The organism is Micromonospora sp. 050-3 (assembly GCF_046549335.1).
GTDB classification, from domain to species: Bacteria; Actinomycetota; Actinomycetes; order Mycobacteriales; family Micromonosporaceae; genus Micromonospora; species Micromonospora trifolii.
Genome location: NZ_JAJPVX010000001.1, coordinates 1657283 through 1772625 on the forward strand (window position 1 = coordinate 1657283; position 115343 = coordinate 1772625).

General features: G+C 70.8%; 98 protein-coding genes (2 of these 98 running past the window's edge). 52 read left to right on the forward strand and 46 right to left on the reverse strand.

Annotation, left to right across the window (positions count from 1 at the left end; all coding sequences use genetic code 11):
- The 4 genes from ACLJOK_RS07510 to ACLJOK_RS07525 form a co-directional block, all read right to left on the reverse strand.
- On the reverse strand, positions 1-381 hold the 5' portion of the coding sequence (locus tag ACLJOK_RS07510; protein ID WP_410817122.1) for an aldo/keto reductase. It extends 321 nt beyond the left edge of the window; the window shows 381 of its 702 coding nt (coding positions 1-381); the start codon lies at positions 379-381; its stop codon lies off the left edge, out of view.
- Positions 382-543: 162 nt separating this feature from the next.
- A complete protein-coding gene (locus ACLJOK_RS07515; protein WP_410817123.1) occupies positions 544-1461 on the reverse strand; it encodes an NADP-dependent oxidoreductase in 918 nt (305 codons plus the stop codon).
- Between the two features lie 87 nt (positions 1462-1548).
- Positions 1549-1926 carry a nuclear transport factor 2 family protein gene (locus ACLJOK_RS07520; RefSeq protein WP_410817124.1) on the reverse strand — a complete coding sequence of 126 codons (378 nt, stop codon included), beginning with the start codon at positions 1924-1926 and terminating at the stop codon, positions 1549-1551.
- A gap of 11 nt (positions 1927-1937) precedes the next feature.
- Complete coding sequence (locus ACLJOK_RS07525) at positions 1938-3041, reverse strand: aldo/keto reductase (protein ID WP_410817125.1); 1104 nt, start codon at positions 3039-3041, stop codon at positions 1938-1940.
- 132 nt (positions 3042-3173) lie between these two features.
- Here ACLJOK_RS07525 and ACLJOK_RS07530 point away from each other — a divergent pair, with 132 nt between their 5' ends.
- From ACLJOK_RS07530 to ACLJOK_RS07590, 13 genes are all read left to right on the forward strand, one after another.
- A complete protein-coding gene (locus ACLJOK_RS07530; RefSeq protein WP_410817127.1) occupies positions 3174-3785 on the forward strand; it encodes a TetR/AcrR family transcriptional regulator in 612 nt (203 codons plus the stop codon).
- 213 nt (positions 3786-3998) lie between these two features.
- The gene (locus ACLJOK_RS07535; RefSeq protein ID WP_410817128.1) at positions 3999-5639 is read left to right on the forward strand and encodes an ABC-F family ATP-binding cassette domain-containing protein; all 1641 of its coding nucleotides are present in this window, start codon (positions 3999-4001) and stop codon (positions 5637-5639) included.
- Between the two features lie 77 nt (positions 5640-5716).
- Positions 5717-6820, forward strand: coding sequence for a LacI family DNA-binding transcriptional regulator (locus tag ACLJOK_RS07540; RefSeq protein WP_410817130.1), 1104 nt, complete (start codon positions 5717-5719; stop codon positions 6818-6820).
- On the forward strand, positions 6817-7752 hold the full coding sequence (locus tag ACLJOK_RS07545; protein WP_410817132.1) for a carbohydrate ABC transporter permease: 936 nt from the start codon (positions 6817-6819) through the stop codon (positions 7750-7752). Before ACLJOK_RS07540 ends, ACLJOK_RS07545 begins: the two co-directional genes overlap by 4 nt.
- Position 7753: 1 nt before the next feature.
- Entirely contained in the window at positions 7754-8593 is an 840-nt protein-coding gene (locus ACLJOK_RS07550; RefSeq protein ID WP_112678219.1) for a carbohydrate ABC transporter permease, read from the forward strand.
- A 39-nt stretch (positions 8594-8632) separates the two neighbouring features.
- Complete coding sequence (locus ACLJOK_RS07555; RefSeq protein ID WP_410817133.1) at positions 8633-9925, forward strand: ABC transporter substrate-binding protein; 1293 nt, start codon at positions 8633-8635, stop codon at positions 9923-9925.
- A gap of 4 nt (positions 9926-9929) precedes the next feature.
- Positions 9930-11099 carry an ADP-ribosylglycohydrolase family protein gene (locus tag ACLJOK_RS07560; RefSeq protein ID WP_410817134.1) on the forward strand — a complete coding sequence of 390 codons (1170 nt, stop codon included), beginning with the start codon at positions 9930-9932 and terminating at the stop codon, positions 11097-11099.
- The gene (locus ACLJOK_RS07565; RefSeq protein WP_410817135.1) at positions 11096-12463 is read left to right on the forward strand and encodes an ADP-ribosylglycohydrolase family protein; all 1368 of its coding nucleotides are present in this window, start codon (positions 11096-11098) and stop codon (positions 12461-12463) included. The genes ACLJOK_RS07560 and ACLJOK_RS07565 overlap by 4 nt, the downstream gene beginning before the upstream one ends.
- A complete protein-coding gene (locus ACLJOK_RS07570; RefSeq protein WP_410817137.1) occupies positions 12460-13395 on the forward strand; it encodes a ribokinase in 936 nt (311 codons plus the stop codon). The genes ACLJOK_RS07565 and ACLJOK_RS07570 overlap by 4 nt, the downstream gene beginning before the upstream one ends.
- Positions 13392-15341 (forward strand): SUMF1/EgtB/PvdO family nonheme iron enzyme, encoded by a 1950-nt coding sequence (locus tag ACLJOK_RS07575; protein WP_410817138.1) that lies wholly within the window; start codon positions 13392-13394, stop codon positions 15339-15341. Before ACLJOK_RS07570 ends, ACLJOK_RS07575 begins: the two co-directional genes overlap by 4 nt.
- Positions 15338-16525 (forward strand): CaiB/BaiF CoA transferase family protein, encoded by a 1188-nt coding sequence (locus tag ACLJOK_RS07580; RefSeq protein ID WP_410817139.1) that lies wholly within the window; start codon positions 15338-15340, stop codon positions 16523-16525. Before ACLJOK_RS07575 ends, ACLJOK_RS07580 begins: the two co-directional genes overlap by 4 nt.
- The gene (locus ACLJOK_RS07585; protein WP_410817140.1) at positions 16525-17346 is read left to right on the forward strand and encodes an HpcH/HpaI aldolase/citrate lyase family protein; all 822 of its coding nucleotides are present in this window, start codon (positions 16525-16527) and stop codon (positions 17344-17346) included. Before ACLJOK_RS07580 ends, ACLJOK_RS07585 begins: the two co-directional genes overlap by 1 nt.
- Positions 17347-17510: 164 nt before the next feature.
- Positions 17511-18194, forward strand: coding sequence for an alpha/beta fold hydrolase (locus tag ACLJOK_RS07590; protein WP_410817142.1), 684 nt, complete (start codon positions 17511-17513; stop codon positions 18192-18194).
- A 20-nt stretch (positions 18195-18214) separates the two neighbouring features.
- Here ACLJOK_RS07590 and ACLJOK_RS07595 read toward each other — a convergent pair whose 3' ends face one another.
- From ACLJOK_RS07595 to ACLJOK_RS07610, 4 genes are all read right to left on the reverse strand, one after another.
- Positions 18215-18808, reverse strand: coding sequence for a DUF305 domain-containing protein (locus ACLJOK_RS07595; RefSeq protein WP_410817144.1), 594 nt, complete (start codon positions 18806-18808; stop codon positions 18215-18217).
- A 71-nt stretch (positions 18809-18879) separates the two neighbouring features.
- Positions 18880-19794 carry a DUF1996 domain-containing protein gene (locus ACLJOK_RS07600; RefSeq protein ID WP_410817145.1) on the reverse strand — a complete coding sequence of 305 codons (915 nt, stop codon included), beginning with the start codon at positions 19792-19794 and terminating at the stop codon, positions 18880-18882.
- A gap of 242 nt (positions 19795-20036) precedes the next feature.
- Positions 20037-20699, reverse strand: coding sequence for a C39 family peptidase (locus ACLJOK_RS07605; protein ID WP_410817146.1), 663 nt, complete (start codon positions 20697-20699; stop codon positions 20037-20039).
- A 1134-nt stretch (positions 20700-21833) separates the two neighbouring features.
- Positions 21834-23717, reverse strand: a complete 1884-nt coding sequence (locus ACLJOK_RS07610) for a Xaa-Pro dipeptidyl-peptidase (RefSeq protein WP_410817147.1) — start codon at positions 23715-23717, stop codon at positions 21834-21836.
- 327 nt (positions 23718-24044) lie between these two features.
- Between ACLJOK_RS07610 and ACLJOK_RS07615 the strand changes: the two genes are divergently transcribed.
- The 3 genes from ACLJOK_RS07615 (at position 24045) to ACLJOK_RS07625 (ending at position 28650) form a co-directional block, all read left to right on the forward strand.
- Complete coding sequence (locus tag ACLJOK_RS07615) at positions 24045-27386, forward strand: S8 family peptidase (protein WP_410817148.1); 3342 nt, start codon at positions 24045-24047, stop codon at positions 27384-27386.
- Positions 27387-27515: 129 nt separating this feature from the next.
- Positions 27516-28163 carry a DUF998 domain-containing protein gene (locus tag ACLJOK_RS07620; RefSeq protein ID WP_410817149.1) on the forward strand — a complete coding sequence of 216 codons (648 nt, stop codon included), beginning with the start codon at positions 27516-27518 and terminating at the stop codon, positions 28161-28163.
- A 43-nt stretch (positions 28164-28206) separates the two neighbouring features.
- On the forward strand, positions 28207-28650 hold the full coding sequence (locus tag ACLJOK_RS07625; RefSeq protein ID WP_410817151.1) for a DUF1801 domain-containing protein: 444 nt from the start codon (positions 28207-28209) through the stop codon (positions 28648-28650).
- 10 nt (positions 28651-28660) lie between these two features.
- Here ACLJOK_RS07625 and ACLJOK_RS07630 read toward each other — a convergent pair whose 3' ends face one another.
- The 9 genes from ACLJOK_RS07630 to ACLJOK_RS07670 form a co-directional block, all read right to left on the reverse strand.
- Positions 28661-29155, reverse strand: a complete 495-nt coding sequence (locus tag ACLJOK_RS07630) for a DUF2231 domain-containing protein (RefSeq protein WP_410817153.1) — start codon at positions 29153-29155, stop codon at positions 28661-28663.
- 92 nt (positions 29156-29247) lie between these two features.
- Positions 29248-30474 (reverse strand): SGNH/GDSL hydrolase family protein, encoded by a 1227-nt coding sequence (locus ACLJOK_RS07635; RefSeq protein ID WP_410817155.1) that lies wholly within the window; start codon positions 30472-30474, stop codon positions 29248-29250.
- Complete coding sequence (locus ACLJOK_RS07640) at positions 30474-32882, reverse strand: glycosyl hydrolase family 95 catalytic domain-containing protein (protein WP_410817156.1); 2409 nt, start codon at positions 32880-32882, stop codon at positions 30474-30476. The genes ACLJOK_RS07635 and ACLJOK_RS07640 overlap by 1 nt, the downstream gene beginning before the upstream one ends.
- A gap of 82 nt (positions 32883-32964) precedes the next feature.
- Positions 32965-34788, reverse strand: a complete 1824-nt coding sequence (locus ACLJOK_RS07645) for an alpha-galactosidase D (RefSeq protein WP_410817158.1) — start codon at positions 34786-34788, stop codon at positions 32965-32967.
- A gap of 71 nt (positions 34789-34859) precedes the next feature.
- Positions 34860-36026: an ROK family protein gene (locus ACLJOK_RS07650; protein WP_410817159.1), complete on the reverse strand. Its 1167-nt coding sequence runs from the start codon at positions 36024-36026 to the stop codon at positions 34860-34862.
- A 93-nt stretch (positions 36027-36119) separates the two neighbouring features.
- Positions 36120-36755 carry a LysE family translocator gene (locus tag ACLJOK_RS07655; protein WP_410817160.1) on the reverse strand — a complete coding sequence of 212 codons (636 nt, stop codon included), beginning with the start codon at positions 36753-36755 and terminating at the stop codon, positions 36120-36122.
- Between the two features lie 2 nt (positions 36756-36757).
- Entirely contained in the window at positions 36758-37504 is a 747-nt protein-coding gene (locus ACLJOK_RS07660) for a metallophosphoesterase (RefSeq protein WP_410817162.1), read from the reverse strand.
- A gap of 88 nt (positions 37505-37592) precedes the next feature.
- Positions 37593-38636: an SEC-C metal-binding domain-containing protein gene (locus ACLJOK_RS07665; protein WP_410817164.1), complete on the reverse strand. Its 1044-nt coding sequence runs from the start codon at positions 38634-38636 to the stop codon at positions 37593-37595.
- Positions 38637-38716: 80 nt separating this feature from the next.
- Entirely contained in the window at positions 38717-39547 is an 831-nt protein-coding gene (locus tag ACLJOK_RS07670) for an NAD(P)H-binding protein (protein WP_410817166.1), read from the reverse strand.
- Positions 39548-39650: 103 nt separating this feature from the next.
- Between ACLJOK_RS07670 and ACLJOK_RS07675 the strand changes: the two genes are divergently transcribed.
- Both ACLJOK_RS07675 and ACLJOK_RS07680 read left to right on the forward strand, forming a co-directional pair.
- Positions 39651-40577, forward strand: coding sequence for an AraC family transcriptional regulator (locus tag ACLJOK_RS07675; protein ID WP_410817168.1), 927 nt, complete (start codon positions 39651-39653; stop codon positions 40575-40577).
- A 134-nt stretch (positions 40578-40711) separates the two neighbouring features.
- Positions 40712-42781: a phosphocholine-specific phospholipase C gene (locus tag ACLJOK_RS07680; RefSeq protein WP_410817170.1), complete on the forward strand. Its 2070-nt coding sequence runs from the start codon at positions 40712-40714 to the stop codon at positions 42779-42781.
- A 197-nt stretch (positions 42782-42978) separates the two neighbouring features.
- Here the strand turns inward: ACLJOK_RS07680 and ACLJOK_RS07685 are convergent, their stop codons facing one another.
- The 3 genes from ACLJOK_RS07685 to ACLJOK_RS07695 form a co-directional block, all read right to left on the reverse strand.
- On the reverse strand, positions 42979-44220 hold the full coding sequence (locus tag ACLJOK_RS07685; protein WP_410817172.1) for a HEAT repeat domain-containing protein: 1242 nt from the start codon (positions 44218-44220) through the stop codon (positions 42979-42981).
- A gap of 45 nt (positions 44221-44265) precedes the next feature.
- Complete coding sequence (locus ACLJOK_RS07690; RefSeq protein WP_410817174.1) at positions 44266-45102, reverse strand: aldo/keto reductase; 837 nt, start codon at positions 45100-45102, stop codon at positions 44266-44268.
- Positions 45103-45164: 62 nt separating this feature from the next.
- Positions 45165-46700, reverse strand: coding sequence for a hypothetical protein (locus tag ACLJOK_RS07695; protein ID WP_410817175.1), 1536 nt, complete (start codon positions 46698-46700; stop codon positions 45165-45167).
- A gap of 12 nt (positions 46701-46712) precedes the next feature.
- Between ACLJOK_RS07695 and ACLJOK_RS07700 the strand changes: the two genes are divergently transcribed.
- From ACLJOK_RS07700 to ACLJOK_RS07715, 4 genes are all read left to right on the forward strand, one after another.
- On the forward strand, positions 46713-47084 hold the full coding sequence (locus tag ACLJOK_RS07700; RefSeq protein WP_410817177.1) for a hypothetical protein: 372 nt from the start codon (positions 46713-46715) through the stop codon (positions 47082-47084).
- Between the two features lie 386 nt (positions 47085-47470).
- Positions 47471-48979 carry a hypothetical protein gene (locus ACLJOK_RS07705; protein ID WP_410817178.1) on the forward strand — a complete coding sequence of 503 codons (1509 nt, stop codon included), beginning with the start codon at positions 47471-47473 and terminating at the stop codon, positions 48977-48979.
- A complete protein-coding gene (locus ACLJOK_RS07710; RefSeq protein ID WP_410817179.1) occupies positions 48976-51462 on the forward strand; it encodes a hypothetical protein in 2487 nt (828 codons plus the stop codon). Before ACLJOK_RS07705 ends, ACLJOK_RS07710 begins: the two co-directional genes overlap by 4 nt.
- A 29-nt stretch (positions 51463-51491) precedes the next feature.
- Complete coding sequence (locus ACLJOK_RS07715; protein WP_410817181.1) at positions 51492-52175, forward strand: hypothetical protein; 684 nt, start codon at positions 51492-51494, stop codon at positions 52173-52175.
- A 118-nt stretch (positions 52176-52293) separates the two neighbouring features.
- Here the strand turns inward: ACLJOK_RS07715 and ACLJOK_RS07720 are convergent, their stop codons facing one another.
- The 4 genes from ACLJOK_RS07720 to ACLJOK_RS07735 are packed head-to-tail and all read right to left on the reverse strand — an operon-like array spanning position 52294 to position 54512.
- Positions 52294-52518: a hypothetical protein gene (locus ACLJOK_RS07720; protein ID WP_357566941.1), complete on the reverse strand. Its 225-nt coding sequence runs from the start codon at positions 52516-52518 to the stop codon at positions 52294-52296.
- Positions 52515-53810: a WXG100 family type VII secretion target gene (locus tag ACLJOK_RS07725; RefSeq protein WP_410817182.1), complete on the reverse strand. Its 1296-nt coding sequence runs from the start codon at positions 53808-53810 to the stop codon at positions 52515-52517. Before ACLJOK_RS07725 ends, ACLJOK_RS07720 begins: the two co-directional genes overlap by 4 nt.
- Complete coding sequence (locus tag ACLJOK_RS07730) at positions 53807-54127, reverse strand: type VII secretion target (protein WP_410817184.1); 321 nt, start codon at positions 54125-54127, stop codon at positions 53807-53809. The genes ACLJOK_RS07725 and ACLJOK_RS07730 overlap by 4 nt, the downstream gene beginning before the upstream one ends.
- Entirely contained in the window at positions 54114-54512 is a 399-nt protein-coding gene (locus ACLJOK_RS07735; protein ID WP_410817186.1) for a YbaB/EbfC family DNA-binding protein, read from the reverse strand. The genes ACLJOK_RS07730 and ACLJOK_RS07735 overlap by 14 nt, the downstream gene beginning before the upstream one ends.
- Positions 54513-54881: 369 nt before the next feature.
- On the opposite strand from ACLJOK_RS07735, the gene ACLJOK_RS07740 reads away from it, so the two are divergent.
- On the forward strand, positions 54882-55826 hold the full coding sequence (locus ACLJOK_RS07740) for a TAXI family TRAP transporter solute-binding subunit (protein WP_410817187.1): 945 nt from the start codon (positions 54882-54884) through the stop codon (positions 55824-55826).
- Positions 55827-55849: 23 nt separating this feature from the next.
- Here the strand turns inward: ACLJOK_RS07740 and ACLJOK_RS07745 are convergent, their stop codons facing one another.
- Entirely contained in the window at positions 55850-57265 is a 1416-nt protein-coding gene (locus ACLJOK_RS07745) for an ATP-binding protein (protein ID WP_410817188.1), read from the reverse strand.
- Positions 57266-57271: 6 nt separating this feature from the next.
- Entirely contained in the window at positions 57272-57955 is a 684-nt protein-coding gene (locus ACLJOK_RS07750) for a response regulator transcription factor (protein ID WP_410817190.1), read from the reverse strand.
- A gap of 145 nt (positions 57956-58100) precedes the next feature.
- Here ACLJOK_RS07750 and ACLJOK_RS07755 point away from each other — a divergent pair, with 145 nt between their 5' ends.
- From ACLJOK_RS07755 to ACLJOK_RS07810, 12 genes are all read left to right on the forward strand, one after another.
- On the forward strand, positions 58101-59123 hold the full coding sequence (locus tag ACLJOK_RS07755; RefSeq protein WP_410817191.1) for a tripartite tricarboxylate transporter substrate-binding protein: 1023 nt from the start codon (positions 58101-58103) through the stop codon (positions 59121-59123).
- Between the two features lies 1 nt (position 59124).
- A complete protein-coding gene (locus ACLJOK_RS07760; RefSeq protein WP_410817193.1) occupies positions 59125-59586 on the forward strand; it encodes a tripartite tricarboxylate transporter TctB family protein in 462 nt (153 codons plus the stop codon).
- A 20-nt stretch (positions 59587-59606) separates the two neighbouring features.
- A complete protein-coding gene (locus ACLJOK_RS07765; protein WP_410817195.1) occupies positions 59607-61112 on the forward strand; it encodes a tripartite tricarboxylate transporter permease in 1506 nt (501 codons plus the stop codon).
- A 43-nt stretch (positions 61113-61155) separates the two neighbouring features.
- Positions 61156-63090: a Na+/H+ antiporter NhaA gene (locus tag ACLJOK_RS07770; RefSeq protein WP_410817196.1), complete on the forward strand. Its 1935-nt coding sequence runs from the start codon at positions 61156-61158 to the stop codon at positions 63088-63090.
- Positions 63091-63792: 702 nt separating this feature from the next.
- Positions 63793-67827: a discoidin domain-containing protein gene (locus ACLJOK_RS07775; protein ID WP_410817197.1), complete on the forward strand. Its 4035-nt coding sequence runs from the start codon at positions 63793-63795 to the stop codon at positions 67825-67827.
- A 125-nt stretch (positions 67828-67952) separates the two neighbouring features.
- The gene (locus ACLJOK_RS07780; RefSeq protein ID WP_410817199.1) at positions 67953-69140 is read left to right on the forward strand and encodes an MFS transporter; all 1188 of its coding nucleotides are present in this window, start codon (positions 67953-67955) and stop codon (positions 69138-69140) included.
- 115 nt (positions 69141-69255) lie between these two features.
- On the forward strand, positions 69256-70932 hold the full coding sequence (locus ACLJOK_RS07785) for an ABC transporter substrate-binding protein (RefSeq protein ID WP_410817200.1): 1677 nt from the start codon (positions 69256-69258) through the stop codon (positions 70930-70932).
- Between the two features lie 6 nt (positions 70933-70938).
- Complete coding sequence (locus ACLJOK_RS07790; RefSeq protein WP_091399352.1) at positions 70939-71895, forward strand: ABC transporter permease; 957 nt, start codon at positions 70939-70941, stop codon at positions 71893-71895.
- On the forward strand, positions 71892-72779 hold the full coding sequence (locus ACLJOK_RS07795) for an ABC transporter permease (protein WP_091399349.1): 888 nt from the start codon (positions 71892-71894) through the stop codon (positions 72777-72779). The genes ACLJOK_RS07790 and ACLJOK_RS07795 overlap by 4 nt, the downstream gene beginning before the upstream one ends.
- The gene (locus tag ACLJOK_RS07800) at positions 72776-73801 is read left to right on the forward strand and encodes an ABC transporter ATP-binding protein (RefSeq protein ID WP_410817201.1); all 1026 of its coding nucleotides are present in this window, start codon (positions 72776-72778) and stop codon (positions 73799-73801) included. The genes ACLJOK_RS07795 and ACLJOK_RS07800 overlap by 4 nt, the downstream gene beginning before the upstream one ends.
- Entirely contained in the window at positions 73798-74799 is a 1002-nt protein-coding gene (locus ACLJOK_RS07805; RefSeq protein ID WP_410817203.1) for an ABC transporter ATP-binding protein, read from the forward strand. The genes ACLJOK_RS07800 and ACLJOK_RS07805 overlap by 4 nt, the downstream gene beginning before the upstream one ends.
- Entirely contained in the window at positions 74796-76586 is a 1791-nt protein-coding gene (locus ACLJOK_RS07810) for a gamma-glutamyltransferase family protein (protein WP_410817204.1), read from the forward strand. The genes ACLJOK_RS07805 and ACLJOK_RS07810 overlap by 4 nt, the downstream gene beginning before the upstream one ends.
- A 23-nt stretch (positions 76587-76609) precedes the next feature.
- Here ACLJOK_RS07810 and ACLJOK_RS07815 read toward each other — a convergent pair whose 3' ends face one another.
- Positions 76610-77290 (reverse strand): GntR family transcriptional regulator, encoded by a 681-nt coding sequence (locus tag ACLJOK_RS07815; protein WP_410817205.1) that lies wholly within the window; start codon positions 77288-77290, stop codon positions 76610-76612.
- A 70-nt stretch (positions 77291-77360) separates the two neighbouring features.
- On the opposite strand from ACLJOK_RS07815, the gene ACLJOK_RS07820 reads away from it, so the two are divergent.
- Positions 77361-78077 (forward strand): YoaK family protein, encoded by a 717-nt coding sequence (locus tag ACLJOK_RS07820; protein WP_410817206.1) that lies wholly within the window; start codon positions 77361-77363, stop codon positions 78075-78077.
- Between the two features lie 3 nt (positions 78078-78080).
- On the opposite strand, the gene ACLJOK_RS07825 is transcribed toward ACLJOK_RS07820, so the two are convergent.
- From ACLJOK_RS07825 to ACLJOK_RS07840, 4 genes are read right to left on the reverse strand one after another with little or no spacing between them, the layout of a single operon-like run.
- Positions 78081-78707, reverse strand: a complete 627-nt coding sequence (locus tag ACLJOK_RS07825) for a response regulator transcription factor (protein ID WP_238676939.1) — start codon at positions 78705-78707, stop codon at positions 78081-78083.
- A complete protein-coding gene (locus ACLJOK_RS07830; protein WP_410817208.1) occupies positions 78704-79954 on the reverse strand; it encodes a sensor histidine kinase in 1251 nt (416 codons plus the stop codon). Before ACLJOK_RS07830 ends, ACLJOK_RS07825 begins: the two co-directional genes overlap by 4 nt.
- Positions 79955-79971: 17 nt before the next feature.
- The gene (locus ACLJOK_RS07835; RefSeq protein WP_410817210.1) at positions 79972-80412 is read right to left on the reverse strand and encodes an ABA4-like family protein; all 441 of its coding nucleotides are present in this window, start codon (positions 80410-80412) and stop codon (positions 79972-79974) included.
- Positions 80409-81335, reverse strand: coding sequence for a hypothetical protein (locus ACLJOK_RS07840; RefSeq protein ID WP_410817211.1), 927 nt, complete (start codon positions 81333-81335; stop codon positions 80409-80411). Before ACLJOK_RS07840 ends, ACLJOK_RS07835 begins: the two co-directional genes overlap by 4 nt.
- Positions 81336-81501: 166 nt before the next feature.
- Between ACLJOK_RS07840 and ACLJOK_RS07845 the strand changes: the two genes are divergently transcribed.
- A complete protein-coding gene (locus tag ACLJOK_RS07845) occupies positions 81502-82251 on the forward strand; it encodes a glyoxalase (protein ID WP_410817212.1) in 750 nt (249 codons plus the stop codon).
- 51 nt (positions 82252-82302) lie between these two features.
- On the opposite strand, the gene ACLJOK_RS07850 is transcribed toward ACLJOK_RS07845, so the two are convergent.
- Positions 82303-82698: a hypothetical protein gene (locus tag ACLJOK_RS07850; RefSeq protein WP_410817213.1), complete on the reverse strand. Its 396-nt coding sequence runs from the start codon at positions 82696-82698 to the stop codon at positions 82303-82305.
- Positions 82699-83006: 308 nt separating this feature from the next.
- Here ACLJOK_RS07850 and ACLJOK_RS07855 point away from each other — a divergent pair, with 308 nt between their 5' ends.
- Complete coding sequence (locus ACLJOK_RS07855) at positions 83007-84179, forward strand: lactonase family protein (protein ID WP_410817215.1); 1173 nt, start codon at positions 83007-83009, stop codon at positions 84177-84179.
- Between the two features lie 164 nt (positions 84180-84343).
- Here the strand turns inward: ACLJOK_RS07855 and ACLJOK_RS07860 are convergent, their stop codons facing one another.
- The 3 genes from ACLJOK_RS07860 to ACLJOK_RS07870 form a co-directional block, all read right to left on the reverse strand.
- Positions 84344-85612, reverse strand: a complete 1269-nt coding sequence (locus tag ACLJOK_RS07860; RefSeq protein WP_410817216.1) for an MFS transporter — start codon at positions 85610-85612, stop codon at positions 84344-84346.
- Positions 85613-85665: 53 nt separating this feature from the next.
- Entirely contained in the window at positions 85666-86532 is an 867-nt protein-coding gene (locus ACLJOK_RS07865) for an aldo/keto reductase (protein ID WP_410817217.1), read from the reverse strand.
- Positions 86533-86810: 278 nt separating this feature from the next.
- Positions 86811-87113 (reverse strand): helix-turn-helix domain-containing protein, encoded by a 303-nt coding sequence (locus tag ACLJOK_RS07870; RefSeq protein ID WP_410817219.1) that lies wholly within the window; start codon positions 87111-87113, stop codon positions 86811-86813.
- Between the two features lie 65 nt (positions 87114-87178).
- Between ACLJOK_RS07870 and map the strand changes: the two genes are divergently transcribed.
- The 5 genes from map to ACLJOK_RS07895 all read left to right on the forward strand — a co-directional run bounded on the left by map (position 87179) and on the right by ACLJOK_RS07895 (position 92684).
- Positions 87179-87952, forward strand: coding sequence for a type I methionyl aminopeptidase (gene map / locus ACLJOK_RS07875; RefSeq protein WP_410817221.1), 774 nt, complete (start codon positions 87179-87181; stop codon positions 87950-87952).
- Positions 87953-88129: 177 nt separating this feature from the next.
- Positions 88130-88990: a CDP-alcohol phosphatidyltransferase family protein gene (locus ACLJOK_RS07880; protein ID WP_410817222.1), complete on the forward strand. Its 861-nt coding sequence runs from the start codon at positions 88130-88132 to the stop codon at positions 88988-88990.
- Between the two features lie 98 nt (positions 88991-89088).
- Entirely contained in the window at positions 89089-90741 is a 1653-nt protein-coding gene (locus ACLJOK_RS07885; RefSeq protein WP_410817223.1) for a sulfatase-like hydrolase/transferase, read from the forward strand.
- Positions 90742-90777: 36 nt separating this feature from the next.
- Positions 90778-91578 (forward strand): FkbM family methyltransferase, encoded by an 801-nt coding sequence (locus ACLJOK_RS07890; protein WP_410817224.1) that lies wholly within the window; start codon positions 90778-90780, stop codon positions 91576-91578.
- A gap of 86 nt (positions 91579-91664) precedes the next feature.
- Positions 91665-92684, forward strand: coding sequence for a LysR family transcriptional regulator (locus ACLJOK_RS07895; RefSeq protein WP_410817226.1), 1020 nt, complete (start codon positions 91665-91667; stop codon positions 92682-92684).
- On the opposite strand, the gene ACLJOK_RS07900 is transcribed toward ACLJOK_RS07895, so the two are convergent.
- From ACLJOK_RS07900 to ACLJOK_RS07935, 8 genes are read right to left on the reverse strand one after another with little or no spacing between them, the layout of a single operon-like run.
- The gene (locus ACLJOK_RS07900; RefSeq protein WP_410817227.1) at positions 92609-93847 is read right to left on the reverse strand and encodes a vWA domain-containing protein; all 1239 of its coding nucleotides are present in this window, start codon (positions 93845-93847) and stop codon (positions 92609-92611) included. The two genes, ACLJOK_RS07895 and ACLJOK_RS07900, sit on opposite strands and share 76 nt — an antisense overlap.
- Complete coding sequence (locus ACLJOK_RS07905; protein WP_410817228.1) at positions 93844-94671, reverse strand: SRPBCC domain-containing protein; 828 nt, start codon at positions 94669-94671, stop codon at positions 93844-93846. The genes ACLJOK_RS07900 and ACLJOK_RS07905 overlap by 4 nt, the downstream gene beginning before the upstream one ends.
- Positions 94668-95537, reverse strand: a complete 870-nt coding sequence (locus ACLJOK_RS07910; RefSeq protein ID WP_410817230.1) for an AAA family ATPase — start codon at positions 95535-95537, stop codon at positions 94668-94670. Before ACLJOK_RS07910 ends, ACLJOK_RS07905 begins: the two co-directional genes overlap by 4 nt.
- Positions 95534-96109, reverse strand: a complete 576-nt coding sequence (locus ACLJOK_RS07915) for an NTP transferase domain-containing protein (RefSeq protein WP_410817231.1) — start codon at positions 96107-96109, stop codon at positions 95534-95536. Before ACLJOK_RS07915 ends, ACLJOK_RS07910 begins: the two co-directional genes overlap by 4 nt.
- Positions 96110-96112: 3 nt before the next feature.
- The gene (locus ACLJOK_RS07920) at positions 96113-96979 is read right to left on the reverse strand and encodes an XdhC family protein (protein ID WP_410817232.1); all 867 of its coding nucleotides are present in this window, start codon (positions 96977-96979) and stop codon (positions 96113-96115) included.
- Between the two features lie 10 nt (positions 96980-96989).
- Positions 96990-99380: an aerobic carbon-monoxide dehydrogenase large subunit gene (locus ACLJOK_RS07925; RefSeq protein ID WP_410817234.1), complete on the reverse strand. Its 2391-nt coding sequence runs from the start codon at positions 99378-99380 to the stop codon at positions 96990-96992.
- Positions 99377-99925, reverse strand: coding sequence for a (2Fe-2S)-binding protein (locus tag ACLJOK_RS07930; RefSeq protein ID WP_410817236.1), 549 nt, complete (start codon positions 99923-99925; stop codon positions 99377-99379). Before ACLJOK_RS07930 ends, ACLJOK_RS07925 begins: the two co-directional genes overlap by 4 nt.
- A 2-nt stretch (positions 99926-99927) precedes the next feature.
- Positions 99928-100800 (reverse strand): FAD binding domain-containing protein, encoded by an 873-nt coding sequence (locus tag ACLJOK_RS07935; RefSeq protein ID WP_410817238.1) that lies wholly within the window; start codon positions 100798-100800, stop codon positions 99928-99930.
- A 118-nt stretch (positions 100801-100918) separates the two neighbouring features.
- Here ACLJOK_RS07935 and ACLJOK_RS07940 point away from each other — a divergent pair, with 118 nt between their 5' ends.
- Positions 100919-101992 carry an XdhC family protein gene (locus tag ACLJOK_RS07940; protein WP_410817239.1) on the forward strand — a complete coding sequence of 358 codons (1074 nt, stop codon included), beginning with the start codon at positions 100919-100921 and terminating at the stop codon, positions 101990-101992.
- 44 nt (positions 101993-102036) lie between these two features.
- Here the strand turns inward: ACLJOK_RS07940 and ACLJOK_RS07945 are convergent, their stop codons facing one another.
- Positions 102037-103233, reverse strand: coding sequence for a low temperature requirement protein A (locus ACLJOK_RS07945; protein ID WP_410817240.1), 1197 nt, complete (start codon positions 103231-103233; stop codon positions 102037-102039).
- Positions 103234-103339: 106 nt separating this feature from the next.
- Here ACLJOK_RS07945 and ACLJOK_RS07950 point away from each other — a divergent pair, with 106 nt between their 5' ends.
- The 3 genes from ACLJOK_RS07950 (at position 103340) to ACLJOK_RS07960 (ending at position 106453) form a co-directional block, all read left to right on the forward strand.
- On the forward strand, positions 103340-103759 hold the full coding sequence (locus ACLJOK_RS07950) for an ASCH domain-containing protein (protein ID WP_410817242.1): 420 nt from the start codon (positions 103340-103342) through the stop codon (positions 103757-103759).
- Between the two features lie 70 nt (positions 103760-103829).
- Positions 103830-104594: an ABC transporter ATP-binding protein gene (locus tag ACLJOK_RS07955; RefSeq protein WP_410817243.1), complete on the forward strand. Its 765-nt coding sequence runs from the start codon at positions 103830-103832 to the stop codon at positions 104592-104594.
- Positions 104591-106453 (forward strand): hypothetical protein, encoded by a 1863-nt coding sequence (locus ACLJOK_RS07960; protein ID WP_410817244.1) that lies wholly within the window; start codon positions 104591-104593, stop codon positions 106451-106453. The genes ACLJOK_RS07955 and ACLJOK_RS07960 overlap by 4 nt, the downstream gene beginning before the upstream one ends.
- A 131-nt stretch (positions 106454-106584) precedes the next feature.
- On the opposite strand, the gene ACLJOK_RS07965 is transcribed toward ACLJOK_RS07960, so the two are convergent.
- Both ACLJOK_RS07965 and ACLJOK_RS07970 read right to left on the reverse strand, forming a co-directional pair.
- Positions 106585-107256: a response regulator gene (locus ACLJOK_RS07965; RefSeq protein WP_410817246.1), complete on the reverse strand. Its 672-nt coding sequence runs from the start codon at positions 107254-107256 to the stop codon at positions 106585-106587.
- A complete protein-coding gene (locus tag ACLJOK_RS07970) occupies positions 107240-108373 on the reverse strand; it encodes a sensor histidine kinase (protein ID WP_410817248.1) in 1134 nt (377 codons plus the stop codon). Before ACLJOK_RS07970 ends, ACLJOK_RS07965 begins: the two co-directional genes overlap by 17 nt.
- A gap of 224 nt (positions 108374-108597) precedes the next feature.
- On the opposite strand from ACLJOK_RS07970, the gene ACLJOK_RS07975 reads away from it, so the two are divergent.
- The 5 genes from ACLJOK_RS07975 to nrfD form a co-directional block, all read left to right on the forward strand.
- Complete coding sequence (locus tag ACLJOK_RS07975) at positions 108598-109503, forward strand: hypothetical protein (protein ID WP_410817249.1); 906 nt, start codon at positions 108598-108600, stop codon at positions 109501-109503.
- A 37-nt stretch (positions 109504-109540) separates the two neighbouring features.
- The gene (locus ACLJOK_RS07980; protein ID WP_410817251.1) at positions 109541-110338 is read left to right on the forward strand and encodes a PrsW family intramembrane metalloprotease; all 798 of its coding nucleotides are present in this window, start codon (positions 109541-109543) and stop codon (positions 110336-110338) included.
- 143 nt (positions 110339-110481) lie between these two features.
- On the forward strand, positions 110482-113757 hold the full coding sequence (gene fdh / locus ACLJOK_RS07985; protein ID WP_410817252.1) for a formate dehydrogenase: 3276 nt from the start codon (positions 110482-110484) through the stop codon (positions 113755-113757).
- Positions 113758-113760: 3 nt separating this feature from the next.
- Complete coding sequence (locus ACLJOK_RS07990; protein WP_410817253.1) at positions 113761-114804, forward strand: 4Fe-4S dicluster domain-containing protein; 1044 nt, start codon at positions 113761-113763, stop codon at positions 114802-114804.
- Positions 114801-115343, forward strand: the 5' portion of a protein-coding gene (gene nrfD, locus ACLJOK_RS07995) for an NrfD/PsrC family molybdoenzyme membrane anchor subunit (protein WP_410817255.1). 453 nt of this gene lie beyond the right edge of the window; 543 of the gene's 996 nt are visible here — the first part of the coding sequence; it begins with the start codon at positions 114801-114803; its stop codon lies off the right edge, out of view. Before ACLJOK_RS07990 ends, nrfD begins: the two co-directional genes overlap by 4 nt.

A 115343-nucleotide genomic window follows, 5' to 3' on the forward strand; every position in this document is an offset into this window, starting at 1 on the left:
CACCTGCCAGTCGCCGGGGCTGATCTCTCGACCCGCGGCGTCCGGTTTCGTCAACCGGCCGGTCCCGCTCATGCTCTCGCCAGTCCGCCGGTACTTGCCGCTGAGCAGACCGCCGCCGATCGGGCTCCACGTGGTGAGCCCCATGCCCAGGGCCTGGGCCATCGTCACGTGCTCCGCCTCGATGTCCCGCGTGACCAGGGAGTACGGCAGCTGCACCTTGATCATCGGAGCCAGCCCGTGCGCCTCGGCGTAGCTCTGCGCCCGCGCCGCGTGCCAGGCCGGTAGGCCCTCGCCGACGCCCTGACGGGAACGTCGGGGAAAGCCGAGGACCGGTACCGCGAGGCGGTCGAGCGGTTCACGGGCGGCCAGCTCGGTCTGCAACTGGCCCGGGCACGGCTGTTGTACGGCGAGTGGCGCTGTTCCTCAGCCCTCGTACCGTCAAGGGGAACTGCGCAAGGTGTTCACCAAGCTCGGCATCGGGTCGCGCGGGGAGCTGACGGCGGCCCTGCGCGACCGCTGATCCCAGGTAAGGGACCCCCTCGTTCAGTGACTGAGCACCACCTTGCCCGACAGTCGACCGGCCGCGTGTCGGCGGTGCACCTCGACGATCTCGGTAATCGGGAGACGCTCGGTGACGCCTGCTGAGATCCCATGGGCGTCCACCCGGCGAGCGATCTCGTCGAGCTGAGCTGTGTCGCGGCGGAAGGTCATGACCATTGCGCGTACCGCCTGGTGGCGGTCCGTTGACGCCGACGACGTGATGGAGACCAGCCGGCCGCCCGGCTGGACGAGGGCGACAAGACGGTTCAGGGCGGAGCCGTCGATGGGCGCTGTGTTGAACACCGCGTCGACGGGCTCGCTCAGCCGGTCGACCGCGTAGTTCAGGAGCTGGTCGGCGCCGGCCGATTGGGCTGCCGTGATGCTGCCCGGGCCTGCTACGGCGACGACGGTGGCGCCGGCCAGCTTGGCGAATTGCACGGCCAACCGGCCCACGCCACCGCCCGCGCCGTTGACCAGGATGCGTTGACCGGGCCGTACTCGCAGGTGATCGTTGATGCCCTGCCAGGCGGTGAGCCCGGCGATCGGCAGGGCAGCGGCGTCGGCGAGCGGGATGCTCGTGGGCGCGGGGACCACCGCCGCCGCCGGCGCGAGGGTGAACTCCCCGGTGGCACCGTCCGCAGGCCGGGGCAGAGCCGCGATGACCCGATCGCCGATCGCGTGACCGGCGACGTCCGGACCGAGTTCGACGATCGTGCCAGCGACGTCGGTGCCGAGGATGTGCGGCATCCGGACGGGATGGGAGTGGTGCAGGACTCCGGCTCGGATGATGGCGTCGGCCGGGTTGAACGACGTGCCGGCGACCTTGATCAGGACCTCGCCGGAACCGGGGAGGGGCATGGGGGCCTGCTCGTACCGGAGCACCTCGGGTCCGCCGTACTCGTGCATTCGAATGGCGTACATGTCTTCCTCCGCACTGCTGCCGATGAAGCGGAATGCCCGTGGCCATGACCCAGGCCGCGGGTTCGTAGCCACGGGCACGTGGGCGAGTCAGCCGCTGACGAGCTTGCTGGCGTACTGCGGGTTGGTGTAGTCGCGCCAGGCGGCGATCTTGCCGTCTCGGATCTCGTAGATCGCCATGTTCATGACCGGCGCCACCGGCCGGCCCGGCAGGCCGAGGCCGTGGACCTGCTCGGCGATTACGACGTCGCCGTCGACCGCCTGGTGCACGGTCGCGAACTGGATCTCCGCGAACGTCCCGAAGACGCCTCGCCACACCTGCACGACGGCGTCCCGGCCGCGTACCTCATCGTCGCCGTACGCGTGAAAGACGACGTCGGGGTGCAGGTAGGGCACCAGGCGGTCCGCGTCCTTGGTGTTGAACGCCTCGACGAACTCACGAACCAGGGTGTCGTTGCTCGATGTCATCTGAGGCTCCTTCACTCGCTGGGCTGCGCGGCGGCGTTGAACACCGGCGGGGCGTAGCCGGCCGGTTTGTCGCCGATGCCGAGGCCGGGGCTCACCACCCAGGACTGGTACTGCGGCGTGAACATCACGTAGGGCGCCCCGAGTTCCGGCGCGCTGGCCTCGTCGAGCCGGCGACGGGCGTCGGCCGGGATCTCGAAGTCGAGCGCCTCGAAGTTGCTGCCGACCTGTTCGGCGCTGCTCGCCCCGATGATCACCGAGGCGACGGCGGGCTGGGTGGCGACCCAGTTGATCGCGACCTGAGCCATGCTGCGGTCCAGGTCGGCGGCCACACCCTCCAGAGCCTCGATGACCTTCCACTCGCTGGGGCTGACCTGGCGACCTCCGGCGTCCGGGTTGGTCAACCGGCCGGAGCCGCTCAGGCCGTTACCGGTGCGCCGGTACTTGCCGCTGAGCAGGCCGCTGGCGATCGGACTCCACGCGGTGAGCCCCATGCCCATGGTCTGGGCCATCGCCACGTACTCCGCCTCGATGCCCCGGCTGACCAGGGAGTACGGCAGTTGTAGGTTGATCATCGGGGCCAGCCCGTGCGCCTCGGCGTAGCTCTGCGCCCGAGCCGCGTACCAGGCCGGTACGTCGGAGAGACCGGCGTACCGGATCTTGCCGGAGCGCACCAGGTCGTCGAAGGTGTGCACGACCTCCTCGAGCGGGGTGATCCGGTCCCAGGTGTGCAGCAGGTACAGGTCGATGTAGTCGGTGCCGAGCCGGCGCAGCGACGCCTCCACGGCCCGCATGATGTGCTTGCGACCGTTGCCGCTGGCGTTCGGGTCGGACGGGTCGACGGTGTTGGTGAACTTGCTGGTGAGCACGAGCCGATCGCGTACGCCGGCCCGGTCGATCAGACGGCCGAGGATCTTCTCGCTCTCGCCGGCGGTGTAGAAGTCCGCCGTGTCGATGAAGTTCCCGCCTGCCTCCAGGTACTGCCGGAAGATCGGCTCGGCCTCCTCCTCGGTCTTGCCGTACGCGGCGTGGAACCCGTCGACACCGAAGTTCATCGTTCCCAGCGCCAGCCGGCTCACCCGCAGACCGGACCGCCCGAGCAGGTAGTAGTGGTTCATCGTGGTGCCCTCCCGATCGTGGTGTCGGCCCGCTGCGGACCGTGCGTTCCCGACCTTGGCTCGACAAAAATGGACCTGCAAGTCCAAAAACCGAGGTACTGTTGGACCCCCAGGTCCAGACCAGGAGGACGCATGACACGGGCGTTGACCCGCAAGGGCGAGGCGACCCGGGCGCGGATCGTCGCCGGCGCCGCCGCCGAGATCCGCGAGCGCGGCGTCGACGAGGTACGCCTCGAGGATGTGATGGCCCACACTGGCACCAGCAAGGGCCAACTCTTCCATTACTTCCCGGACGGGAAGGAGGGTTTGCTGCTCGCGGTGGCCCAGCACGAGGCGGACCAGGTGCTCATCGACCAGGAGCCGATGCTCAGCAACCTGACGTCCTGGCCGGCCTGGTTCGCGTGGCGCGACCGTCTGATCGAGCGATACCTCGCGCAGGGGGTGAAGTGCCCCCTCAACGGTCTGCTCGGCCAGACCGGCCGGCGGGCGCCCGCCGCGCAGGCAATCGTGACCGGGCTCATGTGGCGCTGGCAGAAGGCGATCACCGAGGGCATCCGGCACATGCAGTCGACTGGCGACATCGACCCGGACCTCGACGCCGACCGGGCCGCCGCGGCGCTGCTCGCCGGCATCCAGGGCGGGGTGCTGCTGCTGCTCTCCACCGGAAAGATCGACCACCTCGAAGCCGTCCTCGACCTCACCATCGACTCGCTGCGGGCAGGTGCCCGGACGGACGGGAGCTGAGCCGAGGCTGGCGACGCCGAGTTATTCTTGCGCCCGAGTTGTCGGAGATCGGAGCAGACGTGGCAGGTGACGACGACATCTCCGGGTGAGCACCCGGACCGGCCGCCGACGGGCGCGTGATCGCGCCTTTGTCGCCGCGGCCTCCGTCGTCATGTCCTGCTTCCGCCGGGGTGCCGGTGTGCGCCCCCGGATCGTCGTTCTCCGAGGTTCCCCATGTCTGTTCGACCTGCTCTCATCGCCCACGACCTCGTGCGGGTCCGCGGCGACCGCCGGGTGCTCGACGGCGTCTCCCTGACCGCCGCGCCCGGCCACCGAATCGGCCTGATCGGCGAGAACGGCACCGGCAAGACGACCCTGCTGCGGGTCCTCGCCGGCGTCGACGAAGCCGACTCCGGTGCCGTCACGCGCCCACCGGACGTCGGCTTCCTGCACCAGGAGCTGCCGTTGCGGGCATCCACCACCATCGCCGCCGTCCTCGACGACGCGCTGCGCGAGGCTCGCGCCGACCTCGCCGAACTGGACCGGATCGGTGTCGCGCTCGTCGACTCGCTGGAGGGCACCGAGCAGCACGACCGGCTGCTGGCCGCGTACGGCGAGGTGCTGGAGCGGGCGCAGGACCGCGACGCCTGGGACGCCGACCGGCGTGCCCGCACGGTCCTCGACGGCCTCGGTCTCGGCGGTCTGACCCACGACCGGACGGTGGGCGCGCTTTCCGGCGGGCAACGTGGCCGGCTCGCCCTCGCGTCGATGCTGATCCGCCGGCCGGGCGCGCTGCTGCTCGACGAGCCCACCAACCACCTCGACGACGCGGCGGCGGCGTTCTGCGAGGACCAGCTCCGTGCCATGCCGGGTGTGGTCGTGGTGGCCAGTCACGACCGCGCGTTCCTGGACGCGGTCTGCACCGATCTCATCGACCTGGACCCGGCGGTCGACGGGCCGGTCCGCTTCGGCGGCGGCTACACCGCGTACCTGGCGGCGAAGCGCGCCGAGGCGCAACGGTGGCGGCGGCGCTACGACGACGAGCAGGCGCTCCTCGCCGACCTGCGCGAGGCCGCCGCCGTGACCGGGCACCAGGTCGCCCACGGCCGGGGCCCGCGCGACAGTGAGAAGATGGGGTACGGGCACACCGCCGGCCGCGTCCAGAACCAGATCTCCCGTCGCGTCCGCGACGCCGCCCGTCGACTGGAGACGATCGAGCGTGACCCCGTGCCGGTGCCGTCGGAGCCGTTGCGCTTCCACGTGCCGGCGCTCGCCGTCGGCGACAGCGATGGGGTCATCGTCACGGCGGACCGGCTGGAGGTTCCCGGCCGTCTGCGGGTGGCGCACCTGGAACTCAAGTCCCGCGACCGGCTGTTGGTGACCGGCCCCAACGGCGCGGGCAAGTCGACTCTGCTCGCCGTGCTCGCCGGTCACCTGGCCGGTGCCGGAGCGCTCTGGCGACGACCGGAGCTGCGGGTCGGTCTGCTCGCCCAGGACAGCGTCTTCACGGACGCGCGGCGGACGGCCCGGCAGGTTTTCGACGCGGCCGTCGGCGTGGAGCGAGCCGCTGTCGTACCGCTGTCGTCCCTCGGGCTGCTCGCCCCGGCGGACCTCGACCGCCCGGTGGCCGACCTGTCGGTGGGACAGCGCCGTCGGCTCGCCCTGGCGGTGCTCGTCGCCGATCCGCCGGAGTTGCTGCTGCTCGACGAGCCCACCAACCACCTTTCGCCGACGCTCTGCGACGAGTTGGAGGACGCCCTGGGCGCCGGCCCGGGTGCCATTGTCGTGGCCAGCCACGACCGCAGACTCCGCTCCCGCTGGCCAGGCAGGGAGCTTTCCCTCCCGCGAGTACGGGAGTTGGAAACGTTTTCGTAACGGGCCCTTGACCTCTCCGGCATCTGCGGAGCAGACTCCCCGGAAACGTTTACAGCTATCGGGTGGAGGTGCCGGACGTGGGTCGTAAACGTTTACAGGAATCGGTGGACGGCCGGCCCACGGTGCATACCGTCGCCGCCCGCGCCGGCGTCTCCATCGCGTCCGCCTCGCGGGTGCTCAACGGCGTCGGCGGCAGCCCCGAGACGATCCGCAAGGTTCGTGAGGCGGCGGCCGAGGTGGGCTACGTGCCCAACGCGATCGCCAGGTCGTTGCAGTCCCAGCGCACCGGCCTCGTCGCGCTCGCGGTTGAGGACATCGGCAACCCGGTCTACGTAGAGATGATGCGGGCCATCGAGGCCGTTGTCGCGTCCTCCGGGCGGCAACTGCTGGTGCACGCCACCGGCGGGCGGATCGACAACGAGACCGCCCTGCTGCGACGGCTGGCCAACCGCTATGTGGACGGCATGATCGTCTCGCCGATCCGGGTCACCGACGACCACCTCACCGCGCTGGTGGACAGTCCGGTGCCGGTGGTCGTCGTCGGCCAGCTCGGCGCGGACGCCCCGATCGACAACGTGCGTACCGACTCACGGCACGGTGTGGCGCTGGCCGTGGACCATCTCGTCGCCACCGGCCGACGGCGGATCGGCTTCGTCAACGGCCCGCTCGACACCGTTCCGGGCGCCGCCCGCGACGCCGGATTCCGGGCCGCCCTGGCCCGACACGGCATCCGGCTCGACGCCGACCTGATCGAGGTCGGCGACTTCCAGTACGCGGCCGGCCGCGCCGCCACCGAGCGACTGCTCGCCCGCGCCGACCCGGATGCCCTGGTCTGCGCCAACGACCTCATTGCTGTCGGCGCGCTGCACGCCCTGCTGGTCGCCGGTCGGCGGGTGCCGCAGGACGTCGCGCTGGTCGGGATGGACGACACCGAACTGGCCCGGATGATGTTCCCCCAGCTCTCCAGCGTCTCGCTCGGCTCGGCCGAGCGTGGTCGACGAGCCGCCGAACTGCTCCTGCAACGCATTGCCGACGCCACACTGCCGCCGCGGCGCGAGCAGGTGCCGCCAGGTCTCGTCGTCCGCGCGTCCAGCGCCGCGACGCTGTCGGTCCCACGACCCGCCACCGGGCCGGCCGGCCCACCGACCACCCACCCGTCCAGCGAAGGGGTGACCGCATGACCACCCTGGCCGAGCGGCCGGACGTCGAGCGGGCCGAGTCGGCCCGCCGGCCGAACCGGTTCCGCTCCGACCGCACCACCATCTACCTTCTGTTGCTGCCGTCGCTGCTGCCGATCCTGGTGCTGTCGGTGTTCCCGCTGCTGCGAGGCATCTACCTCGGCTTCACCGACGCTCGCGCCGGTCGCAACGTCGAGGTCAGTTTCACCGGCCTTGCCAACTACCGCGAACTCCTCGGTGACGAGCTGTTCTGGAACTCGTTCAAGATCGGCCTGCTCTGGGCGGTCGGGGTGACGGTGTTGCAGTTCCTGCTCGCCCTCGGGCTGGCGCTGCTGCTCAACCAGCAACTGCGGTTCCGAGGTGTGGCGCGGGTGCTGGCCGTCGTGCCGTGGGCGATGCCGCCGGTAGTGGTCGGCATCCTGTGGAAGCTCGTCTACCACCCCGACGCCGGCCTGATCAACGAGTTCTTCCACCGCATCGGCGCCGACGGGCTGCGGACGAACTGGCTGGGCGACTTCAGTACCGCCCTGCCCGCGGTGATCATCGTGGGGGTCTGGGCGGGCATGCCGCAGACCACAGTCGTCCTGCTCGCCGGTCTGCAGGGCGTGGGTCGCGAGCTGCACGAGGCGGCGGCGGTGGACGGGGCCAGCACCTGGCACCGGTTCCGGCACGTCACGCTGCCCGCGCTGGCGCCGGTGATCGTGGCGATCACCTCGCTGGACTTCATCTGGAACTTCAACTCGTTCGGCCTGGTCTACGTGCTCACCGCCGGTGGACCAGGCGGCAAGACGATGCTGCCGATGCTCTTCGCGTACGAGGAGGCGTTCCGCTACGGCAACTACGGCTACGCGGCGGCGCTCGGCAACGTCATGGTCGTGATCATCATCGCGCTGCTCGCTGTCTATCTCCGTCGCCGGCTCAGGGAGGCGAACTGACATGTTCGGAAAACCGAGCCGCACGAGCCGGACGCTTCAGTACCTGGCGCTCGCCGGTTACCTGATCTTCCTCGGGTTCCCGCTGGTCTGGCTGCTCTCCACGGCGTTCAAACCGCCGCGCGAGCTGGTACGCCTGCACCCGACGTTGATCCCGGACAACCCGACAGTGCAGAACTTCGTTCAGGCCTTCACCGAGCAGGAGCTGGGCCGGGCGGCGCTCAACAGCCTCCAGGTCTCCCTCGCCTCGGCGGTGCTGACCGTGCTGATCGCCATGCCGGCGTCGTACGCCCTCGCCCGGTTCCGCTCCAAGCTCGGCACCGCCGCGCTGGGCTGGGTGCTGCTGTCCCAGCTCTTCCCGTTCGTGCTGCTGATCATCCCGATCTTCCTGGTGCTGCGGCAGGTCGGCCTGGCCAACACGCACGCCGGGCTGGTGCTGATCTACGTGGTCTGGGCGCTGCCGTTCGCGCTGTGGATGTTGCAGGGCTTCGTCCGCAACATCCCGAGGGAGCTGGAGGAGGCCGCCTCGGTCGACGGCGCGACCCGGGTGCAGGTCCTGCGGCGGGTGGTCTTTCCGCTGCTCGCCCCGGGCCTGGTAGCGACCGCGCTGTTCTCCTTCATCTCGGCCTGGAACGAGTTCTTCTTCGCACTGGTGCTGATCAAGACACCGGAGCTGGCCACCCTGCCGGTGGCGTTGGCCCGGTTCGTCGGCATCGAGGGCACCGCCCGGCTGGGACCCCTGGCCGCCGGCTCACTGCTGGCCACCCTGCCCAGCCTGATCTTCTTCGCGTTCATGCAGCGCCGGCTCTCGTCCGGGTCGCTCGCGGGCGCGGTCAAGGGCTGATCCGTCCCCCAACCACCACCACCAAGGAGGTAACCCCCCATGCTCCGTACCCGATTCCGCCGACTCGCGGCGGCCGCCGCGGTCACGGTTGTCGGCCTCGGCGCGCTCACCGCGTGCGGTGCCGGCGGCGACGACGAGGCCACCTCCGGCCCGGCCAAGCTGCGCTTCCTCGGCCTCGCCTGGCAGAAGGAGTCGTTGCAGGTCAACAAGGATCTGGTCGCCAAGTGGAACGCCGAGCACCCGGACATCCAGGTCGAGTACGTCCAGGGTGACTGGAACTCGGTGCACGACCAGCTGCTCACCTCGTTCGAAGGCGGCGACGCGCCGGACATCGTGCACTACGAGGCGTCCTCCATTGGCGAGTTCAGCAAGCAGGGCTACCTGGCCGACCTCTCCGACCTGGTCTCCGACGATCTGAAGGGCCAGATCGACAAGGGCATCTGGGACACCGCCACCGTCGACGGCAAGGTCACCGGTGTGCCGTTCCTGCTGGAGTCGCAGGTCGTCATCGCCAACAAGAAGCTGCTCGACGCCGCCGGTGTCGCGGTGCCGCCGGCCGACGGCGGCTGGACCTGGGACGAGTTCCAGGCCAACGCGCAGAAGCTCACCAAGCCCGGCCAGTACGGCGCGGCCTGGGCGCTGAAGTCGCCGACCAACAGGGTGCTGAACCTGGCGCTCAACTACGACGGCAAGTTCTTCTACGGCGACGGCGGGCGGACCGAGGTCAAGGTCGGCGACGCGGAGAAGGAGGTCCCGAAGCGGATCCACGACATGCTCTACACCGCCAAGTCGGCCTCCCCGGAGGCGCTCGGCATGAGCGGCGCGGACACCCTGCCCGGCTTCTTCGGCGGCAAGTACGCGATGCTGCCCGGCTCGGTGTCGTTGCGCCAGCAGATGGTCGAGCAGGCGCCGGCCGGTTTCGAGTGGGTCACCCTGCCCCCGATCAAAGGGCTCTCCACCAAGCAGGCTGCCAACCCGCAGACGCTGTCGATCTCCGAGGACAGCAAGCACAAGAAGCAGGCCGCACAGTTCCTGGAGTACTTCCTGAACCCGACCAACATGGCCGCCCTGGCCAAGGGCGACTGGTTGGTGCCGACCGGCAAGCAGGCCAACGAGGAACTGGTGAAGCTCACCGCCGGCAAGCAGGGCTGGGACGTCGCCGCGGACAGCGCCACGGACCTGACCGTCGCCCCGTTCCAGCAGGCCGACGGCTACCCGGAGTGGAAGACCAAGTACGCCACGCCGGCCCTTCAGCAGTACTTCGCCAACAAGATCACCCTCGATCAGCTCGGCACGCAGCTGGTCGACGGTGGCAAGCAGGTTCTGAGGTAACGAGATGTCACTCTTGCTCGACACATCGGTCGGTTGCCTGGTCGGCGCCGCGGTCGGAGACGCCCTGGGTGGCGCCACCGAGACGGCGCTGCCCGAGCAGATTCGCACCCGCTTCGGCGGCTGGGTCGAGGGCATCGTGCCCCCGTACCACGCCGACTGGGCCACAGCGCGACCTCTCGCGCCGTACCACAAGGGCGACGGGCACATCACCGACGACACGTTGATGACCCACGCCCTGGTCCGCGCGTACGCGGCCAAACGCGACCACCTCGACGCGTACGACGTGGTGGAGCTGCTGGTTCCCGACCTGATCGAGCGGGTGGTGTACATCCCCGACCTGGAGCGCGACGGGGTGACGTTCCACCGGCTCGCGGCCGCCGAACGGTGGCTGGTCACCCGACTGCACCACGCCCACGCGGACCCGCGCGAGGCCGGGGTCGGCAACATCGTCAACTGTGGCGCGGCCATGTACATGGCCCCGGTCGGCATCGTCAACGCGGGCGACCCGGCCGGGGCGTACGCCGAGGCGGTGGAGATCGCCGGCGCGCACCAGCACAGCTACGGGCGGGAGGCCGCCGCCGTGTTCGCGGCCTCGGTAGCGGCGGCCGCCACCCCCGGCGCGGGCGTCGAGGACGTCGTCGCGGCGGCGCTGGACCTGGCCCGCGACGGCACCCACGCGGCCATCGACGCGGTGGTCAAGGAGGCCCGCGGCCACCACGACTGGAAGCAGGCCATCCCGGCGCTGCGGGCCGCTGTCGCCCCCTACGACACGGTGGGGGAGGAGTACCGCAGCCCCGGCCTCGGCGCGCGGCGGCCCAGTCGGCTGCACGCCATCGAGGAACTGCCGGTGGCTCTCGGCATGCTCGTGGTGGCCGGCGGCGACTTCCGGGCCGCGGTGCTCGGCTCGGTCAACTACGGCCGGGACGCCGACTCCACAGCCACCATGGCCGCCGCCATCGCCGGGGCGCTCGGTGGCGCCGACGCGGTGCCGTCGGAGTGGTCCGACGTCGTCGCCACCGCCTCCAAGACCGACCTGGTGGCGCCGGCCCGGGCCCTCGCGACGGTGGCCGCCGAGGTCTTCGAGCGCGACCAGGCCCGTTTCGCCCGCCGGGCGGAGCGGTTCGCCGGGCTGGCCGCCGGTGCCACCCGGGGGGCTGGGGGCGAGGCCCGGTGAGGATCACCTGGGTTCAGCCGGAGGACCTGCTGCCGCACGAGCTGGCGGCCAGCCGGGACGAGGGGCGCGACGTCGCCGCGATCGCCGACCGGTGGACGGCGGCCGGCGGGGACCTGACCCCACCGGTCAGCGGGGCGTCGGTGACCCCGGCGTCGCCGGAGCTGCGGGCCCTCGCGACGGAGCTGCTGGACGCCGCCGACGCGCTGCCCGCCGCCGACACCGCCGACGAGGCCGACGACCTGGCCTCGCTGCGCGCCGGCTGGCCGGCCAACTGGTCGCTGCCGACCGAGGCGGCGTACGACCGGCTGCACGGCGGGTGGCTCGGCCGGGCGGTCGGGTGCCTGCTCGGCAAGCCGGTGGAGAAGATTCCCCGCGAGGGCATCCGGGAGATCCTCACCGCGACCGACAGGTGGCCACTGCGCGACTGGTTCACAGCAAAGGGACTCCCGGCCGACGTTGCCGCCCGCTGGCCGTGGAACCGGCGCAGCGCGCCGACCAGCCTCGCCGAGAACATCGACGGGATGCCCGAGGACGACGACCTGAACTACGCGTTGCTGGCCCTGCGCGTGCTGGAGACGCACGGTCGGGGCTTCACCAGCGCCGACGTGGCGCAGGCGTGGCTGGACTGGCTGCCCGGTGGGCGGGTCTTCACCGCCGAGCGGGTGGCCTACCGCAACCTGCTGCTCGGGTACCCGCCACCGCAGAGCGCCCGCCGGCACAACCCGTTCCGGGAGTGGATCGGCGCGCAGATCCGCACCGACGTGTACGGCTGGGTCAACCCTGGCCGCCCGGACCGCGCCGCCGAGCTGGCGGTGCGGGACGCGACGGTCAGCCACGTCCGGGGTGGGGTACACGGCGCGCTCTGGGCGGCGGCCCTGGCCGCCGCCGCGCCGGTGGCCGACACCGTGGACGAGGTGCTGGACGCCGCCGAGGCGGTGCTGCCGCAGAGGAGCCGGTTCGCCGCCACCGTCCGGGAGGCGCGCGCCCTCGGCGCGGGGACCGACGACTGGGAGCGCGTGGTCGACGAGCTGTACGCCCGACACGGCCACCTGCACTGGGTGCACGTCCGCAACAACGCGGCACTGGTGGCCGCGGCCCTGGCGTACGGGCGGGGGGACCTGGAACGGTCGATCACCGCGGTGGTCAGCGGCGGCTGGGACACCGACTCGACCGGCGCGACGGTCGGCGCGGTGACAGGTGCACTCACCGGCGCGTCCGGGCTGTCGCAGCGTTGGGTGGCCCCGCTTGGCAACCGGCTGGCCAGCAGCATCGCCGGCTTCGACGGGATCGGCTTCGACGAGCTGGCCGAGCGGACCCTCGCCCTGGCGCGGCCGGGGAGCAGCACGGAAGGGAGCGCGGCATGAGCGCGCGGGTGGCGGTGGTGGGCAGCAGCAACCTGGACCTGGTGGTCACGGCGTCGCGGTTGCCCCGCCCCGGCGAGACGGTGCTCGGTGAGAACTTCCGGACCGTACCCGGCGGCAAGGGCGCCAACCAGGCCGTCGCCGCCGCCCGGGCCGGAGCGGCCTGCGACTTCGTGGGCGCGGTCGGCGACGACGAGTTCGGTACCCGGATGCGGGCGAGTCTCGTCGACGCCGGCGTGGACGTTCGTGGTCTGCGGACCGCCGCCGGCCCCTCGGGTGTCGCGTTGATCGCCGTCGACCGGGACGCGGAGAACTTCATACTGGTCGCGCCCGGCGCCAACGGCACGCTGACCGAGCTGGACGCGGACGACCGGGCGACGATCGCGGCGGCCGACGTGCTGCTGCTGCAACTCGAGGTGCCGCTGACCGCCGTGCTCCAGGCGGCGCACTGGGCCCGGGCCGACGGCACCACTGTGGTGCTGAACGCCGCGCCCGCCGCCGCGCTGCCCGCCGCCCTGCTCGACTTGGTCGACGTGCTGGTGGTCAACGAGCACGAGGCGGCTGTCGTCGCCGAGGTCGCCTCCGACGACCCACCGGTCCTGCTCGACGCCCTGCTGAAGCTGGTGCCCCGGGTGGTGCTCACCCTCGGCGCGCGCGGGGCCGCGTACGCCGATCGACACGGCCTGCGTCTCGCGGTCCCGGCGCCGCAGATCGACGCCGTGGACACCACCGCCGCCGGTGACGCGTTCACCGGCGCGCTCGCCGTGGGATGGGCCGAACGCGGCGCCAGCAGCGAGGACACCGTCACCGCCAGCCTGCGCTGGGCCTGCGCCGCCGGCGCGGCCTGCGCCCAGCGGCCCGGAGCGTCGACAGCCCTGCCCGACCGGCCGGCCATCGACGCCCTCTACGACGCGACCTACCGAGGTGCACAGTGAGCTTCAACCCGTACGTCCCACGCCCGATCGACCGGCCGACCGAGGTGCCGCTGGGCGGGCACGCCGACCTGAGCACCCTGGACGAGGCGAAGATCTTCGCCGCCCCGGCCGCCCCGGCCGACTGGCCCGCCTGGCGCGAACAGATCGCCCGGTGGCGCGTCGACGCCCACGACCGGATCGGCTACGTCGGCGAGCACTACGACGAGATCGCCGGAGACTGCTTCAGCGTCTGCCTGGCCTGGCTCTGGGACGAGACGCTCTACGACCACGAGCGCGGCGTCTTCACAGTCGACGAGTTCCTCGACGCTGCCGGGCGGGACTTCGGCGGCTTCGACGGGGTGGTGCTCTGGCACGCGTACCCGGTGATCGGCCTCGACGACCGTAACCAGTTCGACTGGTACCGGGACGTGCCGGAGCTGCCCGAGGTGGTGCGCGCGTTCCAGCAGCGTGGGGTTCGGGTCTTCGTCGACTACAACCCGTGGGACACCGGCACCCGGCGTGAGCCGGGCAGCGACGCCGAGGAGGTCGCCACGCTGGCCGGCAAGCTCGGCGTCGACGGGGTCTTCCTGGACACCCTCAAGGAGGGCGCCGGGGAGCTGCGCGCCGCGCTGGACGCGGTGCGCCCCGGCATGGTCCTGGAGGGCGAGAGCCGGGTGCCGCTGGCCCGCATCGCGGACCACGCGATGTCCTGGGCGCAGTGGTTCGCCGACTCCGAGGTGCCCGGAGTGCTGCGGGCGAAGTGGTTCGAGCGACGGCACGTGCTGCACCACACCCGGCGCTGGCACCGCGACCACCTCGACGAGCTGCATTCCGCCTGGCTCAACGGCGTCGGCGTGCTGGTCTGGGAGAGCGTCTTCGGCGTCTGGGTCGGCTGGAACGAGCGGGACCGCGCGGTGCTGCGGGCGATGCGCCGGGTGCAGGCCAGCCACGCGGCGTGGTTGCGCGCCGAGGACTGGGTGCCGCTCGCCGACCATCCCGGCGACGGCCAGGTGTACGCGTCCCGCTGGACGCACGACGAAGAGCCGCTGTGGACGGTGGTGAACCGGGGTGCGGACCACGACGGCCCGTGGCTGGTCACCGACCAGATCGCCGGCCGACATTTCGTCGACCTGGTCACCGGTACCGAGCTGACCGTCACCGAGACCGCCGACGGTCGACTGGCCGTGGGCGGCCCGCTCCCGGCCGGCGCGATCGCGGCCGTGACGCGCGGAGTCGCCGCCGCGCACCGGCACGAGTCGCCGACCGGCGACCCGTCCTTCCCGGCCCGCGCCGCGGTGCGCGTCCGCACGCCGTGGGCGCCCCGGCCGCAGGTGCCGCCGGGCCTGGTCGCCGTCGAGGGCGGCCGGCGCGACCTGGTCGTCCGGCACCGGGTACGGGAGACCGGGCTGTACGGCGAGGCGCCCTACGTCGACGAGTGGAAGCCCCTGCCGCCCCGGCTGCACCACCCCGGCGCGCTGCGGCGCAGTGTGCGGCTCGGCCGGTTCGCCATCGCCGTGCACGAGGTCACCCACGGCGAGTACGCCGACTTCCTGCGCGCCACCGACTACGTTCCGGTGCGCCCGGAGCGGTTCACCGCCGGCTCCGGCCCGGCCGACGCCCCGGTGACCGGGGTCGAGCTGGCCGACGCGCGGGCGTACGCGGCGTGGGCCGGGCTGCGTCTGCCCACTGAGGACGAGTGGCAGGTCGCCGCCGAGGCGGGGCTGCTCGTGCGGCGGGAACCGCTGGTGTGGAACCTCACCGAGAGCGAGCACTCCGACGGTCGTACCCGCTTCGTCATCCTCAAGGGTGGCGCCCAGTACCGGGCGGAAGGCTCCGACTGGTACCTCGACGGTGGCCCGCAACCGGCGGACGTCTCGGTGAAGCTGCTGCTCACCGGCGCCGGTCTCGCCCGCTCCGAGCAGGTCGGTTTCCGCTGCGCGGCCGACCTGCCGGAGGTGACCCGGTGACCGCGCCACTGGACGGCGTCACTGTCGTCGATCTGGCCACCCTCTTCGCCGGACCGCTCGCGGCGGCGTTCCTCGGTGACTTCGGCGCCGACGTGATCAAGGTGGAGCATCCGGCCAAGCCGGACCCGTCGCGGGGCCACGGCCCGGCGCGCGACGGTGTCGGGCTCTGGTGGAAGGTGCTCGGCCGCAACAAGCGTACTGTCACCCTCAACCTCTCCGACCCGGACGGCGCGGCGTTGCTGCGCCGGCTGCTCGCCGACGCCGACGTGCTGGTGGAGAACTTCCGCCCCGGAACCCTGGAGCGGTGGGGGCTCGGCCCCGCCGAGCTGCACGCTGTCAACCCCCGGCTGGTGATCACCCGGATCAGCGGGTTCGGGCAGGTCGGCCCGTACGCCCGCCGGCCCGGCTTCGGCACCCTCGCCGAGGCGATGAGCGGTTTCGCGGCGGCCACCGGGGAACCGGACGGGCCGCCCACGCTGCCCCCGTTCGGGCTGGCCGACTCGGTGAGCGCGCTCGCCGCCGCGTACGCGGTGATGCTCGCCCTGCGGGCCCGCGACGTCACCGGCGCCGGGCAGGTGGTCGACCTCGCCATCATCGAGCCGATCATGGCGATGCTCGGGCCGCAGATCACCTGGTACGACCAACTCGGCTACGTCCAGCCCCGGCTGGGCAACCGGTCCAACAACAACGCCCCGCGCAACACCTACCGGTGCGCCGACGGGCGCTGGGTGGCGGTCTCCACCAGCGCGCAGAGCATCGCCGAGCGGGTGCTGCGGCTGGTCGGCCGCGCCGAGCTGATCGACGAGCCGTGGTTCGCCACCGGCAGCGGGCGGGCCGCCCACGCCGACGAGCTTGACGCGGCGGTGAGCGCCTGGGTGGCGCAACGGGACCGCGACGAGGTGGTGGCCGCGTTCGATGAGGCGCAGGCGGCTGTCGCGCCCGTCTACGACGTGCGCGACATCCTTGCCGACCCGCAGTACGCGGCGCTGGGCACCGTGCGCACGGTGCCGGACGAGGAGCTGGGCGAGGTACGGATGCAGAACGTGCCGTTCCGCCTCGGCGAGACGCCCGGCGAGATCCGGCACGCCGGCCGACGGCACGGCCAGGACACCGACGCGGTCCTCGGCGCGCTGGGCCTGAGCGCCGAGGAGTTGGCCGCGCTGCGCGAGCGGGGGGTGCTTTGATGCTGTTGAGCTGGCTCTACGTGCCCGGCGACCGCCCGGACCGGTTCGCCAAGGCGGTCGCCTCGGGCGCCGACGCTGTCATCCTCGACCTGGAGGACGCCGTGGTCGCCGGGCGCAAGGCGTACGCCCGGGACGCGGTCGCCGAGTTCCTCGCCGAGGCGCACCAGGTGCCCGTGCAGGTCCGGGTCAACGAGCTGACCGGTCCGGACCTCGATGCCGACCTGGCGGCGGTGGCCGGCCGGCCCGGGTTGACCGGGCTGCGGCTGCCGAAGGTCGAGTCGGCCGCGACGCTGGCAGCCCTCGCCGAGCGGGTCGACGTGCCAGTGCACCCGCTGATCGAGTCGGCGGTCGGGCTGGAGGCCGCGTACCCGATCGCCGCTGCCCACCCGGCGGTGGCCTCGATCGGGCTCGGTGAGGCCGACCTGCGCTCGGATCTGGGGGTGAACGACGACGACGGGCTGCTCTGGGCGCGCGGCCGGGTCGTGGTCGCGGCCCGCGCGGCCGGTCTGGCCCCGCCGGCCATGTCGGTGTACGCCGACGTCGTCGACCTCACTGGGCTGGCTGCCTCCTGCGCGGCGGGTCGACGGCTCGGCTTCCTCGGCCGCGCGGCAATCCACCCCCGCCAGCTCCCGGTGATCGTCGACGCGTTCCGGCCGGCAGATCGGGAGGTGGCCCGCGCCGCGGAGCTGCTTGCCGCCGTCGCGGACGCGCACCAGCGGGATTCGGGGACCGTGGTCCTGCCCGACGGCCGGTTCGCCGACCGGGCGATGGTGGCCGCCGCCCGCCGCGTCGTGGATCTCGCCGCCCGTTACGCCGCCTGAGCCTCGCCGGCTGCTTGCACCAGGTCGTCGGTGTGGTCGCGCAGATCACGGCACCGACACCTGGAGTTCACCCGCCTCGGGTGGTCGGCGGGGCGGCGCCAGCTATCGTTGGCTCTGCCGGACACACTGTCCGGCAGAGTGTCCGATCAGCGAGAGCGTAGGCCATGACCTCGATCCGCCCCACCCTGTTGCTCGTCCACGGCGCCTGGCACCAGCCGGCCGTCTGGGACCGACTCCGGGCAGAACTGGACGTCCTCGGCTACCAGAGCCGGGCCGTCGACCTGCCCACCTCGGGGCCGGACGCCCGGGGCGGAATGCAGGACGACGCCGCCGCCGTCCGCAAGGAGATCGCGGCGATCGGCGGGCCGGTCGTCGTGGTGGCCCACTCGTACGGCGGCATCCCGGTCAGCGAGGCCGCCACCGGCCTGTCCGAGGTCGAGCACCTCGTCTACCTGACGGCGTACCAGCTGGACCGTGGCGAGTCGATGCTCAGCTTCCACGGCGTACCGGACCCGGTCGAGACCGACGTGTTGATCCCGATTACCGGGGACCCGCGGACGGCGTTCTACGGTGACCTGGCGGACGCCGTTGCCGAGGCCGCCATCAGTCAGCTGGTCGACCAGCGCCTGCGGGCATGCGTCGACCGGGTGACCGAGCCGGCCTGGCGCTCGATCCCGTCGACCTACATCGTCTGCACCAACGACCAGGCCGTTCCGGTGCCGCTCCAGGAGAAGATGGCCGGTCGGGCCACCAGCGTCCGGCGGCTCGAATCCAGCCACTCACCGTTCCTGTCCCGTCCGGTCGACCTGGCCGCGCTGCTCGACGAGATCGTCACCCCTCGCGGCTGAAACCGCGTTCACCCCTGCCGTTACGCGGGGTCGAGGTGATCGAGTCGTGCGAGATCGGCGGTGCCGGACCGGACCACGGCCGCCGCCAGCGCCACTGTCGCCGGCTGGACTCCGCTCTGCTGTTCAGCGGTGGCGATCCGGACCGACTGCGCGAGATGCGCCCGCAGGTGCCCGGCGAGCAGGCGGTGAAACGACTGCCCGCTGGCCGCCCGCAGCGCGGCCATCTCCTGCGCGGTGGCCATGCCCGGCATGTCGTGCCCCTCGTGCGGATTGGTGGTCGGAGCGGCGGCATCGGCCAGTAACTGGCGGGCACGGTCCAGGTCGGCGCGCCGGGTGGTCGCCACCTGGGTGGCCGTCCGCCGCCAGGCCGCGTCGGTGGTCCGCGCCGGCACCAGATCGAGCGCGGGCAGCAGGCGTTCGGTCATCGCCACCGTCAGTTGCAGCCAGGCGATGTCGGTGGGGTTGAACGCCGTACCCGTGGGTGTCGGCGCTGTCGTCGCCGGAGGCGCGGTCACGGATGGTGTGGTGGTGCTGGCCGCGTCCCGTGGCCCGGCGCCGCAGCCGGCGACGAGCAGCACGGCGATGAGCACTGTGAACGCCGTGGGCTGGTGCATCCGATCTCCCTTCCCAACCAGGGCGGCGGGCCCGGGTGACCGGACCCGCCGCCGTGGTGTGGAGCTGTCGCTCAGATCGGTCGGCCGTCGTGACCGCACTTGATGACGGGACGGATGCAGTCCTGGACCCGGCGGGCCAACTCCGCCACCGGCCAGGCGTTGAAGAAGTCGCCGTGCATCGTGTAGCCCGGCCCGGAGGCCAGCCGGAACCGCGACGGGTCGCCGGTCACCGGGTACCGGAGCACCTGGCGCAACTTCGGCACGTGCACCGGGTGGGTGCTCGGGCAGGCCTGGTTCACCGGGTACGCCAGGTGGCTCTTGTGGTCCGGCGAGTCGAGGTCACGGCCGTTCCAGCACTGCGGGAAGTCCAGGTACGACTCCAGCATCGTGCCCGACGGACAGTTGACGAAGTCCTTCGACGGCGGCACGTGCCCGGCGTGCAGGCAGGACCAGCGGGCGATGCTGTCGTTCGGCCCGGTGGCCTTCGCGTTGCCGGCGACGAGCCGCAGCCCCAGCGGGAACGGCTGGGTGTTCGCGACGACGTCGGCGCGTACGCCCTCGCCCAGGTAGTAGAACGTGGCGATCGCCGGCTCCACCGCGACGTTGTCCCGATAGAGGGTCGGCACCCAGTACGACGAGACGTCCACCCGCGGGTTGCAGGTGGTGGGCGAGTTGACCAGGTCCGGGAGGGTGGTCCTGGCGTTCGTCACAGTGCTGCCGAAGAAGCTGTGCATGTGCGACGCCCCGGGCAGCCCGGGGAAGACGATCGGGTCGTCCGGCAGCCGGTGGCTGTAGGTGCAGTCGGCGGGGAACTCGGCGACCCGGATGGCGTTGGCGCCGAAGTCAGCGCCGGCTTTGCCGGGGGCGGCGTCGGCCCGGTTGGTGGTGGACACCAGGTACGTGCCGAGTAGCACCAGCAGGGCGCCGATCGCCGTGGCGAGGCGCAGTCGGCGGGGGATGCCGGAGAGGGGTGCGGCCCTGTCCATCGTGACTCCTGTCGGGGACGGGTCAGGGACAGCTCCGGCGCCGCCGCCGAAGGCATCGGAGTTGTGCCTGGCCAGACTGGGTGGTGGCCGGTTGGGCCGGTGCGAGAGAGCGCTCTCACTGCCCCCCAGCCTCACGCCGAAGTCGACAATTGTCAATACGTGCCGCAGTTGGTGGAAAAGTCGACGAAGGGCCGGGCCCCGTGGTGGGGTCCGGCCCTTCGGTGTGTGCTGGTGTGCAGGGGTCAGCTGGTGGCGTAGCCGCGGGTGGCGATCCAGTCGGCGAGGTGTTCGACGCTGATCTGGTAGGCGGCTTGGTTGGGGTCGGCGGAGTCGGCGATGGTGACGGTGTTGCCGTTGTCGCGGTAGCCGACGACGCTGATGTAGTGCCCGCCCTCGTAGGAGTGGCTGGTGCCGGCGGTGTCGGTGCTGGTGCCGGCGATGTTGGCGACCACGGCCCGGCCGTCGTCGACGGTCTTGACGATGTCGGCGCGCAGGGTGTCGGTCTGCTTGGCGTCAGCGTCGGGGGTGCTGATCTCTACGGACCGGTAGGCGTTGGTCTTGCCGGTTTCCTTGTTCAGCACGGGGGTGATGTCGTTGATGGAGTTGGTGCCGGCTTCGGTGGTGCCCATCTCCTTGGCCATGTCGTCAACGTTGATGTTCTTGCCCTGCACACTCAGGGCGTTGCGGGTGGCGGCGGGGCCGCAGTAGTAGAAGTTCGGCTGTGCCTCGTAGCGCACACCCAGTTCCCGCTCACCGTGACCCTTACGATCCGACTGGGTCTGCGTCGTGGGCTTGCTGGTGGTGGGTGCGGCGAAGGCGGTGGTGACGGGGCCGGCGATGGCGCCTCCGGTGAAGGCGAGGCCGGCGGCGGTGAGGGCGGTCTTACGGATCAGATCGGTACGCATGATGGCGTGCTCCTCTGCATCGGGGGTGCCCACACAACCTCGAGGGCTGTGGTCGTGCGGGGGGAAGTTCGAGGGGGTTCTGCCCGGTGACCCGCAACGGGGGTCGGCGTCGGGACAGGGTGTAACCGTTGCCGGTAGCGGGTCATTCCGCCTACCCGCGGAGGCCGGCCGACTGTGGTGCTCGGCCGTGCGGGGGATGTAACCGGGGCGGCCTGACGGGTGTTCCCGGCGGCTGCCGTGCCCGGCCATCGTGCTGCTCGGCCGTTCGGGGGATGCAACCGGGGCGGTTCTGCCGGGTGTTCCCGGCGGCTGTCTCCGGCCGGAGGATCTGGCGGCGTTCCCGGCGGGGCCGGCGCACCATCACCCGGGCTGTTGCGGTGGTCTGCCAGGTATAACGACCCGGCCCGGTCGCCGATTCCGTCGCCGGGGTGGCCCCGACCACCCGACAGCCGGTACTAAACCTGACAAATCACCCACCGTGCTGGGTCCAGTGATCCGGACACGGCGGACGAGGCGGGTGATCGACTCGGGTTCCTGGAAGTCGTGGGGTCTGGGTGCCGGGGATGCCCCGCCTTCATGAAAGCCGAGTCGATCATGCCCGTGTGCCCCGTTTCGCGCGCCCCGAACCGGGCCGCCCCGGGGCCAGTGCGTCGTATGGCCCGGCCTGATCGGGGGCGGCGTGTCGTGTGGTCCGGCCTGATCGGGGGCGGCGTGTCGTGTGGTCCGGCCTGATCCGGGTCAGCGCGGCGTGTGGTCCGGCCTGGCCCGGGTCAATGCGCCGTGCGTACCCGGCGCAAGATCGTGCTCAATCCAGGAAACAGGCCCTTCCTCGTGCCACGAGGCCACTACATCCAGGATCGAGCACGATCATGCGGACTTGGGCAGGGCGGCGAGTCGAACCGACGCGGGGTCAGTGTGCCGTGTTGACCCGGCACGGCGGACGGATGGCCTGATCGACTCGGGTTTGGTGACATTGCGGTGTCCCGGCGCCGGGAACACCCCGACATCAAGGAAGCCGAGTGGATCACGCCGCTGCGTGGCAGCCGGCAGCCCGAACGGCGGAACGGTCCCCGACGTGCGGGTGGGGCAGCCCGAACGCGTCGGACTGCCCCACCCGGGAGTGCGGGAACGAGATCAGAACCCGAGGACGCTCCGCCCGCCGACCACCGGCAGTCGCAGTTCGCTGTCGTTCGGTGCGACCCGCAGCTCGGTGCCACCCAACGGCAGCAGGGTGTACTCCTGGTCGCTGGAGAAGACGACCACGCCGATGCGGTGCCCTGCCGGGAAGACGTAGTCCTTCGGCTCCATGGTCCACCGGTAGTCGTACAGCTTGCCCTGCTTGACCGGCTCGGTGCGCGCGGCGCTCTTGCGGTTCTGCGGGTCCATCCACCCTCGCGTCACCACGGTCGGGGCGGCGGTCGATCCGGCCGGGCCGTAGTCGACCAGGTACGCGGTGAGGTTCGCGTCCGGCTTGTTGTCGATGGCCATCCGCAGTCGCATCTCCGGACGCCCGGAGATGCGCACGCTCTGCGTCAGCTCGGGGGAGCGGTAGGCGAGTCGGTTGGCGCTTGCGGTGTCCGGGTTGGACACCAGGGTGTCCGGGTGAATGGTCCTGCCCTCGTCGACGAAGCTCTGCTCGACCTTGGCCTTCGGCGGCTTTCCGGTGGTGAGCGCGCCGGGTGCGGTGGTGTCGGTGGCCGCGAAGCGCAGGCCGACCTCCCGCGCCGCCGGGTCGGGCCAGTTGGCGTACGTGGTGTAGGCGCGGTCCTCGCGCTGGAGCACCGCCGTCGGCTCGTCCATGATGCCGTTGCGCACGTTCCACAGCCAGAAGTCGAACCAGCGGTTCTCGGTCTGCTTGTACGTCCACGTCTGGCCGCTGGGCAGGGTCACCGACGCGCTGCTGCCGGGACCACCGTGGCCGCCCTGGTGCAGCCAGATCTTGCGGGGGACGTCGCGCTTGGCGAGCTGGTCCCACCAGCCGGCGAAGTGTTCGGTCTTGACGTTCCAGTCGTTGAGGCCGTGCACGACGAAGACGCTGGCCTTGACGTCGCGGGCATCGAGGTAGTCGCGGTCGCGCCAGAATTTCGAGTAGTCGCCGGTGACCCGGTCCTGCTTCGCGGTGATGCCCGCGAGTTCGTCGGCGCACTGCCCTTCGGCGCGGGCCTGCCCTGCGGTGTACTGGGCCAGGATGTCGAGGTCCTCGCCCTGGAACGTCCCGGGAGCGACCACCAGGCCGTTGGCCCGGTAGTAGTCGTACCAGCTGCTGATCGCGGAGACCGGCACGATGGTCTTGAGCCCCTTGACGCCCGTGGTGGCCACCTGGTTGGGCAGCGTCCCGTTGTAGGAGACACCGGTCATGCCGACCGCGCCGGTGGTCCACCCGGCGGTGACCGGGGCGCCGTTCGCGTCGTACCCCATGGCCCGGCCGTTGAGCCAGTCGATGACCGCCTTGGTGCCGAGCGTCTCGGCCTGGTCCCCGCTGGTCGGGCAGCCGTCCGAGTCGCCGGTGCCGACGCTCTGACCGAGCACCACCGCGTAACCGCGCGGCACGTAGTAGTCGTCCAGTGAGCCGGGCAGGTTCGCCTTCGCCTGGGCGCGTTGTGCGCCGGAGTCGAGCGCGCGTCGCCCGTCGCGGTCCGTCAGGCCGTTCTGCGGCAGGTCGTCGACCAGCACGCTCGGGTACGGCACGTCACCCCAGGTGCCCTTGCGGTACGGGCTGTGCTCGAAGATGACCGGCACCTTGAAGCCCTGCGTGGCGGTCTCCCGGGGGCGGGAGATGTCGATCGCCACCCGGTCGGGTCGACCGTCGCGGTCGGTGTCCACAGGGGTCTGGACGAACACCCGCTCCTCGATCGCGTCGGCGAGCGAGAACACCGGTTGGGTCATGCCGTCGCTGACCACGATGCCGGTGGGCGTGGTGGGCGTGGGCGGAGCGGCAGCCGCGGGTGGGGCTGCGCTGAGGACCAGAGCGCCGGACACGCCGATGCTCAGGAGTGCCAGATGACGGGGTCGACGCATGCGCGTCTCCCTTCGGTTGGGCTGGTTGCCGGGGGTCGGCAGGGGCCAATCTCGAAGATCCATTCGTGGTCATGCTAGGTCCGGGCCGGCGTCCCGTCGATCCCTTCGGCTGGGGGCGCATCTGTCGTCGACGCCGTCGCTGCCGGCCCGGTAGGCGGCAATCGAAACGACATCGAACTGAGCCCGGTCGCGAAACAGCGCCGAAATCCTCAGTACGTGGGCCGGAAAACCCCTCGTCGAGGGGTGCCCGGATGATCCTTTCCCTGCATATGATCTTGCCGAAGTCGTCCGAAGAGGCGGTTTCGTCCACATTAGACGAGGAGCACCATGCTCAGGAAAACGCGATGGCTGTTGGCCGTCGCCGTCACGGCCACGACGCTGACCGCCCTACCGGGCGGCGCCGCCACGGCCGGACCCATCGACATCGGCCAGACCGGCGCACCCGCAGCCTCGGCCGAGGGAAAGACGCACACCGTCACCCTGCTGACCGGTGACGTGGTGACCGTGCGGGACACCGGATCGGGCTGCCCACAGGCCACGGTGCGGCCGGCGGACGAGAACGCGGTGATCCACCAGAGCTGCGGCCCGGACGGTCACCTGCACGTCATCCCCGCCCGCGTCGCGTCCCAGCTCGGCTCGGTGCTCGACCCCGACCTGTTCGACGTCACCACGCTGATCGCCGACGGCTACGACGACGACAACTCCGCCGAGCTGCCGCTCATCGTGCAGCCCGCCACCGCGTCCGCACGGGTGGCCGCGCTCGGTGACGTGCAGTCGCTGCCCAGCATCGGGGCGGTTGCCGGCCGCGTACCCAAGAAGAGCCCGGCCACGGCGAAGCTCGCGACCAACTCGCTGCTCGCCGGCGCGAAGAAGGTCTGGCTCGACCGCAAGGTCCGGGCCACCGCCCTGACCGGCGGTGGGCGACCCGCCGGCCTGGACCGCAACCTGGGCCAGATCGCCGCGCCGGACGCCTGGAAGGCCGGCTGGACCGGCAAGGGCGTCCGGGTCGCGGTGCTCGACACCGGCGCCGACTTCACCCACCCGGACCTGGTCGGCCGGGTCGCCGAGCGGGCCGACTTCACCGTCGAGGGCGGTGACGCCGTCGACCACAACGGCCACGGTACGCACGTCGCGTCGACCATCGCCGGCACCGGCGCTGCCGCCCACGGTCAGCGTCGCGGCGTGGCGCCGGACGCCAAGCTGGTGATCGGCAAGGTGCTCGACGACCACGGCTTCGGCGACGACTCCGGCATCATCGCCGCGATGGAGTGGGCCGCCACCCGGGCCGACGTCATCAACATGAGCCTCGGCGGCAGCGACCCGGACGACGGCAGCGACCCGCTGTCGCTCGCCGTCGACACGTTGAGCAAGTCCACCGGCGCGCTCTTCGTCATCGCCGCCGGCAACAGTGGCGCCGCCATCTCCTCGCCGGGCTCGGCCGCCACCGCGCTGACCGTCGGCGCTGTCGACCGCAACGACAAGCTCGCCGACTTCTCCAGCCGCGGGCCGCTGGTCACCAGCAACGTGGCCAAGCCGGAACTGGTCGCGCCCGGTGTCGACATCGTCGCCGCCCGGGCCGCCGGCACCAACCTCCAGGACCCGATCGACAGGTACTACGAGGCGATCAGCGGCACCTCGATGGCGAGCCCGCACGTGGCGGGCGCCGCCGCGCTGCTCGCCCAGCGTCACCCGGACTGGACCGGTGAGCGACTCAAGGCCGCCCTCGTCGGCGCCGCCGACCCGCTCAGCGGCATCGACCCGTACGCCGTCGGCGCCGGTCGGCTCAACGCGGCCCGGGCCCTCGGCGGCCCCACCAGCGACCAGCCGGTGGTCAACCTCGGCACCTTCGCCTATCCGCAGTCCGGGACCAGCGAGACGAAGCTGAGCTGGACCGGTGAGTCGACGGCCGTTCTCGACCTCGACGTGTCGATCGTCAACCACGACGGCCAGCCGGTGCCGCGCGGCGCGGCGTCGCTCTCGACGAGCCGGCTGACGCTCAAGCACGGCACCACCGCTGCCGCGAACCTGCGGGTCAACCGTGCGGCGCTTGCCGCCCGACCGGGCTTCTACCTGGCCACCGTCACCGCCCGTTCCGGCCGCAAGCTGGTCGCGACGACCCCGGTGAGCTTCTACGTCGAGCAGCCCAGCTACGACCTGACGATCCAGACGAAGCCGCTGCCGGGCCTGAAGGACGGCGCGGAGAGCTGGATCAACCTGATGGTCAGCAACCTCACCGACCCGCTGATCTACTACGGCGGCGCGGGCGGTACGCCCGGAGACACCTTCACGCTTCGGGTACCGGCCGGCCGGTACGCGATCCTCGGTTCGTCCGTCGCCTACTACGTCGACAGTGACGTGTTGGAGACGACGCTCGCCGCCGAGGCCGACCTGGACGTGCGCGGTGCCCGGAGCGTGACGCTCGACCCGTCGCGGGCCAAGCCGGTGACGGCGACGGTCGACGGGGTGCCCACCACGCCCACCCGGACCGACTTCACCAACGTCCAGACCGCGGCGAACGGCCTGTCCTGGTGGCACCAGATCAGCGGATACGGGACCAGGACGACGGTCCGCACCACAGCGCTGCCCAAGCCCGCCGTCGGCTCCCGGCGCACCTGGGCGGCCGTCAACCTGGACTCGCCGGCCGGCACCGCCAAGCCGTACCGCTACAACCTGGTGCACGAGTACGCGGGCGGCGTACCGGTCGACCCCGCCTTCCGGGTCAACAAGACCGATCAGGCGAAGCTGGCCCGGATCGACGAGCGGTTCCACCAGACGGACTCGCCGGAGATGTTCACCCAGCTGATCCGTACCGGCATGACCCGCGACGGGGTAGGGGTCACCCAGACCCACGAGGGGAATCTGCCCCCGTACCGGACCGACTACCTCTCGCCCGACATTCTCTGGGCCGACCAGGGCGGCTACGGCGGGCTGGCCGCCGACGAGGCACCCCGCAGCTACCAGCCGGGCAGCCGGCAGACCAAGATCTGGGCCCGTCAGCCCCTGCACTCCGACTGGTACGACGACCCGGCCGGTGCCGAGTGGAGCTGCGCCACCGCGCCGTCGCGGACCCGGGGCAACCTGCACCTCGACCTGGTGTCGCTGACCGACAAGCACCAGCGGGCCGACTGCCTCCAGGGCGAGGCGATCGGCGTGAAGCGCAAGCTGTCGCTGTACCGCAACGGCAAGCTGGTCGACGAGCGGTCCGGCCCGTACGGCGACTTCACCGTCGCGCAGTCGATGGCCGACTACCGGGTGACCCTCGACGTCGACACGAGCCTGATCCTGCCGATCTCGACGACTGTCAACACCTCGTGGACGTTCCGGTCCGCCGGCCCCGACGGGACCGGGAGCGTGCCGTTGCCGCTGCTCGCTGTCGACTACGCCCTGCCGATGGACGACAACAACCACCCGGTCGACGGAACGGCCGAGCTGGCCGTCCGGCAGGCGCACGGTGTGAAGACGCAGAAGGTGACGTCGTTCCAGGTCTGGACCTCGACGGACGACGGCGCCACCTGGAAGTCGGCCCGGGTCACCGGCAGCGGCGACAGTTACCGGGTCGCGCTGCCGAAGGCCACCTCCGGGCAGGCCGTGTCGCTACGGGTGAAGGCCGCCGCCAGCGGCGGTAGCGGAATCGACCAGACCATCATCCGGGCGTACCACGCCGGCTGACAGTCGACACTGTGGTGCGGCTCGGCCCCGGCCGGGTCGCACCACAGTCTTTGGTGTCGCGGTGTCGATCCGGCCCCACCTCGTTCGTCGTGACGGTAAACCGTCACGACGACAACGAGAGGCACGCCCATGACGATCGTCGCCGAGACATCGCTGCGCCGAACCCGTTTCCTGCTGGGCTGCGGCACGGTCGCCGGCCTGCTCTTCCCCGTCCTGTCGTTCGGGCAGGCGTTCACCCGATCCGGATTCGACCTGCGCCGGCACGCGATCAGCTCACTCACCCTCGGCGACCTCGGCTGGTTGCAGGTCATCGCGTTCGTGGGCACCGGCGTGCTGGCCGTCGCCTTCGCGGTGGGCCTGTGGCAGGCGCTGCGACCGGGTCGGGCCGGCACCGCGGTGCCGGTGCTGGTCGGCGTGTACGGGGTGGCGATGGTCGGCGGCGGCATCTTCGTGCCCGATCCCGCGCTCGGCTGGCCACCCGGCGCCCCGGCAGGGCTGCCCGAGCAGGCCAGCACGGGCAGCGTCCTGCACACGGTGTGCGGCGCGGCGGCGTTCCTGTCGCTGATCGCGGCCGGCCTGCTGCTCGCTCGACGGTTCGCCGGCCAGGGGGACCGGAGCTGGGCGCTCTACAGCGCCACCAGCGGTGCCGTCGCGTTCGTGCTCACCGCCCTGCCGTGGAGCGAGGGGAGTGCGAGCATCCGCTTCGCCGTCGGAGCGGTGCTCATCTCGGGGTGGCTCGTAGCGCTGTCCTGGCGAACACGCGACGAGGTCGCCTGACCGCTGGGGCGATCTCGTCGTAGGCAGGTGACAGCATCACGTCATGGCCACAGCGAAGCAGCCAGCAGCCGTTCCGACAGTGATCAGCGTCGACGACTTCCTGGCCGGCAATCCCGACGAACGCAGGCGGGCCGACGCGGGGCGGCTCCGCGCGATCATGGGTGAGGTGACCGGGGAGCCGGCGGTGATGTGGGGCCCGAGCATCGTCGGCTTCGGCAGCTACCACTACACCTACGAGAGCGGGCGTAGCGGCGACGCACCCTTGGTGGGTTTCTCGCCGCGCAAACAGAACCTCGTCCTCTACCTCACCGGCGGCGGTCTCGAGGAGCGGGACGCCGCGCTCCTCGACCGGCTCGGCCCGCACCGCGCCGGAAAGGGATGCATCTACCTGAGGCGGCTCGACGACGTCGACGAGAGCGTGCTGCGGCAGCTGATCGAGCGCACCGTCGAGGTGCACAGGGGCATCGACCGGGCCAGCCGCGAATGAGCCGCCGACGTCACTGGCCCTCCCAGACCGCCTTCGCCCCGGAGTCGCCGGTGCGGAACACGTAATACACGGTGACGGCGGCGGCCACCAGCGACAACACCTGCAACGCCAGCGTCAGCGGCCGACCGGGCCGTCCGTCCGCGCTGGCGTCGGCGGCCCTCGGCGGGACGAGCCGGACCAGCGCCAGGGCCACCACCCCCAACCCGATGCTGGCGTAGAGCGTGATGTCACCGAACTCCTGGTGTGCCTCCAGCTTCGGCAGGAACTCGGGGGTGACCCGGTTGGCGGCGCGCAGCCGCTCGAGGAAGGCATCGCCGGAGAGCTTCGTCAGCAGGGCGGCGACCGGCGCACCCACGGCGAGCAGCCCCAGCACCCACCGGGTGTGCGGCCGGACCGGCGGGACGAACGCGTAACCGACAGTCAACAGGGCCAGCAACGGCACGAACACGACAGCGGCGTGCAGCAGCAGAGGATGGGCCGGGATGCCCATGAACTCCTCGAACATCGGCGTCTCCTCCGGTGACATCGGCCTGGACGTTGATCGTCCACACAGGGACGCTATCGGTACCACGCGGGCGTGTCATCCCCGTCGATCGCTCACCTGTCGCAGCGCAGCGCGGCCAGGTCCACGGCGTCCGCCATCGCCTGCATTCCCTTGTCGTTCGGGTGGACGTGATCCCCGCTGTCGAAGAACGGCAGCAGCGCCTGCCTGTCGTACGGGCTGCGGGTGATCCGGTCGAAGTCGACAACGGCGTCGAACACACCGCTGTGCCGGATCCACTCGTTGACGCCCTGGCGCACTGCCTCACCGGCCGCGTCGTACTCCGGCCAGCCCTTGTACGCCATGACCGTGGCGCCGACGACGCACGTGCCGGCCGCGTGCGCCCGGTCGGCCAGCTGCCGATAACCAGTGGTCAGGTCGTCCACTGTCACGCCGGTGTGGGCCTTGATGTCGTTGATGCCCTCGTACATGAAGACCGTGTCGACCCCGGGCTGGGAGAGCACGTCCCTGTCGAACCGGCGCAGCGCGGCCTCCCCTGCGCCGTCGGCGAGCACCTTGTTGCCGGAGATGCCGGCGTTGGCCACGCCCTTGACCGGGCTGTCCGGCGCGGCCTGGAGCCGTCGGGAGAGGTAGTCGGGCCAGCGCCGGTTCGCATCCGTGCTGGAGGCCCACCCGTCGGTGATGGAGTCGCCGAGGGCCACCACCGACCCGGTCGCCGTGGACGTCCGCACGCTGACCGCGTCCAACCAGTACCAGGAGGTCATCGAGTCGGTCCAGTTGGTCGCCGCCTCCTCGGCGGCGTGGTCACCGGCGGTCGCGTACGACGTCTGCATGGCCATGCCGTGCCCGCTCGTCGGGCCCTGCGCGCCGGTGACGTAGAGGCTCACCACGAGATTGCTCTGGGCGGCCAGCCTGCCCGGCAGCGGGTCGCTGAGGATCGTCTCGCCGGCCGCGACGGTGGCCGACGGCTGCCCGCGGAACGTCAGCCGCCGGTTGCTGCCCCCGACCAGCTCGGCGCCCTGCCGCTGCAAACCGGCGTACGCGCTGCTGAAGGTCACCGGGTGCTCGCCGAAGGCGTTGGTGAGGCGGATCCGCAGGGCGTCCCCGCCGACGCTGGTGCGCACCACCAGCCGGTAGCCGCGCTCGGCGGGCCCGGCGCCCTGCCGGTCGGCACTGGCGGCCCAGGTGACAGCCAAGTGCCGGCCGGCACCGGCCGCCGGGTCGTGCCGCGTCCGCGCCTGCGCCGCCGACCCGAGCAGGGGTACGCAAACCAGCGCGGCGGCGGCGACGGCCGCCCCGCGCCGGGCGAACCCGGCCCGCATCAGAGGTTCCTCAGGGTGACCGACTCGCCGAGGCGCACTGTGACCTGGCGGGTCCTGCCGTTGGCCAGCACGGTCGTGCTGCGGCCACCGACGCTCGTCAACCGCGCCTGGGTGACCCGCCCGTCGCGCCAGCTGAGGTCGGCGGTGAAACCACCGCGTACGCCGACGCCGGCCACCGAACCGGCGGACGCCCAGGCGGCGGGCAGCGCCGGCAGCAACTCGACGTGACCGGGCCGGGAGTAGAGCAGCATCTCGACGATCGCGGCGGGGGTGCCGAGGTTCGCGTCGATCTGGAAGATGCCCCGGCCGGGGTTCGTCTCGTAGATGTCGAACAGGTTCATGGCACTGCCGTTGCTGCCGTTCGTCGACGGCCGCAGGTTGTTGACGACGAGTTGGTACGCCTTCTCCGCGTCTTTCAACCGTGCCCAGCACAGGCTGCGCCAGGCGTTGGCCCAGCCGAAGCTGTTCATGCCGCGCGCGGTGAGCAGGGCGGTGGCACCGGCGACGATCGCGGCGGGGGTGGAGCCGTCCGGGCGGATCCGGTCGCCGGGGAAGAGACCGATCAGGGGGGAGAGGTGCCGGTGCGTGGTCTCACCGAGGTTGTCCGGTGACATCCACTCCTGCAACCAGCCGGAGGTGGGGCTGACCTCGGGCAGGTAGAGGCGCTTGCGGAGCGCGTCGACGCTCCGGGCGTGGTCGGCGTCGCGGCCGAGCACCAGGGCGGCGGTGTGGTAGTTCTCGAAGAGGTTCCACACCAGCTCCTGGGAGTAGGTGTTGCCCCGGGTGTCCTGCGGCCCGTGCTCGGCCGACCAGTCCCGGTCGGCGACCAGCACCTCGCGCGACGCGCCGGACGCGTCGGTGACGGTTGCGGTGACCAGTCGGGTTTCCCAGAACTCCACGGCACCCTTGATGACCGGGTAGATCTTCGCCAGGTAGCCGCGGTCCTGGGTGTACTCGTAGTGCTCGAACAGGTTCTGGCAGAGCCACGCGTTACCGCTGGGGTGCCACCACCAGCCGCTCCCGCCGTACGGGTTGGTGGAGAAGGCGACGGCCCACCCGGCGACCCGGCCGCTGGTGTTGCGGAACCGGTTGGTCGAGGTGTTGAAGAGCCGCTGGGTGACCTCGGTCCAGACCGGCAACTGTGCCACGCAGTAGTCCGCGTACGCGTCGAAGGTGTCGGTGAGGCCGGCCCGGTCGGCCGGCCAGTAGGTCATCTGGATGTTGACGTCGCTGTGGTAGTCGCCCATCCAGTCCGGGTCGTTGCCGTCTAGCCATGGGCCCTGCAAGCCGATCGGCAGGCTGCCCCGCGACCCGGAGATCAGCAGGTACCTGCCGAACTGGAGGTACGCGGCCTCCAGCTCCGGGTCGGGGACGTTGTCGCGCCAGCGCGCCTGCACCCGCTCCCAGGTGTCCAGTTCACGTTGGCCGGTGGACGAGGGGCCGAGGTCGATGGCGAACCGCTCGAACGCCGGGCGGACGTCGGCGACGTGGGTGTGCAGCAGCTCGCGGACCGACGCGCGCGCAGCGGCCAGGACTTTGTCCCGGGCCAGCCGTTGCGGCTGTACCGATTCGTCGCGGAACCCGGTGGCCGCTTTCGGCGCGTAGTTCGTGCCGCCGCTGACGATGACTGTGAGGTCCCGGCAGTCGGTGAAGGAGATCGACGTGCCGGTCACCGCGATCGTTCCGGTGCCGCTGTGCGCGGTGACGGCGGCACCGTAGCGCAGCCCGTTGGCGAAGGAGGCGCCGAACGACGCGTACCGGCTGGTGGGGTCGGCGGTGGTGGACTCGCCGTGGGTGCCGGCCAGGGAGACGGTGCCGGTGTACGTGCCGCCGCCCTGCGAGGTGAAGTGCAGCACGATGACGTCGTCCGGGCGGCTGGCGAAGATCTCCCGTCGGTAGCCGACCCCACCGATGTCGTATGCGGCGCTGACCAGGCCCTGCGCCAGGTCGAGGGTGCGGCGGTAGCTGTCGACGGTGTCGAGGTCGTGCCCGGGGATGTCGACGGTCAGCGTGGCCAGCATGGTCAGCGAGCCGAAGTCCTCGCGCCCGTAGGGGAACTGGCCGTCGCCGTCGAGAGTGTCGTTGCGGCCACCGGTCCAGAGCGTCGCATCGGTGATCGTCAGGAACTCCCGGGACGGGTCGTTGCTGGCGAGCGCCCCGAGTCGGCCGTTGCCCACCGGCAGGCCCTGCTCGATCATCGAGGTGGCGGAGCCGGGTGCCTGCCACCAGAGCTGGTTCTTCGCGGCGACGTTCGGGGCGAGCATCGGCGACGTGGTGGGACGTCGGGGTGTGGGCGTGGCGGCGAAGGCGGGTAGGCCACCGAGGGCGGTGGCCGCGCCGGCGGCGGCGGCCAGCCCGAGGAAGCCGCGACGGCTGGGGTTGTTGTCGCGCGTGCTGCGGATCTCCATGTCGCGTTCTCCAACCTGAGGGTTCGACGGATGCGCGCGGCGGCGCGGGCCCGGCGGTTTCCGCCGGGCCGCGCCGGGCACGTCAGAGGGTCTGCGGTACGGCGATCCGGTCGATGTCGGGGGAGTACCAGGTGCCGCTGTCGACGGTGATGGTGTTGGCGCCCGCCGTCAGCGCTAGTTGGACGCTGACCGTCTCGACGGTGCCCCAGTCACCGGTGGAGGGGAACTTCAGGTAGCTGCCGTTGCCGCCGTTGGAGGAGACGTGCACCGAGCGCGCGTCACCGCTGACGTAGGAGACGGCGACCGTGTAGATGCCCTCCTTGCGCACTGTGACGTCGTTGAACCGGACCTTGCCGCCGACATAGAGGTTGCCGACCTTCTGACCGCCGGAGCAGGCGTCGCACCCGCCGACGGAGGCGTTGCCGGTCAGGGTGTTGACCGAAGCCTCGGCCTCGTAGCTGGTCGAGGTCAGAGCGGTGCCCGGCCGTACTGTGAACAGCCGCGAGCCGTGCGCGGGCAGCGCCGCGGTGATGGCGTTCTTCTGCGTTGCGAGGTCGCGGCGGTTCCAGACGTCCCGGACCGAGGCGTTGCCGGTGAACCCGAACGACGCCCAGTGCGCGGTGACCGACGCGGGCGCGTCGCCGAGGTTGAACAGCGCGACGGTGTAGCTGCCGTCCGGGTTCTTCGCACCCCAGACCTGCTGGTCACCGGCGGGGGTGACCGGCCGGGCCGGCGCGCCGCCGTTCTGGTCGATGGCGATGACCTCGCGGTTGGTCAGCAACGACAACCCGTAGTCGTCGAGGCGGGTGATGTCGTCCCCGGTGTAGAGCGGCGACTTCGAGATCGCCCACAGTGTCGCGTACGACTGACGCTCGGCCCTGGTGAGGCCGTCCATCTCGCCGTTGCCCACGTTGAGCGAGTCGAGGTCGTTCCAACCGCCGGGGCCGGCCTTGCGGCTCCAGGCCGGCGCGTCGTCGAACCGGTCGTCGACTGAGTTCTCCCAGCTGACCAGTGTGTTGCAGTAGCACTCGACGTCGGTGTCGATGCGCCACCCGTTGGAGTACCGCTTCCAGTCGGCGGCGTGGTTGATGTCGAGCGACCAGGACAGTTCGAGGTGGATCGGGCGACCGGCGGTGGCGATGGCCCGCTGCCAGGCGGCCACGTCGGCCACGTTGTCGTAGTTGTCGCCGGACTTGAACGAGCCCGGCCCGACCCCGTCGAGCTTCAGGAAGTCGTAACCCCAGTCGGCGAAGAGCTGCGCCTGCGAGTCGATGTACTTCTGCGCGCAGGGGTTGTCGAAGTTCAGCTTGTACGCGCTGTCCCAGCCGTTGGTGGTGCGCAGATCCGGGTAGACGATGTCGGCGGTGGTGCAGTCGGGGGCGTTCCAGATCGGCGCCTCGCCGTTGGCGTACGCCTCCTTCTCCAGCCCGACGGGCAGGTAGATGCCGGCCTTCAACCCCTTGCCGTGGATGTGCTCGGCGACGGCCTGCATGCCGCGCGGGAACCGCACCGGGTCGGGGGCCTGCCGGGCGTACTGGTCGAAGCGCGGCACCCAGGCGTTGTCACGCCACCAGCCGGCGTCGATGTTGACGTACTCGTAGCCGTACGGCTTCAACTTGGTGGCGAGGGCGTCGGTCTGCTTCAGGACGTTGGCCTCGGTGAGATAGCTGTAGTCGCCGTCGGGGTTCAGGCCCGGATACTTCGAGGACTGCATGGTCCAACTGGTCCACCCCATGAAGGGGCGCTGCGCGATGTCCGCCGTGGCCTGCGCCGGCGCGGCCTGGGCCACTGCCGTCGGGGCGGCCTGGGCCGGGGCGGCGCCCGCGGCGAGGAGCACGCCCAGCGCCGCCGCGACGAGCGGCACCCGGGTGCGGTGCTGTCTGCGCGGGGTTGTCGGTGACGGCATGGTCAACCTCCTGGTGGCACTGTGGGTCGAGTCGGGCGCTATGGACGGCCGGTGGCCGGGGTGACGCCGGGTCACGGGACGAAGAGCGACTGGATGCTCACTGCCGCCGCCGCGCGGGCCCACTCCTCGAAGGGCAACGGGCGGATGGAGAGGGGGCACCGCGCGGCGGCGCCGAAGGCCTGCCGTTCGAAGCTGGCGCGGATGTGGCTGTCGAACAGGTCGTACGCGGCCAGCCCTTCACCGGACACGACGATGCGGGTGGGGCCGACCAGGTTCGCGACGGCAGCGATGCCGCAACCGATCGCGCCGCCGGCCCGGGCGAAGATGGCTCGCACCTGCTCGTGGCCGCCGCGTGCCAGGGCCACCGCCTCGTCGATGGTGAGGTCGGGGCGGCCGGTGCGGTCGCGGGCCTGGGCCACGATGGCGTCGGTGCCGGCGATCGACTCGACGCAGCCGCGACCACCGCAGTGGCAGTCCGGGCCGGTGGCGTCGACGGTGAGGTGACCGATCTCGCCGGCCACGCCGTACGAGCCGGAGACCAGGCGGCCGTTGACGACGAGCCCACAGCCGATGCCGGTGCCCACGGTGACCAGGGCGAACGACTCGGCTACCACTCCCTCGCCGAACCAGTGCTCGGCGGCGGTGAGCGCCTTGACGTCGTTCTCCACTGTGACGGTGAGACCGGTGCGCTGGGCGGCGAGTCGACCCAGCGGCACGTCCCGCCAGTGCAGGAACGGTGAGTAGCGCACCAGGCCGATGCCGCGGTCGATGTCGCCGGAAAGGGCCAGCCCGAGCCGGCGGACCCGGGTGCGGTCGCCAGGGAACGCGTCGAACAGGTCGTCGGCGAGCCGGTTGATCTCGGTGAGGACCGCGTCGACGTCGGGGTCGTCCAGCGGCCGGCGGGCGCTGGCGTGGACCTGCGCGCGCAGGTCGCAGACCACACCGATCACCTCGTCGGCGGTGATCTTCACGCCGAGGAAGAACTCACGTTCGGCGCGCACTGCGAGCGGGCTGGCGGGGCGTCCGGCGCCCGGTCCGGAGCGTTCGGTGGCGGCCAGTTCGTGCAGGTAACCCAGGTCGATGAGCGGCCGGGCGGCCTTGGTGACGGCGGCGGAGGAGAGCCCGAGCCGGCGGGCGAGCGCGACCCGACTCACCGGCCCCTCGGTCAGCACCGTCGTGAAGACCGCCGTGGCCGCCGGTGGCCCGGCGAACGTACCGGTGTCGATCCCAGGAAACATGGACGAAATCTAAGGCGAATATTTAACTTCTTCAAGTATTGATTTGCCTCAGTGCTCCGTCCTAGAGTCGGCGACGCGCCGACCACTGCAGACTCAGGTCGCCGCCGCACGGACGCCGAGGCCGACCAGGAGCGCGCCGGTCAGCCGATCGAGCGCTCGTCGCACCGATGCGGTGCGCAGCAACCGCGCGGCGGCACCAGAGACGACGGTCCAGCCGGCGAGCCAACAGGTGGCCAGCGCGGCGTGCGCCGTGGCGAGAAGCACCATCGGCACCAGCACCGGTCGGCCCGGTTCGAGGAACTGCGGTGCCAACGTGAGGTAGATGGCGGCGGCCTTGGGGTTCAGCACGTTGCCGAGCAACCCTTGCAGGTACGGGTGGTCCACGCGCCAGGGCAGCCTTCGGGCGGAAACCGTCGGTCGCCGTCCCGCCCCCAGGCGACGGCGCGACGCGGACCAGAGCATCCAGAGCCCGAGCCCGACCAGATAACCGGCCCCGACCAGCTTGACCACCCAGAACGCCTGCGACGAGCGGAGCACCAGCGCGGCCAGGCCGACAGCGGCCAGCGTGGCGTGCACGTAGAGCCCGGTCACCGTACCCAGGATCACCCACCAGCCCTGCCGCCGCCCGCCGCTGGCGACCCGCGAGACGACCAGGGTCAGGCTCGCGCCCGGCGTGGCGGTGATCGGCGCGACGGCGAGCAGGAAGCCGAGCACAGCGACCCCGCGCATGCTCAGACCACCACCCGGTAGTGGGTGGTGAGCAGCCCGGCGTCGTCGTACACGTGGAACGCGACGCCGGGCGGCTGGGTCTGGGTGGTCAACGGGCCGTCGCCCTCCCAGGGCATCCGCAGTGTGGAGACCACACCAGGGGCGATCCGCAGTGGACGACCCGCGAAGGTGCTCGCGGCGGCGGTGTGGAAATGCCCGGTCAGCACAGCCACGACCTGCGGATGGGCGGCGACGAGTTCGGCCAGGGGATCGGCCGGCAGAAGCCGCATCGGGTCGATGACCGGGTGGTGCAGCACCACCGGCGGATGATGCAGGGCGATGAACGTCGGCGTCTCGGCCGGCACCGAACCCAGCTCGTCGGCGAGCCAGGCCATCGTCTCCTCGTCCAGGTGACCGTCGTCCGCGCCGGGCACGGAGGAGTCGGCGAGGAGGAAAACCGCCCCGGCCACGTCGTGGCGGGCGTTGATCGGCCCGGTGCCGCCGCCGTCGTCACCGAGCAGACCCTTGCGGTACGCGTCGCGCACATCGTGGTTGCCCGGACAGACCATGACCGGCAGCGGGGAGTCGAAGAGCTTCGCGGCGGTCTCGTACTCGGCCACCTCGCCGTGGTCGGCGATGTCCCCGGTGATCAGGATCGCGTCGACAGGTCGTGGCAGGCCGTGCAGGTAGTCCATGACCCGGGCGGTCCGCTCGGCCGACCGGGGATGGCTGTCGAGGTGGGTGTCACTGAGATGCGCGATGACCAGCACGAGGTCGCTCCTAACGGCTATTGACGTCAAAGCCGCTAGGGACGCTACTCCGTGTCAGGTCGGCCGCCCCAGCGCGAACCCGCCACGGTCAGCGACGGGAGCGCGGTAGGCAGTCCTTCTTGTACTTGAGGCCCGAACCACACCAGCAGGCGTCGTTGCGCTCCGGCGGCCAGGCGATCCGTGCGCTGGGCCGCGCCGACACCTCAGCCGCGTAGCCGGCCCGGACCGCCACGTCGGCCGGATCGCCGCCACGTCGACCGGCGAACGCGGTCAACCCGGCCACTGTCGCACCGAACAGGCCCAACCCCGCCTGACCGGCACCCCGCAGCCGAACCAACTCCGTCTCCAACCGACCCCGGTGCGCGTCCCAGTCCGGCCCGTACACCTCCGTGAGGGTGGGATGCTCGGTGAGCAGGCGATCGAACTCGGCCCGCGGCCAGAAGAGTAGATCCGACTCGGCGTCCCGACGCTCCCCGGCCCGACGCACGAGCTGGGTCTCCAACCGGTCCGCCAGGTCGTCCTGCCGGTCGTGCGGCAGGTTCAGATTCCGGCGTACCCGATGCCGTTGTTGCAACAGGAAGAAGGCGACACCGGGCGCCTCCGGCGGACCGAGATCGACCACCGGGTCGATAGCGGTGCTGGCCGGCCCGGCCGCGGCGGTCGCGCGCTCGTTGAGCACTGTGTCGACCGCCTCGCTCAGCCACGTCTCGGCGATCGACGAACGCCCACCGGCGTCCAGCGCGGCACTGACGTAGGCGGGGGCGTCGGGCTGCACCAGCAGCAACGGGCGTAACGCGGTCAACTCCGCCATCGCCTCGTCGTCGCGCTCACCGGCCCGGAACAGCGCGCGGGCCCGCAGCGCACGGGCGAACCCGGCCCGGGGGTCATCGCCGGACGGGTACGCCGCCAGGGCCTGCTCCGCGTAGCGCAGCGCGGCCTCGGGCCTGGCCCGGGTCTCGGCGATCTCGGCGGCCAGCGTCAGCGCGTCCCCGGCGTCGTCCGGGTCCTCCAGCCGGCCCTGCTCGGCGGCCTCCGCGAGGTCGGCGGCGACACCGAGCGGATCGGCAGTCCCGAGCGCCGAGCGGCGAAGTTCGGCGAGGTCGGCCTTGGTGAGTATCTCTCTCGTCGGCACGATCTCACGGTACGTCGGGGTACTCACGGTATGCGGGCAGATCACCTGTTACGCCGCTCTCATGCCGCCCGGCGGGCTCACTACGACCAGGCGCCGGCCGCCGCAGCCTGGGCGGCGTAGCAGTCGAAGTCGAGCGGGTCCCGTCCGAGAACCCGCCGTACCCCGTCGGTCGGTTCGGCGAGATGGCCCGCCCGCATCCCGGCAAAGAGGGCGTTCAGCGCCGTGGCCGTCTCCGCCGGATAACCCTCGGCGAGCAGTTCGGCGTGGTACTGCTCCGGGGTGAGCTCCACGTAGCGGATCGAACGGCCGGTCACCCGGACGATCGTCGCCACCGCCGCGGCGAAGGTGAGCGCACGTGGACCGGACAGGTCGTACACCTGTTCGTGGTGACCGGGCGACGTCAACAGCGTCGCGGCCACGTCGGCGACGTCCTGGGCGTCGACGAACGGCTCCGGCGTGGCGCCCATCGGCAGGGCCAGCCGACCGTCGAGCAGTGGTTGGCGAAACAGGTCCTCGCTGAAGTTCTGACTGAAGTTGTTCGGCCGGATGATCGTCCACTCGATGCCGGATTTCCGCACCGCCTCCTCGGCGGCGACCATGCCGGGGGAGAAGTCACCGACCTGGTCGATCCCCCGGCCGGAGAGCGCCACGATCCGGCCGACACCCGAGTCGACCGCCTGGGTCACGAAGTCGGTGGCCAGCGCCGGGTCCTCCGGGGCCAGCAGGTAGACCGCAGAGGCGCCCGCCAGTGCCGGGCGCCAGGTGTCCCGCCGCGACCAGTTGAACCGCACCTCACCGGAGCGAGAGGCGGCCCGGGCGCGCTGACCCGCCGCCCGCAGCGTCTGGACCAGCCGACGACCGGTCTTGCCGGTCCCGGCCATCACGAGTATCGAAGGTGCGTCAGTCGTCATGACCACGAGTCAACGCGCCCGGCCGAGGGCGGGACATGTCCTGTCGTACCCCAGGCATGTCCGATCGTCCGCGGTCCATCCTCCGCGATCTATCGTCGGTGACATGGACCCGTTCGACAATCTGCTGCGCGGTTTGCACGCCGACGGCGCGGCCTTCGGCCGGTCGGTGCTGACGCCACCGTCGGCGCTGCGGTTCACCGACGGCGCCCCGCTGACGCTCTGTGTCCCGATGCGGGGCGAGGGCTGGATCTCCCACCCGGAGAGCGACAAGCCACGCCTGGTCCGGGTCGGCGAGGCGGCCACCGTGCGCGGGCCGGCGCCGTTCGTCTTCTCCGCCGAGCCCCGGTCGAGCTTCGAGCCCGGGGAACTGCGGGACGTCCGGCGTGGCCAAACCGGGAGGGTCGACCCGGTCGGCGCGGACCACACCGAGCACCTCGTGCTGCTGGTCGGGGTGTACCACGTCCGGGGTCGGGTGCCGCAGCGGCTGCTGGGCGCGCTCCCGCCGGTGCTCGTCGTGCCGGAAGACCAGGACTGCGCCGCGCTGCGCGACTACCTGGACGCCCAGCTCGACGCCGGTCGGCCCGGACGACAGGTCGTGCTGGACCGCCTCCTGGACTGGTTGCTGGTGTGCACGGTGCGAGACTGGTTCGACCAGCCGGAGGCCGAGGCACCCGGCTGGTACCGGGCGCTGAGCGACGACACTGTCGGCCCGGTGCTGCGCGCCATGCACGACACGCCAGGCCGTCAGTGGACCCTGGCCAGCCTGGCCGCGCAGGCCGGAGTCTCCCGATCCACACTGGCCAAACGGTTCACCGCGCTGGTGGGCGAACCACCGCTCACCTACCTGACCGACTGGCGCATGACAGTGGCCGCCGACATGCTGGCCGAATCGACAGCGACGGTCGCCGCCGTGGCGCGGCACCTCGGGTACGCGGACGCCTTCGGCTTCAGCGCGGCCTTCAAACGGGTGCACGGCATGAGCCCGAGCGGGCATCGACGGCTCACCCGGGCCGACACAACGGCGGCCTGAGCGGCTGCTCTTTCAGGCCCAGAGCCGGTCGACGAGTGGTCGCAAAACCAACTAACTACTGTCATCTGCCGTCAACCCGTCGTCGGTAGCGTCAGGTCGCCAGTTTCCCGACCAGGTCGCACAAAGGCGGAGTTATGGGCACTGTGGATCGCCGCACGTTCCTCAAGGCGATGGGAGTTCCCGCGATCGGCGCGGCGCTCCCGTTGGACCTCAGCAAGGCGCTCGCCATTCCGGCGAACAACCGGACCGGCTCGATCAAGGACGTCGAGCACGTCATCATTCTGATGCAGGAGAACCGCTCCTTCGACCACTACTTCGGCACCATGCGGGGCGTACGCGGCTTCGGTGACCCCCATCCGGCGACACTGCCGTCCGGCAAGGACGTGTGGCACCAGCCCAACGGGACCGACGAGCTGCTGCCCTTCCGCCCCGAGGTGAAGGATCTCGGCCAGACCTTCCTCCCGGACCCGCCGCACGGCTGGAACGACGGGCACGCCGCCTGGAACGACGGCCGGTTCGACAAGTGGGTGCCGAACAAGGGCGTCACGGCGATGACCTACCACACCCGCCAGGACCTGCCGTACCACTACGCGCTCGCCGACGCCTTCACCGTCTGCGACAGCTACCACTGCTCGCTGATGGGCCCGACCGACCCGAACCGCTACCACATGTGGAGCGGCTGGGTCGGCAACGACGGCAAGGGCGGCGGCCCGGTCATCACCAACGCCGAGGCCGGCTACGACTGGTCCACGTACCCGGAGCGGCTGGAGCGCAACGGCATCTCCTGGAAGATCTACCAGGACGTCGGCACCGGCCTGAACGCCGCCGGGTCCTGGGGCTGGACGAACGACCCGTACATCGGCAACTACGGCGACAACTCGCTGCTCTACTTCCACCAGTACCAGAACGCGCAGCCCGGAACGCCGCTGGCCGACAGGGCCAAGACCGGCACCGAGGTCAGGACCCAGGGCCGCGACCCGGAGGCGCTGCTGGCCGACTTCCGCGCCGACGTGGAGGCGGGACGCCTGCCGGAGGTCTCCTGGATCACCGCGCCCGAGGCGTACACCGAGCACCCGAACTGGGAGCCGGCGTACGGCTCCTGGTACATCTCCCAGGTCATCGACATCCTCGCCTCGAACCCCGAGGTGTGGAGCAAGATGGCGCTCTTCATCACCTACGACGAGGAGGGCGGCTTCTTCGACCACGTGGTCCCGCCGACGCCCCCGCAGACCCGCGAGCACGGGCAGTCGACGGTGCCGACCACCAACGAGATCTTCCCCGGCGACGCCGACCACCCGGCCGGGCCGTACGGTCTCGGCATCCGGGTGCCGATGGTCATCGTCTCGCCGTGGACGCGCGGCGGCTACGTGAACTCGCAGGTCTTCGACCACACCTCACTGATCAAGTTCCTGGAGGCGCGGTTCGGGCACGGCCGGCCGGACCTGATCGAGAAGAACATCACCCCGTGGCGGCGGGCCGTCGTCGGCGACCTGACCACAGCCTTCGACTTCCGGCACCCGAACCGCTCGCGCGAGGTCAGGTTGCCCGACACCGACGACTTCAAGCCCGAGGATCTGGTCCGGCACCCCGACGAGGTGCCGGTCCCGCCGGCGGACCAGCGGCTGCCGAAGCAGGAGCACGGGGTACGTCCGGCGCGGCCGATCCCGTACACCCTGCACGCCGACGGGCACCTCGGCGACGACTCGTTCCGGATCGACTTTCGCAACTCCGGTGGGGTCGCCGCGGTCTTCCAGGTCCGCCAGGCCGGCAGCGCGGACGCCCCGCGCAGCTACACCGTCGAGCCGGGCAAGCACCTGACCGACACCTGGCCGGTCACCTCCGGGTACGACCTGTCGGTGCACGGGCCGAACGGGTTCTTCCGCCGATTCACCGACGGTCGATCCCACCTCGACGTCACCCCCTCATACGACGAGCGCGACTACAAGCTGGCCCTCACGCTGAAGAACCGCCTGTCGAAGCGGGTCGAGGTGACCATCCGGGACGGGTACAACGCCCGACCGGTCAAGCTGTCGCTGCGCCCCGGCGAGACCGAGCGCGCCACGTGGGCGCTCGCCCGCACCCACGGCTGGTACGACCTGACGGTCCACGTCGCCGGTGACGCCGACTTCGCGTACCGCTGCGCGGGTCATGTGGAGAACGGCAAGGACAGCATCAGCGACCCGGCCCTCGGCGGGTTGGTCTAAGCGACGTCGCGTCGCCCGGGCCGCCGGCGGCCCGGGCGACGCGGGTCGGCGCCGCGATCGGTGGCACATGTGCGGATGAGCGTGATGACTCATGGCCATATTGATGCCGCACAGTCATCATGCTCGTCAGGGCACTCGCACGCCGGCTCGGTCAGAACTCCTCGCACACCGCTGCCCCGGTGGACGGTGCCGGCCGATCACGGCACGCGCCCGAGGTACGTCAGCATCGCCTCGCGGCCTCTCGGCAGGCCGTAATATCCGACAAGCATGGTCACGTTGTCGAACTCCTGCCCGTCGATCAGCCACGGCTCGGTCGACCGGCCCAACACCTCGGCGAGTCGTCGCTGCCGGGGCAGCAACGCCGCTACCGGCGTCCCTGCCGCCGCCGGACCATCCGGGAACGCGAGGCGCAGTGCCACACCCAACACCGTCACCGATTGCTCGCCGCCGACGGTGGGCAGCCGGTCGAGCAGCGCTTCGAAGCCACGGTCCTCGTGCTGCGGGCCGAGCTGCCGCAGGGCGAGCGCTGTGTAGCGGCCGCGATCACCGTCGAGGAACGGCACCCACTCGTCCTCGACCGGCCCGGTGCCGGCGTCGTCGGGTAGCGCTGACACCCAGTTCAACAGCTCCTCGACCGTCGCCTGGTCGGCCACCGTGCCGAGGACGCGGGCCCGACCGATCGCGGCCGCCCAACGAACAACCGGGCGCGGATCGGCCAACCAGCTGACGTCTGGCGCGGCACCCAGCAGCCCCGAGGCCACCAACATGGTGGCCAGCTCGCCGAGGGTCGACTCGACGCCCGGCTCCTGAACGGCGTCGACCGCGCCGGCCAGCGCGGAAACACTGCCGTCGGCCTCCTCCGGAAACCAGGCGAGGGCGTACGCCGCGACCCTCCGCACGCTTGGATCGGAATGCGTCAGCACTGTGCGAAACAGCGGAACCCCGGCGCGCACCGCATCGTAGGTCGCCAACTCGACGTACGCCCACAGCCGACCCCGCTCCGCCGCGGACAGCGACTCGGCGTACGTGTACTCGACGTACTCCTTCTGCGACTCGTCCGTGCCGGTCCACGGTGGCGGCTTCGCGGCGAGCAACTCCCGTCCGCCCTCGGCGGCCCGGCGGTACTCGGCCACCGGAAAGCCCTCCGGCAGGAAACGCCCGCCGTACCCGACGGCCAGGGCGCTCAGCAGCCCGAGTACCGCCGCCGGGTCCGGGGTGGCCGGATCGGCGAGCAGTTCCAACAGGAACGGCACCGCGTACGCGCTCGCCTCGAACCGGTTGCCCTGGTGGAAGACATTCGTGTAGAGGTCGAGCAGGGCCTCGCCCCGGGTGGTCGGATCAGGCGAGAGCAGCGCGCGCAGTTGGCCGGGTACGTCGTCGGCCGCCCCGTAGGCGTGGCTCAGCCGCGCCCAGTCGATGTCGTCAAGTCCGTCGAGCACGCCCCATGCTTTCCCATCCCGCCGACAGTCAGCGGGTCGGGTCCGTCAGAACTCCTCGTACACCGCCGGGTCCTGGTCCGCGAGCCGCCCGTCCGGGCGGCCCAGCGCGGTGATGGCCTCGACCTGCGCATCGGTGAGCTTGATGCCGAAGACGTCCAGGTTCTCGGCCTGCCGCTGCGGAGAAGCGGCCTTGGGCAGCGGAATCACCTGACGGGCCACGTGCCAGGCGAGGATGGCCTGCGCCGGGCTGACGCCGTGCGCGGTCGCGATCTCCACGACCACGGGGTGCTCCTGCAGGTCGTTGCCACGGCCGAGCGGGCTCCAACCCTGCACCAGGATGCCGTGCTCCCGGTGGTAGTCGAGCGCCTCCTGCTGCGGAAAGTACGGGTGCACCTCGATCTGGTTGACCACAGGGGCGACCCCGGTCTCGGCCACCAGTCGCTCAATGTGCTCGGGCAGGAAGTTCGAGAGCCCGATGTGCCGAACCAGCCCACGCTCACGCGCCTCGATCAGCGCCCGCCACGCCTGCACGTACAGGTCGACCTTCGGGTTCGGCCAGTGGATCAGGTACAGGTCGACCCGGTCCAGACCGGTGCGGAACACACTCTCCTCGATGGTGGTCAGCGCCTCGTCGTAGCGGTGGTGCCGCCCCGGCAACTTCGAGGTGACGACCAGCTCGTCCCGCACCTCACCGACCGAACGGGCCGCCCGACCGACAGCGCCCTCGTTCTCGTAGTTCACCGCCGAGTCGATCAACCGGTAACCCGCCCGGATCGCCTGACCGATCGCGTCGACACCCGCCGAGCCGTTCAGCCGGTACGTGCCGAGCCCGATCGCCGGCAGAGTGGTGCCGTCGGCTGCCGTCAAGTGGGGAATCGTCATGATTGGGACCCTACCCGTACGAGTTGCGCGCCGACGGAGGCTCGTTGCTGAACGCCTTGCGGTTACCGGGTGAGCGCCCGCGTCGTCGAGGACTCGCCGCTCAGCAGCGGGTCGGTACGCCGCTCGGATTCGGGTAGATCCATCGCTGCGGCCAGGAGATTGGCGAGCCGGCGGGTGTCGTCCAACCCCTGCCCCTTGGCGGCCCAGTCGTCGAAAGTGAGCTTGATGTTCTCGTCCGTGGTGATGATGTCCAGAACCGGGCCTCGCTTGTCGCGTTCGCGGAACCGCACGTAGCGAACGTCCGCGAGTAGGAACTCGCGCTCGATCACGCCTTGTTTGCGAATCGCGCTCTGTGTGGAGATGAACAGACGTGCGGGTGTGATGCCGAGGTACGCATCCTCGCCGACGAGGCGGTCAAGATTGACGTCGGCGATGGTCAGCAAGGGTTCCTCGCCAGGTAGGACCCACCGGAGGATTCGCAGCACGTCATCTGGCACAGCCTCAGCGAATACTGTGAGAGGCGGATCCAGCGGAGCGGGTTGCGTGTGAACGCGGTTGCGAAGGGTCGTCACCCGCTCGGCCAACGCCTCGGCCATGGCAACGGTGTCGCGGATGTTCTGACGCTTCGTGGTGAACGGCAGGCTCCACTCGGCCGGAAGTTCGGCCATCAAACGGCACTGACGTTCAAGGCCAGCGAGGAGATCGCCCACGTCGTCCATGGCTCGGGTGTGTTCGCGCTGAGTCTCGGCGACCAACTCGGCCAGGAGCCGTTCGTTCTCGGCGGCATTCGCCTCGTCGCGGCTGATGTGACCAGCGCGCAACACCTGAGAGCGGTACCAGGACCACTCCGCCATGAGCATGCCGTGCGCGTCGGCAAGGATCTGGTCGACGTTCTGCTGAACGTAGGCGCGACGGCTCTGTCCGTCGGTGGCGAGCGCCGTGATGTGCCTGCGGACGAGGGACATGAACAGGTGCCGTTGCTTGCGCAGATCGGCATCCCTGGTCGCAATTGAGGCGAAGACGTGGTCGTTGACGCTGCCGACCGCTTGGGCCTCACGCACGGCACGCATTGTCGTCTCGTGCAGGCCGATCAGCGTCGCCCACTGATCCTCGTGCAGGGCCCGAAGGACGTCACGGGTGAGTTGGATGTTCTCGTCGATACGACGTGAGATCGACGCCAGCTGTACCTGCAGCGCCAGGAGCGCGGCGGCCGGCCCGAGAGCGGTGAGTATGGATGCGGCCTGTGCCCCCGTCACCGGTGCCCAGCGTACGGAAGCGGCGATCTTTCCCTTGCTCGTGACGAGGGAACCCAGGTTCCAGCCGCCCGACGTCATCGGCTGCGACGTGTTGAGCGCCTTCAACGTCTCGGGCGCCAAACGCACCAGCCCCTGCACTGTGGTCGCACCCTGTGCGCCCTGCGCCGCGAGATTGCCGATGCCCGAGGCCATCGCGAGCTTGTCGGTCAGGCCCTGGTTTGCTTGAGGGCTCATCATTTCGAAGGGGATCACGTCGAGGCCGACGGGCGGCTCGTCCCCGAAGAGCACGGCCAACCCCGGCTCGATCTCGACGAGGCTGACCACCGGTCCATCGAGCGCCATCCCACATCCTCCATGATCGACAGCGGGAGCATCACAGTACGTGTCAAGCAGGTCACCCCGGCTCAACCGGAGCGGCACCTCATTCCGCGTTCTGTCCACACGCGAGTGACTGAAAAGGTCGAACGCGTGGTGCGGGCGCGGCGGGTCGTATCCAGGCTGGCAGGACAAGGCGATATCCCTCTTGTTGAGTCATCTGTTGGGGGTCAACTCGCGGTGCTCGGCGGTTGCGTGGCTGCCGAACCGCGGCAGCTGGACCTACTGGATCGCATCTGCGCCGGTCGGCTGATCTCTGTGGCAGACCTGGCGGCCGGCGGCGTCCTGCCGGTACAGGGCGCCGCCAAGCTCACCACGGTTGACGAAGGGCGTATCCCGAGGTTGTTCTGACGGCTTCCCGTCGATGCGCCGTCGACCGCTTGGGACACGTCAACAGGCGTAGCGGTGCTGGCGAAGCAGCCGCCGGGCCCTCTCCGAATCGGGACTCTCACCGATCCAGCCCTTCGTCGTGGGTGACGTCGAAGCCGCTCCGGCGCAGCTTCGCCAACAGCGCGCCCGCCTGTGCCGACCCATCGGAATCGAGGATGTCGCCGCAGCGCGCCTTGGTGATTCGCTGCCTGCTCGGCGCTGATCACCAGGGCCCCAGCAACCGCCGCCTGCGCCGCTGACAACACAAGCATGTCGGCTATCCGTCACTTCGCTGGCCGCGTCGTGTCAGTCTGCTTCCGTAGCGCGATGGACCTTGTCGACCAGCCGAGAAACCTAAGGAAGCGCTGGTGACCGCGATGCAGGGTCCGGCGTGGACGCTCAAACCCGACACTCCGGAGGACACCGGCCGCCAGCCGCTCGCCGTCGAGACTGTGATCGGCACGCACGCCGCAGGGCTGATTCCCGGCGTCATCACCACCACCCCCCACGCCCGTTACCTAGCCCTGCACGCCCGTCTCGCGATCGAGGCGCGGCGGCGGGGCTGGACCGACAAGGCGGACCTGGGACAGTTCCGCGCGCTGGTTCGCCGCGCTGAGGTCGTGCTGGGCGCGGTGTCCGTTACGCACGGCGAGAGCGGCGACGACCACCACCTACGGGCGGGATCCTTCGGGTCACACGGCGTGAACACGATTCGGCCCGAACTGGACCGGCAGCGTGCCGTCGATGTCGGTCGAGTGGCCGACGCGTATAGCCGAGTACCTGGCGGCTACCTGCAGACGTACGCCGGGATTGAGACGGTGCTCGGTCTCACCGATGGGGGACGGATTCCCCTGCCCGGGCCGGCGGCCGACGCCGACCAGCTCGCTGCCCTCGACGAGGTGCTGAGCGTGTCAGAACGGGAGAAGCCGCTCTCCGTGGCGGACCTCGGTGCCCTGCGTCACCTGTGCGTGTGCGCCATCGGCGACGCCCCCGACGGCACGTGCGTGCGGAACGCCTACTTCGTCGACCGCGGCCATCTCGATTACGCCAGAACCCATCGGCGCAGCGCCGCGCTGTTGGTGGGGGCGCTCACCGGCGAGCATGTCGAGGCGGAGTCGATCGACATGTCCATGGACCGGTGGTGCTGCTTCCGGCCGGGGCTGCTGGAGTTGGTGGGCGAGGACCTGCACCCTCATGCCCTCGTTTGGCGTGGTGCGCTGCTGCGCAACTGGTCGGTCTGGGCGTGGCGGCTGATCTGGGCGCGGTTGGTGTCGCCGTTGTCCAGCACCGGCACCCTTGAGCAGGCGATCGCCGAGTTCGTCCGCGCTCTTCCGGACGCAACCGTCCGCGAGGCGCTCGTCGACGGCCTCCCTCCAGTGATCGACCACGCCGGCACCCCGCTGCCGGTCGAGCACGACTTGTACGACGACGCGCTCGACGCTGACGACTGGACGGTGCTTGGCATGCTGCGGCTGCTCGCCGTCGGCGCCCGACGGCTGGACCATCTTGACCCGGTGACCCGGGACGCCTTCGTCGGCACGTTTTCCGACGACCTGGGCCCCGGCTACGTCGTCGCGTGGCTCGAGCGCGACGCCGAACGCCCGCTGGCCGATGCCGTCTCCGACCTCGCTGCCGCGCTGTTCCATCGCGCCGAATCGGTGAGCCGGCAGAAGATGCAGTGGACCCGGTACGGCCTGCGCTTGCCCACCCGCCTGCGCCGCGTCGGCGACCGGTGGCGCCTGGAAGGCCGGGAAGGCCGGGGGGCGGTCTCCCTCCGGCTGCCGACCTTCACCAACGTCATGCAGCAACTGGGTGTGGTTGCGCACGACGGCGGCACCTGGCGTCCCGGCCGGCACGCCACGGAGGTGACGTCGTGACGCCGTGGGAGGACCTGCGGGGAGCCGCCCCGCCGGCGCTGCTGCGCGGTCGGCCGCTCGCCGACGCCGAAGAGGTTCTTGTCCTCACGTACACCTGTGACCTGTCCTTCTTCGAGGACGTCTGCCTGCGGGAGGCGCAGGCCGTCCGCGCCCGCACCACCATCCTGTACGACGCCGAACAGCTCACCCAGGGGCCCCGCCGGGCCGATTACCTGGCCCTGCCGGTCGTCTGCAAGGGAGGCGGGGCCTTCCACCCTAAGCTCGTCGTGATCGCCTCCGAGACGGACGCCGTGGTTGCGATCGGGTCCGGCAATGCCACTCCGTCTGGCTGGCACCACAACGCCGAGGTCTGGACGCTGCTGCGCGGCGCAGGCCAGACGGTGCCGCAGCTGTTCCATGACCTCGCTGCCTGGCTGCGTCGACTGCCCACCGCGGTCTGGGTGGAGAACCTCGGTCGGGAACGCCTCGACCGGGTCGCGGCGCTGCTCACCGCCCGTCCAGCGGGGCAGGCGCCCGGCCAGCCGGTGCTGGTGACGACGGCGGTACGGCCGATCATCGAGCAGCTTCCGGTGCCGAAGACGCACGTCACGTCGCTCGCGGTCGCCGCCCCGTTCTTCGACCCGCGGGCGGAGGCGCTACGCCGGCTGCTCGACCGCTTCGGACCCGACGAACTGCACCTCCTGCTCACCCGGGACGTCCAGTGCGACCCAGACGCGCTCGCCCAAGTGGTCAAACGCGCGCCGACAGGGGTGGTCGCCACCCCGAAGGGCAACCGCTACCACCACGCGAAGATCGTGGAGTGGAGAACGGCCGACCAGTCGTGGGCGCTGACCGGCAGCGCAAACTGCAGCATGGCCGCCCTGGTCAGGACCATGGCCACGGGTGGCAACTGCGAGCTCGGCCTGCTCACCGAGACGGCCCCGTTGATCGACACCGGAGCCGCCCACGAGGTAGACCTGGCGCAGCCGGCGATTCTGCACGTACGGGAACCCGGCGAACGCGTCCCGTCGGAGGCGCCCCTGCGCGTGCTCGGGGTCCGGGTCGACGCCGAGTGGGTGGAGGCCACCGTTCTCGCCGACGCGGAGCTGGGCCCAGCATGGCTCATGGTCGACGGGCTGCGGCTCGACCACCACCACAGCGACGGCAAACTCCACCGCTACGTCGGTGTCCCGGCTGCCGACTGGTCCCTCGTATCCGGTGGGCGAGCGACCGTGAACGTAGAGACGGACATGGGCGTCGAAGTCCGCGACGTGGTGGTGACCGACGTGACTGCCGCGCTGTCGCGCATCGACCGCCCGTCCCCGCTGGAACACACGTCGCTGCCGCTCGTCATCGCCGACCAGGCGCACCTGGCCGCGCTCGTCGAGGCGCTCGCCTATCTGGCCTCGGTCCGCCCGGACGGCATCGCCACCCCGCCCGGCATCAACCGGCGGCGCCAGGTGGAAGGTCGCATCACCGCGGCCGTCGGGCCGGCGCTGCTGCGTTTTACCCTCGGCTTGGACGGCCGGAGCCGGTCGACGCCAGCCGACGAAGAGATCTTCGACGACGCGGACGAGGACAACGGCGCTTCGCCCCGGGTCGGGCAGGAGGAGCTGAGAACGACGGCGGAGAGGCCGCCGGCCCGGGCGGAGACTGTCGCGACGGTGCTGGACGCGCTCACGCCGGGCCAGCGCACCCGACTACGACGTGAGATCGAAGGACTGGTCGACGCGTCGGAGGGATGGTCGCTACCGGCGAAGCTGGCCGTCAGCCGACTGGTGCTGACCTTGGTCGCCGGCGGGCTCTGGCTGGATCCGAGCGACTGGTCCGACCTTCTCTACTGGGTCGTGCTGCAACTGTGGATGACCGACCAGGAGGAGTGCCTGGACGACGAGCACGCGGCCCTCGCCACCATCGGGCTCGTGGCACTGCATAGCGGGCTTCACCGCCGGATTGAGTCGGACAGCGAACTCGTCGAGCAGTTCGAGGAGCTACGGAAGGCGTATGTGGAGTGGACCGAATGGCTCGCGGCGGTGCCGGTGGAGACGGTCCGCCGGTACGCGGCTGGCCTGGGCGGACACACCTTCGGCCTGCTGTTCGGGCAGACCGACTTCGTGGCCGAGCTCGGCTGGATCCTGGGACGCTCGGCGTTACACGACGCGGTGGACCGGCTCACTGGTGCCTGGCTCGACAGTGGTTCCGTCGTCCGCGTCACCGGCGGCCGGACCACCCGTCAAGCCGTCCTCTCCGCCCTCGACGCCCTGCGCGACTTCCCCGACGTGCAGGTGGCGTCGGAGGGTGAGCCGGCGGTGCACGGCTGGTGGAACGGGCGACGTCTGCTGCTGGTCAGCCGGACGGGTGCCACGTGGCGGGCCGAGACCTGGTCGAACCTGATGACCGGTATCGCCGCCTACTCGCGCGGCGCGCCGTTGCGCCCGTCTGACCGGCGCTGGACGGCGTCCGGGCCGGACGACGCCTTCGGAAGTCAAACGACCAGCCCATGAGCGAGCCGGACGAAGGGAACCAGACTTCGATGAGGGGCCTCACGATCGCGGAGCGGGTCATGCAGGAGTTGCTGCGTACCAGGACGCCGCTCGACGACGACGAACTCGCCCGACGGCTCGACGTGCAACCGCGGCAGACCATCAACCAGGTGTGCCGCCGGTTGGAGCAGAGCCGTCGGATATGCAGATACGTCGGGCCCACCGGCAAGATTGTGAACGAACTCCCGAGGGAGGGCGGTACGGCGGCCCCGATCGTGCGGCAGGAGACCCGGCCGGCACCGGCCGCCGGCGACAGCGCGGTGCAACGGCACGCCGAGAGCGTGATGCTCGGGTTGCTCGGCGTCCGGTTGCGCTGCGCACTCAGCCCTCGGCGATTCGTGCTGGAGGATGGGTCCCGGGTCGAGGTCGACGGGGCGGACGAGAACCTGACCGTCCTCGTCGAGGCGTGGGCGCACCAGGGGCCGCCGAAGTCCGCGCAGAAGCACAAGGTGCTCGGCGACGCGTTCCGACTGATGTTCGTGGCGTCGTCGCTACCGACCTCGCCGCGCCTGGTGCTCTGCCTCTCCGACCCGGAGGCCGCCCACCATTTCACGACCGCGCGCTCCTGGGCTGCCGCGGCACTACGCGGGTTCGGGCTGGAAGTCGAGGTGGTCGAGCTGCCAACGGAGGTGAGGTCAGAGATCCTCGCTGCTCAGCAGCGTCAGTACCGTTGAGCTCTGGGCATCGGACTTCGCGCGCTCAGGGGAGCCTTCGCCGAATAGGTCGCGTCCACCACTTCCTTGAACAACGCTTGACGTGGACACCGACGGGAGCTGGGCAGCCCGACCGGGTTCAGCTTGCGAAGAGCATTCTCGTCGGGAACTCACCGCTGGACCGCCAAGCCTTCACGATCTTTGCCGTTATCGCACCTGCCGCCGAGTTGAAATCACCATCTTCGACACTGGCATCGAGGGTGCGTGGATCGATTGTCAGGATCCGGTCGAACTTGTCATCCAGCCCGAACTCGTATCGGACCTCACCCCCTGTTGCTTCCACGCGCCGGGCGGTCACCATCATTCCCATGTTCTAGCCCCAACGCTCGAGTAGTCCTCATAGGTCGGCCCTGGTACGGACGTCTCCCAGTCGGACACCTGGTTGGCGGCAAGATGTGCTTCCCGGTATGCCGCCTGGGGATGTTCCCGGTAGTAGCGCAATTCCGCCAATTCGTGCTCCAGTAGTGCGTAATCCTCGGGCAACGGACTGCCTCGCCGCAAGCGTAACCATGCTTCAGCCATGGGTGGGCTCGGATCGTATCGTTGATGGATCATCCCGCCCGCGTAGTCATCCATCGGGTGCTCGTCAAAGAAGATGTGTCGGCGGATCTGCTCGATCTCCTCCTGCGAGAACCCTCGGGATCCGTCGAGACGGGGGGCGTCCGTGACATGGCGAGCGATGACGTCGGCATCGGCCCGTTGACGGATCGTCTCGTACGCCTCCTCCGCCCAATGATCCTGTCGTCCGTAGTCCGCCAGATTGCGAGGCCGAGTGGTATGGCCGCCATGGACCCACCGTGCCCCATCAGTTGCGCTGCCCGGGCCCGCATCCGGCGCGTTCCGAATGCGTCCCAGCGCCTGCTTGAGCTTCTCGATGAGGTCGCCGAGCCGGCGCATCTCCGGGATCAGCCGCCGCAGGCTGGCCAGCAGCCCCCGCAGCAGCCGCGCGATCCGCGCCCCCCACGACGCGACCAAGGTCGTCACCTGCTCCACGACCAGCGGCGCGGCCAGTCCGCCGGTGATGAGGAGTTCGCCCGCGTACACGATGATGCGGGACACGCAGGTGGCGATGGCGTCGCGGACCAGGAGCCGGACGGCGGCCACCAGTCCGGCGGCGCCTTCGGTGATGGCGGCCATGGTGTCGGCGCCCTGGGCGAGGCCGGTGATGGCCTGTTGCTGTTCGTTGGCCCAGGCGCGGTAGGCGGGCCCGGCGCTGCCGCCCCAGCCGGCGACGTCCGCGCGGACGGCGCGAGCCAGTTCGGCGGCTTCGTCGCGGAGTGAGCCGGCGACGTTGCGCCAGGTCTGGGCGTGTGCGGTGATCTGCGCGGGGTCGCCGGCGAGCCAGTCCAGCGCTTCGCTGAGCGGCTTGACGTGTTCGATGAGCCAGGCGATCCCGTACTGGAGCAGGGCGCCGACCGGGTCGGAGACGAGGGCGAGGGCGTCCAGGCTCGCGCTCACGACGCCGAGGCTGCCGTCGATCCAACTGCCGGTGCGGACGCCCTGCGCGATGAGTTCGATGTCCTCGCAGATCCACACGCCCGCCCATGCGCTGGGCGGGGTGTCCGCAGCGGCGGCGACGAGTGGGTTCGACGTCACCTGTGCTGCCGCACGCTATCGAGCAGGTGTTTGGCGTGGGCGTCGGAGTTTCGGTAGCGGTCCGCGCCGACCCGCAGCTTGCCGGCGGTGTCCCGTACCGATCCGGCGGCGGCGCCGATGCCCTCGACCAGGGTCCGCTGAAGGCCGTCGAGCAGCACGGGCATCATCGCGCAGAGCTGACCGTAGGCGTCGGCGCCCAGCCGGACGTGCTGGCCTGCCTGCTGGGCGGTGTCGAGGCTGCTGGCACAGCGGTCGAGGCGTGCGGCGTGGGCGGTCAGGTCGTCCGGGTCGACCTGGATGCCGTCACCGGCGGGCATCGTTTGATCCCTGGTCGGGGAGAAGCCGGCTGCGGTACGAGTCGATGATGGCCTGGGCGCTGGCGTCGTCGCCAAATGACCCCGCGACTGCGTCGCTGACCTGTCGGAGCAGGTCGGCGCGCGCGGCAGCGGTGGTCTCCAGGATCTGCCGAGCGGTGTGCGCCGCGGGTTGTTGCCGGATGCGCTCGTCGAGCCGTAGGTCGATCAGCAGGCCAGTCGAGTCGACGGTGACGTCGACAGTCCGATCAGCGCTGCGGGCGGTGCCGGTCAGATGCCGCATCGTCGCCGACAGGGTCCTGGCTCGTGCCGCCCGCTCGGCGAGCGACGATTCCCACTCGTCGAGCCGGCGTCCGGCCGCGTCGAGCGCAGCGTCGTCCGCCCACATGCCGACCCTCCCCAGGGGACACTGCCGGCGGCAACCGGCGACATCACCGGCACGCTACCAACCGGTGGCGCTGCGTGCATGCCCACGGGGTGAATGCCAAGGACGTTGTGCTAGGCGGAGCGGGCGGTTCGTCAACCCGCGCGGCCTCGCCGATGATGGAGTTGTGGTGGGCAACAAAGCGCTCGTTACGCGGCTAAACCGGGCACCACAACTCCATGATCGACCGAGTCAGGCCGCGATCTTGCACTTACTGTCGCGGCACATGACGCAGAATCCCGCATCCCGACGACCGAAACTGCAAGATCGGCACGGCGCGCGCGGCTCGGCGCACTGGGGGGCGCCGTGGGCATCCATCCGTATCATTTCGGCATGATGCTGTTCAGTCGGCGGGCGGTGTTGCTGGCTGGCAGTGGGCTGCTCGTCGGCTGTTCACCGCAGCCTGAGGCGGATTCGGTCCAGTTGCGACTGGCTACCGGGCCGGCGGGGGCGGTCTACCGGCGGATCGGCGGTGCGCTGGCCGAGCACATCTCCGAGCAGGTGCCGGGTGTCACGGTGACCACCGTGCCGAGCGGGGCGTCCACCGATAACATCCGGATGCTGCGGGCCGGGGAGGTGCACCTGGGGCTGACCAGCCTGGATGCGCTGATCACCAGCGACGGAAGCGCGCCCGGGGGGCTGTCGGCGATCTGCCGGCTCTACGACAGCCATTTGCATCTCGTGGTCATGGCCGGTTCGGCGATCGGCGAGTTTCGGGATCTTGAAGGCAAGCGGGTTTCTCTCGGGGCGCACGACTCGGGCACCGAGTTCACGTCGTTGCGGGTCCTGAAGCTCGGCCCACTCAAAGCCGACGGCTGGAACCTCAGCCAGGCCGGTTCGGCGGGGGCGTTGCGCGACGGCACTATCGACGCGATGTTCTCGCTGACCGGCGTCCCGACGCCCGCCATCACCGAGTTGGCGCAGCGGCACCCGATCCGGTTGATCCCGTTGGACGCGCAGGCGGACGGGCTCTTCACGGCGTACCCGGGCCCCTACGCCCCGGCGATGATCCACGCGGCTGCCTATGCCGGGGTTCCGGCCACCCGCACGGTCGCCGTACCGAATGTGCTGTTGGCGCGCGACGACCTGCCTGACGATCTTGTCTACTCCATCACCGACACGGTCTTCCGGCACACGGGCGCGATCACCTCTGCTGGCCGTGACGACGCCGAGGCCCTTCCGGAGGCGTGGCAGATCAACGTGCGTACCGGGATCTCCACCGCGTCGGTCCCGCTCCACCCGGGTGCGGCGGCCTGGTTCCGCGACCGCAAACGCTGACCCGGCCACAGGGAACGGGGTTGTCAGGCCGGCGTCGGAGCGGGCGCGACCGGTAACACCACCACTGCGGCGAGCCCGTGCCCGGAGCCGTCCGGACGCGGCAGGCCCTCCTCCAGCCGTAGTTCACCGCCGGCCGCTCCGATGAGGTCGGCGCAGATCGCCAGGCCCAGGCCGGTCCCGGACACGTTCTGGTGCCGAGGTGACCGCCAGAACCGTTGCAACGCCTGGGCCCGCTCGGGCACGTCGATGCCCTGGCCGTCGTCGCGGACGGCAACCGTCACCACGGCGCCAACGCCCGCACCAGCAGTCACCTCCACGGCCTGCGCGTCGGACAGGCGTAACGCGTTGCTGATCAGCTCGTCGAGGATGCTGCCCAGGCCGCCCGGTGGCTCGAGCAACCGCAACCCCGGGGGTACGTCGACCGCCAGTGTCTGCCCGGCCGTGGCGGTCAGGGCCCGCCACCGGTCCACCCGGGTCGCCAGCACCTCGTCGAGGTCCACCGGCGACGCGGTCCGCAGGCTCTCCATCCGTGCGCTGGCCTGGAGCGAGTTCAGCATTCGCTGCATCGCCTTCAGTTCGTCGACGGCGACGTCGTACACCTGCTGCCCGTCGCCCTCGGGCCGCAGGTGTGGTGCGAGGCTCTCCACCGCGAGCCTCAGGCTGGTCAACGGGTTGCGTAACTGGTGTGACGCGTCGGAGACGAAGGCGCGCTGTCGCTGGGCGGCGTTCTCGACGGCGTCCATCATGGTGTTGAACGACCGCGCCAGTCGACGCAGCTCGATCGGGCCGGCCTCGGCGTCGGCGCGGATGGTCAGGTCGCCCTCGGAGATCCGTGAGGTCGCCGCGTCGAGTTTGCGTACCGGCCGTAGCACCCACGCCGACACCGGCCAGGCGACGGCCGTCAGCGCGAGCAACGGCAGCAGCCCGAGGCCGGCCAGCCGGGCCCAGCGTACGAGGATGAGCTCGCGCGTCCGGGACAGGTCGGAGATGGTCACGACGGCGCCGACGACTTCGCTGTCCCGGCCGACCGGTTCCGCCACGACGAGTGCGGAGTCGTCCCACGGCGCCCACTCCCAGGACGGTTCGGACCGGGCACCGGCAAGCGCGGCGGTGACGATCCGGGGCAACGCCGCTTCGGCGCGGGCCGCCTTCTGGTACGCGTCGGCCGGTCCGAGCAGCACCGCGCCCGACGTGTCGATCAGCGCGACCGGGATGCCGTAGAGCTCGTGGTAGCGCGTCAGCTCCTGCTGCAACGCCTCGGTACGGCCGGTCGACAGCGCGGTTTCGGCCAGCGAGGCGAACCGGCCGACGTCGTTGAGCCGGTTGACGTACGTCTCCTGCATCTCCCGTTCGGCCACCGTGATGCTGAGCGGCACCCCGAGGGCCGCGACGAGCAGCACCGCGAGAGGGACCAGGACGACGAGCAGCCGGCGGTGCACGGCCTGTCAGCCGATCAGCTCCGGCTGGTCGGCCAGCAGCCGATAGCCGACGCCGTGGACGGTGCGGATGACCACGTCCGGCCCGAGCTTGTGCCGCAGCGCCGCGATGTGGGTGTCCAGGGTGCGGCTCGACGACTCCCAGGACGCGCCCCAGATCTGGTCGAGGATGACGTCGCGGCTGACCACGTTGGGCGCCCGCCGGGCCAGGAGCAGCAGCAGTTCGAACTCCTTGCGGGTCAATGGCACGAGTGCGCCGTCGACGGTGACCTCGCGGGTGCCGACGCCGATCCGCATCGGGCCGAGGGCGAGCGGCTCGTCGGTCTGGCCGAGGGCGCGAGCGGCCCGGGTGCGCCGCAGGACGGCGTCGATCCGGGCGAGCAGCTCGGGGATGCCGAAGGGTTTGACGATGTAGTCGTCGGCGCCGGCGCGCAGGCCGCGGACCCGCTCGTGCTCCTCGGATCGCGCGGTCACCGCGATCACGGCGGTCTGCGGGTGGTCGCGCAACTTGCGGATCACGTCGAGCCCGTCGCCGTCGGGGAGACCCAGGTCGACGAGGACCACGTCGGACGGGGCGGCGCGCTCGGCCTCCGCGGCGGTGGCGACGCGGTGAACCTCGAAGCCCGCCTGGGTCAGGACGGTCACCAGACCCCGCGCCACGCGGTCGTCATCCTCGATGACGGTTATCCGCATACCGGCGAATTGTACGGGCCGGATCGGTGCTCGTGCCGGCCCGGGTTCTTGGGATTTTTCTGACACCATCCGTGCCCCGACCAGCCCAGACTGGGGGCCACTGACGTGCCGAGGGATGTCCATGCGTTGATGGGGAGGTCGCCGTATGCCAACGACCAGCAGATACCGGGCCACCGCGCGGATGATCGCCGCGATCGGTGTCGTCTCGCTCGCCGCCGCCTGTTCCGGCAACGGAGGCGCCGCCGGCGGAGGGGACGCCGCGAATTACCCGGACGAGAACATCACGATCGTCGTGCCGTTCAGCGCGGGCGGCCCGACGGACACGGTCACCCGCATGATCGCCGGACCGATGGCCGCGAAGCTCGGCGGCAAGATCGTCGTCCAGAACGTCGAGGGTGCCGGCGGCACTGTCGGTGCCGGCGACGTCGCGCGGGCCAAGCCGGACGGCTACACGGTGCTCATGCACCACATCGGCATGTCGACGGCGCCCGCCCTCTACAAGAGCCTGGGCTACAAGCCCCTGGAGGACTTCGAGACGGTCGGCCTCGTCACCGAGGTGCCGATGACGATCGTCGCCCGCAAGGACTTCGCGCCCGCGACCCTCCAGGACCTGGTGACCCACGTGAAGGCGAACGCCAACAAGGTCACGCTGGCCAACGCCGGCATCGGCGCCGCGTCGCACCTGTGCGGTCTGCTGTTCCAGAGCACCACAGGTGTGAAGCTCCAGGAGGTCCCGTACCAGGGCACCGGTCCCGCGCTGACCGACCTCGTCGGCGGCCAGGTCGACTTCATGTGCGACCAGACGACAAACACCAGCGGCCAGATCGCCGCGGGGAAGGTGAAGGCGTACGCGGTCACCACCCCCGAGCGGGTGAAGAGCCTTCCCGACCTGCCCACCACCACCGAGGCCGGGCTGCCGCAGCTGAAGGTCAGCGTGTGGCACGGTCTCTACGTTCCGGCCGACACCCCACCGGAGATCGTCCAGAAGCTGTCCGAGGCGTTGAAGGTGGCACTGGCCGACCAGGGGGTCATCGACCAGATGGCCAAGCTCGGCACCGCGCCGGTCCCGGCCCAGGATGCGACCCCGGACGCGCACCGGGCGAAGCTCGACGAGCAGCTCGGCACCTGGGCGAAGATCATTGCCGACTCCGGGGTGAAGGTCTCCTGAGGTGGAGCGCCGTCGGTCGTTCCCGGACGTCCTCGCCGGGGGGATCTTCGTCCTGATCGGTGGCGCATTCGTGGTGGGGGCGCTCGGCTACGAGCTGGGCACCCCGACCCGGATGGGCCCGGGCGCCTTCCCGCTGCTGGTCGGCGCGGCAGTGGTCGCCCTGGGCCTGGCGATCGCCGGCAAGGGCCTCATCGCCGGTGAGGTGATCTCGTTCGGGCCGATGCCGTGGCGGGCGATCGCCGTCATCGTGCTCGCGGTCCTGTTCTTCGGGTTCACCATCCGACGCCTCGGGTTCGTACCGACCACAGCGGTGACCGCACTGCTCACCACACTGGCCAGCGCCCGCGTACGGCTGCTCACGGCGGTGGCCGTGGCCGCCGGGCTGACAGTGGCCAGCACGCTCATCTTCGTCGTCGGACTTCAGCTGCGGATCCCGCTGTGGGGCCCCTGGCTGGGGTTCTGACGCGGCATCCGGATTGAGGCATGGAACTCCTCGACAACCTCGCGCTGGGCTTCTCGACGGCCCTGCTGGTCCAGAACGTCCTCTACTGCTTCGTGGGAGTGCTGCTCGGGACCGCTGTCGGCGTGCTGCCCGGCATCGGGCCCACGGCGACGGTGGCGATGCTGCTGCCGATCACGTTCAGCTTCGAGCCGGTCACCGCGCTGATCATGCTGGCCGGCATCTACTACGGGGCACAGTACGGCGGCTCGACGACCGCCATCCTGATCAACCTGCCCGGTGAGTCGTCCGCGGCGGTCACCGCACTGGACGGGCACGAGATGGCCCGCCAGGGCCGCGCCGGCCCCGCCCTGGCGGCCGCGGCGATCGGGTCCTTCGTCGCGGGTACTGTCGCCACCGTGGCGCTGGCCGCCGCGGCCCCGCCCCTGGCCAGCGTCGCGTTGAAGTTCGGCCCGGCCGACTACTTCTCACTCGTGCTGTTCGGCCTGATCGTGTCGATCGCGCTGGCGCGGGGCACGGCGCTCAAGGCACTGGCGATGATCGCGCTCGGCGTGCTGCTCGGCACTGTCGGCCAGGACATCTACACCGGAACGCCCCGCTTCGTGTTCGAGCAGCGCGAGCTGTACGGGGGCATCGACTTCGTGTCGGTCGCCGTGGGCCTGTTCGGGGTGGCCGAGATCCTGCGCAACCTGGAGAACGAGCAGACCCGTACGGCGATCGTCAGCAAGGTCACCAACCTCTGGCCGACCCGTGAGGACCGGCGTCGGATCGTCGCCCCGATCCTGCGGGGCACCGGTCTCGGCGCCGCGCTCGGTGTGCTGCCCGGCGGCGGCCACGTGCTGGCCTCGTTCACCTCGTACGCCGTCGAGAAGCGCATCTCGAAGCGACCGGAGGAGTTCGGGCGGGGCGCGATCGAGGGTGTCGCAGGCCCCGAGTCGGCGAACAACGCCGCCGCGCAGACGTCGTTCATCCCGCTACTCACCCTGGGCCTGCCCGCCCACCCGGTGATGGCGCTGATGATCGGCGCGTTCATCGTCCACGGCATCACCCCGGGCCCGAACGTCATCAACGAAGAGCCGGCGCTGTTCTGGGGCCTGATCGCGTCGATGTGGATCGGCAACGTGCTCCTGCTGCTGCTGAACCTGCCGCTGATCGGCCTCTGGGTGCGCATGCTGCGTATCCCGTACCAGGTGCTCTTCCCGATGATCATCCTGTTCGCCGCGATCGGCACCTACTCACTGAACTCCAACGCGTACGACGTCTACGCGATCGCGTTCTTCGGGATCCTGGGCTACATCCTGATCAAGTGCGGCTGCGAGCCGGCGCCCCTGCTGCTCGGCTTCGTCCTCGGCCCGCTGCTGGAGGAGAACCTGCGCCGCGCGCTCATCATCTCCCGCGGCGACACGTCGGTCTTCCTGACCCGACCGATCTCCGCGGCGCTGCTGGCCCTGGCCGTCGTCGCGCTCGTCGTCGCCGTGCTGCCGACGATCCGCCGGCGCCGCGCTGTCGTCTTCGCTGAGGAGGAGTAGCAATCCGATCCACGTGACGGTCAGGTCGACGAAGATTGTTCCCGTGACGAGCGACAACACGCCCCGGGGCTGGACCAGCCGGACCGTCTGGGACAGGCGGTTCAACGCCCCGCTGCGCTCGTTCCTGCGTACCGAGACCGGCGGCGCGCGGGTGGTGCTGATCGCCGCGGTGGCGGCTCTCGTCTGGGCGAATCTCGGCGCTTCGTCGTACGAGTCGGTCTGGAGCACCTCCTTGTCGGTCCGGCTCGGTGACTGGCAGGTGGCGCATGACGTGCGTACCTGGATCAACAGCGGCCTGATGACGTTCTTCTTCCTGGTCGCGGGGCTGGAGTTGCGCCGCGAGTTCGACATCGGTGAGTTGCGGGAGCGTCGTCGTCTGGCGTTGCCGATGCTGGCCGGGGTCGGCGGCATGCTCGTGCCGGTCGCGATCTACCTCGCCATCAACGCAGGGCACACCACAGCGGCGGGCTGGGGCGCGGTGATGGCCACCGACACGGCGCTCGCGCTCGGCGCGCTGGCCGTCTTCGGGCCGCGCTTCTCGGAACGGCTGCGGGGTTTCCTGCTGACCGTTGCCGTCGTCGACGATGTGGTGGCGATCGCGGTGCTGGCCATCGCGTACCCGCATCACCCCTCGCTGACGGCGCTTATCGTCGCGGCGGCGATCTTCGGCGTTGTGCTGCTCGTGCGGGGCTGCGGGGTGCGGTTCGGGCCGGTCTACGCGCTGCTCGGGGTGGCGGCCTGGCTCGCCGTGTCGATGTCCGGTGTCGACCCGGTCGCGGTGGGTCTGGTGATGGGGTTGCTGACCTACGCCTACGCTCCCGGTCGCGGCGACCTGCAGCGGGCCAGCGACCAGTTCCGTCTCTTTCGGGAGCAGCCCACCCCGCAACTCGCCCGGATGGCCCGGGCCGGGCTCACCTCGGCGCTGTCGCCGAACGAACGGCTGCAGACGCTCTATCACCCGTTGGCGAGCTACGTGGTGGTGCCGCTGTTCGCGCTGGCCAACGCCGGCATCGTGATCGACGGCGACCTGCTGGCCAGGGCCGTTACCTCACCGGTCACGCTCGGGGTCGTTGTCGCGTACGTCGTCGGGAAGCCGGCCGGGATCGTGGCCACCGCGTGGCTGGTGACCCGGCTCAGCGGCAACCGGTTCCGGCCACCCGTCGGCTGGGTTGCCGTCGCCGGGGTCGGCACGATCTCCGGCATCGGGTTCACCGTCGCGCTCCTGATCGCCACCCACGCCCTGGACGGCCCGGCCCTGGACGAGGCGAAGTTCGGCATCCTCGTGGCGACGCTCGGCGCGTCAGTCGTCACCTGGCTGGTGTTCCGCTCCGTCGGACGGCTCTCGCCGGCGCGGCGGACCCGCGCGCTGCTGGGCGTCACCGAGGGGATCGTCGATCTGATGCTGCCGGTCGACGCCGATCGCGACCACATGCGCGGGTCGCTGGAGGCGCCGGTGACTGTGGTGGAGTACGGCGACTTCGAGTGCCCCTACTGCGGGCAGGCCGAGCCGGTGGTCCGGGAGCTGTTGGCGGACTTCGCCAACATCCGGTACGTCTGGCGGCACCTGCCGCTCACCGACGTCCACCCGCATGCCCAACTCGCCGCCGAGGCGGCCGAGGCGGCGGGGGAGCAGGGCGCGTTCTGGGAGATGCACGACCTGCTGCTCGCCCACCAGGACGCTCTCGATCCTGTTCAGGTGCTCGGTTACGCCGAACAGCTCGGCCTTGACCTGGACGGGTTCCGGGAGCACATGGTGAAGCGGATGGGCGTGCACCGGATCGCCGAGGACGTCGACTCGGCCGACCTCAGCGGCGTCACCGGCACCCCGACCTTCTTCATCAACGGCCGGCGACACCACGGCGCGTACGACATCGCCGCGCTCTCGGCGGCGGTGAAGTCGGCGTTCGCGAGCGCGAAGCTCCGCCCCGAGTACCACCCTCGGGACCCCGGGCGCCGCGAGGCCGGGCCGGCGAGCTGACCGCGCGGTCCGTGCGGTCGTCACCAGGCCAGGTGGTCGACGGGCGCCGTGCTCACCTCCCGGCGCTGCGTCAACGGGGTCTGCGGCCGTATGACCTCTGATCTGCCTCCGCGTCGGGGTGGGGAGGTGTTGGTGGGTGCCTTTGGAGCTGAATCGTTTGCGACATCACCGACCAGGCGGCGCTTGTGGCTGAGGCTTCGGGCTGGAGATCTTGGGCTGGAGGGCTGAGGGCTTCCGACCGGAGGCGGAAGCGGCAGGCAATCGGTCTGATTCGTTTGCGGCATCAGCTCCAAAGGCAGCCCGTCAACCCCGTCGCCCGGGCCCGGTAGCCCGCACGCCCCAGTCCCGAAGCCATGCCCCCTCGCAGCTCCGCACGGGCGTAACCGTTGCGGCATCGGCTGCGCCGCGAGGGGCGTTCAGGTGGTGAGGAGAGCGGCGGTGGCGGAGCGGGCACGGGTGTACGCGATGGTGAGGGGATGATGGCGATGCCCTGGCCGATTCCGATCATCAGCAGGGGCCGTCGACGCCGGAGTGACCTCAGGCGTGTCCGCGCGTCGATGTCCGAAGTGGAACAGCTGCGGAACGTGTTCGGGAGATCACGATGGACTCGGACCCTTGACTCTCGGGAAACATCGGGCCACCATCTGACAACGTTGTCACAGACCCCCGCCATCTGACAACGTTGTCATGTCTGGAGGCAAGATGTCCGAGCCATCGCCGGTTTCACGGCGTACCTTCCTCTCCGCCGGCGCGACGCTGCTGGCGTCGGTCGGGGTGACCGCAGCCCTCCCGGACGCCCTCGCGTCCGCCGCCGTGCCGGCGCCGACCGCCACCCCGACCGCCACCGACCTCGCCCGGTACCGCCCGGTGGCGGTCTCCTCGACCGACTACGCGCCGACGCCGGCCACCTTCGCCGTGGACGGGCTGCCGCAGGTCGGCGTCCGGGGAAGTGGATGGCGCGCCGCCAACGGCGATCCGCAGTGGATCTCGGTGGACCTCCAGGCGCTGTGCCGGATCGAGGCCGTCTCCCTGGTCTTCGAGGCCACGCTCACCGACGGGCCGTTCGACGGCAACTACACCGACACCGACGGCGACGAGATCCTCTCCAGCGCCGCGACGGCGTACCGGATCGAGGTCTCCACCGACGGCAGTGCCTGGCGGTCGGTGTACGAGACCAGCGAGGGGCAGGGCGGCGCGCAGACCATCAAGCTGCCCGAGCCGGTCACCGCCCGGTGGATCCGGATGACCGCCACGAAGCGCTCGAACAGCAACCCGGTGGGCCTCAACGGCTTCCAGGTCTACGGCGTACCGCTGGCCGGCCGGCCGAAGGCCGAGGGCTGGACCAGCTGGGAGGGCGGCAACACCGGCCCGGCCCCCGAGCTGAGGGTCGCCGCCGACGGCACGGTGCCGCTGGAGTCGGGCTGGTCGTTGACGATGGACGACTTCGCCGGCACCGTCGACGGCGCCGAGCTCTCCCGCGCCGGCGTCGACGTCCGGTCCTGGCTGCCGGCGACGGTGCCCGGCACCGTGCTGGGCACCCTGGTCGAGCAGGGCCACCTGCCCGACCCGGTGGCCGGCTTCAACAACATGCGCATCCCGGAGGCGCTGTCCCGGCACACCTGGTGGTACCGGCGCGCGCTGCGGCTGCCGCGCGACCTGGACACCTCGGCCGGCCGACGGATCTGGCTGGAGTTCGACGGGATCAACCACGAGGCGACCGCCTGGGTCAACGGCGTGCAGGTCGGCAGCGTCAAGCACCCGTTCGCGCGGGCGGCCTTCGACATCACCGACGCGTTGGCCGATCACCGTGGCGAGCACGTCCTCGCCGTCCGTGTCACCCCGATGCCGCACCCGGGCACCCCCGGCGACAAGGGCCCCGACGGTCGCACCTTCCTCCAGTCGGCCCATCACTACCTGGACGCGCCGACCTACCTGGCGGTGTCCGGGTGGGACTGGATGCCGGCCGTCCGCGACCGGGTCACCGGCCTCTGGGACCACGTGCGCCTGCGCAGCACCGGCGCCGTAGTCATCGGCGACCCGCACGTGCAGACCACGCTGCCCGACCTGCCCGGCACCGACACCGCCGAGGTCACCATCCGGGTGCCGGTCCGCAACGCGGCGGCCAGCGCCACCACTGTCACCGTCCGCGCGGAGTTCGACAGGGTACGCGTCGAGTCCACGGTGACCGTCCCCGCCGGCGGGAGCACCACAGTCACCTTCACGCCGGAGCGCTTCCGCGCCCTGCGGCTGCGCAACCCCCGGCTCTGGTGGCCCAACGGCTACGGCGACCCCCACCTGTACGACCTCACGCTCACCGCCACCGTCAAGCGCGCGGTCAGCGACCGGCGTGCGCTCCGCTTCGGTATTCGCGAGTTCGCCTACGACTGGCACCAGCCGATCGTCGTCTCGCCGCCCGGCAAGCCCGCCCTGGAGTTCGTCGACGGCGCGGCGACCCAGATTGTCCCGTTCGACAGGCAGCACGCCCGGCACGTGCGCATCCAGGCCGGCCAGCGCGCCACCGGTTGGGGCATCTCGATGTTCTCGCTGTCGGTGGCCGACGGCACCGGTCCCGATCTCGCCCTGCGCCGCGACGCCACCGCGTCGTCCTCGGAGAACGACGGCAACGGTCCCGGAAAGGCCGTCGACGGCGACGCGGCGACCCGCTGGGCCTCGCAGGCCGAGGACGACCAGTGGATCCAGGTGGACCTCGGCGCGGCTGTCGACTTCGACCGCGTCACCATCGTGTGGGAGCAGGCGTACGCGCTGGACTACCGCGTCCAGGTCTCGGCCGACGGGGACGCCTGGAACGACGTGACGTCGGTCAGCAACGACACCCCGCTGGGCAGCCGCGCCACCCAGGTCGAGACGTTCGCCAGTCAGACCGCGCAGCACCTGCGCGTCCAGACCGGCGCGCGGGTGACCTCGTGGGGCGTGTCCATGTGGGCCCTCTCGGTGCAGCGGCAGGCCGAGCCGGACGTCGACCTGGCCCTGCGCCGGACCGCCACCGCGTCGTCGTCCGACAGCGACTCGAACGGCCCGGACCGGGCCGTCGACGGCAACCCCCGCACCCGGTGGTCGTCAAAGTTCGAGGACAACCAGTGGATCCAGGTCGACCTCGGCGCCCCGGTCAACTTCGACCAGGTCACCATCGTCTGGGAGCAGGCGTACGCCCGCGACTTCGTCATCCAGGTCTCGGACGACGGGCAGCGGTGGACCGACGTGAAGTCGGTCAGCAACGCCGTCACCCAACTCAAGATCAGCGTGAACGGTGTGCCGGTGTTCGCCCGGGGCGGCAACTGGGGCTGGGACGAGCTGCTGCGTCGGGTGCTGCCCGACCGGCTGGCCGACACGGTCGAGATGCACCGCGACATGAACTTCACGATGATCCGTAACTGGCTCGGCAGCAGCAACCGCGAGGAGCTGTACCAGGCCTGCGACGAGCAGGGCATCCTGGTGTGGAACGACTTCTGGCAGGCGGGCGCGTTCCTGCCCAACCCGCCCGGCTACGTCGACATCGCCGCCGACACGATCCGGCGGTTCCGCCACCACCCGAGCATCGTGGTGTGGTGCGGCGCGAACGAGGGGGACCCGCCGCCGATCGTTGACGCCGGGCTCAAGCAGGCCGCGGCCACCGAGCACCCGGAGATCCTCTACATCCCCAACTCGGCCGGCGGCATCGTGAGCGGTCACGGCCCGTACCACTGGGTGGAGCCGGCGACGTACAACAACAAGAACACCTACGACACTGGCGCGTTCGGTTTCCACACCGAGATCGGCATGCCGGTGGTATCGGTGGTCGAGAGCATGCGCAACCTTGTCGGTGACGCGCCGGAGTGGCCGATCGGCGAGGTGTGGAACTACCACGACTGGTCGACCATCGGTAACCAGCGCGTCGGCACGTACCAGGCGGCGATCGACGCGCGGCTCGGTGAGTCCGACTCGCTCGACGAGTTCGCCACCCGGGCGCAGTTCGTCAACTACGAGAGCCACCGCGCCATGTTCGAGGCGTGGAACGCCAACCTGTGGCAGGACGCCACCGGTCTGCTGCTGTGGATGTCGCACCCGGCGTGGCACAGCACGGTCTGGCAGACCTACGACTACGACCTCGACGTGAACGGCGCCTACTACGGCGCCCGCAAGGGGTGCGAGCCGGTGCACGTCCAGGCCGACCCGGGCACCTGGCAGGTCCGGGTGGTCAACCACACCGCCGCCCCGCTCAGCGGGGTCACCGTGAGCGCCCGACGCTACGACCTGAGCGGCCGGTCGTTGGGTTCGCCCCAGCGTCAGCGGGTGGACGTGGCCCGCTCGGCCACCACTGCGGTCTTCCCGCTCACCACGCCGGACGGCGGCGAGCTGCACCTGGTGCGACTGGAGCTACGGGACAGCCGGGACCGGCTGCTCGCGGAGAACACCTACTGGCGCTACGACAAGGCCGAGCAGGTGCGGGCGCTCAACGACGTGCCGAGCACCCGCCTGTCGACGTCGTCGAGCACCGTGCGCGTCGTGGACGGGCGCAACACCGTCACCACGACGGTCCGCAACCAGGGTCGTACGGTCGCCGCCTTGGTCCGGCTCGCCGTGCGCGACCAGCGCGGTAAGCGGGTCCTGCCGGCCCGCTACGACGACAACTACTTCTGGCTCCTGCCGGGAGAGAGCCGCGAGGTGCGGATCTCCTGGCCGGCCCGGTCGGGCCTCGCCCGCCAGGTCACTGTGACCGCGCAGGCGTACAACTCCTAGGAGTACGCGGTGGGAGGCGGCGCCGTGCGCGCCGCTTCCCACCGCGACCCGTGCGCTGCCACCTGATGCGGGCGTTTAGGTTCGTTACCGCACCTCGCCTCGGGACCGGGATCCATGCTGTACGAGTGACACGGTCCGGTTCCACGTCCGGCGCGGTGCGGGTCGCGTTCGCGTTCTGGATCACGCTCGTGGGCACCACAGTGCCGACCCCGCTCTACCCGCTCTACGAGCTGGAGTTCGGGTTCTCGTCGTTGACAGTGACAGTGGTCTATGCGCTGTACGCGCTGGGAGTCGTGGTCGGGCTGCTGGTCTTCGGTCGGCTCTCCGACCAGATCGGCCGACGCCCGGTCATCCTCATCGCGCTGCTGCTCTCGGTCGCCGCCGACGCCGTGTTCCTGACCGCCGTCGACCTGGCGATGATCATCGTGGGTCGGATCCTCGCGGGGCTGTCCGCCGCACTCATCATCGGCGCGGCGACCGCGGCGTTGGCGGAGCTGATCGACCCTCGGCACCCGAAACGCGCCGCCACCGTGTCGATCTTCGCGAATCTGGGCGGCCTGGCCACCGGCACCCTGCTGTCCGGAATCGTGTCGGACGTGGCACCCGACCCGCTCCGGCTGCCCTGGGTGATCGTGCTGATCCTGGCGGTGATCGCGATCATCGCGCTGCGCGGGGTGCCGGAGACGGTCCGGGAACGTTCGCCGGTGACCCTGCGGGTGCAGCGGCTGCACGTGCCGGCGACCATTCGCGGCGCCTTCATCCGCTCGGCGCTCACCGCCGGCGCGGGCTTCGCCGCCCTCGGGGTGCTCACATCGGTGAGCGGGCTGTTCCTCGGCATGGTCCTGCACGAGACCTCACACACAGTGGCCGCGCTGGTGGTCTTCGTGGCGTTCACCGGCGCGGCGTTCGGTCAGCTGCTGACCCGCGTGCTGTCCTCGCGTGCCGCGCTGGCCAGCGCCTGCGCCGGCCTGGTCGTGGGGGCGGGCCTGCTCGCGTTCAGCATGTGGATGGCGTTGCTGGCGACGCTCATCGTCAGCGCGGCGATCATCGGGGTCGCGTCCGGGGTGGCGGTCGGCGACGGCATCGCGACGATCACGATGAAGACCGAGCCGCAGCACCGGGCCGAGGCGGTGTCGACCTTCTTCGCCATCCTGTTCGCCATGCTCGGTGTGCCAGCGGTCGGGGTCGGTCTGCTGATCCAGACGATCGGTCTGCGCCCGGCCGGCGAGGTCTTCAGCGCGGTGGTGGCGGTGCTCGCGCTGGTCGTCCTGCTCAGCCTGGTCCGGGGCGGCCGGACGCGGCCCGCGAGCTGATCAGCCGCGGGCCCGTTCGGGCATCAGGGGTGCCTGGCGAGCCGTTCACGGAGGTCTTGCGGCGGTCATCGTATACAACATACGCTCCCCGAATCGCCCACTTGAGGAGCTCTCCATGACGAACCTCTCCGTCCGCGACACGAACCTGCCCCGTCGGCGGGTGCTCCGGGCCGCCGTGGCGGCGGCCGCCGTCGTCTGCACTGTCGTCGCCTGCTCACCGGTGTCGAACAACGAGGGCGGCGACCCGTCCGGTGGCAACCAGTCGGCAGGCCAGGACTCCTTCGGTACGCCCGCAGACCCCGCCGCAGTGAAGCAGGGGGGCAAGCTGGTCATCGCCCTCTCCGCCGAGCCCGACGCGCTGGACCCGACGCTGTCGAGAAGCCTCTACTCCCGCTACGTCTTCCAGGCCATGTGCCAGAAGCTCTACGACGTCAACGAGCAGGCTCAGGTCGTACCGCAGCTCGCGACGGCCCTGCCCACCACGAGCGGCGACGGCCGGACGGTGACCATTCCGCTGCGGCCCGGCGTGCGCTTCGCGGACGGCACGGCGTTCGACTCGGCCGCGGTGAAGGCCACCCTGCAACGCCACCTCACCAACGCCCGGTCGGCGCGCAAGAGCGAACTCGGCCCCATCGAGGGCCTCGACACCCCGGACGCGCAGACCGTCGTCCTGCGGCTGAAGCAGCCGTTCGCACCGCTGCTCGGAGCCCTCGCCGACCGGGCCGGCATGATCATGAGTGCGCAGGCGCTGCGGGCCAAGGGCGACGACTTCGCCTCGGCGCCGGTCTGCGTCGGCCCCTTCAAGTTCGCGAAGCGGGTGCCGCAGAACTCCATCGAGGTGGTGCGCGACCCGAACTACTACGAGGCGAGCAAAGTGCACCTGGACGGCATCTCGTGGCGGATCCTCACCGACGCCAGCATTCGCGCGGCCAACCTGCGCTCCGGCGATGTGCAGGTCGCCGACTCGGTCTCCACCCAGGACGTCGCCTCCCTGCGGCAGGACGCGGCGGTCGCTGTGCTCCAGTCGCAGTCCCTCGGCTACCAGGGCCTGACCATCAACATCGGCAACGTCGACGGCGTCGGCACCACCGCCAAGCCCATCAACCGCCCCCTCGCGCAGAACGCCAAGGTGCGGCAGGCCTTCGAGCACGCCATCGACCGCAAGGCGCTGGTCGACGCGGTCTTCAACGGTGAGCACGCCGTGGCCTGTTCTCCGATCTCACCGGCGAGCACGTTCTCGTCTCCCGAGGCGCAGACCTGCCCGGCGCACGACCCCGCCAAGGCCAAGCAGTTGCTGGCCGAGGCGGGTGTGCAGACGCCGTACACGGTGACGATGCTCGCCTCGAACACCCCCGACACGCTGCGGCTCGCGCAGGCGTTGCAGTCAATGGTCAAGGACGGCGGATTCGACCTGAAGATCAACCCGGTGGAGTACTCGTCGCTCCTCGACGAGCAGGACCGTGGCAACTTCGAGCTGCTGCAACTGGGGTGGAGCGGACGGATCGACCCGGACGCCAACATCACGAACTTCGTCGGCACCGGTGCCAGCCAGAACGTCGCCGGCTACAGCAACCCGCAGCTCGACACCCTGCTGACCCAGGCCCGCCAGGCCGGCGACGTCGAGGAGCGCAGGAAGCTGTACGGGCAGGCGGTCACACTCCTCCAGCAGGACGATGCCCTGATCTACCTCTACCGGCAGCGCAACCTGACCGCCGTCAGCAAGCAGATCCAGGGCCTTCAGGTCTACCCGGACGGCGTGATCCGGGCGGCCTTCGCCGGCTTCGGCAAGTAGGCCGTCGTGGCCCGATATCTGCTCACCCGCGCCTGGCAGTCGGCGCTGACACTGCTGTTGTCGACGATCGTGGTCTTCGTCGGCGTACGGGCGCTCCCCGGCGACCCGGCCCTCGCCCTGGCCGGGGAGGACCGGTCGCCGGAGGCCCTGGAGGCCATTCGTCGGCACTACGGGCTGGACCAGCCGCTGCCGGTGCAGTTCGCCCAGTACGTGGAGCGCATGGCGCAGGGTGACTTCGGGGTGTCGATCCGCACCGGCACACCGGTCTCGTCGATGCTCACGACCGCCCTGCCGGTGACCGTCGAGTTGTCCGTCCTGGCGATCCTCATCGCGGCGGCGCTCGGCGTCGGCGCCGGGGTGCTCGCGGCGGTCCGTCGTGGACGTCCGGCGGAGTGGCTCGCCAACGGCCTGGCCCTGATCGGCCTGTCGGTGCCGCACTTCTGGCTGGGGCTGCTGGCGATCCTCTACCTGTCCGTGGCGACCGGGCTATTCCCCGCCTCCGGCTTCGTGCCGATCCTGGAGGACCCCGTGGACAACCTGCACCACATCGTCCTGCCGGCCGTGATCCTCGGCACCGGCCTCGCCGCCATCATCATGCGGCAGACCCGATCGGCGATGCTGGACTCGCTCTCCTCCGACTACGTCCGCACGGCCAAGGCGAAGGGCCTGCGACCGCGCGCCGTCATCACCCGGCACGCCCTGCGGAACAGCCTCATCGTGGTGGTGACCGTCGTGGGTCTCCAACTCGGCGGGCTGATCTCGGGCGCTGTCGTCACCGAACAGATCTTCGGGCTGCCGGGCTTCGGCAAGATGACCATCGACGCGGTGTTCCAACGGGACTACCCGGTGATCCAGGCCGTCGTCCTGCTCACCGCGGCGGCCTACATCGTGATCAACTTCTTCGTGGACCTGCTCTACTCGGTCATCGATCCACGCATCCGGGTGACGGGAGATCCGGCATGACCGTCCTCACCGTACCGATGGCGGAGACCGGAACCGCCAGCATCACCCGGCGTACCCGGGTGCTGCGGCGGCTGCGGCGCAACCCGCTCGCCGTGGTGAGCTTCGTCGTGCTCGCGCTGGCCGGCGTCATCGCGCTGCTCTCACCCTGGCTCGCGCCGTACTCGGTCGACCAGACCGACTTCGCCCGGACGTTCGCGCCTCCCGGCACCGCCGGGCACCTGCTGGGCACCGACGACCTCGGCCGCGACGTCCTCTCCCGCATCATGCTCGGTGCGCGGGCGTCGTTGCAGGTGGGGCTCCTGGCGGTGGCCACGTCGCTGGTCATCGGCGTGCCGCTCGGCCTGGCCGCCGGCTACTTCCGGGCCTGGGACGCGGTGATCTCGCGCTTCACCGACCTGCTACTGGCGTTTCCGTTCCTGATCATGGCGGTGGGGTTGGCGGCCATCCGGGGCGCCAGCCTCGGCAACGCCGCGGTGGCCATCGGCATCGCCCAGATCCCCGGGGTGATCAGGGTCGTCCGCTCGGACACGCTGCGCCTCAAGTCCCTGGACTTCGTCGCGGCGGCCGTCGTGGACGGCGCGAGCGACCTGTGGGTGCTGGCCCGGCACATCCTGCCGAACGCGACCTCGGTGATCCTGGTGCAGGCCACTGTCGCCATCCCGGCCGCGATCCTCGGCGAGGCGGTGCTGTCCTTCCTCGGTCTCGGCATCCAGCCCCCGGCGCCCAGTCTCGGCACCATGCTGGCCACCGCCCAGCAGTTCGCCGCCCGCGCACCGTGGGCCGCCGTCTTCCCCGGCGTCGTGATCATGGGTCTGGCGCTGGCGTTCAACGTCTTCGGTGACGCCCTGCGCGACGCCCTCGACCCGAAGGGAGACCGGCGATGACCACCGCCTCCGCGCCTGTGCTGGAGATCCGCGACCTGTCGGTGTCGTTCCCGACCGAGACCGGCACCGTCTCCGCTGTCGACGGCGTCAGCCTGGACCTCGCAGCCGGGGAGATCGTCGGGATGGTGGGCGAGTCGGGGTGCGGAAAGAGCGTCACCGCGATGAGCATCGCCGGGTTGCTCCCGGGCAGCGCCCGGGTCACCGGTTCGGTGCGCCTGGACGGCACCCAGCTGGTCGGGGCCCGCGAGTCGGCCCTGCGTCGGGTCCGTGGCCGGGAGATCGCCTACATCTTCCAGGAGCCGATGACGTCGTTGAACCCGGTGCTCACCGTCGGGCGGCAGATCGGTGAGGTGCTCCAGGTCCACGAGCGGATGTCGCGGCGGGCGGCGCGGGCGCGCGCCGTCGAGCTGCTGACGCTCGTCGGAATCCCGTCCGCCGCCCAGCGGGTCGACGGCTATCCGCACCAGCTCTCCGGTGGCATGCGCCAGCGCGTGATGATCGCGATGGCCGTGGCCTGCGGCCCGAAGGTGCTGGTGGCCGACGAGCCGACCACCGCGCTGGACGTCACCGTCCAGGCCGGCATCCTCCAGGTGCTGCGGGACCTGCGCGACCGGCTCGGCACGAGCGTCCTCATCATCACCCACGACCTCGGCGTGATCGCCGACATCGCCGACCGCGTCGTCGTCATGTACGCGGGCCGGGTGGTGGAACGGGCGCCGGTGGACGACCTGTTCGCCCACCCCCGGCACCGGTACACGGCCGGGCTGCTGTCGGCGTCACCGCAGCCGGGCCGGCACGCCGGCACCGACCGGTTGACCGAGATCCCCGGGCTGGTGCCCGTGCTGGCCAGCCAACCCGACGCCTGCACCTTCGCGGATCGCTGCCCGGCCGCCGATGAGCAGTGCCAGGCCGCCGCCCCGCCGCTGGAGGGCATCGGTGGCACCGACCATGTCGCTGCCTGTTGGCACCCCTGCGCAACGGCACCGACGGCACCGACGGCAGCTCAGGAGGCGAACCGATGACGCCGCACCCGAACGCCCTGGAGATCGCGGACCTGGTGATGCACTTCGGCCCGGTGCGGGCCGTGGACGGGGTGTCCCTGACCATCCCGCGCGGCCGGGTCACGGCCCTGGTGGGGGAGAGCGGTTCCGGAAAGTCGACAGTGGGCCGCTGCGTGGTGCGGCTCGTCGAACCGACCGCCGGAACGGTCCGGATCGCGGGCACTGACGTCACCCACCTGTCCCGACGCCGACTGCGCCCCCATCGCGCCGCGGTGTCGATCGTCTTCCAGGACCCGGCCGCGTCACTGGACCCACGCATGCTGGTGGGCGAGATCGTAGCCGAGCCGCTGCGGCTGGCCGGCAAGCGGATCTCCCGGCGTGACCGGGACGCCCGCGTCGCCCCTCAACTCGAACGGGTGGGCCTGCGCGCCGAGGTGGCCCGTCGCTATCCCCACGAGTTGTCCGGCGGGCAACGCCAACGGGTCAGCATCGCGCGGGCCCTGATCTCCGAGCCGATGCTGCTCATCGCCGACGAACCCACCAGCGCGCTCGACGTGTCAGTGCAGGCGTCGGTGCTTAACCTCCTCGCCGACCTGCAACGCGACATCGGGTTCGCCTGCCTCTTCATCACCCACGACCTCTCCGCTGTCGAGTACCTGGCCGACGACATAGCGGTCATGTACCTGGGTCAACTCGTCGAGACCGGCAGCCGCGAGCGGATCTTCGCCCGGCCCGCCCACCCGTACACGCAGGCGCTGCTCTCCGCCGCGCCGGTGGCCGACCCGGTGCGTCAGCGCCTCCGTCAGCCGGTGCTGCTCGGCGACGACCTGCCGTCCGCGCTCGACCCGCCGTCCGGCTGCCGGTTCCGGACCCGGTGCCCACTCGCCTTCGACAGGTGCGCGACGGAGGTGCCGGCGCAGACCGCTGTCGGCGACGGCACGGCCGCGTGCCACCTGGTCCGGCCGGACGGCACCGGTCCCGACGTTCGTACCGCAGATCCCAGTGAGGTGCTGTCATGACGTTCACCACCCGACCGACGCTGCAGGGCACCTTCGGCATGGTGTCCTCCACCCACTGGCTCGCCAGCCAGGCGGCGATGGGCATCCTGGAACGCGGGGGCAACGCCTTCGACGCCGCGGTCACCGCCGGGTTCGTGCTGCACGTCGTCGAGCCGCACCTGAACGGGCCGGGCGGCGAGGTGCCGGCCATCGTGGCCACCGCCCGGGACCCCCGACCGAAGGTGCTGTGCGGGCAGGGGCCGGCCCCTGCCGGCGCCACCATCGCGCACTTCCGGTCCCTCGGGATGGACCTCATCCCTGGTGCCGGGCCGCTCGCTGCGGCCGTACCCGGCGCGGTGGACGCCTGGCTCCTGCTGCTGCGCGAGCACGGCACGCTGACCCTCGCCGAGGTGCTGGAGCCGGCGATCGGCTACGCCGGCGCCGGGCACCCACTGGTGGGCCGGGTCGGTGACACGGTGGCGGCCGTCCGGTCGTTGTTCGAGGAACACTGGCCCACCTCCGCCGCGCTCTGGCTGCGCGGAGGCCGGCCACCGGCCGCGGGGGAGTTGGTCACCAACCCGGCGTACGCGGACACGTTGCGCCGGCTCGTCGAGGCGGGACGGGCGGCCGGCGCCGACCGGGAGGCCCAGATCGAGGCCGCCCGCCGGGCCTGGAGCACGGGTTTCGTCGCCGAGGCGATCGACGCGTTCAGCCGGCAACCGTTCCAGGACTCCAGCGGCAGCCCGCACGCCGGGCTCGTGACCGGCGACGACCTGGCCGGGTACTCGGCGAGCTGGGAGCAGCCCGCCACCCTCGACTGGCACGGCTACTCGGTGGCGAAGACCGGTTTCTGGGGTCAGGGCCCGGTGCTGCTGGAGTCACTGGCCACCCTGGACGCGCTCGACGACCCGGGCGCGTACGACCCGCGGACCGCCGCGGGCGTGCACGCCCAGGTCGAGGCGCTCAAGCTCGCCTTCGCCGACCGGGAGGCCTGGTACGGCGACGGTGTGGACGTGCCCGCCAAGGCGTTGCTCTCCCCGCAGTACGCGCGGGAGCGGGCCGCACTGATCGGCGATCGCGCGTCGGCGGAGTTGCGGCCGGGGCGTCCGGATGGGGCGCAGCCGCGCCTGCCGGCCCACGTTCGACAGGGCGCCGGGCGGCGCAGCGGGCCGACGGACGCCACCACGGGGGAGCCGACAGTGCAGTCGGACGGGGTGACCCGGGGCGACACCTGTCACGTGGACGTGGTCGACCGCTGGGGCAACATGATCTCCGCTACGCCCAGTGGCGGCTGGTTGCAGAGTTCCCCCACGATTCCGGAGCTGGGCTTTCCGCTGGGCAGCAGGTTGCAGATGTTCTGGCTGGAGGAGGGGCTCGCGTCGTCGCTGGCGCCGGGCCGCCGCCCGCGTACGACGTTGAGCCCGACGATGGTGCACCGCGACGGCGAGCCGGTGCTGGCCTGCGGCACCCCCGGTGGCGACCAGCAGGACCAGTGGCAGTTGCCGTTCCTGCTGCGGCACCTCGTCGGTGGGCAGAGCCTTCAGGAGGCCATCGACGCGCCGGCGTGGCACACGGTCAGCCTGCCCGGGTCGTTCTATCCCCGCGACATGGAGCCCGGCGTCCTGGTGGTGGAGGACCGGCACGACGAGGGTGTGCTGGCGGCCCTGCGGGCGTACGGGCACGAGGTGCGGGTCACCGACGGGTGGAGCCTCGGTCGGCTCTGCGCGGTGACCCGGGACCCGGCGACGGGAGTGTTGGCGGCCGGTGCGAACCCCCGGGGGATGCAGGGTTACGCGTGCGGCCGGTAGCGGGTGGCGCAGCCGCGCGCCCGTCAGCGGGTGCCGTAGCCGCCCTCGGCGTTCTCGTACGCCGCGGCGGATGCGGCATCGAGGTGGTCGAGCGCGGCCCGCTCGGCGCGGTCACCGTCGCCTGACTCGATGGCGTCGACGAGTTGGATGTGCTCGGCCCACGAGTGTGGCGCGCGTTCGGCCGCCCCGAGCCGGAAGACCCACTGGACATGGAGGTAGAGCGACTTGGCGATCGACGACAGCCAGGGGTTTCCGCTGATCTGGAGGATGCGCAGGTGCAGCGTGCTGTTCAGTTCGGCGACCCGGGCCAGGTCGTGGCGCTGCGTCGCCTCGCGGCCCTGGTCGAGCAGGGCGCGCAGGGACGCCACGTCGGCTGCGGTGGCCCGCTCGGCGGCCAGCCGGGCGGCCAGCGTCTCCAGGCGCTCGCGCACGGCGAACATGTCGGTGATGGTCCCGCTGCTCGGTGAGGCGACGACCGCTCCCCGGCGGGGGAGGATCACGACAAACCCCTCCGCCTCGGCGACGCGCAGCGCCTCCCGGACGGGGTTGCGGGAGACGCCGAAGTCCTCGGCGAGCCGGTCCTCGGTCAGCCGTTCCCCGGGAAGGTAGTCACCGTCGATGATGGCGGTCCGCAGCGCGGCGAGGACCTGATCGCGTAGCGGCAGGTGTTGCGCGCCGAGCTTGTCCCGTAGGTCTTCAGCCACCTGGTCGCCTCTCCGTGAACGTGTCCGGACAAAGTGTATACGAAGAACAATTACTGGAAGGTGGCCGACAGTGTCGAGCACAGCGCCCCGCGTCACCCGCCCCCGCGTCGCCCCGCACCGGAACGAGCGCCTGCTGCGGCGGCGGCAGGCGCTCGTCGTCGTCCTCACCTTCCTCACCGGGAGCGCGGACGCTCTCGGGTTCCTCACCCTCGGCGGCGCCTTCGCCAGCGTGATGACCGGCAACATGGTCCTGCTCGGGCTCTCGGCGGGCCGGGGTGAAGCCGACCTGGCCCTGACGTCGGGCTGTGCCATCGTCAGCTTCATCGTCGGTGTCCTCGCGGGCGCCCGCGTCGTCGGCTCGGCACAACCCGACGATCCGGTCTGGCCCCGGCGGGTCACCTGGGCGCTGGTCCTGGAGCTGTCGGTGTTCGTGCTGTTCGCCGTTGTCTGGGAGGCCACTCTGCACACCTCCGACGCGGCTGTCCACCTGGCGCTGCTGATGCTGTCAGCGGTCGCGCTGGGCGTACAGAGCAGTGCGATCCAACGCTTCGGCGTGTCCGGCCTGTCCTCCACGTACCTGACCGGCACGCTCACCAGCCTGATCGCCGGGGTCGCCGCGCGCAGCCCGTGGGCCAGCCTGCGCCCCAAGGCTCAGGTGCTGCTGGCCCTCATGGTCGGCGCGGCGGTCGGTGCCCTGGTCGCCCTGCACCTGCCTGTCGTCGCCCCGGCCCTGCTGGTCGTGCCGCTGATACTCGTCATCGCCGTGTCCGCGCGGATGCGGGCCTGAGCGTCAGACGCCGCGAGCGAACAGGGCCAGACGTACCCGGTTGGGGCTGTCGGTCTTGGTCATCAGGCTGGTGATGTGGGTCTTGACAGTGGTGACACCGATGTGGAGCTGGTCGGCGATCTCGGTGTTGGACAGGCCCTCGGCGACCAGGTCGAGCACGTCCCGTTCCCGGGCGGTCAGGCCCGGCAGTGCCGGTGGTGACCCGGGGCGGGCGTGCACCGCGCGCTCCACGAGGCGACGCAGCACCTCCGGGCTGAACGGGCTGTCCCCGACGGCGGCCCGGCGGATGCCGTCCAGCAACTCGGTCGGCGGCGCGTCCTTGAGCAGGAACCCGCACGCTCCGGCGGTCAGCGCGGGGTAGAGGTGGTCGTCGTCGCCGAACGTGGTCAGCACCAGGACGCGGGTGGCGGGGCGGTCGGCGAGGATCCGGCTGGTCGCGGTGATCCCGTCGACACCGGGCATCCGCAGGTCCATGACGACGACGTCGGGAAGGAGCCGTCCGGCCAGTGGGATCGCCTCACGGCCGTTGTCGGCCTCCCCGACGACCTCGATGTCGGGTTGGGCGTCGCAGAGCATGCGCAGCCCGGCTCGGATGAGGTGCTGGTCGTCGACCAGCAGCACCCGGATCACGCCGGCTCCGGCGCGGGCGAGCCGGCCGGGGCCTCCCGCTCGCGGGGCACCGATCCGACCGGAGCGTCGGCGGACGCGGCGGCCACGGCCGGAAGGACGGTACGCACCCGCCACCCGGCGTCGGTGGGGCCCGCCTCCAACCGGCCGCCGAGGACCTCGACGCGCTCGCGCATCCCGGTAATGCCGTGCCCGCCACCGGCCGGCATGCCCGCCGGCACCCCGCCTCGCCCGTTGTCGGTGACCTCCCAGTGCACGGAGCCGTCCCGGACGGCGACCACGAGATGCGCGAGCGCGGACGTCCCCGCGTGTTTGGCCACGTTGGTCAGCGCCTCCTGAGTCAGTCGCAGCACCGCCATGCCGCGCACCGCGTCGAGTGAACCGATCGCCGGATCGAGATCGGCCTCCACAGTGACACCCGCCTGCCGGGCCCGGTCGACGGACGCGCCGATCGCCGCCGGCAGCGCGGACGGTTCGATAGCGGTGAGCGCTGCGTCGCCGCGTACCCCGTCGGGGTTGCGCAGCACCGCGACCAGCCGGCGCAGCTCCGCCAGGGCCGCGGTGCCGGTGCCGTGCACGTCGTCGAAGACCTCGCCCACCCGCGGGTCCAGGTCGGTGAGCACGTGCCGGGCGACGCCGACCCGCAGGACCATCGACGCCACGTGGTGCGCGACGACGTCGTGCAGCTCGCGAGCGATGGCGCTGCGTTCGTCGGCGCGGGCCGCACGACTCTCCAACTCGTGCTGGCGTTGCTCGGCCACCGCCCGCTCCACGGCCTGACGACTCAGCTCCCGGTTGGTGCGGATGACGAGGCCGAGCAGCACCGGCACACCGACCTCCAGGGCCAACCCGACGAGGCCCGAGGCGACCTGGCCGACCGGGTCGCCAACCGAGTCGGTCAGGTCGACCACTACCAGCAGCGCGGCGGACAGCCAGATGGTCCGGGGGCGGCGCGCCCGCATGGTGATCTCGAGCAGGGCCCAACTCGCGCCAACCTGGTTGATGGTGAAGTCGTCGACCAGGCGGATCGCGACCGCCAGCAGGGCGGCCTGCGCCAGCAGGTTGACCACCGGCCAGCGGTGCACCGCCAGCCCCACTGTGAACGCGAGGACCGCGAGGATCCACTGTGTCGCCGTCGGAGTGCTTGTGGAGTGCGGGACGACGAGCAGGTAGCCCAGCCCGGCGAGGTCGAGCAGCACCATCCGCATGAACGTTTCCCGCATGTCGAACAGTCGCCCCGGCCAGCTCACGGTGGTCAGCCTAGGTGCTACGGGCCGGTGGCAACGGCCGCCGGCCGCCGCCACCGGGTCCGGACCGCGAGGTACGCGGCCAGGCCGAGCGGTCCGAGCAGGATGGTCAGCAGCAGCACCGGAGCCATCACCAGCGCCGGTACCCCCCGATCGCGGCTGTCCAACCACGCCCACCGTCCGACGAACAGATCGAACGCGATCATGTGCGCCCAACCCGCCGCCGCCCCGTCGGAGGTGCCGAGCAGGTCGCGCACCCCGGCCAGGGTCGGCGACGTCACGGCCGGCAGCACGTCGCCGAACGCCGGCAGCACCAGCAGCGCGTAGATCACCACGACCGGCAGCACGATCAGCGGCGAGGCGATGATCCGGGCGGTCCACGACCAGCGGGGCAGCAGGATCATCAGCGCCCAGAACGGCGCGGCCACCGCGAACGTCAGGGAGAACAGCGTCGCGGTCACGCGGCCAGCGCCAGTTCCGGGCGACGTCGGCGGGCCAGCACCAGACCGGTCGCTGTCGCCGTCGCGACCACGAGGGCCGCTACCGCGGCGAGGGTGACGGCGTCCGGCCGCAGCAGCGGTTGTTCGCGCAGGGCCTGCCAGGTCAACAGCACTGTGAGCACGCCGTACGCGCCGCCCGCGACGACCAGCAGCCGGGCGCGGGTGCGCTCGTCCAACCGTGTCGCGAACCGGCTCAGCAGGATCGCCAGGATCGGCAGCGCCTGGAGGGCGTGCAGCCCCACGAAGTGCCCGATCCGCAGGTCACCGCCGGTGGTGCTCCAGCCGACGATCGGCAACCCCGGCCCGCCGTCGGGCACGCCGACGCTGTGCGCCCCACCGATCCCCTCGATCCCCGGGTCCTGCATCGGCAGCACCATCGGCACCGCCGCGAGCATGCCCAGCAGGGACAGGCCGAGCCCCCACCCGACGGCGGTCGCGGCGACCCGATCGGGGATCCGCTGGATCAGGACCACGATCCCGATGACGAGGTGCGCGAAGAACAGGAACATGATCGCCGCGCCCATCGACGCGACCAACACGATGTTCAGCGGGGTGGTGGAGTTGTAATGGCTGGTCTGCCCGCGTATCACCTGACCGACGATCCACGCGTTCTCGACGACCGCCACCGCGACGATGACGACGACCGCCCTCTCGACGGCACGGCTGCGCCGCGGCAGCAGGGAGAGCATCCAGGCGAGCGTCGCGCCGTACAGCACGAACGACACAGCGAACTTGAACGGCTTGAGCCAGATCGTCGCCCCGGTGAGGACGCGCGGGTCGACGAGGATGCCGACCACGGCGACGACGCCGAGCACCGCCATCACGGATACCAGGACCATCAGCGGGCGGTTCCAGCGCGTCGCCCGGCGCACAACGGTAGTCATGTCTGTAGATGTTCGTGGCCGGGACCGCCGATCGCGTCCGACCGCGAGCCCCGGTTGCGGCCTGCGGTCGGAGCGCGCCTCCTCCCTGGGTAGGAGACGAAACCCGTCGAGGCCACTCGGTGGTACTGGCACAATGGCCGGCCTGCCGACCGGACCGGGAGTGACCATGACGACCAACGAGGACCGTGTCCAACCGAACGAGACCACAGTGCCGTTGCTGCACTGCCCAGCCCCGGAGGAGACCCTGGCGTTCTGGCGGGCGCTCGGGTTCGAGGTGACCTACGAGCAGACCAGGCCGTACGTGTACCTGGCGTTTCGGTGGAGCGGGTTCGACCTGCACTACGGGCCGGCGCCGAAGGATCTCGACCCGGCGAAAGAGCAGTCCGGCGGGTGCCTGGTGATGGTGGACGCCGTCGCGTCGTACCACGCGGTGTTCGCCGAGGCGATGCGCCGCAGCTACGGCAAGGTGCTGGTCACGGGTCTACCCCGGATGACCCGCTACCGCGCCGGTGCGTCGCGGTTCAGCATCGTCGACCCGTCGGGCAACTCCATCGTCTTCATCCAGCGCGACGAGCCGAAGGACATGGAGTACGGCGGGTCGAAGGAGCTTGACGGGCTGGCCCGGGTGCTCGACAACGCGCGGATCCTGCGCGAGTTCAAGATGGACGACCGGGCCGCCTACCGGGCGCTCGACTCGGGGATGCGCCGCCGCGCCGAGGACGCCCCGGTGGTCGAGCAGGCGATGGCGCTGGCCGGCCTGATCGAGCTGGCCACCTCGTTGGACAAGGCCGACCGGGTGCCCGAGTGGGGCGCCCGACTCCAGGCCCTGCCCCTGACCTCGGAGCAGCGGACGCAGGTGGCGCAGTACGTCGCCGACCCGACCATTCTCGAACCGTGGTGGCCCGACCCGCGCTGACCCCGGACCTCCCGCGTTCTGCCTCGGCGATGTGGTTGTCGCCCGAGTCCGTCAGGGCCGTAGCCTGCCGTCGTCCTCGAGGACAGCCTCGGCCAGCCGCTCCGGGAACATGCGCCGCACGCTGGCGGAGTATTCGCTCCCGTCGCCGGGCTGGGTGACGCGATCGTCGTCCACCCGCACCGGTATGGAGAGTCCGAAGACGGGCCCGGTCCCCGGTGCTGCTTCGCAGTGCGCCCAGGCGAACGACGAAGAGCCGTCTCGCCCCAGCAGCCGAACCTCGCAGGTGCCTGGTCCGCCCAGCAACTCGGCGGGGAGGAGCGTCGCGAGACGCTCCTCCTCAGCCCGCACGTCAGCCGCGTCTCGGTCGGGCAGCGCGTACGGCGGCTCGGAGCACCCGGTGAGCAGCCCGATCGCCAGACCGAGCCAGACGGCGTGGCGGCGAATCACCCCCGCAGCATCCCACCCGGTGGTGCTGAGCCGCCATCACCGTCAGTTTGCGGACCGAGCGCCCGCCGCGCCCGCCCGGTTGGGGCCGCCGCCCGTGCGCTGATCAGCCTGACCGCCGAGTTCCTGCCCTGACGCGCCGAACGTCCGCTTCGCCGTAGGCCACCTCCGCGCGTACGTCTGGTCATTCCACAGAACGGCACGAAATTACTGCTTTAGGGTAAGTGAGGGCATCACGCTTACCTGCTCCGATAGCTTTCGAAGAAGAGGAAAACTCGTATTCCTCCCTTCGGGTGCATAAGGAGTCAGTGATGAAGCGCAGTGTCGCGCTCGCGGCAGCCCTCCTGGCAGGTCTGACCAGCATCGGATCGATTCCCGGGACCGCCTTCGCCGATGGCGGCGGCCCCGGGTACCACGACGACCGCAAGGGGGGTGATCACCACCACGGCGACGAGGGAGCGGTCTTCGTCCAGACCAACAAGGCCGAGGGCAACACCATCAAGGTGTACGACCGCGACGAGGACGGCAAGCTCACCAAGGCGGGCGAGTACGAGACCGGCGGGCTGGGCGGCTTCACCATCGGAGCGCCGCTCGACGCGCTGGCCTCGCAGGGCTCACTGACCTACCACCGCGGACTGCTGTTCGCGGTGAACGCCGGCAGCAACACCGTGACGGTCTTCCGGGTCGAGGGCACCAAGCTGCACAAGCTCCAGGTCATCTGGTCCGGCGGTCTGCTGCCGGTCAGCGTCGCGGCCCGTGGCGACCTCGTCTACGTCCTCAACGCCGGTGGCGAGGGCTCGGTGCAGGGCTTCGAGCTGCACAAGGGGCATCTGTCGCGGATCGAGGACGCCAACCGCTCGCTCGGGCTGCACAACGGCAACCCACCCGCGTTCGGGACCGCCCCGGCCCAGGTCAAGATCGACCCGGACAGCGAGTTCGTCCTGGTGTCGACAAAGGCCGCCAACGTCATGTTCAGCTACGAGATCGGCCGCGACGGGGAACTGTCCCGCAACCCCGTCATCAGCGACGCGGGCAACACGCCGTTCGGCTTCACCTTCGACACCGAGGACTCGCTGCTGGTCACCGAGTCGGGCGCGAACGCGGTCAGCCGATTCGAGCTGGAGGACGACGGCGCCCTCGACCAGATCGGCCCGTCGGTGCCCAACGGCCAGCAGGCGACGTGCTGGATCCAGCGCGTCGGCGACTACTTCTTCGTCGCCAACGCCGGCAGCTCCACCATCAGCTCCTACCGGGTCAACGACGACGGCAAGCTCGAACTCGTCAGGAACGTCGCCGCCGACACCAACGGCGGGTCGATCGACATGACCACCAGCGACGGCTTCCTGTACGTGCAGAACGCCACCGCCGGCAACGTGCAGGGCTACAAGGTGCACGAGGACGGGTCCCTGAATCTCGTCACCACCGTCGAGGGTCTGCCGAAGTTCGCCGACGGCATCGGCATGGAGGGCATCGCTGCCTCCTGAGCGCACCATCCGCTGGTCCCGGTCGTTCATCGACCGGGACCAGCTCTCGCCGTGTCAGGAGGCTGAGGCCGCTCGCGCGGCTTTCCCCCGTTCGTGCCGACCCGCCTGCGTGGGCTCGGGTCGACCTCCGCCCGGTTGAGTTCCGGCTGCGGGATACCTGGTTTCTAGATGGCCTCCGCCGAGTCCGGGCGCGTTCGCTCGCCCCATCGAACGACCGCCGGGGCGGCGAGCCCGACCGCGACGAAGATGCCGCCCATCAGCAGCCAGCCGGGGGCACCCCAGGCGATGCAGAGCAGGCCCAGGATGGAAGGGGCGGCGACGTTGGCCAGGCCCGTGCCCAGGCCGGAGATTCCCATGTACTGCCCCTGCGCGTGCGCGGGGGCGAGCCGGAACTGCAACTCGAGTGAGCCCGCCGCGTGCCACAGTTCGCCGACGGTGTGCGAGGCGACCCCCAGCGTGATCACCGTGACGGCGACCCATCCGGGCATCGCCGGCGTGGCGGCGATCAGGGCCATCCCGATCAGGAACGCCAACCCGGAGCGGCGCATCGCCCGACCTGCCGCTGAACTGGTGTCGACTCCCCGGCTCGCTCTGACCTGTAGCGTCGCCACGAGGGCGGTGTTGACCAGCACGGCCACCCCGACGAACCAGCGTGTCGCGTCGGTCTGCGAGATGATCCACACCGGCAGCGCGAAGACCAGTACCTGGCCCTGTATTCCCAGAATGGCGTCGAGCACGGTGACTGCCAGAAAGGGCCTGTCCTTCAGTGCGATCCAGCGCCCGGTCAGCTGGGGCGCTGGAACGGGCGGCAGCGAGGGCAGCCGAGTGATGATGGCGGCGCATGCCACGAAGCTGACGGCGTTGCCGACGACCAGGGCCAGGTAGGCCGCGCGGGTGTCCAGTTGCACTGCGGCGCCGGCGGCGAGGGCGCCACAACATCCCGCGAGGTTGGCGACCGACCGCAGATAGGCCCGGTACTGGCCAGGGTTGTTGCCGCCGAAGCCACGCACCAGCGGACCGCGAGACGCCCCGCCGGCTGAGTGCGCGAGTTGGGTCAGGCAGATCAGGACGACGAACGGCCAGAACGTGTGCACGAAGGCCAGAGCGCCCATGGTGGCGGCTCGGATGACCAGGGTCAGCAGATAGATCTCGCGCGGGCCTCGACGATCGGCGAGATGCCCCACCGGGATCCCGGCGAGCATCCCGACGAACGCTGCGATGCCCATGCCCAGAGCGACCTGTGCAAGGGGAAGCCCGACGGATCGGGTGAAGAAGAGCACGGCGCTGGCCATGAAGATGCCACTTCCGAGCATGTTGACGAAGGTCGCGAAGGCCAGGACGCGCCGAGGGCCGTGATCGGGGATGAGTCCTCGGGTAACGAGCCACGAGGTGTCGCGCGGAGGGATGGGAACGGGCGTTGTCGCTGCCTGCACAGTGACGGACCTTCCGTCGAGGTCGTGGCAGGGCTGCATCCTGCCGGGGGCCGCTAGTCGAGGCTGGCCAACTCGTCCGGCGACAGGACCAGCGCCCCGGCGGCCAGGTTCTCGACCAGGTGATCGGGGTTGCCGGTTCCGGGGATGGCCAGCAGGTGCGGGCCGCGGCTGAGGGTCCAGGCGATCCGCACCTGTGCCGGCGTCGCGCCGTGCGTGCGCGCGATGGCCTCCACTGCCGTACTGGCGGCCACGCCGCCGGCCTCACGTCGGTCGCCGGCGATCGCGAAGAACGGGACGAATGCGACGTTCTGTTCACCGCAGGTGCGCACGAGCTCATCCTGCGTACGTCGGGTGTCGACTCCGTACGTGTTCTGCACGCAGACCACCGGGGCGATCGCCTGCGCCTGCGCGAGGTGGTGCGGACGAATGTTGGACAGGCCGAGATGCCGCACGAGTCCGGCGTCACGTAGCTCGGCCAGCGCGCCGAAGTGCTCCGCCACCGAGTCCAGTCCGTGCTGGCGCAAATTCACGACATCCAGATGGTCGCGGCCGAGTTGGCGCAGGTTTTCCTCGACCTGTCCACGCAGCTGATCCGGCCGGGCCAGCGGCAGCCACTCCCCCGAGGGGGCGCGGCCCGGTCCGACCTTCGTGGTGATGACCAGGTCATCGGCGTACGGCGACAATGCAGTGTTAATCAATTCGTTTGCCGACCGGAGCGGCGAGAAGTAGAACGCCGCCGTGTCGATGTGGTTCACACCGAGGTCGACCGCTTGGCGTAGCACTCCGATGACGCGCGCGCGGTCGCTCGCCACGCTGCCGTTACCCGTCAGGCGCATTGCGCCGAATCCGATCCGATTGACGCTCAGGTCGCCGAGCGTCCAGGTACCCGCGGATTCCGCACTGATCATGTTGGTGGGCATTGGGCGAACTTAGCCACCGCCGCTGACCTGCGCAGTCGGGCGTCTGCCCGATACCGATCGGGAAGAATCACTGTTAGGTTATCTATCGTGGGAGGCGCTTTTCCGGCAGCGCCATGACAGCCCGCAGTGCATTCGGGTCCTGACCGTATTCGCGTTCGCACCTGACGACAGGCCGTCCCGAAGACGAGGCCTTGACTGAGTCCTGGCCGACAAGGCGTACGCAGCGAAAGCGAATCGGGCCCACCCGCGGCGGCGTCAACAGGCTCGACCGCAGCGCGCTAGGAGGCCAACCGCTCGCCCGCGGTGCGCGCCGGTCGGGGGAGTTCGGCGCCGCCGTCCGACGTGTTGATCTCCGACCAGACGGCGTCGAGGGAGAGGCCGAGGACGTCGGCGATCGCCGCGATGGTCGGAAAGGCGGGGGTGGCTATCCGGCCGGACTCGATCTTTCGAAGGGTTTCCGGCGAGACGCCCGCGTCCAGCGCGGTGAGGAGCATCGAACGCTCTCCACGGGCTCGACGCAGGAGCGCGCCGAGGCGCTGTCCGCGTTCGAGCTCTTCGGGAGTGAGCGGCAACCTGACCATGACCCGATTCTAGTACCGGGATAATATGGCCGGGATACTTATTGGTGACCCGAGGAAGGCGCTGCATGATCGAGATCCTGAGCCCCACCGACGTGCTGCGAGCGAGGGACACCGGCGCACTGGTCGCCGGCATCCTGCAGACGCTGAAGAGCCGCTGCGTGGTCGGCACCAATCTCCTGGACATCGACCGGTGGGCGCAGGCCATGATCACCGAGGCTGGGGCGCAGTCCTGCTACGTCGACTACGAGCCGTCCTTCGGGCGCGGGCCGTTCGGCCACTACATCTGCACGTCGGTGAATGACGCCGTGCTGCACGGGTTGCCGCACGACTACCCGCTCGTCGACGGTGACCTGCTCTCACTCGACCTCGCCGTCTCCCAGGGTGGAGTCGTCGCGGACTCGGCCATCAGCTTCATCGTGGGCGACGTGCGGCCAGCGGAGAGCCTCGCGCTGATCGACGCGACCGAGCGCGCGTTGCAGGCGGGGATCGCCGCCGCCGGCCCCGGCGTTCCCATCGGTGACATCTCGCACGCGATCGGCTCGGTCCTCCACGCGGCGGGTTACTCGGTCAACACGGAGTTCGGCGGCCACGGCGTCGGATCGACGATGCACCAGGACCCGCACGTCTCCAACACCGGGCGCCCCGGTCGCGGATACCGGCTACGTCCAGGGCTGCTGCTGGCGCTGGAGCCGTGGGTGATGGCGGACACCGCAACGCTCGTCACCGACGTCGATGGCTGGACTCTCCGTAGCGCGACGGGCTGCCGGACGGCGCACAGTGAGCACACCATCGCCATCACCGACGACGGCGCGGACGTGCTCACCCTGCCGACGCACTGAGCCGTATACGGCACGATCGACACCCTCATGGGCGAGTCGCCCACGATGGACGATTAACCGGCCGCCGAAGGGGCACGTCCCTCCGTGGCACCCTGCCGGGTCGCGTTCAGAATGAACCGATCGGTCATATTTTCCGTGATGACGGTCAGGGTCACCCACCAGAGTCACGGAGGCACGATGTCAACGGTTCGAACTGGTCCGGTCATCGGACTGCTCGTGCAGATCGGTCTGCTGGCGGTGCTGGGGGAGACAGTCGGTCTGGGCGCGGCGGGCTGGGTGGCGGGGCTGGCGTACGGGTTGGTCCTGTGCGTTCTGCTGAGCCGGGGGATGTCCCGCTCCGGCGCGGGTGCGCTCAGCCCGGCCGACCGGGTGACCCTGAGCCGGGCGATCCTCGTCGGCGGCGTGACGGCCCTGGCCGCCGACTCGTTCGGCCGGTCGGCGCCGGTCACCCTGATGGTCGTCCTCACCACCGTGGCGTTGGCCCTCGACGCCGTGGACGGGTACACGGCCCGCCGCACCGGAACCACCAGCGAGCTCGGCGCGCGCTTCGACATGGAGATCGACTCCTTCCTGGTCCTGGTGCTCTGCCTGCACGTGGCCCCCGCGGTGGGTGGCTGGGTGCTCGTTATCGGCGCGATGCGCTACCTCTTCGGCGCCGCGACCTGGGTGTTGGGGTGGATGCGGGGATCCGCACCGCCGCGTTACTGGAGCAAGGTCGTCGCCGCGATCCAGGGCGTGGTGTTGACGGTGGCGATGGCCGACGTGCTGCCCGCGCCGCTGACGACCATGGTGCTGGTGGTGTCGGTGGCGCTGCTGGTCGAGTCGTTCGGGCGTGACGTCGCGTGGCTCTGGACGACCCGGCACCTCCGCCACACCGTCGCCCACGGTGCCCCGGGCGCGATGGTCCAGTCGGCCAGCTCGGCGAGCCACAGTGCCCCGAGCGCCGCAGCGGCGCTGGGCTCGGGCCGCACCGATGGGCTGCCGTGGTCGGAGCGTCCCACGGTCACCACGGCCCGACGCGGGATCGCCCGCGTCTGAGCCGCCCGGATGCCGCGCTGAACAAAGATCATGGAAGGATGCCCGGGTTGTCGCTCTTGACGCGCGTACGTCAGCTGCCGAACCAGGGACGGAGGGCGATGAGGGGCGAGGTCTCGGACGGTACCGCCGACGGCACCGACGTCGAGGATCGGCCGAAACGCTCCATCGCGGCCCGGCTGACGACCGTGCTGGCCGCGCTGCTCGTGCTGCTCGTCCTCACCGTGCCGTACGACTTCGGCCGGCTCAGCCCGGCGGCGTTCGCGCGGATCCCCCTGGAGGCGCTGCTGGTCGTGGCCCTCCTGCTCGCCCTGCCGTCTCGGGGCAGCCGGCTGGTCGCGACGCTCGCCGGCGTGGCCCTCGGCCTGCTCGGCCTGTTGAAGCTGCTCGACCTGGGGTTCACCGCCTCGCTGAGCCGGGCGTTCGACCCGGTGCTCGACTGGGCGCTCCTCGACGAGGGGTTCGCCTTCCTCAGCGAGTCGTACGGTCGACCCGCCGCCATCGGCGTCGCCATCACCCTGGCGGTGGTGCTCGTGGGCCTGCCCACACTGGTCACGCTGTCGATGCGACGACTGCGGCGGCTGATGGTGCGGCACCGCACCGGGACCACCCGGATCGTGGCCGCGCTGGTAGTCGTCTGGGTGGCCTGCGCCGCGTTCAACGTGCGGGTGGTCGAGGGCGTGCCGGTCGCCGACACGTCCGCCACCACCCTGGCCAACGGTCACGGCTTCCAGGTACGCCTGCGCCTCGACGACCGCGAGACGTTCGGCGCGCTGATCGAGGCCGACAGGTTCGGCGACACCCCGGGTGACCAGCTACTGACCGCGTTGCGCGGCAAGAACGTGGTGGTCGCCTTCGTGGAGAGCTACGGCCGGGACGCCGTCGAGGACCCGGAGTTCGCGCCGCAGGTCGGTGCGGTCCTCGACCGGGGCGCCGGCGAACTGGGCGCTGCGGGTTTCGCCGCGCAGAGCGGATTCCTCACCTCGCCGACCTTCGGCGGCGGCAGTTGGCTCGCGCACGACACGCTGCTCTCCGGACTCTGGATCGACAACGACCAGCGGCACCGCACCCTGCTGGCCAGTGACCGGATGACCCTCAACGGCGCCTTCCGACGGGCGAACTGGCAGACCGTCGGCGTGATGCCCGCCGTCACCAGGGCGTGGCCGGAGGGCTCCTTCTTCGGCTACGACCGGTTCTACGACGCCAAGACGCTCGGGTACCGTGGCCCGAAGTTCAGCTTCGGCACCCCGCCCGACCAGTACACCCTGGCCAGCTGGCAGCGCCTGGAGCAGGCGAAGCGAGACGGCAACGTGATGACCGAGCTGGCGCTGGTGTCGAGTCACGCGCCCTGGACGCCCGTCCCGCCGCTGCTCGACTGGGCCGACGTCGGCGACAGCGCGGCCTACCGCGGGGCCGCGGGCAGGTCGGACGACAAGCGCCGCAACACCGCCCAGATCCGGGCGGACTACCGGAAGTCCATCGAGTACACCCTCGGCGCGCTCATCTCCTACGTGCGGACCTACGGAGACGACGACCTCGTGTTCATCGTCCTCGGAGACCACCAACCCGCAGCGGTCGTCACCGGCGAGAACGCCAGCCACGACGTCCCGATCTCGATCATCACCCGGGACCGGGCCGTGTTGGACCGCATCTCCGGGTGGGGCTGGCAGGACGGGCTGAAGCCCGGGCCGCAGGCGCCGGTCTGGCGGATGGACGCCTTCCGGGACCGGTTCCTGACCGCCTTCGGACCGTAACCCGGCCACCTCTCCTACGGACTGGACCCCAGACAGATGACGGCTATCACCGACACCAGGATCGCCGCGCTCCGGACCGACCCGGCCCTGGCCCTGCTGCACCGGTCGCTGGACGTCTACTACGGCGATCCCGAGCGGGACGCGAGGATGGACGCCTTCTACTCCCGCTTCGTCAGCAGCGGGGACGTCGCCTTCGACATCGGCTCGCACGTGGGCGACCACATCGCCAGCTTCCGTCGCCTCGGTGCCCGGGTCGTCGCTGTGGAACCGCAGCCGCTGTGTCTGCGCGCCCTGCGGGCGATCTACGCCGACGACGACCGGGTGACCCTTGTCGACGCCGCGTGTGGCGCGCTTTCCGGGCGCACCCGGCTGCACGTCAACTCCGTCAACCCCACAGTCTCGACCGCCTCACCGGACTTCGTCCGGGCGGCGGAGGGCGCGGGCGGATGGGAGGGGCAGGTGTGGGACACCGACATCGAGGTCGCGGTGGTCACCGTCGACGCGCTGATCGAGACGTACGGCGTGCCGACCTTCACCAAGATCGACGTTGAGGGTTTCGAGGACGAGGTGCTGGCCGGCCTGAGCCGCCCACTGCCCGCGCTGTCGTTCGAGTTCACCACCATCGCGCGTGCGGTCGCCGACCGGTGTCTCGACCGCCTGACCGCGCTCGGCTTCGACGGCTTCGACGTCGCGGTGGGCGACGACAAGTCGATGACCTTCCGACGTTGGATGTCCGCGACCGACCTGGCGACGCATCTGCACGACCTGCCGCACGCCACGAACTCCGGCGACGTGTACTGCGTGTCCGGGAGCCAGGTGACCACCACCGCCAGCTGACCGGACACTCGTCATTGCTTCGGTAACGGCACCAGGCCCCGACGATCAGATGATCGGCCGCTGGCGGTGGGACGGACCAGCGGGAGATGATCGACGTTCGTCTCGACGCCGAGCCGAGCCACGCGATCGCGGGGAAGTGGGTGACGCCGATGACCCCGACGCAGCTGCGCGCGTACGTCGCCGTGGTCCGGCTGGGCTCGGTCAAACAGGCCGCCGCGGAGCTTCAGGTCTCCGAGTCCGCGGTGTCGCTGCACATCGCCCAGCTGCGCAAGGAGTTCGGCGACAAGCTCTTCGCCCGGACGGCGGCGGGCCTCGCGTTCACCCCCGGTGGGCTGCGGCTGGCCAGTCGCGCGGCGGAACTGCTGGGCCTTCAGGACCGCTTCATGCTGGAGGTCAGCGCCGCGAAGCGCGGCCGACGGTTGCTGCGGGTCGCCGCGTCGAGCCTGTTCGCCGAGTTCGCCGCGCCGGGGCTGATCGAACTCTTCGCCAAGCGGGCCGCCGACCTCGACGTCGAGTTGAGCGTGCGCAACCCGGGATCGTTCGAGTCGCTGTTGATGACCCGTGCCGCGGACATCGCGATCGGGCCACAGCCGTCGGTCGTCGACAGCGCCATCGGCTGCCGGCCGGTGATGAACTACCGGCTCGTGATCGCCGTCGGTCCGGAACATCCACTGGCCGGCCTGGCGGCGTCCCCGGGGCAACTGCGGGAGCAGACCTGGCTGCTCGGGCCGTCGGCCGCCACCGAGTGGGGCGCGGTCCCGGCGCTGCTGCGTCGGCTGGCAGTGCCGGACGAGCGGCAGCAGATCTTCCAGAGCCACGCGGCCGCGCTGGGGGAGGCCAAACGGGGCACGGGGGTGGCACCAGCCCTCGCGTTCACCGTCGCGACGGACGTCCGTCAGGGCCAGCTCGGGCAGGTGGTGGGGCCGCACGCGACGATGGAGGCGGTGTGGCACGCGCAGGTGCTCGCCACCCCCGGTTCGATGTCGGCCGCCGAGGAGCTGTCGCGCTTCTCGTCGACGCCGAGGGCGATTCAGGCGATGATGCGCGGCGCGGGCGTGAGCGTCGGCCACTTCCGGCCGTCGGTGCACGTGACGCTCTGGAGCTGACGGGCGACGACAAGCAGGTCATGGAAGGTGCTGGCCGGCAGCATCCGGTCGCAGTAGGGGAGGGCGGCGGCCATGCCGCCAACCCGGGGGGCGAAGCCGGGTGCGCCGGCGCGGGGATTCAACCAGACGACCCGGTACGCGCGGCGGCTCAGGCGGGCCATCACCGCCGCCAGGTCGGCGGGCGGATCGCTGTCCCAACCGTCCGACCCGATCACCACCACCGCCCCGCGTACGGCCTCCGCGTGGTGGGAGGTGAGCAGGGCACGCAGGTTCGTGGCGATCCGGGTGCCCCCGTACCGGTCGGTCACGGCGGCGCTGGCCTGCGCTACCGCCTCGGCCGCCGAGGTGCGCCGGAGCACCACTGTGAGCCGGGTCAGCGTCGTGGCGAACGCGAACACCTCCGCGTCGGCGACCACAGCGAACGCCCGCATCAGATGCAGGTACGCGGTCGCCTGCGTCCGCATCGACTCGCTGACGTCACAGAGCAGCACGACCCGGCGTGGCCGCCGTACCGGGCGCGCGCGGACGACCTCGACGGGCTCCCAGCCGGTGTGCCGGGCTCGGGCGATGGTGGCCCGCAACGCTATCCGGGCACCGGCCGAGCCGACGGTGTGCCGCCGGGTGCGTCGGGTCGGCCAGCCGGCGACGGCCGCGCGCAGGGCGTCGCCGAGCTGCGTGACCTGTGCCGCGTCGAGTTCGTCGAACGGACGGTCGGCGAGCCCGGTGTGGGCGCTCGGTCGCCGCTCGGGCAGCCGCAGCGTGCTGTCGCGTTCAGGTGTCTCGGCGACCGCCGGCGGCACTGTCGCCCACGGCAGCCCGCCGCCCGACCCCGCGTCGTCGGTGTCGGCCGGCACCCGGACGTACACGTCGTCGGGGCCGTTCACCGGGGGCGCCGACCGTTGCGGTCGGGGCAAGGGTGGTGGGTCCGCGAAGATCGCCGCGAAGACCTGGTCGAACGCGGGGACGTCGGTGTGCCGTCGCACCAGGCTGATCCGGGCGGCCCAGTAGAGCGACGACATCGAGTCGGGTGGGCTGGCGGCGAGCGCCCGGACGAAGTCGTCGACTGTGGTCAGCCCGGCCGGGACGCCGGCTCGGCGCAGTCGGCCGGCGAGCGCCACCGCGAATGCGGCCCGGTCGACGCCGCGCAGCACGCCGGGGCTCACCGGCGCGCGACCAGCCAGGCGATCACCGCGCCGACCGCTACCAGACCGACGAGCACCGGTACGAGGCGCTTGGTGACCGACCCGCCGGCAATGCTGAGCAGGTCGAGCGCCTCCGGCTCGGCGGTCGGCGCGACACGTACGGCCTCGGCCGACGGCCCGACAGCCGTCGGCACGACCGCCGACGGCGAACCTGGCCGTGACGAGACCGGAGACGACCCGACCGGCGACGGGGTGACCGGCGACGGCTCGATGGGTGAGGGTGCGACGGCGGCGGTCGTGGGGGTGGTCGCGACCGCCGTGGCGGACGCGACCGGGGTCGCCTCGGGCGGCGCGGCGGACGTGGCCGCCACGGGTTCGGGGTTCGGCTGCGGGGCCAGCGGCTCGGCGGCCAGCTTGGCCTCCAGGTTGGCGACGAACTGGGCCAGAAGCTTGCTCGACACCTCCTTGATCATGCCGCTGCCGAACTGGGCCAGCCTGCCGGAGATCTTCAGATCGGTGTCCACACTGACCAACGTCCTGTCACCGTCCGGCCGCAGGTGGGCGGTGACCAGCGCGGACGCGGTGCCGGCCGAGCGGGCGTCCCGGCCCTTCGCGTCGATCACCCCGCGGTACGCGGCGTCGTCCTTCTCGGCGAACCGGGCGGTGCCCGCGAACTCCGAGACGACCGGCCCGACCTTGACCCGCACCCGGCCCTGGTAGACGTCGCCGTCGACGCCGGTCAACTGGGCGCCCGGCAGGCACGGCGCGAGCCCTTCCAGGTCGGTGAGCACCGCCCAGGCCCGTTCGATCGGAACGGCGACCGCGAACTCGTTGGTGATCTTCATGGCGGACTCTCCTGGTAGGCGCCGAGCGCGGCGGCGACCACGGCGCGGTCGTCGGGGGTCTTGGCGATGGTGCCGATGGTCTGCACGACGCCGGCGGCGGCCAGGTCGGCGACGCCCAGCACCGACAGCGCGCCCACCCAGTCGATGGTCTCCGCCATCCCGGGCGCCTTCTCCAACTCCCGGTGGCGTACGTCGCCGACGAACTGCACGGCCGTCTGGATCAGCGGCTCGGTAGCGCCCGGCACGGCCCGGCGGACGATCTCCACGGCGCGGGCCGGCTCGGGGAAGTCGATCCAGTGGTACAGGCAGCGGCGGCGCAGCGCGTCGTGCAACTCCCGGCTGCGGTTGGAGGTGAGCACCACGACGGGTGGGGTGCGTGCGGTGAAGGTGCCGAGTTCGGGAATCGTGATGCCGGCCTCGCCGAGGAACTCGAACAGCAGCGCCTCGAACTCGTCGTCGGCCCGGTCGATCTCGTCGATCAGCAGCACCGGCGGGACCGGCCCCCGGTGGCGTACGGCCCGCAGGATCGGCCGTTCCTGGAGGTACTCGTCGCTGAACAGGTCCGCGTCGGTGAGCCGGGTGTGGTGCGCCTCGGCGAGCCGGATCGCCAGCAGTTGCCGCTGGTAGTTCCACTCGTAGAGCGCCTCGCCGGCGGTGAGCCCCTCGTAGCACTGCAACCGGATCAGCGGTGTCTCCAGCGCGCGGGCCAACGCCTTCGCGGCGGCGGTCTTGCCGACCCCCGGCTCGCCCTCCAGCAGCAGGGGCCGGCCGAGGCGCAGGGCCAGGAACAGGGCCATCGCCATGCCGTCGTCGACCAGGTAGTCGACGGCGTCGAGGCGGTGTCGGACGGCCTGGGCGTCCTTCATGCCTCGCCCGCCAGCAGGCGCTCGTAGTCGGCTCGGGTGTCCACGTCGATCGGCACCGGCCCGTCGACTGTCACCTCGGTCACCGGGTGGCGCCCGGAGTGCAGGAGCTTCCAGACGGCCTTGTCGCCGTGCAGGTCGTACAACTCGGGCAGGAGCTCACGGCCGAAGCGGAAGGGGTGGCCCAGGCCGTCCGCGTACCGGCAGACGGCCAGCGGGGTGGTCGCCGCGGCGACCCGGCGGACGTCCGCGGCGCGGACGCCGGGCTGGTCGCCGAGGAGCAGCACGAGCGCGTCGGCGCGCGGGTCCACAGCGCGCGCGGCGGTGCGCACCGACGACCCGCAGCCGGTGCTGAACGCCGGGTTCTGCACGACCTGGCAGCCGGTCAGGTCCACCCGGTCGCGGATGCCGTCCGCCGCGCCGCCCACGGTGACGATCAGCTGGTCGAAGCCGCACGAGCGGGCCAGGTCGACTGTGGCGTCGAGCAGCGTCCGCCCCCGGTACGGGAGCAGTTGCTTGGCCTCGCCGAACCGCATCGAGGCACCCGCGGCGAGCACCACGCCGGTCAGGAACACGGGTTACGCCGCCGTGTAACTCGCGAGGCAACCGGCGCAGCAGAACCAGAAGTCCTGCCCGTCGACGCGCGCGTGCGGCGTCTCCGCCCCGACCAGCACTGTCATCCCGCACACCGGGTCGACGGCCTGCTGCGGTCGGGCGGCCGGCGCGCCGGAGGCCGGGGTCAACCCGTCCACCCGGATGGCCCGGACCACCTCACCCATGATCGCCAGGGCGATCTCCGCTGGCGTACGCGCGCCGATCTCCAGCCCGGCCGGGGTGTGGACGCGGGCACGTTCGGCGTCGGTCAACCCCAGTTCGTCGAGCACTGCCACGCCACGTTTGCCGCTGGCGACGAACGCGATGAACCCGACACCGGCGTCGAGTGCGGCCCGGATCGCCTCCGGCTCGCCCCTGCCCAATCCGGCCACCACCACAGCGGTGCAGCCGGTGCTGTCGTCGGCGGCGACGACGTCGAAGTCGAGGAACGCGGCAAGGGTCGCCACGGCGGCGCTGATCGGGGTGTCACCGACCACCCGCACTGCCGGCGCCGGCAGCATCGGTCGGAGGAAGACCTCGATCGCCCCACCGGAGTGGCACGGGTTGACCACCACCCGCGCCCCCGGCGTGTCCGGGAACGGGGTCGCGCCCTCCGGCAGCACCCGCAGCAGCAGGGCGGTGCCGTCACGCAGGGTGTCGAGCGCGGCGGCCCGCACTGAACTCTCCGCGCACACCCCGCCCACGAAGCCCTCGATCGAGCCGTCGGACCGGATCACCGCGTCGTCGCCCGGTCGGGCCGACGTCGGATCCTGCGCGCGGACCACTGTGGCGTGGACGAACGGTTCCCGGGTGGCGGTCAGCTCCCGGGCGCGTTCGGCGATGGTGGTCATCCTCGGCTCCTCAGATCGGCGGCCGGGCCTGGCCGCGCATCGCGTCCCAGACCCGCGACGGCGTCAGCGGCATGTCGGCGTGGCGGACGCCGAAGGGCTTCAGGGCGTCGATGACGGCGTTGACGATCGCGGGCGGTGAACCCACCGTCGCCGATTCGCCGACGCCCTTCGCGCCGATCGGGTGGTGCGGCGACGGCGTGACGGTGAAGCCGGTCTCCCAGTCGGGCACTTCGAGGGACGTCGGGATCAGGTAGTCCATCAGGGACGCGCCGAGGCAGTTGCCGTCCTCGTCGAACGCGATCATCTCCATCAGGGCCATGCCGACCCCGTCGGTCAGCCCGCCGTGCACCTGACCCTCGATGATCATCGGGTTGATCCGGGTGCCGCAGTCGTCGACAGCGATGAACCGTCGCACCGTCACCTGCGCCGTGCCGGGATCGATGTCCACCACGCAGATGTACGCGCCGTGTGGATAGGTCAGGTTCGACGGGTTGTAGCAGATCTGCGCCTCCAGGCCACCCTCGATGCCCTCGGGCAGGTCGCCCGCGCCGTGCGCGCGCAGGGCGATGTCCTGGATGGTGACGGACCGGCCCGGGTCACCGGCGACGTGGAACGCGCCCTTCTCCCACTCCAGGTCGGCGACCGACACCTCCAGCATTCCCGAGGCGATGATCCGCGCCTTGTCACGGACCTTCCGGGCCACCAACGCCGCCGCAGCGCCTGAGACAGGTGTCGAGCGGCTGCCGTACGTGCCGAGGCCGAACGGGGTGTTGTCGGTGTCGCCGTGCAGCACCTCGATGTCCGCCGGGGGGATCCCGATCTCCTCGGCGACGATCTGCGCGAACGTCGTCTCGTGGCCCTGACCCTGCGACTGCACGCTGAGGCGTACCACTGCCTTCCCGGTCGGGTGGACGCGCAGCTCGCAGCCGTCCGCCATGCCCAGCCCGAGGATGTCCATGTCCTTGCGCGGCCCGGCGCCGACGGCCTCGGTGAAGAACGCGATGCCGATGCCCATCAGCTCGCCCCGGGCCCGCTTCTCGGCCTGCTCGCGGCGCAACTCGTCGTAGCCGGCCATCTCCATCGCCAGCCGCATCGTCGGTTCGTAGTTGCCCGAGTCGTACACCCAGCCGGTCTTCGTCGTGTACGGGAACTGCTCCGGCTGGATGAAGTTCTTCAACCGCAGCTCGGCCGGGTCCATGCCGAGTTCGTCGGCGAGGCAGTCGACGATCCGCTCGACCAGGTAGACCGCCTCGGTGATCCGGAACGAGCAGGCGTACGCGACGCCACCGGGCGCCTTGTTGGTGTAGACCGCCGTCATCTTGCAGTAGGCGGCCTCGATGTCGTAGCTGCCGGTGAAGACCCCGAAGAAGCCGGCCGGGTACTTCACCGGGGCGGCGGTGCCGTTGAACGCGCCGTGGTCGGCCAACACGTTGGTACGGATGCCGAGAATCCGGCCGTCGCGGGTCGCGGCGATCTCTCCGCGCATGATGTAGTCGCGGGCGAAACCGGTGCTGATCAGGTTCTCCGAGCGGTCCTCCATCCACTTCACCGGCTTGCCGGTGACGATCGAGGCCACGATCGCGCAGACGTACCCGGGGTAGATCGGGACCTTGTTGCCGAACCCGCCGCCGATGTCCGGCGCGATCACCTGGATCTTGTGCTCGGGCAGGCCCGCCACGATGGCGTAGAGCGTGCGGTGCGCGTGCGGGGCCTGGGTGGTCGACCAGAGGCGCAGCTTGCCGTCGACGGCGTCGTAGTCGGCGACAGCCCCGCACGTCTCCATCGGCGCCGGGTGCACCCGGGGGTAGACGAGATCCTGGCTGACCACGACATCGGCGCGGGCGAAGACCGCCTCGGTGGCCGCCTCGTCGCCGGTCTCCCAGTCGAAGCAGTGGTTGTTCGTCTTGCCGTCCAGGTCGTCGCGGATCAGCGCTGCGTCCGGCGCCAACGCCCGGCGCGCGTCGATCACCGGGTCGAGGACGTCGTACTCGACGTCGATCAGCTCCAGCGCGTCACGCGCCGCGTACCGGTCCTCGGCGACGACGAAGGCCACCTCCTGGCCCTGGAAACGCACCTTGTCGGTGGCGAGCACGGCCTGCACGTCGTTGGAGAGGGTCGGCATCCAGGCCAGGTTCTGCTGCGCCAGCATCGCCCCGGTCACCACCGCCTTCACCCCGGGCGACGCCTCGGCGGCGCTGGTGTCGATGCTGACGATCCGGGCGTGCGCCACCGGTGACCGGAGGATCGCGAGGTGCAGCATGCCGGGCAGTTGGACGTCGTCGACGTAGCGGCCGCGCCCACGCAGGAACCGCGGGTCCTCCTTGCGCAGCATCCGGCCGTACCCGACGGGCTTCTGGTCGTTGTCGTGGAACGTGTCCACGCGCTCGTGCACGGTGGTCATGCGACGGCCTCCGCGGGCTGGCCGGCGTTGTCGATCTCGCCGGCCACGGTCGATTCGGTGGTCTCGGTGACCTGTGCCGCGGCCTGCGCCTCGGCCACGGCGGCCCAGCGGACCGAGCGCACGATGGTGGCGTAACCCGTGCACCGGCAGATCTGACCCGAGATCGCCTCCCGGATCTCCGTCTCGCTCGGGTCGGGGTTGCGGTCGAGCAGCGCCCGCGCGGTCATCATCATCCCGGGCGTGCAGAAACCGCACTGCAAACCGTGGCACTGCATGAACCCCTGCTGGATCGGGTCCAGCTCGGCGCCCTTGGCGAGGCCCTCGACGGTACGCACCTGGTGGCCGCCGGCCATGGCAGCGAGCACCGTGCACGACTTCACCGGCTCGCCGTCGAGCCAGACCACACAGGTGCCGCAGTTGCTGGTGTCGCAGCCCCAGTGCGTGCCGGTCAGACCCAGCACGTCGCGCAGGAAGTGCACCAGCAGCAGCCGGGCCTCGATCTCCCGGGTGACCTCGACGTCGTTGACGGTCATCGTGACCTGCATGCTCAGCTCCTCGCCCGTTCGACGGCCCGGCGCAGGGTCCGCCGGGTCAGCTCGGCGGCCAGATGCCGCTTGTAGTCCGCGCTGCCGCGCTGGTCGGTCACCGGGTCGCAACTGTCCGCCGCGATCGCCCCGGCCTGCTCGTAGAGGCTCTCCGAGGGATCCTGCCCGCGCAGCGCCGCCGAGATCGCCGGGATGCCAGCGGTGTTGGGGCCGACCGCCGCGAGCCCGACCCGGGCGTCGACGATCGCGCCGCCGTCCAGCCACACCGCCGCGCCGGCCGACACCACTGCCCAGTCGCCGGCCCGGCGCTCGACCTTGGCGTACGCGCTGCCACAGCCGGGTCGTACCGGTAGCCGGATCTCGACCAGGATCTCGTCGTCCGCGACGGCAGTCTCGTACGGCCCGACGTGGAACTCCTCCATCGACACGACCCGCTCCGCGCCCCCCGGACCACGGATCACGCACCGCGCGTCCAGCGTCGTGCAGACCGCCGACAGGTCCTCGGACGGGTCGGCCTGGCACAGCGAGCCGCCCAGCGTGCCCCGGTTGCGCACCACCGGGTCGGCGATCACCCGCTCGGCGTCGGCGAAGATCGGGAACGCCGCCGCCAGCGCTGGTGATTCGAGGAGCTCCCGATGCCGGGTCAGCGCACCGATGCGGACCTCGTCGGGGCCCGCCTCGACGTAGCCCAACTCGCCGTGCAGGTCGTTGATGTCGATCAGATAGTCGAAGTTGGCCAGCCGGAGCTTCATCATCGGCAACAGGCTGTGCCCGCCGGCGATCAGGCGGGCTGTCCCGCCCAGCCGCTCCAGCAGGCTGATCGCATGGTCCACACTGGTGGCTCGCTCGTACTCGAACGGTGCCGGCACCTGCATGTCGCACCTCCGCAGTCCGGCAAAATCTCTGCCCGGCGGTGGTCAAAGTCAACGGTGACCTAAGCAACTGCTTAGGTCGCCGTTGACGGTGCCGCCAGGGCTCGCGGATCGTGCGGCCATGCGGGACATCGTCGACGGGCTGGCCGGCTGGCGTGCCGCGGGCGTCGCGTTCGCCGTCGCGACCGTCGCGCGGACGTGGCAGTCCGCGCCCCGGCAACCTGGCGCGGCGATGGCCGTCTCGGCGCACGGCGACGTGGTGGGCAGCATCTCGGGCGGTTGCGTCGAGGGCGCCGTCTACGAACTCTGCCGGACCGCGATCCAGACCGGCGCGGCGCACAGCCAGACCTTCGGCGTGAGTGACGACGACGCGTTGGACGTCGGGCTGACCTGCGGTGGCACCATCCAGGTCCTGGTGCAACCGAGCGTCGCGATGACCGAGTTCGACGAGGTCCTCGCCGCGATCCGCGACGGCCGCCCGGTCGCCACCGCATCGGTCGAGAACGCCCAACTGGTGATCTGGCCCGATCGGGTCGCGGGCAGCCTCGGCGCACCCGACCTGAACGACGCGGCGGCCCGGCAGGCGGCCGGGATGCTCGCCGTCGGCGTCACCGGCACGATCCACCTGGGCCGGCAGGGGCAGCAGCGCGGCGACGAGGTGGCCGTGTTCGTCCAGTCGTACGTGCCCCCACCCCGGATGATCATTTTCGGTGCGATCGACTTCGCCGCCGCGATGGCCCGGATCGGCAAGTTTCTCGGCTACCACGTCACTGTCTGCGACGCCCGCCCGGTGTTCGCCACCCGTGCGCGTTTCCCGGACGTCGACGACCTCGTCGTCCGCTGGCCGCACGCATACCTGGAGTCGACGACCGTCGACGACCGCACGGTGCTCTGCGTCCTGACCCACGACCCCAAGTTCGACGTGCCGCTGCTCCAGGTTGCCCTCGCCACGCCAGCCCGTTACATCGGCGCGATGGGCAGCCGGCGCGCGCACGACGATCGGATGCGCCGGCTGCGTGAGGCGGGTGTCCCGGAGAGCGGGTTGGCCCGACTCTGCTCGCCGATCGGGCTGGACCTGGGCGCGCGGACACCTGAGGAGACGGCCGTGGCGATCGCCGCCGAGATCACCGCCCAGACCTGGGGCGGCTCGGGTCGTCCGCTCAGCGACCTGGCCACCCCGATCCACCACGCCTGACGGGCGTGGCGCCGCGAGTCCCGGAGAGGCGGGCGCCGACGCCTTCAGGCGGGTGGTGCGGCCTGTTGTGGTGGTCTCCGACGGCCGCGGGCCGTGTCGGTGGCGGCCAGTGCGAGGAGGACGAAGGTCGTCGACGCCAACGTGACCTCCGATGGCAGGTGGATGACAACGGGGGAGAGGCCGACCAGGGCGAGGATTCCGATCAGCCGAGGCATGGTCACCCGCCCGAAGATCACGTACTCGAATCCGACCCGTCCCACCAGGAACAGGGCGGGGCCGCCGGTGATGCCGACGACCCAGGAAGGCGGCGTGTGCGGGATTGGATGTTCCATGGCCAGCGTGAAGCCGACAGCGGTCAGGATGGTCCCGGCAATCATGATCATGTGGGCATACGAAGACCATTGGCTGAGGCGGTGGGGGTTGGGTGAGGCCGCGATCGCCGGGCCGAGTTGGCCTCCTGCCTGGTAGACGTAGAGCCGCCACATGAGCGCGGCACTGGCGAATGAGAGGACGAGCGCCACGGTGCGTCTGAGCGTGAACCCGTCGGGATCGCTGCCGGTGAAGGTCATGCCCATGGACAGGACGATCTCCCCCAGCGCGATGATGAACACCTGCCGGTAGCGCTCGGCGACGTGGGTCGCGGTGATCTCCAACGCTGGTCCCAGCGCCCGACCCAGTCGCCACGGGGTCGGCCACCGCAGGGCCGCCGAGACGTAGTCCACCGCCAGGGCCAGCAGCCAGAGAGCACCTCGGGCCCAACCGTCGACGAATGCCCCGGGAATCCAGCCCAATGTCGAGATGATGGACCAGAAGCGGGCTCGCAACACATGGTTCAGGACCGCGGTTCGACGCGCCGCTCGAACGACGAAGAAAAAGCGCCCGAAGTTGATTGCCGCGAAGGTCGCGGCGAAGAACAGACCATTTCCATGGAACCCTTCCGGCACCTGGATGGCCATCAGGAAGATGCCGAACATGACCAGGATGACGTACCACTGGACGGACGGGTGCTGTGGGTCGAACTCGTCGGTCATCCACGCCGTCAAGACCCAGATCCACCACAGTGCCAGCAGCAGGACGAGCGCTTCGAACCCACCCTTCAGGGTGAGATCGTTGATCAGTAGGTGAGTGAGCTGGGTCAGGGCGAAGACGTACACCAGATCGAAGAAGAGCTCGATGAACGCAGGTTGCTTCGGGGCGGTCCGGGCACGCAGCAGTGGGTGGAGCGGGGAGTCCTGGTTCATCGGTGGCAGCGTCTCCGCGTAAGGAAATGTTCCCTTCGTCCTTTATAGCTGGACTTCACATGTCACGATCCAAATTGGGAGACACCGGATCGCGTACCCTCCACGGATGCACCTCGACGATCTTCCGCTTGCCGAGTTCGCGTTTCCGGGGCCACTGCGGGACAAGCTCGTGGGCGCGATCCTGTCCGGGGCGAAGACCTCGACGACCGGCCTGCTGGTCGGGTACGAGTGCGCGAACGAGCCGCTGCCCGAGGTGGGTCAACTATCCGCCGTGGTGGACTCCGCCGGACGCCGGGTCGCGGCCATCGAGCTGACCGACGTGCGGGTGGTCCGGCTCGCCGAGGTCGACCTGCCGCACGCCTTGGCCGAGGGGGAGGGCGACGAGTCGGTGGCCCAGTGGCGTGCGGGGCACGAGACGTTCTGGCACAGCGCCGAGGTGCGCGCCGAGCTGGGCGACCCCGGCTTCACTGTGGACGACGACACCCTGGTGGTGACCGAACGCTTCCGGCTGGTGCACGTCGTCTGAGCGGCATCGCCCACTGTGGACCGGTGAGCGGCGGGCCACGCCGCGGTGCAAGGTCACCTATGCTCGGCGCGTGATCCCCCCGGCACTCGAGATCCGTGGCCTGGTCAAGACCTTCGCGGCGCATCGCGCGGTGGACGGCATCGATCTGACCGTCCATTCCGGCACGTTCCACGGCATCGTCGGGCCCAATGGCGCCGGCAAGTCCACCACCATCGGGATGGCTGTCGGCCTGGTCACCCCGGACTCCGGGCAGATCCGCATCCTCGGCCACGACGCGCTGCGCGAGCGTCGCCTGACCCGCGCGCTGACCGGCGTGCTGCCCGACGGCCTCGACTTCCCGGAACGCCTCACCGGCGCCGAACTGCTGCGCTACAGCGCCGGCCTGCGAGGGCTGTCCCGGGCCGCGGCCACCGACCGTGCCGCCGAACTGATCGACGTGCTCGGCCTGGCCAAGGGCGCCGGCACCCCGTTGGCCGACTGCTCCACCGGCACCCGCAAGAAGTTGGGTCTCGCCCAGGCGCTGCTGCACGCGCCCCGGCTGCTCGTGCTCGACGAACCGTTCGAGGCGGTCGACCCGGTCTCCGCGGCCACCATCCGCCGGGTGCTGCGCCGATTCGTGGCCGGCGGCGGCACCTGCGTGCTGTCCACCCACTCGATGCTGCTCGTCGAGCAGATCTGCGACGAGGTCACCGTTATCCATCAGGGCCGGGTGGTCGCCGCCGGGTCGGTCGCCGAGGTCGCCGCCGGCAGCAGCCTGGAGGACCGGTTCGTCGAGTTGGTCGGCGCCGAAGCCTCCGGCAGCGCCGGTCTGGACTGGCTGACCGGGGCACGATGAGCGCGGAATCCGTCGCTCCCGGCCGGCTGGGCGGCACCCTCGGCGCGATCGCGGTACCGGCCCGGATGCGCGCGACGATGCTGCGCCGCTCGCTGCGCGAGCACCCCGGCCCCACTGTGGCCGGCCTGGTCGGTCTGCTCGCCGCCGCCTGGTTGATCCGGTACGCGCTCCGCGGCGACCCGCACACGCTCGGCCTGCTCGCCGGGGCCTGGGTTCTCGGCTGGGTCGTGTTGCCCCTGCTGCTCGGCGGCGGGCGCGGCCGGGTCCGGCCGGTCCACCTGCGGTTGGAGCCGATCGGCGGGGTCCCGGCCGCGATCGGTCTGCTCGCCGCGTCGGCGATCGGTATCGGCCCGGCCGTCTCGCTGGTGGCACTCGCCGCGCTGCCGGTGCACGCCGCCCGGTACGGCACCGTCGCGGTCCTCGTCACCGCCGGCGGCGCGGTGCTGCTCTGGCTGCTCGGGCTGATCGGCTCGGCCATCGCGCTGGAGGTCGTCGGCCACGCCGGCGGTCCGGCCGGGGCGCTGCTCACCGGCATCTTCACCGGTACGGCGATGGGTGTCGCCGGGTCGCTCTGGGCGGTCTTCCCGTGGGTGTCGGTACTGCTCGTGGCAGCGCCGCAGGAGGTGGTCCGGGCCATGGCGTACGTGCCGAGCGCCTGGCCGGTCGCCGCCGTGACCGGGCCAACCGGGCAAGGGGTGCGCAGGATGGCGGCCCTGGTGGGCATCGTGGCGCTCTGCGCCGCCGCGTACATCATGCTTGTCCGAAAGGTGATCGCCGCCGGCGCGCCGTTCCGGCCGCGCCGGACCACGGCGGCGTCACCGGCCGCGGCCGAGCGCGAGTGGCTGGGGTGGGTGCCGACCGCGACGCGGGCGGTCGTCGGCCGTGAGCTGCGTGCCTGGACGCGGCATCCGCTGCGGTTGCAGTATCTGGCGTTCGCTGTGGTGTACGGGGCGCTGCTCGCCGGACTACCGCTGCTGTCCGACGTGGATCTCTTGCTGCCGTGGGCCGGACCGCTCGCCGTGCTCGGCGCGGCGGCGATGTCCGCCGGGCTGGTCGGCCTGGACGGCACCGCGTTGTGGCTACCGCTCACCACGCCCGGCGGCGAACGGGCCGAGGTCCGGGGCAGGGCCCTGGCGTGGCTGGTTCTGGTCACCCCGATCGGGGTGCTGCTCACCGTCGCGGGCATCCTCCTCGCCCCCGACGTCGACCCGCTGGCCGCGCTCTGCACCCTGCCTGCCCTGCTCGGCGCGGGCGCCGCGGTGCCGGTGTGGGTGTCGCTGCTGCGCGTACGCCCGGTGGCCGACCCGCGGCACCCGACCGCCGCTGACAACCCGACCGACATCGTCAGCGTGCTGGTCGCCACCGCTGCCGGGCTGCTCGCCGCGGCGCCGGTGCTCGCCCTGGTGGTCTGGGGTCCGCCGGGGGCGGCACCGCTGCTGCCGCTGGTCGGGCTGCTCGGAGGCGCCGCAGCCTGGTGGGGTGGCGTGTGGCTGGCCGACGAACGGCTCGCCCGGCGCGGCACGGCGGTGCTCGCCGCGGCCGGTCAGCGGAGCCGGCCCCCGGAGACGGTGCTCCCACTGACCTGGGACGTGCAGTGGTATCGGGAGAACACGTCGACCGCGTGGGCGTTGGGGTTGCTGACGGTCGGATGGATACCGGTGATCCCGCAGGGGTTGATGCCGCTGGCGTTCGGGATCGACAGCGGTTGGATCGTGGCCGGTCACCTGAGCGGGAGTGCGCACACGACGGTGGGGTTGGCGATGGTCGGTCTGGGCGTCGCGATGCTGCTCACCGGCCTGGTGCTGTGGGATCGCCGACCGCAGCCCGGCGGCCCTGCCCAACCCGCTCCACCCGAATGACCGTGTCTGTGGGCGCAGCGTGCGTCGCGGTACTCGCTATCTTGTAGCCATGGGGTTGTCGGAGATGAGGGCAGCCGGCTGGACGACCTGCGAACCCGGCTCGCAGCGCGGGCGCGGACCATCCTGAACCGCTAGGGCATGTCCTGGTCGAGCACTCCGGCTTGGTGGGCGAGAATCGCCGCTTGGACCCGGTTGGTCAGGCCCAGCTTCGCCAGAATCCGGCTGATGTGGGTCTTCACCGTCGCCTCGCTCATGTAGAGCGTGGCCGCGATCGCGGTGTTGGACAGGCCGCCGCCGACGGCAATCAGTACTTCTCGTTCCCTTTCCGTGAGTACCGAGAGTCGTTGTTCGGCGTTGCTGCGCCGATCCGGTCCCGGACCGGAGAACTGCCGAAGCAACCTGCGGGTAACCCTCGGGGAGATCATCGCGTCACCGCGCGCAGCGCTGCGCACCGCGTTGAGCATGTCCTCTGCGGGGGCATCCTTCAGCAGGAAGCCGACGGCGCCATAGCGAAGCGCGGTGTGCACGTACTCGTCGAGATCGAAAGTGGTGAGCACGACGACGTGTGGCGGTTGGTCGAGCCGGGCGATCCGCTCGGTCGCAGTCAGCCCGTCGATCCGCGGCATGCGGATGTCCATGAGAACGACGTCGGGCCGGAGTCGCCGGGCGAGCTCGACCGCTTCGGCCCCGTCGGCCGCCTCTCCTACCACTGTGATGTCCAGGGCCGCATCGAGGATGGTGCGCAGCGTCGAGCGCACGAGCCACTCGTCATCGACGATCAACGTCTTAGTCGGTGAGGTCATTGTCCTTCCCTGATGAGATCGGTACCTCGACGACCAGGCTGAAACCCCCATCCTCTGTGGGACCAGAGGTGAGTTCTCCGCCTATCAGGTGGACGCGTTCGGCGAGGCCGAGGAGCCCGTGGCCGCCGACCGGCAGCGGGCGGACGGCGGCAGGCAGTCCGCGGCCGTTGCTGATTGTCACCCGAAGCGACTGCCGAGTCTGCCGGATGCGAATCCGGGTTCGGGCGCCGGGCGCGTGCTTGTGCACGTTGGTCAGGGACTCCTGCACGATGCGGTAGACGGCGTGCTCGATGAGCAGCGGTAGACGTTCCCCGGTCTCCTTCTCCACGTCCAGGGTGACCGGTACACCGAGCCGACGGGAATCCTCGACCAGCGCGTCCAGATCGGCCAGGCCGGGCTGCGGGGCGAGCGGCGCGTCGTCATCGCTGCGAAGGATTCCCACCAAGGCGCGCAGTTCAGCAAGTGCCTCACGCCCAATAGTTGCGATCTGCCGTCCTCGGGCCACCGCGTCGCCGCCCCTTGCCGACTCCAGAGCCGTGGCCTGCAGCACGATCAGCGCGACTCGGTGGGCGACAACGTCGTGCATGTCGCGGGCGATGTGGGCCCGTTCGTCGCTGCGGGCCCGGGCGACACGCTGGTGCTGTTCGCGTTCGAGCCGTTCGGCCCGCTCCCGCATTCGTTCGACAAGCTCGCGCCGGGTGCCGACGTAAAGGCCAAGAAGCGCGGGAGCGACGCATACCGCAACGGTGACCGGGATGGCTCCATCGGCACCGGCGTATCGCCAGATCGGGATGCCGACCAGGACCACCGAGACCAACAGGCTGGCGGCGACCTTCGGCCACGCCGTGGTGCGCTCGGCCAGGGTGTAGAGGGCGAGCATGACCGTCACCTGGGCCGACACGAGAACGGTCGCCGCCAGAGAACCGGCCAGCAGGGCTGCCGGGGCCCGTCGCCGCCGCCAGGTCAGCACCCCGACCGCGAGGCCAAGGGGGATACCGAGCCACAGCGGAGGAATGCGGGGGCCGAAGCCGGCGAGGGTGGGGCCGAAGAAGTCCACCCCGAACTCCCCGGTCGCCACGCACACCGCCATGGCGAACGCCGCCGCCGCGTCGATCATCGGGCGGTGGCGGAACCAGTGCACCACCTGGTGCAGGACGCGCGACTTCTCGATGCCGCCAGCGTAGGGCGACCGACAGGCGCAGGCATCGGTCGAAGGTTGTACACCACCCCCGTTGATCACCGCCGATAGACTGATTCGTTCTATCGGATCCGCCGACGCCCCGAGCTGCCCGCCCCGGCGAGGGTTTAGGCATGGCCAGACCACGCCCCAGTCCAGGAATATTGCAGCTCGTCTTCGGTGTGTTCGCCCTCACCGTGGGTGCCTTGATCGCGCTGCGTCCCGACCCGCCGCACCCGCTCTTCACGACCGCGGGGGCCTACGGCTATGCGCTTGCCGCAGTGCTGTCGTTCGGCGGCTGGCTCGCGTTCGGGCGCCCCGTGCCCGCCGCCCGCACCCGGCGGGTGCTTATCGTCTTCCACCTGCTCTTCGTGCCGGCGCAGTTCCTGTTCCTGCTCGCCCATCCCGCGCCCTGGCTCGGTATGGCGCTGTCCTCGGCGATCGTGGTCGGCCTGAAGCCGCGCTTCCCCCGGCTGGGGCGGACGCCGCGAAAGGTGTGGCTGACGCTGCACGTCGGCATCGGTGTCGGCTGGCTGGGCATCTCGACGGGCATGCTGTTGCTGGCGATCATCGGGGCGACGGCCGACAGCCACGAACTGCAGCACGGGGCTTACCTGGTGTTGAGCAGGTTCGAGATCCTTCTGGCGATCCCGAGCGTCTTTCTGACGATCATCACCGGTGCCGTAGTTTCGCTCGGCACCCCGTGGGGTCTGCTCAAGCACACATGGGTGCTGGCCAAGCTGGTCATCGCGCTCGCCCTACCGTTCCTCGCGTTCTTCGAGGGCCCCTGGATCGAGGAACTCGAGGCCCGCAGCGCAGCCGGCCAGATCGAGACCGGCACCACCGGGATGCTGCTGATCGGCGCTATGGGGCTGTTCGCCGCCCTGCTGTGGACCGCGACGATCCTCTCCGTCTTCAAGCCCGGCGGGCGCACCCGATGGGGCCGCCGCAAGGACGAGGGCCGGACGGCGTCCCGGACCATCGCGACGACGTGCCGCAGCCCGGCGAGCACAACCGCCGCGACCTCATTCACCCGTGCGTCTCTTCTCAACACTGAAGCAAGGCCATGACTAGTGTTCGTAACCTGGATCCGCGAGACTGCGCCGTATGGGTGATCGTTGGCGCCGGTGGGCGTGGGTCGGGGTGCTCGTCATCGGGCTGATCCTTTATCTGGCGGTGCTGCGGACTCTGGTCAGCACCAAGAATCCGAACTTCGTACCGGCGTTGATCCTGCTCGGGGCGACGTTGGTGCCGTTGACGTTCCTGACGTTCGCGCAGGCTCGCACCGGGCGGTGGCAGGTGCCGGCGTCGGTGTTGGTGACGTCGGCGTTCTTCGGCGGTGTGATCGGCACTGTGGTCGCCGGCACCCTGGAGTACGACACCCTGCGTGGCCTCGGGACCCTGCCGATGCTGTTCGTGGCACTGATCGAGGAGTCGGCGAAGCTGATCGTCCCGGTGGTGCTGCTGTTCACGGTGGTGGCCCAGCGTCGTCGCCGGGTTCCCTCCGACGGGCTGATCATCGGCATCGCCGCCGGCATGGGGTTCGCCGCGCTGGAGACGATGGGCTACGCCTTCAGCGCGCTGCTGAGTTCGCAGGGCAACATCGGCGCGGTGGAGCAGACGCTCTTCATCCGGGGTCTGACGGCGCCCGCCGGTCACACCGCCTGGACCGGGCTGACCGCCGGCGCGCTCTGGGCGTTGCTGGCGAGCCCGAGCGTCGCTCGGCTCTTCGGGTTCATCGGCACGTTCGTGGGTGTCGTCGTCCTGCACACCCTCTGGGACACGTTCTCCGGTTCGCTGGTCTTCGTCGTGTTGGCGATCATCAGCATCGGCTGGTTGTTCTGGGAGCTGCGCCGCTACCGGACCTTCAGCGACCAGCACATCGGCCAGCTGCAACCGCACTGACCAACGCCGTGCTCCATGCCTCTTCCGGTCCACATCAAGGGCCGGGGGAGGCATGACTGTTGGTGATCCCGCTGCGACCGGGCCAGCCCTCATCTAACGTCAGAGTGTTCATATTTGGCGGGATTGGTCGGGAAGGTGCGGCGATGGGGGTGCGCAGCTGGTTCGAGGGCTGGCCGGTCTACCGCCAGCTCACCGGCACGGACCCGCTGGGGCGGGGTGCCGCGGCGAAGTCCGACGGTTCCCGCGCGCTCACCGCCCGCACCGAAACCGCCGATTCGATGGCCCGTTCGGTCTGCCCGTACTGCGCTGTGGGTTGTGGTCAGCGGGTGTTCGTGAAGGACGGGCAGGTCAGTCAGATCGAGGGTGATCCGGACAGCCCGATCTCACGGGGTCGGCTCTGCCCGAAGGGTTCGGCGAGCAAGAGCCTGGTGACCAGTCCGCTGCGGCAGACCACGGTCCGCTACCGCCGGCCGTACGGCACCGAGTGGGAGGACCTGGACCTCGACACGGCGCTGAACATGATCGCCGATCGGGTCCTGGCCGCCCGGGACGAGACCTGGGAGGACGTCGACGCCGAGGGTCGACCGCTCAACCGGACGCTGGGGATCTCCAGCCTGGGTGGGGCGACGTTGGACAACGAGGAGAACTACCTCATCAAGAAGTTGTTCACCGCGATGGGGGCGCTCCAGATCGAGAACCAGGCCCGTATTTGACACTCCTCCACCGTCCCCGGTCTGGGGACCAGCTTCGGTCGTGGCGGCGCCACCCAGTACCAGCAGGACCTGTCGAACTCCGACGTCATCGTCATCCAGGGTTCGAACATGGCCGAGGCGCACCCGGTGGGCTTCCAGTGGGTGATGGAGGCCAAGCGCCGGGGTGCGAAGGTCTTCCACGTCGATCCGCGTTTCACCCGCACCAGCGCGCTGGCTGACTCGTACCTGCCGATCCGGGCGGGCACCGACATCGCGCTGCTCGGCGGGGTGATCCGCTACATCCTCGACAACGAGCTGGACTTCCGGGAGTACGTCGTCGCCTACACCAACGCCGCGACCATCGTGACCGAGGAGTACGCCGACACCGAGGACATGCACGGCCTCTTCTCCGGCTTCAACGACGACAACGCCACCTACGACCAGGCCAGTTGGCGCTACCAGGGCCACTCGCAGAACCAGACGACCCGCGACAGCGAGACGCAGCGGGAGACGGCGGCCGGGCTGGAGAACGAGTCGCACGGCGCCCCCGTCGGCGGCGAGACCGAACGTGACGAGACGTTGCAGCACCCGCGCTGCGTCTACCAGATTCTCAAGCGGCACTTCGCCCGCTACACCCCGGAGATGGTCGAACGGGTCTGCGGCATCCCGCAGGAGAAGTTCCTCGAACTGGCCCAGGCGTGGACGGAGAACTCCGGCCGGGACCGGACCGGCATGCTCGTCTACTCGGTCGGCTGGACGCAGCACAGCGTCGGTGTGCAGTACATCCGCACGGGCGCGATCATCCAGTTGTTGCTGGGCAACATGGGCCGCCCGGGTGGCGGCGTGATGGCCCTACGCGGGCACGCCAGCATCCAGGGGTCCACCGACATCCCGACGCTGTTCAACCTGCTTCCGGGCTACCTGCCGATGCCCCACCACGCCAATCACCCGACGCTGGACACGTGGGTGGACAGCATTGCGCACCCCGGGCAGAAGGGCTTCTGGGGCAACGCCCGCACCTACGGCGTCAACCTGCTCAAGGCGTACTGGGGCGAGGCGGCCACCGCCGACAACGACTACTGCTACGGGTACATGCCGCGGATGACCGGCGACCACGGCACCTACCAGCAGGTGCTCGACATGATCGACGGCAAGATTAAGGGGTACTTCCTGCTCGGGCAGAACCCGGCGGTCGGTTCGGCGCACGGCCGGGCGCAGCGGCTCGGCATGGCCAACCTCGACTGGTTGGTGGTCCGCGACCTGTTCATGATCGAGAGCGCCACCTTCTGGCAGAACGCGCCGGAGATCGAGACCGGCGAGATCTCGCCCGAGCGGTGCCGCACCGAGGTGTTCTTCCTACCCGCTGCCTCGCACGTGGAGAAGGAGGGCACGTTCACCCAGACCCAACGGCTGTTGCAGTGGCGGGAGAAGGCCGTCGAGCCGCCAGGCGACGCCCGCTCCGAGCTCTGGTTCTTCTACCATCTCGGTCGCGTCATCCGGGAACGGCTGGCGACGTCGACGAAGCCGCGCGACCGGGCGCTGCTCGACCTCGCCTGGGACTACCCCACGCACGGCCCGACCGTCGAGCCGAGCGCCGAGGCGGTGCTGCGCGAGATCAACGGGTACGACGTGGCCACCGGCCGGCCGCTGGCGTCGTTCACCGAGATGAAGGACGACGGCTCCACCGTCGGCGGTTGCTGGATCTACACCGGGGTGTACGCCGACGGCGTCAACCAGGCGGCCCGCCGTAAACCCGGCTCGGAGCAGTCCCTGGTGGCACCCGAGTGGGGTTGGGCGTGGCCGGCGAACCGGCGCATCCTCTACAACCGTGCGTCCGCCGACCCGGACGGCAACCCGTGGAGTGAGCGCAAACGCTACGTCTGGTGGGACGCGGACAAGAGCGAGTGGACCGGCTACGACGTGCCGGACTTCGAGAAGACCAAACCGCCGTCCTACCGACCGGAGCGCGACGCCTCGGGTGTGGCGGGCATCGCCGGCGACGATCCGTTCATCCTTCAGGGCGACGGCAAGGGCTGGCTGTACGCGCCCACCGGTGTGCTCGACGGACCGATGCCCACTCACTACGAGCCGGTCGAGTCGCCGGTACGCAACCCGCTCTACCGGCAGCAGGCCAACCCGACCCGCAAGGTCTACACCCACCCGATCAACACGCTCAACCCGAGCCCGCCGGAACCGTACAGCCAGGTGTTCCCGTACGTGTTCACTGTCAGCCGGCTCACCGAGCACCACACCGCCGGTGGGATGAGTCGGACCGTGTCACCGCTGGCCGAGTTGCAACCGGAGATGTTCGTGGAGGTGTCCCCGGAGTTGGCCGCCGAACGTGGTCTCACCCACCTGGGTTGGGCGCACCTGGTCACCGCCCGTGCGGCCATCGAGGCACGGGTGCTGGTGACCGACCGGCTCACCCCGCTGCGGGTGGACGACCGGGTCATCCACCAGGTCTGGTTGCCGTACCACTGGGGGTTTGAGGGTCTGGTGACCGGTGACTCGGCCAACGACTTGTTCGGCATCAGCCTGGACCCGAACGTGCTGATCCAGGAGAGCAAGGTCGGCACCTGCGACATCCGTCCCGGGCGACGCCCGAGAGGCGCCGAGCTGCTGGCTCTCGTCGTCGACTACCGGCGACGGTCCGGGGACCTCAGCCCGCACTATCCACCGCAGGTCACGACCGACTCCGCCGACAGCGGCCCGGACCAGGAGGTCTGACCCATGCCCCACACCAATGCCCTGTACGGGCCGCTGGACCCCGCACCGGACGCCGGCTACGAGAACCCGCCGCCGAGGATGGGGTTCTTCACCGACACCAGCGTCTGCATCGGCTGCAAAGCGTGCGAGGTCGCCTGCAAGGAGTGGAATGGGGTCCCCGAGAGTGGGCTCGACCTGCTGGGCATGTCGTACGACAACACCGGCGCGTTGACCGCGAACTCGTGGCGGCACGTCGCGTTCGTGGAGCAGCCCCGCTCGGCCGGCTGGGCGACTCCGGCGTTCGCGGGGGACCCGGACGGGCCGGCGATCAGCCCGGTGACGGCGGCGGCCGGCGCGCGTACGAGCACCGACACCGGAACGGACCCCGGCCTGCCCACCGGCTCGCCCGCCGCGGCGGCCCGCATGTCGGGCGGACCGGAGTTTCTGGGGATGCCGGGTGCGCAGCCGCCGGGGAAGGGCTCGGGCGCGGAGGGGCGGACGGATTTTCGCTGGTTGATGATGTCGGATGTATGCAAGCACTGCACCCACGCGGCCTGCCTGGACGTCTGCCCGACAGGCTCCCTGTTCCGGACGGAGTTCGGCACAGTAGTGGTGCAGGAGGACATCTGCAACGGCTGCGGTTACTGCATCTCCGCCTGCCCGTACGGCGTCATCGATCAGCGCAAGGATGATGGTCGGGCGTGGAAGTGCACGCTGTGCTACGACCGGTTGGGTGCTGGCATGACGCCGGCGTGTGCGCAGGCGTGTCCGACGGAGTCGATCCAGTACGGGGCCCTGGACGAGTTGCGGGAGCGAGCCGCCGCGCGGGTGGCGACGCTGCACGAGCGGGGAGTGCCGGAGGCGCGGTTGTACGGGCACGACCCAAACGACGGCGTCGGTGGTGACGGTGCGTTCTTCCTGCTGCTGGACGAGCCGGAGGTGTACGGGCTGCCACCGGACCCGATCGTGACCACCCGCGACCTGCCAGCCATGTGGAAGCGCGCCGGCCTGGCGGCGATGACGATGGCGGTCGCCACGGCGGTAGCGTTCCTGGGCAGGCGACGGTGACCCGCCACCGGCAGCCCCGCAGACGAGGCGGCGACGGCGGCGAGCAGCTCACTGTGCCGCCGGCCGACTTCGCCTCCTACTACGGCCGGCCGGTTCTGAAGCCGCCGGTGTGGAAGTACGACATCGCCGGCTACCTGTTCACCGGCGGCCTCGCCGCCGGAGGTGCGCTGATCGGCGCGGGCGCCCAGCTGACCGGACAACCCGGGCTGCGCACTGTGGGTCGTTGGACGGCCCTCGGCGGCGTCGCCGCCAGCACGTACCTGCTGGTTCACGACCTCGGCCGACCGGCCCGGTTCCATCACATGCTCCGGGTGGCCAAGGTGACCTCGCCGATGTCGGTCGGCACCTGGATCCTCGCCGCGTTCGGCCCGCTGGCCGGCGTGGCGGCGATCGCCGAGCTCGCGCCGCTGCTCCCGCAGCACGGTGTGCTCGGCCTCGCCCGTCGGATCGCGCCGCCCATCGGCAATGTCGCCGGCCTTGCCGCCGCGGCCACCGCGCCGGCGCTGGCGACGTACACCGGGGTGCTGCTCGCCGACACG

What these genes read in the sequence shown, in the direction of transcription:
- ACLJOK_RS07845 (WP_410817212.1), top strand. Translation starts at nt 81,502, where the DNA reads ATGACGACCAACGAGGACCGTGTCCAACCGAACGAGACCACAGTGCCG.
- ACLJOK_RS07640 (WP_410817156.1), bottom strand. Translation starts at nt 32,882, where the DNA reads ATGGAGATCCGCAGCACGCGCGACAACAACCCCAGCCGTCGCGGCTTC.
- ACLJOK_RS07590 (WP_410817142.1), top strand. Translation starts at nt 17,511, where the DNA reads ATGACCTCGATCCGCCCCACCCTGTTGCTCGTCCACGGCGCCTGGCAC.
- ACLJOK_RS07730 (WP_410817184.1), bottom strand. Translation starts at nt 54,127, where the DNA reads ATGCCCGCCGGTGACGGCATCCAGGTCGACCCGGACGACCTGACCGCC.
- ACLJOK_RS07910 (WP_410817230.1), bottom strand. Translation starts at nt 95,537, where the DNA reads ATGAAGGACGCCCAGGCCGTCCGACACCGCCTCGACGCCGTCGACTAC.
- ACLJOK_RS07560 (WP_410817134.1), top strand. Translation starts at nt 9,930, where the DNA reads ATGTCACTCTTGCTCGACACATCGGTCGGTTGCCTGGTCGGCGCCGCG.
- ACLJOK_RS07675 (WP_410817168.1), top strand. Translation starts at nt 39,651, where the DNA reads ATGGACCCGTTCGACAATCTGCTGCGCGGTTTGCACGCCGACGGCGCG.
- ACLJOK_RS07940 (WP_410817239.1), top strand. Translation starts at nt 100,919, where the DNA reads ATGCGGGACATCGTCGACGGGCTGGCCGGCTGGCGTGCCGCGGGCGTC.
- ACLJOK_RS07945 (WP_410817240.1), bottom strand. Translation starts at nt 103,233, where the DNA reads ATGAACCAGGACTCCCCGCTCCACCCACTGCTGCGTGCCCGGACCGCC.
- ACLJOK_RS07680 (WP_410817170.1), top strand. Translation starts at nt 40,712, where the DNA reads ATGGGCACTGTGGATCGCCGCACGTTCCTCAAGGCGATGGGAGTTCCC.
- ACLJOK_RS07890 (WP_410817224.1), top strand. Translation starts at nt 90,778, where the DNA reads ATGACGGCTATCACCGACACCAGGATCGCCGCGCTCCGGACCGACCCG.
- ACLJOK_RS07870 (WP_410817219.1), bottom strand. Translation starts at nt 87,113, where the DNA reads ATGGTCAGGTTGCCGCTCACTCCCGAAGAGCTCGAACGCGGACAGCGC.
- ACLJOK_RS07630 (WP_410817153.1), bottom strand. Translation starts at nt 29,155, where the DNA reads ATGTTCGAGGAGTTCATGGGCATCCCGGCCCATCCTCTGCTGCTGCAC.
- ACLJOK_RS07600 (WP_410817145.1), bottom strand. Translation starts at nt 19,794, where the DNA reads ATGGACAGGGCCGCACCCCTCTCCGGCATCCCCCGCCGACTGCGCCTC.
- ACLJOK_RS07620 (WP_410817149.1), top strand. Translation starts at nt 27,516, where the DNA reads ATGACGATCGTCGCCGAGACATCGCTGCGCCGAACCCGTTTCCTGCTG.
- ACLJOK_RS07905 (WP_410817228.1), bottom strand. Translation starts at nt 94,671, where the DNA reads ATGAAGATCACCAACGAGTTCGCGGTCGCCGTTCCGATCGAACGGGCC.
- ACLJOK_RS07775 (WP_410817197.1), top strand. Translation starts at nt 63,793, where the DNA reads ATGTCCGAGCCATCGCCGGTTTCACGGCGTACCTTCCTCTCCGCCGGC.
- ACLJOK_RS07530 (WP_410817127.1), top strand. Translation starts at nt 3,174, where the DNA reads ATGACACGGGCGTTGACCCGCAAGGGCGAGGCGACCCGGGCGCGGATC.
- ACLJOK_RS07930 (WP_410817236.1), bottom strand. Translation starts at nt 99,925, where the DNA reads ATGCAGGTCACGATGACCGTCAACGACGTCGAGGTCACCCGGGAGATC.
- ACLJOK_RS07535 (WP_410817128.1), top strand. Translation starts at nt 3,999, where the DNA reads ATGTCTGTTCGACCTGCTCTCATCGCCCACGACCTCGTGCGGGTCCGC.
- ACLJOK_RS07735 (WP_410817186.1), bottom strand. Translation starts at nt 54,512, where the DNA reads ATGTGGGCGGACGACGCTGCGCTCGACGCGGCCGGACGCCGGCTCGAC.
- ACLJOK_RS07655 (WP_410817160.1), bottom strand. Translation starts at nt 36,755, where the DNA reads ATGCGCGGGGTCGCTGTGCTCGGCTTCCTGCTCGCCGTCGCGCCGATC.
- ACLJOK_RS07515 (WP_410817123.1), bottom strand. Translation starts at nt 1,461, where the DNA reads ATGTACGCCATTCGAATGCACGAGTACGGCGGACCCGAGGTGCTCCGG.
- ACLJOK_RS07695 (WP_410817175.1), bottom strand. Translation starts at nt 46,700, where the DNA reads ATGGCGCTCGATGGACCGGTGGTCAGCCTCGTCGAGATCGAGCCGGGG.
- ACLJOK_RS07550 (WP_112678219.1), top strand. Translation starts at nt 7,754, where the DNA reads ATGTTCGGAAAACCGAGCCGCACGAGCCGGACGCTTCAGTACCTGGCG.
- ACLJOK_RS07810 (WP_410817204.1), top strand. Translation starts at nt 74,796, where the DNA reads ATGACGTTCACCACCCGACCGACGCTGCAGGGCACCTTCGGCATGGTG.
- ACLJOK_RS07950 (WP_410817242.1), top strand. Translation starts at nt 103,340, where the DNA reads ATGCACCTCGACGATCTTCCGCTTGCCGAGTTCGCGTTTCCGGGGCCA.
- ACLJOK_RS07690 (WP_410817174.1), bottom strand. Translation starts at nt 45,102, where the DNA reads ATGACGATTCCCCACTTGACGGCAGCCGACGGCACCACTCTGCCGGCG.
- ACLJOK_RS07610 (WP_410817147.1), bottom strand. Translation starts at nt 23,717, where the DNA reads ATGCGTCGACCCCGTCATCTGGCACTCCTGAGCATCGGCGTGTCCGGC.
- ACLJOK_RS07990 (WP_410817253.1), top strand. Translation starts at nt 113,761, where the DNA reads ATGCCCCACACCAATGCCCTGTACGGGCCGCTGGACCCCGCACCGGAC.
- map (WP_410817221.1), top strand. Translation starts at nt 87,179, where the DNA reads ATGATCGAGATCCTGAGCCCCACCGACGTGCTGCGAGCGAGGGACACC.
- ACLJOK_RS07670 (WP_410817166.1), bottom strand. Translation starts at nt 39,547, where the DNA reads ATGACGACTGACGCACCTTCGATACTCGTGATGGCCGGGACCGGCAAG.
- ACLJOK_RS07615 (WP_410817148.1), top strand. Translation starts at nt 24,045, where the DNA reads ATGCTCAGGAAAACGCGATGGCTGTTGGCCGTCGCCGTCACGGCCACG.
- ACLJOK_RS07645 (WP_410817158.1), bottom strand. Translation starts at nt 34,788, where the DNA reads ATGCCGTCACCGACAACCCCGCGCAGACAGCACCGCACCCGGGTGCCG.
- ACLJOK_RS07585 (WP_410817140.1), top strand. Translation starts at nt 16,525, where the DNA reads ATGCTGTTGAGCTGGCTCTACGTGCCCGGCGACCGCCCGGACCGGTTC.
- ACLJOK_RS07895 (WP_410817226.1), top strand. Translation starts at nt 91,665, where the DNA reads ATGATCGACGTTCGTCTCGACGCCGAGCCGAGCCACGCGATCGCGGGG.
- ACLJOK_RS07885 (WP_410817223.1), top strand. Translation starts at nt 89,089, where the DNA reads ATGAGGGGCGAGGTCTCGGACGGTACCGCCGACGGCACCGACGTCGAG.
- ACLJOK_RS07800 (WP_410817201.1), top strand. Translation starts at nt 72,776, where the DNA reads ATGACCACCGCCTCCGCGCCTGTGCTGGAGATCCGCGACCTGTCGGTG.
- ACLJOK_RS07855 (WP_410817215.1), top strand. Translation starts at nt 83,007, where the DNA reads ATGAAGCGCAGTGTCGCGCTCGCGGCAGCCCTCCTGGCAGGTCTGACC.
- ACLJOK_RS07635 (WP_410817155.1), bottom strand. Translation starts at nt 30,474, where the DNA reads ATGCGGGCCGGGTTCGCCCGGCGCGGGGCGGCCGTCGCCGCCGCCGCG.
- ACLJOK_RS07700 (WP_410817177.1), top strand. Translation starts at nt 46,713, where the DNA reads ATGATCGACAGCGGGAGCATCACAGTACGTGTCAAGCAGGTCACCCCG.
- ACLJOK_RS07525 (WP_410817125.1), bottom strand. Translation starts at nt 3,041, where the DNA reads ATGAACCACTACTACCTGCTCGGGCGGTCCGGTCTGCGGGTGAGCCGG.
- ACLJOK_RS07920 (WP_410817232.1), bottom strand. Translation starts at nt 96,979, where the DNA reads ATGACCACCATCGCCGAACGCGCCCGGGAGCTGACCGCCACCCGGGAA.
- ACLJOK_RS07750 (WP_410817190.1), bottom strand. Translation starts at nt 57,955, where the DNA reads ATGCGGATAACCGTCATCGAGGATGACGACCGCGTGGCGCGGGGTCTG.
- ACLJOK_RS07755 (WP_410817191.1), top strand. Translation starts at nt 58,101, where the DNA reads ATGCCAACGACCAGCAGATACCGGGCCACCGCGCGGATGATCGCCGCG.
- ACLJOK_RS07970 (WP_410817248.1), bottom strand. Translation starts at nt 108,373, where the DNA reads ATGATCGACGCGGCGGCGGCGTTCGCCATGGCGGTGTGCGTGGCGACC.
- ACLJOK_RS07865 (WP_410817217.1), bottom strand. Translation starts at nt 86,532, where the DNA reads ATGCCCACCAACATGATCAGTGCGGAATCCGCGGGTACCTGGACGCTC.
- ACLJOK_RS07785 (WP_410817200.1), top strand. Translation starts at nt 69,256, where the DNA reads ATGACGAACCTCTCCGTCCGCGACACGAACCTGCCCCGTCGGCGGGTG.
- ACLJOK_RS07935 (WP_410817238.1), bottom strand. Translation starts at nt 100,800, where the DNA reads ATGCAGGTGCCGGCACCGTTCGAGTACGAGCGAGCCACCAGTGTGGAC.
- ACLJOK_RS07625 (WP_410817151.1), top strand. Translation starts at nt 28,207, where the DNA reads ATGGCCACAGCGAAGCAGCCAGCAGCCGTTCCGACAGTGATCAGCGTC.
- ACLJOK_RS07570 (WP_410817137.1), top strand. Translation starts at nt 12,460, where the DNA reads ATGAGCGCGCGGGTGGCGGTGGTGGGCAGCAGCAACCTGGACCTGGTG.
- ACLJOK_RS07715 (WP_410817181.1), top strand. Translation starts at nt 51,492, where the DNA reads ATGAGGGGCCTCACGATCGCGGAGCGGGTCATGCAGGAGTTGCTGCGT.
- ACLJOK_RS07795 (WP_091399349.1), top strand. Translation starts at nt 71,892, where the DNA reads ATGACCGTCCTCACCGTACCGATGGCGGAGACCGGAACCGCCAGCATC.
- ACLJOK_RS07960 (WP_410817244.1), top strand. Translation starts at nt 104,591, where the DNA reads ATGAGCGCGGAATCCGTCGCTCCCGGCCGGCTGGGCGGCACCCTCGGC.
- ACLJOK_RS07740 (WP_410817187.1), top strand. Translation starts at nt 54,882, where the DNA reads ATGATGCTGTTCAGTCGGCGGGCGGTGTTGCTGGCTGGCAGTGGGCTG.
- ACLJOK_RS07805 (WP_410817203.1), top strand. Translation starts at nt 73,798, where the DNA reads ATGACGCCGCACCCGAACGCCCTGGAGATCGCGGACCTGGTGATGCAC.
- ACLJOK_RS07980 (WP_410817251.1), top strand. Translation starts at nt 109,541, where the DNA reads ATGGGTGATCGTTGGCGCCGGTGGGCGTGGGTCGGGGTGCTCGTCATC.
- ACLJOK_RS07765 (WP_410817195.1), top strand. Translation starts at nt 59,607, where the DNA reads ATGGAACTCCTCGACAACCTCGCGCTGGGCTTCTCGACGGCCCTGCTG.
- ACLJOK_RS07520 (WP_410817124.1), bottom strand. Translation starts at nt 1,926, where the DNA reads ATGACATCGAGCAACGACACCCTGGTTCGTGAGTTCGTCGAGGCGTTC.
- ACLJOK_RS07840 (WP_410817211.1), bottom strand. Translation starts at nt 81,335, where the DNA reads ATGACTACCGTTGTGCGCCGGGCGACGCGCTGGAACCGCCCGCTGATG.
- ACLJOK_RS07545 (WP_410817132.1), top strand. Translation starts at nt 6,817, where the DNA reads ATGACCACCCTGGCCGAGCGGCCGGACGTCGAGCGGGCCGAGTCGGCC.
- ACLJOK_RS07595 (WP_410817144.1), bottom strand. Translation starts at nt 18,808, where the DNA reads ATGCACCAGCCCACGGCGTTCACAGTGCTCATCGCCGTGCTGCTCGTC.
- ACLJOK_RS07650 (WP_410817159.1), bottom strand. Translation starts at nt 36,026, where the DNA reads ATGTTTCCTGGGATCGACACCGGTACGTTCGCCGGGCCACCGGCGGCC.
- ACLJOK_RS07880 (WP_410817222.1), top strand. Translation starts at nt 88,130, where the DNA reads ATGTCAACGGTTCGAACTGGTCCGGTCATCGGACTGCTCGTGCAGATC.
- ACLJOK_RS07965 (WP_410817246.1), bottom strand. Translation starts at nt 107,256, where the DNA reads ATGACCTCACCGACTAAGACGTTGATCGTCGATGACGAGTGGCTCGTG.
- ACLJOK_RS07605 (WP_410817146.1), bottom strand. Translation starts at nt 20,699, where the DNA reads ATGCGTACCGATCTGATCCGTAAGACCGCCCTCACCGCCGCCGGCCTC.
- ACLJOK_RS07925 (WP_410817234.1), bottom strand. Translation starts at nt 99,380, where the DNA reads ATGACCACCGTGCACGAGCGCGTGGACACGTTCCACGACAACGACCAG.
- ACLJOK_RS07720 (WP_357566941.1), bottom strand. Translation starts at nt 52,518, where the DNA reads ATGATGGTGACCGCCCGGCGCGTGGAAGCAACAGGGGGTGAGGTCCGA.
- ACLJOK_RS07555 (WP_410817133.1), top strand. Translation starts at nt 8,633, where the DNA reads ATGCTCCGTACCCGATTCCGCCGACTCGCGGCGGCCGCCGCGGTCACG.